Origin of the sequence: Occallatibacter riparius (genome assembly GCF_025264625.1) — a bacterium.
Classification (GTDB): Bacteria; Acidobacteriota; Terriglobia; order Terriglobales; family Acidobacteriaceae; genus Telmatobacter; species Telmatobacter riparius.
In genome coordinates, this window is record NZ_CP093313.1 from 2,531,072 (window position 1) to 2,646,414 (window position 115,343).

General features: G+C 60.9%; 85 protein-coding genes and 5 tRNA genes (1 of these 90 cut by a window edge). 53 read left to right on the plus strand and 37 right to left on the minus strand.

Annotation, left to right across the window (positions count from 1 at the left end):
• The 4 genes from rpsK to rplQ all read left to right on the plus strand — a co-directional run.
• A protein-coding gene (rpsK, locus tag MOP44_RS10205; protein WP_260795933.1) for a 30S ribosomal protein S11 crosses the window boundary here: on the plus strand, positions 1–371 show its 3' portion. The gene continues 49 nt to the left of window position 1, outside the view; only the last 371 of its 420 coding nucleotides appear in the window; its start codon lies off the left edge, out of view; the stop codon is at positions 369–371.
• 172 nt (positions 372–543) lie between these two features.
• Positions 544–1,173, plus strand: coding sequence for a 30S ribosomal protein S4 (gene rpsD, locus MOP44_RS10210; RefSeq protein ID WP_260795934.1), 630 nt, complete (start codon positions 544–546; stop codon positions 1,171–1,173).
• 159 nt (positions 1,174–1,332) lie between these two features.
• The gene (locus MOP44_RS10215) at positions 1,333–2,427 is read left to right on the plus strand and encodes a DNA-directed RNA polymerase subunit alpha (protein ID WP_260795935.1); all 1,095 of its coding nucleotides are present in this window, start codon (positions 1,333–1,335) and stop codon (positions 2,425–2,427) included.
• Between the two features lie 130 nt (positions 2,428–2,557).
• Positions 2,558–3,040, plus strand: coding sequence for a 50S ribosomal protein L17 (gene rplQ / locus MOP44_RS10220; RefSeq protein WP_260795936.1), 483 nt, complete (start codon positions 2,558–2,560; stop codon positions 3,038–3,040).
• Between the two features lie 69 nt (positions 3,041–3,109).
• On the opposite strand, the gene MOP44_RS10225 is transcribed toward rplQ, so the two are convergent.
• The 7 genes from MOP44_RS10225 to MOP44_RS10255 all read right to left on the minus strand — a co-directional run bounded on the left by MOP44_RS10225 (position 3,110) and on the right by MOP44_RS10255 (position 13,493).
• Complete coding sequence (locus MOP44_RS10225; RefSeq protein WP_260795937.1) at positions 3,110–4,900, minus strand: tetratricopeptide repeat protein; 1,791 nt, start codon at positions 4,898–4,900, stop codon at positions 3,110–3,112.
• A 65-nt stretch (positions 4,901–4,965) separates the two neighbouring features.
• Entirely contained in the window at positions 4,966–7,305 is a 2,340-nt protein-coding gene (locus tag MOP44_RS10230) for a glycoside hydrolase family 31 protein (protein ID WP_260795938.1), read from the minus strand.
• Between the two features lie 130 nt (positions 7,306–7,435).
• Positions 7,436–7,909 (minus strand): VanZ family protein, encoded by a 474-nt coding sequence (locus MOP44_RS10235; RefSeq protein WP_260795939.1) that lies wholly within the window; start codon positions 7,907–7,909, stop codon positions 7,436–7,438.
• Positions 7,899–9,419: an IMP dehydrogenase gene (gene guaB, locus MOP44_RS10240; RefSeq protein WP_260795940.1), complete on the minus strand. Its 1,521-nt coding sequence runs from the start codon at positions 9,417–9,419 to the stop codon at positions 7,899–7,901. Before guaB ends, MOP44_RS10235 begins: the two co-directional genes overlap by 11 nt.
• A gap of 142 nt (positions 9,420–9,561) precedes the next feature.
• Complete coding sequence (locus tag MOP44_RS10245) at positions 9,562–11,232, minus strand: cellulose synthase family protein (protein WP_390905490.1); 1,671 nt, start codon at positions 11,230–11,232, stop codon at positions 9,562–9,564.
• An 86-nt stretch (positions 11,233–11,318) separates the two neighbouring features.
• Positions 11,319–12,146, minus strand: coding sequence for an energy transducer TonB (locus MOP44_RS10250; protein ID WP_260795941.1), 828 nt, complete (start codon positions 12,144–12,146; stop codon positions 11,319–11,321).
• Positions 12,147–12,278: 132 nt separating this feature from the next.
• Entirely contained in the window at positions 12,279–13,493 is a 1,215-nt protein-coding gene (locus MOP44_RS10255) for an anaerobic sulfatase maturase (RefSeq protein WP_260795942.1), read from the minus strand.
• A 118-nt stretch (positions 13,494–13,611) separates the two neighbouring features.
• Here MOP44_RS10255 and MOP44_RS10260 point away from each other — a divergent pair, with 118 nt between their 5' ends.
• Together MOP44_RS10260 and MOP44_RS10265 are read left to right on the plus strand one after the other, a co-directional pair.
• Positions 13,612–15,120 carry a sulfatase family protein gene (locus MOP44_RS10260; RefSeq protein WP_260795943.1) on the plus strand — a complete coding sequence of 503 codons (1,509 nt, stop codon included), beginning with the start codon at positions 13,612–13,614 and terminating at the stop codon, positions 15,118–15,120.
• Between the two features lie 143 nt (positions 15,121–15,263).
• The gene (locus MOP44_RS10265) at positions 15,264–17,063 is read left to right on the plus strand and encodes an acyl-CoA dehydrogenase family protein (RefSeq protein WP_260795944.1); all 1,800 of its coding nucleotides are present in this window, start codon (positions 15,264–15,266) and stop codon (positions 17,061–17,063) included.
• A gap of 90 nt (positions 17,064–17,153) precedes the next feature.
• On the opposite strand, the gene MOP44_RS10270 is transcribed toward MOP44_RS10265, so the two are convergent.
• Positions 17,154–17,711: a type 1 glutamine amidotransferase domain-containing protein gene (locus MOP44_RS10270; protein ID WP_260795945.1), complete on the minus strand. Its 558-nt coding sequence runs from the start codon at positions 17,709–17,711 to the stop codon at positions 17,154–17,156.
• Positions 17,712–18,196: 485 nt separating this feature from the next.
• Between MOP44_RS10270 and MOP44_RS10275 the strand changes: the two genes are divergently transcribed.
• Positions 18,197–21,643 (plus strand): TonB-dependent receptor, encoded by a 3,447-nt coding sequence (locus MOP44_RS10275; RefSeq protein WP_260795946.1) that lies wholly within the window; start codon positions 18,197–18,199, stop codon positions 21,641–21,643.
• A 75-nt stretch (positions 21,644–21,718) separates the two neighbouring features.
• Here the strand turns inward: MOP44_RS10275 and MOP44_RS10280 are convergent, their stop codons facing one another.
• The 3 genes from MOP44_RS10280 to MOP44_RS10290 all read right to left on the minus strand — a co-directional run bounded on the left by MOP44_RS10280 (position 21,719) and on the right by MOP44_RS10290 (position 25,898).
• Positions 21,719–22,180, minus strand: coding sequence for a hypothetical protein (locus tag MOP44_RS10280; RefSeq protein ID WP_260795947.1), 462 nt, complete (start codon positions 22,178–22,180; stop codon positions 21,719–21,721).
• A gap of 71 nt (positions 22,181–22,251) precedes the next feature.
• On the minus strand, positions 22,252–23,604 hold the full coding sequence (locus MOP44_RS10285; protein ID WP_260795948.1) for a sigma-54-dependent transcriptional regulator: 1,353 nt from the start codon (positions 23,602–23,604) through the stop codon (positions 22,252–22,254).
• Positions 23,601–25,898 (minus strand): sensor histidine kinase, encoded by a 2,298-nt coding sequence (locus tag MOP44_RS10290; RefSeq protein WP_260795949.1) that lies wholly within the window; start codon positions 25,896–25,898, stop codon positions 23,601–23,603. Before MOP44_RS10290 ends, MOP44_RS10285 begins: the two co-directional genes overlap by 4 nt.
• 139 nt (positions 25,899–26,037) lie before the next feature.
• Between MOP44_RS10290 and MOP44_RS10295 the strand changes: the two genes are divergently transcribed.
• Positions 26,038–26,409, plus strand: coding sequence for a hypothetical protein (locus MOP44_RS10295; protein ID WP_260795950.1), 372 nt, complete (start codon positions 26,038–26,040; stop codon positions 26,407–26,409).
• Between the two features lie 42 nt (positions 26,410–26,451).
• Here the strand turns inward: MOP44_RS10295 and ald are convergent, their stop codons facing one another.
• A complete protein-coding gene (gene ald, locus MOP44_RS10300) occupies positions 26,452–27,567 on the minus strand; it encodes an alanine dehydrogenase (protein WP_260795951.1) in 1,116 nt (371 codons plus the stop codon).
• A 154-nt stretch (positions 27,568–27,721) separates the two neighbouring features.
• On the opposite strand from ald, the gene MOP44_RS10305 reads away from it, so the two are divergent.
• From MOP44_RS10305 to MOP44_RS10315, 3 genes are all read left to right on the plus strand, one after another.
• Positions 27,722–28,237 (plus strand): Lrp/AsnC family transcriptional regulator, encoded by a 516-nt coding sequence (locus MOP44_RS10305; protein WP_260795952.1) that lies wholly within the window; start codon positions 27,722–27,724, stop codon positions 28,235–28,237.
• Positions 28,238–28,336: 99 nt separating this feature from the next.
• Positions 28,337–29,389 carry a cysteine synthase A gene (gene cysK / locus MOP44_RS10310; RefSeq protein WP_260795953.1) on the plus strand — a complete coding sequence of 351 codons (1,053 nt, stop codon included), beginning with the start codon at positions 28,337–28,339 and terminating at the stop codon, positions 29,387–29,389.
• 234 nt (positions 29,390–29,623) lie between these two features.
• Positions 29,624–32,305 carry a M14 family zinc carboxypeptidase gene (locus tag MOP44_RS10315; protein ID WP_260795954.1) on the plus strand — a complete coding sequence of 894 codons (2,682 nt, stop codon included), beginning with the start codon at positions 29,624–29,626 and terminating at the stop codon, positions 32,303–32,305.
• A gap of 69 nt (positions 32,306–32,374) precedes the next feature.
• On the opposite strand, the gene mgrA is transcribed toward MOP44_RS10315, so the two are convergent.
• Positions 32,375–33,415, minus strand: coding sequence for an L-glyceraldehyde 3-phosphate reductase (mgrA, locus tag MOP44_RS10320; protein ID WP_260795955.1), 1,041 nt, complete (start codon positions 33,413–33,415; stop codon positions 32,375–32,377).
• Between the two features lie 17 nt (positions 33,416–33,432).
• Positions 33,433–34,923 (minus strand): aldehyde dehydrogenase family protein, encoded by a 1,491-nt coding sequence (locus tag MOP44_RS10325; RefSeq protein ID WP_260795956.1) that lies wholly within the window; start codon positions 34,921–34,923, stop codon positions 33,433–33,435.
• Between the two features lie 269 nt (positions 34,924–35,192).
• Between MOP44_RS10325 and MOP44_RS10330 the strand changes: the two genes are divergently transcribed.
• From MOP44_RS10330 to MOP44_RS10360, 7 genes are all read left to right on the plus strand, one after another.
• Positions 35,193–36,257: a rod shape-determining protein gene (locus MOP44_RS10330; protein ID WP_313901062.1), complete on the plus strand. Its 1,065-nt coding sequence runs from the start codon at positions 35,193–35,195 to the stop codon at positions 36,255–36,257.
• A 165-nt stretch (positions 36,258–36,422) separates the two neighbouring features.
• The gene (mreC, locus tag MOP44_RS10335; RefSeq protein ID WP_260795958.1) at positions 36,423–37,721 is read left to right on the plus strand and encodes a rod shape-determining protein MreC; all 1,299 of its coding nucleotides are present in this window, start codon (positions 36,423–36,425) and stop codon (positions 37,719–37,721) included.
• 15 nt (positions 37,722–37,736) lie between these two features.
• Positions 37,737–38,249 (plus strand): rod shape-determining protein MreD, encoded by a 513-nt coding sequence (gene mreD, locus MOP44_RS10340; protein WP_260796632.1) that lies wholly within the window; start codon positions 37,737–37,739, stop codon positions 38,247–38,249.
• Positions 38,250–38,387: 138 nt separating this feature from the next.
• A complete protein-coding gene (gene mrdA, locus MOP44_RS10345) occupies positions 38,388–40,421 on the plus strand; it encodes a penicillin-binding protein 2 (protein ID WP_260795959.1) in 2,034 nt (677 codons plus the stop codon).
• Positions 40,421–41,524 carry a rod shape-determining protein RodA gene (gene rodA / locus MOP44_RS10350; RefSeq protein WP_260795960.1) on the plus strand — a complete coding sequence of 368 codons (1,104 nt, stop codon included), beginning with the start codon at positions 40,421–40,423 and terminating at the stop codon, positions 41,522–41,524. The genes mrdA and rodA overlap by 1 nt, the downstream gene beginning before the upstream one ends.
• A gap of 534 nt (positions 41,525–42,058) precedes the next feature.
• Positions 42,059–45,235, plus strand: coding sequence for an Rne/Rng family ribonuclease (locus MOP44_RS10355; protein ID WP_260795961.1), 3,177 nt, complete (start codon positions 42,059–42,061; stop codon positions 45,233–45,235).
• A gap of 1,040 nt (positions 45,236–46,275) precedes the next feature.
• On the plus strand, positions 46,276–47,235 hold the full coding sequence (locus MOP44_RS10360; RefSeq protein WP_260794022.1) for an IS110 family RNA-guided transposase: 960 nt from the start codon (positions 46,276–46,278) through the stop codon (positions 47,233–47,235).
• A 435-nt stretch (positions 47,236–47,670) separates the two neighbouring features.
• On the opposite strand, the gene MOP44_RS10365 is transcribed toward MOP44_RS10360, so the two are convergent.
• Positions 47,671–50,442, minus strand: coding sequence for a TonB-dependent receptor (locus MOP44_RS10365; RefSeq protein ID WP_260795962.1), 2,772 nt, complete (start codon positions 50,440–50,442; stop codon positions 47,671–47,673).
• 642 nt (positions 50,443–51,084) lie between these two features.
• Here MOP44_RS10365 and MOP44_RS10370 point away from each other — a divergent pair.
• Together MOP44_RS10370 and MOP44_RS10375 are read left to right on the plus strand one after the other, a co-directional pair.
• Positions 51,085–52,131 (plus strand): hypothetical protein, encoded by a 1,047-nt coding sequence (locus MOP44_RS10370; protein WP_260795963.1) that lies wholly within the window; start codon positions 51,085–51,087, stop codon positions 52,129–52,131.
• Between the two features lie 57 nt (positions 52,132–52,188).
• A complete protein-coding gene (locus MOP44_RS10375; protein WP_260795964.1) occupies positions 52,189–52,434 on the plus strand; it encodes a hypothetical protein in 246 nt (81 codons plus the stop codon).
• 21 nt (positions 52,435–52,455) lie between these two features.
• Here the strand turns inward: MOP44_RS10375 and MOP44_RS10380 are convergent, their stop codons facing one another.
• A complete protein-coding gene (locus MOP44_RS10380; protein WP_260795965.1) occupies positions 52,456–52,911 on the minus strand; it encodes a recombinase family protein in 456 nt (151 codons plus the stop codon).
• Positions 52,912–53,457: 546 nt separating this feature from the next.
• Positions 53,458–53,847 (minus strand): energy transducer TonB, encoded by a 390-nt coding sequence (locus tag MOP44_RS10385; protein ID WP_260795966.1) that lies wholly within the window; start codon positions 53,845–53,847, stop codon positions 53,458–53,460.
• Between the two features lie 435 nt (positions 53,848–54,282).
• Between MOP44_RS10385 and MOP44_RS10390 the strand changes: the two genes are divergently transcribed.
• Entirely contained in the window at positions 54,283–55,599 is a 1,317-nt protein-coding gene (locus MOP44_RS10390; protein ID WP_260795967.1) for a metallophosphoesterase family protein, read from the plus strand.
• A gap of 76 nt (positions 55,600–55,675) precedes the next feature.
• Here MOP44_RS10390 and infB read toward each other — a convergent pair whose 3' ends face one another.
• The 4 genes from infB to MOP44_RS10410 all read right to left on the minus strand — a co-directional run bounded on the left by infB (position 55,676) and on the right by MOP44_RS10410 (position 62,405).
• The gene (gene infB, locus MOP44_RS10395; RefSeq protein WP_260795968.1) at positions 55,676–58,972 is read right to left on the minus strand and encodes a translation initiation factor IF-2; all 3,297 of its coding nucleotides are present in this window, start codon (positions 58,970–58,972) and stop codon (positions 55,676–55,678) included.
• Positions 58,973–59,119: 147 nt separating this feature from the next.
• Complete coding sequence (gene nusA / locus MOP44_RS10400; protein ID WP_260795969.1) at positions 59,120–60,673, minus strand: transcription termination factor NusA; 1,554 nt, start codon at positions 60,671–60,673, stop codon at positions 59,120–59,122.
• Between the two features lie 109 nt (positions 60,674–60,782).
• The gene (locus tag MOP44_RS10405) at positions 60,783–61,403 is read right to left on the minus strand and encodes a ribosome maturation factor RimP (protein WP_260795970.1); all 621 of its coding nucleotides are present in this window, start codon (positions 61,401–61,403) and stop codon (positions 60,783–60,785) included.
• A 210-nt stretch (positions 61,404–61,613) separates the two neighbouring features.
• Entirely contained in the window at positions 61,614–62,405 is a 792-nt protein-coding gene (locus tag MOP44_RS10410; protein WP_260795971.1) for a hypothetical protein, read from the minus strand.
• 124 nt (positions 62,406–62,529) lie between these two features.
• On the opposite strand from MOP44_RS10410, the gene MOP44_RS10415 reads away from it, so the two are divergent.
• Positions 62,530–63,912 carry a pyridoxal phosphate-dependent decarboxylase family protein gene (locus tag MOP44_RS10415; protein ID WP_260795972.1) on the plus strand — a complete coding sequence of 461 codons (1,383 nt, stop codon included), beginning with the start codon at positions 62,530–62,532 and terminating at the stop codon, positions 63,910–63,912.
• A gap of 25 nt (positions 63,913–63,937) precedes the next feature.
• Here the strand turns inward: MOP44_RS10415 and MOP44_RS10420 are convergent, their stop codons facing one another.
• Entirely contained in the window at positions 63,938–64,765 is an 828-nt protein-coding gene (locus MOP44_RS10420) for a hypothetical protein (protein ID WP_260795973.1), read from the minus strand.
• Positions 64,766–64,855: 90 nt separating this feature from the next.
• On the opposite strand from MOP44_RS10420, the gene MOP44_RS10425 reads away from it, so the two are divergent.
• Both MOP44_RS10425 and MOP44_RS10430 read left to right on the plus strand, forming a co-directional pair.
• Positions 64,856–65,830: an oxygenase MpaB family protein gene (locus MOP44_RS10425; RefSeq protein ID WP_260795974.1), complete on the plus strand. Its 975-nt coding sequence runs from the start codon at positions 64,856–64,858 to the stop codon at positions 65,828–65,830.
• 42 nt (positions 65,831–65,872) lie between these two features.
• Positions 65,873–67,246 (plus strand): M24 family metallopeptidase, encoded by a 1,374-nt coding sequence (locus MOP44_RS10430; protein WP_260795975.1) that lies wholly within the window; start codon positions 65,873–65,875, stop codon positions 67,244–67,246.
• Positions 67,247–67,281: 35 nt separating this feature from the next.
• Here the strand turns inward: MOP44_RS10430 and MOP44_RS10435 are convergent, their stop codons facing one another.
• On the minus strand, positions 67,282–67,629 hold the full coding sequence (locus MOP44_RS10435) for a hypothetical protein (RefSeq protein WP_260795976.1): 348 nt from the start codon (positions 67,627–67,629) through the stop codon (positions 67,282–67,284).
• Between the two features lie 188 nt (positions 67,630–67,817).
• Here MOP44_RS10435 and MOP44_RS10440 point away from each other — a divergent pair, with 188 nt between their 5' ends.
• The gene (locus MOP44_RS10440) at positions 67,818–68,183 is read left to right on the plus strand and encodes a hypothetical protein (protein WP_260795977.1); all 366 of its coding nucleotides are present in this window, start codon (positions 67,818–67,820) and stop codon (positions 68,181–68,183) included.
• A 120-nt stretch (positions 68,184–68,303) separates the two neighbouring features.
• Here the strand turns inward: MOP44_RS10440 and MOP44_RS10445 are convergent, their stop codons facing one another.
• Positions 68,304–69,167, minus strand: a complete 864-nt coding sequence (locus MOP44_RS10445; protein WP_260795978.1) for an outer membrane beta-barrel protein — start codon at positions 69,165–69,167, stop codon at positions 68,304–68,306.
• A gap of 227 nt (positions 69,168–69,394) precedes the next feature.
• Between MOP44_RS10445 and MOP44_RS10450 the strand changes: the two genes are divergently transcribed.
• The gene (locus tag MOP44_RS10450) at positions 69,395–69,841 is read left to right on the plus strand and encodes a response regulator (RefSeq protein ID WP_260795979.1); all 447 of its coding nucleotides are present in this window, start codon (positions 69,395–69,397) and stop codon (positions 69,839–69,841) included.
• Positions 69,842–69,880: 39 nt separating this feature from the next.
• Here the strand turns inward: MOP44_RS10450 and MOP44_RS10455 are convergent, their stop codons facing one another.
• Both MOP44_RS10455 and MOP44_RS10460 read right to left on the minus strand, forming a co-directional pair.
• Positions 69,881–70,720, minus strand: coding sequence for a PEGA domain-containing protein (locus MOP44_RS10455; RefSeq protein WP_260795980.1), 840 nt, complete (start codon positions 70,718–70,720; stop codon positions 69,881–69,883).
• A gap of 176 nt (positions 70,721–70,896) precedes the next feature.
• Positions 70,897–71,883 (minus strand): CsgG/HfaB family protein, encoded by a 987-nt coding sequence (locus MOP44_RS10460; RefSeq protein WP_260795981.1) that lies wholly within the window; start codon positions 71,881–71,883, stop codon positions 70,897–70,899.
• Positions 71,884–72,275: 392 nt separating this feature from the next.
• Between MOP44_RS10460 and MOP44_RS10465 the strand changes: the two genes are divergently transcribed.
• The 13 genes from MOP44_RS10465 (at position 72,276) to MOP44_RS10525 (ending at position 78,646) form a co-directional block, all read left to right on the plus strand.
• Positions 72,276–72,351, plus strand: a tRNA-Thr gene (locus MOP44_RS10465).
• Between the two features lie 173 nt (positions 72,352–72,524).
• Positions 72,525–72,612, plus strand: a tRNA-Tyr gene (locus MOP44_RS10470).
• 34 nt (positions 72,613–72,646) lie between these two features.
• Complete coding sequence (locus tag MOP44_RS10475; RefSeq protein WP_260795982.1) at positions 72,647–72,886, plus strand: hypothetical protein; 240 nt, start codon at positions 72,647–72,649, stop codon at positions 72,884–72,886.
• A gap of 10 nt (positions 72,887–72,896) precedes the next feature.
• Positions 72,897–72,972 (plus strand) — tRNA-Thr (locus MOP44_RS10480).
• A 103-nt stretch (positions 72,973–73,075) separates the two neighbouring features.
• A tRNA-Gly gene (locus MOP44_RS10485) sits at positions 73,076–73,150 on the plus strand.
• A 36-nt stretch (positions 73,151–73,186) separates the two neighbouring features.
• Positions 73,187–73,540: a hypothetical protein gene (locus MOP44_RS10490; protein ID WP_260795983.1), complete on the plus strand. Its 354-nt coding sequence runs from the start codon at positions 73,187–73,189 to the stop codon at positions 73,538–73,540.
• A 134-nt stretch (positions 73,541–73,674) separates the two neighbouring features.
• Positions 73,675–74,862 carry an elongation factor Tu gene (tuf, locus tag MOP44_RS10495; protein ID WP_260795984.1) on the plus strand — a complete coding sequence of 396 codons (1,188 nt, stop codon included), beginning with the start codon at positions 73,675–73,677 and terminating at the stop codon, positions 74,860–74,862.
• A 121-nt stretch (positions 74,863–74,983) separates the two neighbouring features.
• Positions 74,984–75,133: a 50S ribosomal protein L33 gene (rpmG, locus tag MOP44_RS10500; RefSeq protein ID WP_260795985.1), complete on the plus strand. Its 150-nt coding sequence runs from the start codon at positions 74,984–74,986 to the stop codon at positions 75,131–75,133.
• A 97-nt stretch (positions 75,134–75,230) separates the two neighbouring features.
• Positions 75,231–75,306 (plus strand) — tRNA-Trp (locus MOP44_RS10505).
• A gap of 46 nt (positions 75,307–75,352) precedes the next feature.
• Entirely contained in the window at positions 75,353–75,646 is a 294-nt protein-coding gene (gene secE, locus MOP44_RS10510) for a preprotein translocase subunit SecE (RefSeq protein WP_260795986.1), read from the plus strand.
• A 33-nt stretch (positions 75,647–75,679) separates the two neighbouring features.
• The gene (gene nusG / locus MOP44_RS10515) at positions 75,680–76,288 is read left to right on the plus strand and encodes a transcription termination/antitermination protein NusG (RefSeq protein ID WP_260795987.1); all 609 of its coding nucleotides are present in this window, start codon (positions 75,680–75,682) and stop codon (positions 76,286–76,288) included.
• A 164-nt stretch (positions 76,289–76,452) separates the two neighbouring features.
• Positions 76,453–76,890, plus strand: coding sequence for a 50S ribosomal protein L11 (gene rplK / locus MOP44_RS10520; protein ID WP_260795988.1), 438 nt, complete (start codon positions 76,453–76,455; stop codon positions 76,888–76,890).
• A 31-nt stretch (positions 76,891–76,921) separates the two neighbouring features.
• On the plus strand, positions 76,922–78,646 hold the full coding sequence (locus MOP44_RS10525; RefSeq protein WP_260795989.1) for a glycosyltransferase family protein: 1,725 nt from the start codon (positions 76,922–76,924) through the stop codon (positions 78,644–78,646).
• Between the two features lie 6 nt (positions 78,647–78,652).
• Here MOP44_RS10525 and MOP44_RS10530 read toward each other — a convergent pair whose 3' ends face one another.
• Both MOP44_RS10530 and MOP44_RS10535 read right to left on the minus strand, forming a co-directional pair.
• The gene (locus MOP44_RS10530; protein WP_260795990.1) at positions 78,653–79,153 is read right to left on the minus strand and encodes a GNAT family N-acetyltransferase; all 501 of its coding nucleotides are present in this window, start codon (positions 79,151–79,153) and stop codon (positions 78,653–78,655) included.
• Positions 79,154–79,420: 267 nt separating this feature from the next.
• Positions 79,421–82,399: a M14 family zinc carboxypeptidase gene (locus MOP44_RS10535; RefSeq protein WP_260795991.1), complete on the minus strand. Its 2,979-nt coding sequence runs from the start codon at positions 82,397–82,399 to the stop codon at positions 79,421–79,423.
• A gap of 210 nt (positions 82,400–82,609) precedes the next feature.
• Here MOP44_RS10535 and MOP44_RS10540 point away from each other — a divergent pair, with 210 nt between their 5' ends.
• Entirely contained in the window at positions 82,610–84,511 is a 1,902-nt protein-coding gene (locus MOP44_RS10540) for a PP2C family protein-serine/threonine phosphatase (RefSeq protein WP_260795992.1), read from the plus strand.
• A 55-nt stretch (positions 84,512–84,566) separates the two neighbouring features.
• On the opposite strand, the gene MOP44_RS10545 is transcribed toward MOP44_RS10540, so the two are convergent.
• Positions 84,567–85,460 carry a sigma-70 family RNA polymerase sigma factor gene (locus tag MOP44_RS10545; RefSeq protein ID WP_260795993.1) on the minus strand — a complete coding sequence of 298 codons (894 nt, stop codon included), beginning with the start codon at positions 85,458–85,460 and terminating at the stop codon, positions 84,567–84,569.
• Positions 85,461–85,550: 90 nt separating this feature from the next.
• Here MOP44_RS10545 and MOP44_RS10550 point away from each other — a divergent pair, with 90 nt between their 5' ends.
• Positions 85,551–86,048 (plus strand): carboxymuconolactone decarboxylase family protein, encoded by a 498-nt coding sequence (locus tag MOP44_RS10550; protein ID WP_260795994.1) that lies wholly within the window; start codon positions 85,551–85,553, stop codon positions 86,046–86,048.
• A gap of 75 nt (positions 86,049–86,123) precedes the next feature.
• Here the strand turns inward: MOP44_RS10550 and MOP44_RS10555 are convergent, their stop codons facing one another.
• Positions 86,124–87,080, minus strand: coding sequence for a VWA domain-containing protein (locus MOP44_RS10555; protein WP_260795995.1), 957 nt, complete (start codon positions 87,078–87,080; stop codon positions 86,124–86,126).
• A 397-nt stretch (positions 87,081–87,477) separates the two neighbouring features.
• Between MOP44_RS10555 and rplA the strand changes: the two genes are divergently transcribed.
• The 5 genes from rplA to rpoC all read left to right on the plus strand — a co-directional run bounded on the left by rplA (position 87,478) and on the right by rpoC (position 99,135).
• Positions 87,478–88,188, plus strand: a complete 711-nt coding sequence (gene rplA, locus MOP44_RS10560) for a 50S ribosomal protein L1 (RefSeq protein ID WP_260795996.1) — start codon at positions 87,478–87,480, stop codon at positions 88,186–88,188.
• A gap of 206 nt (positions 88,189–88,394) precedes the next feature.
• The gene (rplJ, locus tag MOP44_RS10565; RefSeq protein ID WP_260795997.1) at positions 88,395–88,928 is read left to right on the plus strand and encodes a 50S ribosomal protein L10; all 534 of its coding nucleotides are present in this window, start codon (positions 88,395–88,397) and stop codon (positions 88,926–88,928) included.
• A 203-nt stretch (positions 88,929–89,131) separates the two neighbouring features.
• Positions 89,132–89,509 (plus strand): 50S ribosomal protein L7/L12, encoded by a 378-nt coding sequence (rplL, locus tag MOP44_RS10570; RefSeq protein WP_260795998.1) that lies wholly within the window; start codon positions 89,132–89,134, stop codon positions 89,507–89,509.
• A 755-nt stretch (positions 89,510–90,264) separates the two neighbouring features.
• On the plus strand, positions 90,265–94,752 hold the full coding sequence (gene rpoB / locus MOP44_RS10575; RefSeq protein WP_260795999.1) for a DNA-directed RNA polymerase subunit beta: 4,488 nt from the start codon (positions 90,265–90,267) through the stop codon (positions 94,750–94,752).
• Between the two features lie 192 nt (positions 94,753–94,944).
• Positions 94,945–99,135 (plus strand): DNA-directed RNA polymerase subunit beta', encoded by a 4,191-nt coding sequence (gene rpoC, locus MOP44_RS10580; protein ID WP_260796000.1) that lies wholly within the window; start codon positions 94,945–94,947, stop codon positions 99,133–99,135.
• A 63-nt stretch (positions 99,136–99,198) separates the two neighbouring features.
• On the opposite strand, the gene MOP44_RS10585 is transcribed toward rpoC, so the two are convergent.
• Positions 99,199–99,684, minus strand: coding sequence for a DinB family protein (locus MOP44_RS10585; RefSeq protein ID WP_260796001.1), 486 nt, complete (start codon positions 99,682–99,684; stop codon positions 99,199–99,201).
• Between the two features lie 214 nt (positions 99,685–99,898).
• A complete protein-coding gene (locus MOP44_RS28215; RefSeq protein WP_260796002.1) occupies positions 99,899–100,105 on the minus strand; it encodes a hypothetical protein in 207 nt (68 codons plus the stop codon).
• 120 nt (positions 100,106–100,225) lie between these two features.
• On the opposite strand from MOP44_RS28215, the gene MOP44_RS10595 reads away from it, so the two are divergent.
• Entirely contained in the window at positions 100,226–101,188 is a 963-nt protein-coding gene (locus tag MOP44_RS10595; RefSeq protein ID WP_260796003.1) for an SDH family Clp fold serine proteinase, read from the plus strand.
• A 22-nt stretch (positions 101,189–101,210) separates the two neighbouring features.
• On the opposite strand, the gene MOP44_RS10600 is transcribed toward MOP44_RS10595, so the two are convergent.
• Entirely contained in the window at positions 101,211–103,637 is a 2,427-nt protein-coding gene (locus tag MOP44_RS10600) for a GGDEF domain-containing protein (protein WP_260796004.1), read from the minus strand.
• Positions 103,638–103,787: 150 nt separating this feature from the next.
• Here MOP44_RS10600 and rocF point away from each other — a divergent pair, with 150 nt between their 5' ends.
• The 5 genes from rocF (at position 103,788) to MOP44_RS10625 (ending at position 108,524) form a co-directional block, all read left to right on the plus strand.
• Positions 103,788–104,768, plus strand: coding sequence for an arginase (rocF, locus tag MOP44_RS10605; protein ID WP_260796005.1), 981 nt, complete (start codon positions 103,788–103,790; stop codon positions 104,766–104,768).
• Between the two features lie 126 nt (positions 104,769–104,894).
• Positions 104,895–105,602, plus strand: coding sequence for a hemerythrin domain-containing protein (locus MOP44_RS10610; protein WP_260796006.1), 708 nt, complete (start codon positions 104,895–104,897; stop codon positions 105,600–105,602).
• 101 nt (positions 105,603–105,703) lie between these two features.
• A complete protein-coding gene (locus MOP44_RS10615; protein ID WP_260796007.1) occupies positions 105,704–106,486 on the plus strand; it encodes a hypothetical protein in 783 nt (260 codons plus the stop codon).
• 175 nt (positions 106,487–106,661) lie between these two features.
• Entirely contained in the window at positions 106,662–107,861 is a 1,200-nt protein-coding gene (locus MOP44_RS10620) for a D-alanine--D-alanine ligase family protein (RefSeq protein WP_260796008.1), read from the plus strand.
• A gap of 162 nt (positions 107,862–108,023) precedes the next feature.
• Complete coding sequence (locus MOP44_RS10625) at positions 108,024–108,524, plus strand: hypothetical protein (RefSeq protein ID WP_260796009.1); 501 nt, start codon at positions 108,024–108,026, stop codon at positions 108,522–108,524.
• Positions 108,525–108,855: 331 nt separating this feature from the next.
• On the opposite strand, the gene MOP44_RS10630 is transcribed toward MOP44_RS10625, so the two are convergent.
• Together MOP44_RS10630 and fabD are read right to left on the minus strand one after the other, a co-directional pair.
• Positions 108,856–109,263 carry a YybH family protein gene (locus MOP44_RS10630; RefSeq protein ID WP_260796010.1) on the minus strand — a complete coding sequence of 136 codons (408 nt, stop codon included), beginning with the start codon at positions 109,261–109,263 and terminating at the stop codon, positions 108,856–108,858.
• Positions 109,264–109,305: 42 nt separating this feature from the next.
• Positions 109,306–110,250: an ACP S-malonyltransferase gene (gene fabD / locus MOP44_RS10635; protein WP_260796011.1), complete on the minus strand. Its 945-nt coding sequence runs from the start codon at positions 110,248–110,250 to the stop codon at positions 109,306–109,308.
• A 579-nt stretch (positions 110,251–110,829) separates the two neighbouring features.
• Between fabD and MOP44_RS10640 the strand changes: the two genes are divergently transcribed.
• The gene (locus MOP44_RS10640) at positions 110,830–111,624 is read left to right on the plus strand and encodes a hypothetical protein (protein ID WP_260796012.1); all 795 of its coding nucleotides are present in this window, start codon (positions 110,830–110,832) and stop codon (positions 111,622–111,624) included.
• A gap of 12 nt (positions 111,625–111,636) precedes the next feature.
• Here the strand turns inward: MOP44_RS10640 and MOP44_RS10645 are convergent, their stop codons facing one another.
• Together MOP44_RS10645 and MOP44_RS10650 are read right to left on the minus strand one after the other, a co-directional pair.
• Positions 111,637–113,697 (minus strand): DUF2075 domain-containing protein, encoded by a 2,061-nt coding sequence (locus tag MOP44_RS10645; RefSeq protein WP_260796013.1) that lies wholly within the window; start codon positions 113,695–113,697, stop codon positions 111,637–111,639.
• 81 nt (positions 113,698–113,778) lie between these two features.
• Positions 113,779–115,074 carry a glucoamylase family protein gene (locus tag MOP44_RS10650; RefSeq protein ID WP_260796014.1) on the minus strand — a complete coding sequence of 432 codons (1,296 nt, stop codon included), beginning with the start codon at positions 115,072–115,074 and terminating at the stop codon, positions 113,779–113,781.
• Positions 115,075–115,343: the final 269 nt, after the last annotated feature.

A 115,343-nucleotide genomic window follows, 5' to 3' on the forward strand; every position in this document is an offset into this window, starting at 1 on the left:
AGTTCAAGAAGCGCGAACGAAAGAATGTGCCATACGGCATCTGCCACATTCAGGCCTCGTTCAACAACACAATCGTCACCATCACCGACCAGGTGGGCAACACCATCAGCTGGAAGAGCTCGGGTTCGCTCGGCTTCCGCGGTTCGCGCAAGGGAACTCCCTTCGCGGCGCAGCAGGCTGCTTCGAACGCTGCCGGCATGGCGCGCGATCACGGCCTTCGTGCCGTGGACGTTCGCGTTGCCGGTCCGGGGTCGGGCCGCGAGTCGGCTATCCGCGCGCTCGCAGCCGCGGGCATCGAAGTGAAGTCGATCCGCGACGTCACGCCGGTGCCGCACAACGGTTGCCGTCCTCCGAAGCGTCGGCGCGTGTAAGAACAGGGAATAGGGAACAGGGAGTAGGGAATAGAAAACGGAGTTTCGACTGGCCCGCAGCATTGGCTTTCTGCTCCCTATTCCCTACTGCCTACTCCCTCAAAACAATGGGCCGGGATGGAGTCTCATCCGAGAGATGTAAACCGGCCGTCATCCGAAGTCAGGAGAAGAAATGGCTCGTTATACCGGAGCAGTCTGCCGCCTTTGCCGTCGCGAAGGCACCAAGCTTTTTTTGAAGGGCACCAAGTGCCACTCCGATCGCTGCCCGATCGAGAAGCGCAACTTTCCCCCGGGACAGCACGGCAAGGACCGTAAGGCCAAGATCGTGGGCTACGGCCTGCAGCTGCATGAGAAGCAGAAGGCCAAGCGTATCTACTTCACGCTCGAAGGCCAGTTCCGCGCGTACTACGAGAAGGCCAACCGTGCACAGGGCGTCACTGGCGAACTGCTCATTCAGCAGCTCGAGCGCCGCCTGGACAACGTTGCCTATCGGCTCGGCTTTGCCATTTCGCGCCGCCAGGCTCGCCAGGTTGTGCGCCACGGCCACGTGCTTGTGAACGGCAAGAAGGTCAACATCCCGTCGTACCAGGTGAACGTGGGCGACGAGATCGCGATCCGTGAAGGCGCCAAGAAGCTTGTCGTGGTTGAGCAGGGCGTGCAGTACGCCGCGCAGAACCCCGTTCCGTCGTGGCTAGAACCGAACTTCGAGAACATGTCCGGCCGCGTTCTGCACTTGCCCAAGCGTCAGGATATTAACCTACCGATCAACGAACAGCTGATCGTCGAACTGTACAGCAAGTAAGGCAGCCTGCAGCTTGTAGCCAGTAGCCTGTAGCCAGAGTTCTGAGCTACCGGCTACAGGCCGCGAGCTACCGGCCCAATCCAACCAAGAAGGAGCACTTGCGCGGCCGCCGCAGAATGCTTCGCGACGTACTCGCCGCGCGGGAATTGAGAGATGAATATGCTTTGGAGAGGATTCCAAAAACCCAAGCGTCTGGCAGTTGATGCCGAGACACTGAGCGAAACCTACGGCAAGTTCAGCGCCCAGCCTTTCGAGCGCGGATTTGGCACCACGATCGGCAACGCACTGCGCCGTACGCTGCTGAGCAGCATCGAAGGCGCCGCCGTCACCGCGATCCGCATTGAAGGCGTGCTGCACGAGTTCCAGTCGATCCAGGGAGTGGTGGAAGACGCCACCGACATCATCCTGAACCTCAAGCAGGTTCCTTTCAAGCTCAATGGGGAAGGCCCCAAGGCGCTCTATCTGCGCGCTGACCAGCCCGGCGTCGTGACCTCCGGCATGATTGAAGCCGATGGCGACGTTGAGATCCTGGACAAGAACGTTTATCTCGCCACCGTTTCGGAAGGCGGCAAGCTCGAGATGGAAATGCGCCTGAAGCGCGGCCGCGGGTATGTTTCGGCCGACAAGAACTTCGATGGCGATCTCGGACTAGGCTTCATTCCCGTGGATTCGGTGCACTCGCCCGTGCGCCGCGTCAACTACGCGGTCGATGCTGCCCGTCTGGGACAGATCACCGACTACGACAAGCTCGGACTCGAAGTGTGGACCAACGGAGCTGTACTGCCCGCCGACGCTGTCGGCCTGGCCGCCAAGCTGCTGAAGGACCACATGAACATCTTCATCAACTTTGAAGAGGAGATGGATTCGGAAGCGCGTAGCGAAGCGGGTGGACCGATCATCCGCAACGACAATCTGAATCGCTCCGTGGAAGAGCTTGAACTCAGCGTCCGCAGCTACAACTGCCTGAAGAACGCCAACATTCAGACCATCGGCGAGCTGGTGCAGAAGACCGAAGCCGAGATGCTGAAGACCAAGAACTTCGGCCGCAAGAGCCTGAACGAGATCAAGGAAATTCTCGCGCAGATGGGCCTGAGCCTGGGCATGAAGATCGACGAGCAGGGCAACGCAGTCCCCGGACCGACGAGCATTCCTCCGGCCGCCGCGCTTGCCGCCAGCTACAACCGTTACGACGACGAAGACGAGCCGCTGGATTCGGTGGATCTTCAGTTGCCGACAGAGACCGAGAACTTCTGACAGTGATCAGTGGTCAGTTGTCAGTGATCAGTTCGCCGCGAGCAAGCCGGCGGCTGATCACTGGCAGACCCGGCCCGATTGGATCACTGATCACTGAATACTGATCACTGAGTCGAAAGAGAGTTTCACCATGCGCCATCGCAATGCCGGATTCAAGCTCGGACGCAACACCAGCCATCGTCGCGCGCTACTGCGCAACCTGGTCACGTCCGTTATCGTGGAAGACCGCGTGCACACCACCGTGGCCAAGGCCAAGGCGGTTCGCCCGCACGTGGAGAAGATGATCACCCTGGGCAAGAAGGGCGATCTGCACTCGCGCCGTCAGGCTCTCGCCTTCCTCCAGACCGACGAGGCCGTTACCCGCCTGTTCGAAACCGTGGCTCCGCGCTACGGCGATCGGCAGGGCGGCTATCTGCGTATCGTTCGCACTGGTTTCCAGCGCGGCGACGGCGCGGAGAAGGCATTCATCGAACTGCTCGGAGCCGAGAAGCAGCTCGAAGCCAAGGCTCAGAAGCGCGCCGACGCGAAGGCCAAGAAGCGCGAAGAGCTCGAGAAGCAGCTCGAAGAAGCCAAGAAGGAAGAAGGCGAAGGCGGCAACGAAGAAGCGGCCTAACGCTTCCTCTTGCGTCAGAGTCTCGACGGGGCACATCCTCTATGAGGATGTGCCCCGTTTTTCGCTCTATTACTTCGCGGCCACGCTTTCTCTTCCGACCAGTTCTCTCGCGTGTGCCAGCTCCGCGAGTTCGGCATCGGCATCCGGCCACGCTTTCAGGAACGCCTTGTAGGCTTCGCGTGCACCGGCGGCATCGCCCTGCAACTCCTTAACGTGCGCAAGGCCATACAGCGCGAAGCCTGAGTTCGGCCGCTCGGTCAACGCCGACTCATAAGCAGTCCGGGCTCCTGCATAGTCCTTCGCGCGCAGCAACGTGATGGCCTCTGTCTCGCCCACGGGACGGATATACATCGGCGGCTCGTGATATCCCAGCCGCTTCTCTTCCGCGTGGGCTGCCTCATAGAGCTTCTTCGCTTCGTCCAGCTTTCGTTGCGCTACCAGAATGCCGGCGCGCAACTCCAGCGACTGCACGCTGAGGCTCTTCAGAATTGGATCGGGTAAGGCGTCCGGCATTACCGGCTGAGTAGCGGACTCCTCATCCTTGCTGTCCTTCTTGCTTTCGTCCTTCTTGGCGGCTTTTTCATCGGCGACGCGCTGCTGCATCCTCCACAGTCCGGAGTCCATGGCGTCCGACGCCGTTTGCGCAGTGGTCACGTCTCCTGACTCCAGCGCTTTCATGCCTTTTGCGTAGTCACCCAGTTCTGCAGCCAGCGCGCGTAGATTGGCGGTATTTGCACCATCTGTCTTGGCCTGTGCGGCCATTGCTGCCACCGCTTCCCAGTCACCGAGGCGCAAGGCTACCGGAAGGCGATTGTTCAGGCGCGTCATTTGGTCGCGCGCCGACCAAATATAGAGCGAGGCCGACAGCTTTCCGCGCCCTTCCCGGGCGTGGTCGCTGAGCGCATTCGCCTGGCGCAGCTTTCCTTCTTCCATCAGGTTGGCGATTGCGTACATAAGGTTGTGAATGTAGTTCCAGTCGTCATCGGGGGAGACGTGCTGCTCGCGCATGTAACGCTCGTCCGCTTCCGTTGACTGCGCAAACCAGTGTTCCGCGGTCGCGTAATCGCCCACTCTGAAGTAGATGTGCCCCGGCATGTGCACCATGTGGCCGGACGTGGGCGCCAGGCTGGCGAGCTTCTCCGCCGCAGTCAGAGCCTGCTCGGGATGATTCCCCGGCTCGATTGCGTGGATCCAGTAATGGTTCGCGGCGGAGTCATTCGGAGCATCCTGCAACACGCCTTGCAGGATCATGATGCCCTCTTTCGATCCCGGCTTCGGCTCGTCCGCGTCGTCGTAGCCATCGCCTACAGCGTTCGCCAGAAATATCCGCGCCTCGATGTCATGGGGATTGTCGCTCACCAGCTTGCGGTATTGCGCGATAGCTTCAGGCGGAGTGTCTTCCTTCGCGTTCTGTTCAAGCCTGGCCGCCTCGATGTAGAGCTTGTCGGAGTCGCTGGCCTCGTTCTCCAGCTTCACAGCTTGAGCGAGAGCCCGCTTCGCGTATACCTTCGTCTCCGTTCCTCTGAAGCCTTCCGCCCTGGCCAGTCCCCACCAGCACATTGCGCATTTAGGATCGACGCGAATGCCCTGCTGGAAGGCCTTGGCTGCCTCGTAATCCCAGAAGTCGTGCGTGAGACTCAGCCCCTGGTCGAACCATGCCTGAGCTTCCGGCGTTGCCTTGATCTGGATATGGCTGTTGCCGATGCCTGTCATCTTGACGGGCACAGGCAGCTTCTCAGGCGGGTCGATGGGCTGCATCTCGCCCATGTCGTGAGTCATCTGCGAGAGCGCGACGTTTGTGCTGCTGAAAGCGGCAGTCAAAAGGGCCAGGGGAAGAAGGAAATGGCGCGGGAATCGCATGGCGAGAGTCTAGCCGAACAGCGACTCCCCGGACCATCACAAAAACGCGTGCTGACGGCCGATTGTCAGCGTAGCAGGGCAGTTACAGGCGAGCCGTCGTACTGAATTTCCTTGTCGACGGTCGCTTCCATCTGAGAGCCGGTGGCCTTGCCCGCTCCAACGACGATCACGCGGAAGGTGCGGGTCTTGGGCATGCCGGGATAGCTGCCTTCGCGTGCGCCGATCTTCAGCGTCGAAGATGCCTCGTCCCAGTGCAGCGCAATGGTGGCGTGCGCGCCCTTTTCGTAGTCGTAGGAATCGCCTTCGTCTTCGTACAGAGTGAAGTCTGCATCGGCGCCGCGATAGATGCGCAGCGTGATTGGGGCATCGGGCGATTGGGTCGCATATTCAATCTCCGGCCCGAGTGGCAGGATCGTGCCAGCCTTCACAAACAATGGAATCCGGTCGACCGGCGCGCCGGCGGTGATGGTCTTGTCGCCATCGAGTTTCGCACCGGTCCAGAAGTCATACCAGGCTGCAGCGGGCGGCAGATAGACGCGGCGACTGGTCGCGCCCTCTTCCGTTACCGGGATGACCAGGAACGCAGGTCCGAACATGTACTCATCGCCCATGTCGCGGACTTTCTCGTTGGTACGCCAGTCCATGATCAGCGGGCGCATGATCGTGTAGTCGTCGTTCGTCACCTTCCACGCCAGCGAGTAGATATACGGCAGCATGCGGTAGCGAAGCTTGTCATACGCGATGAGCGTGGGCACCTGCGGGCCATAGGAGAAGATCTCATTCGTGTTGTTCGAGCGGTGCCCGTGGGTGCGCATGATGGGGCAGAATGTGCCGAACTCGAACCAGCGCGCATAGAGCTCCTGGTAACGCGGATCGCGGGTGTCGCGCTCCCACGGCCAGCCGTAGCCGGCGATGTCAGTGGTCCAGTAGGGAATGCCGGAAAGCTCGAAGTTCAAGCCTGCGGGAATCTGTTTGCGAAATGTCGAGAATGTTCCTGTTACGTCCCCAGACCAGATCGTTGTTGCGTTTCGCTGCTGGCCGGCAAAGGCGGAGCGCGTGAGGATGAAGATGCGCCGCTTGTCGGTCTCCTTGCGCCAGTGGTCGTAGACGTTGCCTGAGTGCATCAGCGGGAAGATGTTGGTATAGCGGGCGCCGTTGCCGATGGAGAGCTTGTAGGAGTCGAGTGTTGCGTCGCTGAAGCCGTTGCAGCACTCGGGTTCCGCGCTGTCGAGCCAGAAGCCGTCCCAGCCCATTGCGTACATCTTGCCCATCAGCAGGTTCCAGTAGACCTCGCGCGCCTTGGGATTGGTGGCGTCGTAATCGTCTGTGCCGGAGATCGTGAGTCCTTCGGCCTCCATCTTCTTGTATGTGTCGGATTTCTTGTCGAGCACGGCCCAGACGGAGATGATGGTGTGCACGTGCTCGTCATGCAGCTTTTTGATCGCGCCTTCCACGTCGGGTTCGGGCTTCAGGTAATTCGGATCGAAGGTAGGGTCACCCTCGGTCTTCCACCAGAACCAGTCCTGCACGATGAGATCGAGAGGCGCGTGCTGCTCGCGATATTGTGCGGCGACGTCGAGCAGCTCTTTCGCGGAGCGGTAGCGGTCCTTGGACTGCACAAAGCCGTAGGCCCACTTTCCGAACAAAGGCGCGTGACCCGTCATGTCGCGGTACGTATGGATGATCTGGTCCATCTCCGGGCCGTAGATGAAGTAGTAATCGATGGCGTCGGCCGCTTCGGCGCTGAGCGTCAGCTCGCTGGGAAAGCGGTTGTCGAACCAGGAGTGGGAGGCGGTGTTCCACAAGATGCCATAGCCATTGGTGGAGACCAGCAGAGGCAACGCGACATCGGTGTTGGCCTGCGCAAGTTCCACGACGTTGCCGCGATAGTTGAATGCGCCGCTCTGGTGCTGGCCAAGGCCGTAGAAGCCCTCGGTGGCGCCGACGAAGAAGCGTGTTTTGACGCGCAAAACGTTTTCACCGTTGACCACGGCTGGCGTATAGGCGCGCGGCTTTCGGTCGGGCATTTCGGTGAGGAGTTGGTCGCCGGCTGGGTTGCGGAAGGAGATGGTGCTGTTCTTCAGGTTGACGCGCAACTGCAGAGCGGAGGTGCGCAGCGTGGCTTCTTTGTCGTCCTGCGAGAACTCGAATTGCCCCGGTTCGCACGGTTTCTGCACCCACGGAGTGAAGGGCGATGCGCCCTTCGGGTCGCCTGGGCCAGCCACGATGTGCAATACCGTTGGGCCGCATACGCTCACGTGCAGGGTCTCGTTGCCGTTGTGCATCACCAGACCTGCGGCGTCCTTGGCGACGGTGATGGCTGGTTCCTGTGATGTGGCTGTCAGCGTCGCCGCGCTCATAATTGCGAACAGGGCGGTGAGGTAGTTGCTGCGAATCGATCTCATGGTTCTTCCCTTGTGCACTGCGAAGGCGGTTCGGGCAGCCGCGGTACGCAAAATAACAGTCGGGAGAATTGTAAGGTGTGGCTGCAGAAAATCGATGTAGCGCGACGTGAGGCGCAGATTGCCCGAGCGCCTATGCGGCCTGCGCGATGGGATGGACACGGCGCATTCGGGCTACGGCGCAGGCAAGCAAAATGAAGATGAAGGCGCCGGTGCAGTCGAGCAGCACATCCCAGGGAGACGAGGTGCGGTTGGGCAGGAACGACTGATGAAACTCATCGCAACTCGCGATGACTGCCGTTGCGATCAGGGCGAAGAGGGCATCGATTCGGAAGCGCCATTGAGAACGGGTCATCCGCCAGGCGCGGAACCAGCTCAGGCCGACCAGTCCATAGCCGACGAAGTGGCCGGTCTTCCGCGTGAAGTGATGAACGATCTCCCAGCGGTCATCTGGCACCTGCCCGAAGATCAACTGAAAGATATAGCGCAACGGACCAGTCGTGTTATCTGAGCCGAAGGTCTGGGTCGATTCGGTGAAGATGATTGCGATCATCAGGACGACCGGCCACCAGACCCGGATCCAGCGGCCTACAGCGCTACTCGACATGGTAGTTGGGCGCCTCGCGGGTGATGATCACGTCGTGGACGTGGCTCTCGCGAAGGCCGGCACCGGATATGCGCACGAACTGCGCCTTCTCCTGCAACTCGGTTATGGTGCCGCAGCCCAGGTACCCCATGCCCGACTTGAGACCGCCGACGAGCTGGTAAACCATGGCTTCGAGAGGCCCGCGATAGGGGACACGGCCTTCGATACCCTCGGGTACGAACTTCGCGAGGCGGTTCTGGCCGTTGCGCTCGCGCTGGACCACGCCTTCGCTTGAATCCGCGGTAGCCATGTCCGCAGTGCTCTGGAAGTAGCGCTCGCCCGAACCCTGGCTCATGGCGGAAAGTGAACCCATGCCGCGATAGGTTTTGAAGCTGCGGCCCTGGTAGAGGATCGTTTCGCCCGGGCTCTCGTCCACACCTGCGAACAGCGAGCCGATCATGATGGTGCTGGCGCCGGCGGCGATAGCCTTCGTGATTTCGCCTGAGTACTTGATGCCACCGTCAGCTACGACGGGAATTCCGTGCTCGCTTGCTGCGCGATAGGCTTCAGCGATGGCCGTGATCTGCGGCATGCCCGCGCCAGTGACCATGCGCGTAGTGCAGATGGAGCCGGGACCGATGCCGACCTTCACGGCATCAGCGCCCGCATCGATGAGGGCCTTTGCGCCTTCGTAGGTGGCCACGTTTCCGGCGAGCAGACCGACGCTGGGGAATCGCTTCTTCACGTCGCGCACCGCTTCGAGGACGCGCGACGAATGTCCGTGCGCGGAATCGATGGCAAGCACGTCTACGCGGGCCTTGATCAGTTCGGCAGCGCGCTCGAGATAGTCCCCAGTTGCGCCGATTGCACCGCCGACGCGAAGACGGCCCTTTTCATCCTTGCTCGCGTTGGGATACTTCAGTTTCTTCTGAATGTCCTTGACGGTGATGAGGCCCTTCAACTCGTACTGGTCGTTCACGACGAGGAGCTTCTCCACACGGTGCTGATGCAGGATCAGCTCGGCCTCTTCGAGCGTGGTGCCCACGGGAACCGTGATCAGGTTCTCCTTGGTCATCACATCGCCGATGGGCACATCGGTGCGCGTCTCGAAACGCAGGTCGCGGTTGGTGAGAATGCCGACCAGCTTGCTTCCTTGAGTGACGGGCACGCCGGAGATTTTGTAACGGCGCATGACGTCGAGCGCGTCGGAGATCAGCTGCTCGGGGCCGATCGTGACGGGGTCAACGATCATGCCGCTCTCTGAGCGCTTGACCTTGTCAATCTCACCAGCCTGCTGCTCGATGCTGAGATTGCGATGCACGATGCCGATGCCGCCCTGCTGCGCCATGGCGATGGCCATGCGCGATTCGGTCACCGTGTCCATGGCCGACGAGAGCAGAGGCGTGTTCAGGACAATGTCGCGCGTGAGCTGCGTCTGTGTGCTCACCTGGGTCGGAACGACATCGCTGTAGGCGGGAACAAGGAGGACGTCGTCGAACGTCAGCGCTTCAGGAAGGTTTTTCGTGAGCATAATGCTTGGACGCGCCTGGCAGATGCGGGGATTCGGATCTCCGCTCTGACAGGCGCTTTTGTCTATTGTAACGGACCACCTGCGGTGGGGCAGACTGCTTTGCAGCAAAACAGAAAACTGAACGGACGAATCGTGAATTGCGCTACACGCCGACCGGGAAGGGCTTGGGGCTGGATTCCTCTTCCGTAATGGCACCGCTGCGCCAGCGCTCAAAGCGCCCCTGCAGAAGGCTCATCAGGCCTGTGTACCAGTAGCCGATGACGAACAGGATCAGGAAGGGCGCGGTGAAGTAGTTGTGGTTTGAGAAGCAGTAGATGATGGCGCCGAGGAAGTAGGTGCCGATGAAGAGCTCGATCCAGGGGGCGAGGACGAGGCGCTTGCGATATTTCTTGCCAGCGACGGACTTTTCGCCCTTCTTTGCGACGCGGTACTTGGGGGTGCGGGCGAAGGCGCTCTTGATACCGAACAGGGCCTCCATGACGGCCTTAGTGTTGGTCACGGTGAGGCCGACGCCCAAGGCCATCAGGAAGGGCAAGTAGAGGAAAGTCTTCATCCAGCCTTTCGGGAAGAGGACCCGCTGGCTGGCCACATAAAACACGGCGATGGAAAGAGTTGACGCGGTGAAGAGGGGCACGTCAATAAGCAGCATCTGAAACCAGCCCTGGTAGAAGCGGACGATCATGCTGGGAATGAGCAGGGCGGTCATGATGACCATGAGCGGGTAGCTCATGTTGGCGGTGAGGTGGTAGACCGACTCGACCTTGATCTTCCGCGGCACGTCAGAGCGGAACATCATGGGCAGGACCTTGATGCTGGTCTGGATGAGTCCCTTGGCCCAGCGCGCCTGCTGAGTTTTGAAGGCGGTCATTTCAATGGGCAGCTCGGCGGGGCACTCGATTTCGGGGAGATATTTGAACTTCCAGCCGGCCATCTGCGAGCGATAGCTCAGGTCGGTGTCCTCGGTGAGGGTGTCGTGCTGCCAGCCGCCGGCGTCGTCGATGGCCTGGCGGCGCCACATGCCCGCGGTTCCATTGAAGTTGAAGAACTGGCCAGAGCGTGCGCGGGCGCCGTGCTCGAGGACGAAGTGGCCGTCGAGGAGGATGGCTTCAATCTGCGTGAGGAGGCTGTAGTCGCGGTTGAGGTGGGTCCAGCGAGTCTGCACCATGCCGATGCCGGGCTCGGCGAAGTGGTGGACGATGCGCATGAGCCAGTCGGGCGGGGGGACGAAATCGGCGTCGAAGATGGCGACGAACTCGCCTTTGGCTACTTTGAGGCCCGCATCGAGGGCTCCTGCCTTGTAGCCGTGGCGATTGGTGCGGTGGATGTACTTGATGGGGTGGCCCAGGGCGGCGTAACGATCGACGATGCCGCGGGCGACCTCCTGGGTCTCATCGGTGGAGTCGTCGAGGACCTGGATCTCGAGCTTTTCGCGCGGGTACTCCATGGCGCAGACGGCCTCAATGAGGCGGTCGATGACGAACTGCTCGTTGAAGATAGGGAGCTGGACGGTGACGTTGGGAAGATCAGCGAAGTGGCTGGGAGGATTGGGGTTATAGTTCTTCCGGTATTTGAAGTAGTAGTAGCACATCGTGTAGCGGTGAATGCCGTAGGCCGCCAGCACGATCATGACGATGAAGTAGGGCAGTAGTAGAAGCGTGTCGAACCAGTTGAACGAGTGGTGCACCGTCGCGAATGGGTCAGTGAAGAGGGTCTTCAACTGATGGCGCAGACTGTTCTGGGGTGCAAAGGCCAGAGCCGGCGCGAGCCGCTCGATGGAACTGAAGGCGAGGCGGACGCTGGCTGCTGTGACGATCAACTGGGGGATCCTCCCTGTACGGGCTATCCAAATTGTACGCGAAGCGGAGGTTAGCCCGAGGAGAGGATTGTTCTGAAGCAATCTCAGAAGAGATGGAAGTTCACCGCGACGGTAATGGCGACGGGGACCGGATGGCCGTCCTTCATGGCGGGTTTGAAGCGATAGAGCTGAACAGCCTGGAGGGCCCTTTCGTCGAGACCCATGCCGAGGGGGTGGACGACGCGGACGTTGCGGGGATTCCCGTGGGCGTCGACGATGAGGGAGATCATGCAGACGCCCTGATACTTCTGGCGACGGGCTTCGTCGGAGAACTCGGCTTCCGGCTCGAAGAGGGGGACGGGCGGGGAGACCCCGTTGACGCCGGGAGAGTACACACCTGGGCCGTCGTCGGACCCCCAACCGCGGTTTCCTTTGCCGTTTCCGACGCCGCCATGTTTGCCGGAACCGATTCCGGCGTCAGAGCCGGGTCCGTTGGAGAGGACGACGGTGTTGGAGGAGCGGTAGACGCCGAGGTTGGGCAGGGTTGGGTTGTCGGGGAGTTTCACGTCGGGCGGAACGGCGATGGCGGGATTCAGGGCGAGGATCGGCTTGTCGAGCGCCTGGACTTGGGGAGGAATGATGGGAGTGCGCTGGAACTGGGGCAGACGGCCTTCAATTGCGGGGAGCAGGTCATGGTTGCCGCCGCCGTTTCCGCCGTGGGTGCTGGGTGGCGCGAAGAGAGTGTAGTCGTGCAGGCTCACGTGGCCGAGGCGGCTTACGAGCGGCAGAGGCGTCTTGCGGCCGAGTCCGATGCAGAGCAGCAAGGCAAGAATACTGCCGTTGACGATGACGGAGGTGCCGACGCTCCACGGATTGGTGTGCGTGGCTGCGTGCTGTTGAAAGAGCGAGTCCGATGCTGGCTCCAAGGACATGCATGCCTCCTCAGCGGCGGCGGGCGCCGGCCGGCTTTGGTGAAGTTTCCTGGAATCGCCGCGAACGAGTCTGTGGCATAGACGTGCGGAAGCGCACAGTCGTTATCAGATGAAAGCGTGTAAGGGGGCGGCTCAGCGGCCTAGGAAGCGCATGATGTTCGCTGGTGGGCGGCCGGCGCGAAGCTCGGAGGCCATGAACTGCATGAAGGGGTCGATGTGATGGAAAAAGTGCTTGTAGCCGGCGCAGAGGTAATTGAGTCCTGGTTCACCGTCGGGTGTGGTGAGGAAGCGGTGCTTGGGGCACTCGCCATTGCAGGCGAAGCGGACGTCGCACTGGCGGCACATGCGCGGGAGCATGTCGCGCTTGGCGAGGCCAAAGGCCCTCTGCTGCGCGGAGGAGGTCATCGCGCGCAGGCCGGTGTCGGCGATGTTGCCGAGTTTGTGTTCCGGGTAGACGAAGTGGTCGCAGGAGTAAAGGTCGCCATTGTGTTCGAGCGCGAGCGCTGAGCCGCAGGTGGGGCGGAAGACGCAGAGGCTTTGCTGAAGGCCGAGCCAGCTTTCGAGCGCGACGTCGAATTGCTGGATGAAAACTCGGCCGACATCCTGCTTGACCCACTCATCGAAGATGGCGGCGAGAAACTTGCCGTAGGCAAGCGGCTCGACGGACCAGTCCGTGACTTCGGCGGGCTGCGGTGAAGATGGCTGGATGAGGACGAGGCCGTCGCCGGCGGATTGCGCAGCCTTGCGCTCGACGACGGGTATGAACTGGATGAATCCGCTGCCTGCCTCTTTGAGAAAGCGATAGACGTCGAGGGGGTGCTGCGCATTCTTGCGGTGTACGACGGTGAGGGTATTGAACTCGACGTTGTGGGCTTTGAGGCGGGCGATTCCGCGCAGGACGCGATCGAACGTGGGAGCCTGGCCCTTGTCGACGCGGTAGCAGTCGTGCAGTTCGCGGGGACCGTCGATGGAGACGCCGACGAGGAAGTTGTGTTCGGCGAGGAATGCGGCCCATTCCTCGTCGACGAGCGTGGCGTTGGTCTGGAGTGCGTTGCGAATGACTTTGCCGGGGGTGTGTTTCTGCTGGAGGGTGACGATGTTGCGGAAGAAATCGAGGCCGAGGAGGGTGGGCTCACCGCCCTGCCAGGCGAAGTGGATTTCAGGAGCGTCAGGTGGCTGGGCGGCGATGTACTCGGAGATGTAGCGCTCGAGCACTTCGGGTGGCATGGCCCACTGGGTGGCGCCGGGATAAAGCTTTTCCTTTTCGAGATAGAAGCAGTAACTGCAGTCGAGATTGCAGAGAGGGCCGATGGGCTTGGTCATGATGTGAAAGCCGGGATCGGGCATGGGGTCTCCGCGTGTTCTGATGATACGCGGTGTGTGCGGCGTGATTGACACGGCGGGGGCGGCCCATCTATTCAGGTCGGGTCAGGTTTGTTCCTTGTTGTGAACCGGAAAGGCGGACATGGAATCTCGCAGGGATGTATTGAAGTACCTGGCCGGCGCAGTGGGCGCGACGGCGTGCGGCCTGGATGGGCTGGAGGCGCTTGCTCGCGAGGCGGGAAGCGGCGGCGCCAAGCCGAACATTCTGTGCGTTGTGGGCGAGGGCTTGCGCTGGGATGAGTTGTCGGCCACTGGAAACAAGCTCATCAAAACGCCGAACCTGGACAGGATCAGCCGCGAGGGATGCACTTTCCGCAACGGGTTTGTGGTGAATGCGCTGTGCCTGCCGTCGCGGGCGACGATGCTGACGGGAATGTACTCGCATACGACGGGTGCGGTGTCGAATGTGGAAGGCAAGATTCCAGCGCGCTTTCCGCTGGTTTCAGATCTGCTGCAGCAAGCGGGTTATGAGACTGCGTTTCTGGGCAAGTCGCATATCGTAGGCGCGCTGATGGAGCATCCTTGGGACTACTACTTCGGTTTTGTGGGGCAGGCGGATTACTACTTCCCGCGGATTACTGAAGGGGTGAAGGGCAAGTATGAGAAAGCGAAGCTGTATCCGGGCGAGTATGTGGACACGCTGCTGACGCGCAAGGCGGTGGAGTGGCTGCAACAGAAGCGGGACAAGCCATTCTGCATGTTCCTGTGGTTCTATGCGCCACATGCGCCGTTCTTCCGGCCGAAGGACTTGGTGAATGACTTGAATGGCGTGCCGATTCCCAAGCCGAAGTCGTTCGATGAGAACGTCGAGAACTATAAGGGTAAGCCACGCGCGGTGGCGGATGCAGATAACAAGGTCGGCTACTCCGAGGTGTACAGCGATGATCCTCGGTCGCTGGAAGAGCTGGTTAAGAATCACTACGTGGGTGTGGAGGATAACGATCGCAATGTGGGCGCGGTGTGGCAGGAACTGGAGCGGCAGGGGATTGCGAAAGACACCGCGGTGCTGCTGAGTTCAGACCATGGGTTCTTCCTTGGAGAGCATCATTTTTATGACAAGCGCCTGATGTATGAGCCGTCGATCAGGGTGCCGATGATGGTGCGTTATCCAGGGCGGGTGAAAGCCGGCACGACGCGCGACGAGATGGTGCTGAATCTGGATATGGCTCCTACGCTGTTGGATATTGCGGGCGTGGCTCCTGACACGGAGATGCAGGGCAAGAGCATGATGCCGCTGGCGGAAGGGAAGAAGGTCGGCTGGCGGAAAGACTGGCTGTATGAGTACTACGAGTATCCCGGGTTTGAGAATGTAAGGCCGTGCCGCGGCGTTAGGACGGATCGGTACAAGCTCATTCATTTCTTTGTTGAGCCGCAGGAGTTCGAGCTGTACGATCTGAAGGCCGATCCGGATGAGATGAACAATCTCTATGGGAAGGCGGGCTATGAGGAGATCACAGCGCGCCTCAAGGAGCGGCTGGAGGCGCTGCGGCGGGAGACGAAGGACACGTATGAGTACAAGCCGACGGGGTTACCGCTGCATCCGGGGGTTGGAGGAGGAGCGGAGTCGAATCTGGTGAGGCAGCCGAAGTGAAACGAGCCGGTTGAGCCGAGTACATATACGCAGCTGCGCCTTGCAACAGCAAGCATCCAAGTAGATCAGGACTGGACCTGGCCCCGGGTTGTGCGTTGGTGTTCTGACCGCGTAATGTTTTTGCAACCGGAGAATTCCCCACCATGAGTACTGTGACTGGACTGCCCGTGCTTGCTGCTGCCGGAGGGAGCTTTCTGCTCCAGACGCGCACGCCTGAAGAAGTGTTTACCCCTGAAGATTTGAACGAGGAGCAGAGGCAGATTGCCGCGACGGCGGCGAAGTTTGCTCGTGAGGAGATATTGCCGGCCGCCGAAGCGATTGAGGCGAAGGAACCGGGCGTGCTGCGGGAGATGATCCAGAAGGCGGCGGAACTTGGCTTCACGTCGGTGGATATTCCCGAGGAGTATGAAGGCGTTGGGATGGACAAGGTCACGTCGGCGTTGGTGACGGATCATATCTCGGCGCTGGCGAGTTTTTCGACCGCGTTCGGAGGACAAATCGGGATTGGAACACTGCCGCTGGTGTGGTACGGAACCGAGGAGCAGAAAAAGATCTATCTGCCGAAGCTGGCGAGCGCGGAGTGGGTTGCGGCGTATGCGCTGAGCGAGGCGACGTCGGGATCGGATGCGATGAACATCCGCACGCGTGCGACGTTGAGCCAGGATGGACGCCACTATCTGCTGAACGGCGAGAAGATGTGGATCACGAACGCTGCGATCGCGGATCTGTACACGGTCTTCGCAAAGATTGACGGCGAGAAGTTTTCGGCGTTCCTGGTGGAAAGGACGTTTCCGGGCCTGACGATTGGCGCCGAAGAACACAAGCTGGGAATTCGCGGATCGTCGACATGCCCGCTGGTTTTGCAGGATTGCAAGGTGCCGGTGGAGAACTTGCTGGGCGAGCCGGGCAAGGGGCATCACATCGCGTTCAACGTGCTGAATGTGGGGCGGTTCAAGCTGGGCATTGCGTGCGTGGGCGGGGCCCGCATGGCGATGACGCAGATGATCCAGTACGCGAAGGAGCGCAAGGCATTCCGGAAATCGATTTCGGAGTTCGGGCTGATTCAGCGGAAGATTGCGACTGCGTCGGCGCGCCTGTTTGCTGCGGAGAGCATGGCGTATCGCACCGTCGGCATGATGGACGCGGCGCTGGCCGATGTAGACGCGAATGATCCCAAAGAAGTGCAGAAGCGGATTGAAGAGTATGCGGTTGAGTGCTCGATTCTGAAGGTGTATGGCTCGGAGATGCTGAGTTATGTGGCCGATGAGCTGGTGGCGACGATGGGGGGCTACGGGTATGTAGAGGAGTATCCGGCGGAGCGGTTCTATCGCGATGCGAGGATTAATCGGATTTTCGAAGGTACGAATGAGATCAACCGGATGATCATCACCGGTTGGCTGATGAAGCGCGCGATGGCTGGAAAATTGGGACTGCTGCCGGCGATCAAGCAGGTGATGGACGAGGTGATGCAGCCGCCGTCGTTTGAATCGGGCGACGATACAGGTGAGGCGCTCGCGCACGAGTCGGAAGTGCTGGCGGCGACGCGGAAGGTGGCGCTGTTTGCAGCGGGTGTGGCGAGCCAGCGCTGGATGACGGCGCTGCAGGATCAGCAGGAGATCATGGCGGACCTGGCGGATATCATTGCGCAGGTGTATGCGCTGGAGTCGGCATTGCTGCGGGCGAAGAAGCTGGCGAGCGCGAAGAAGGCGGCGGCCAAAGTGGCTGCGGATATGACGGGCCTGCTTGCGGAGGAGACGCTGGCGCTGGCGGAGCAAGCTGCCAAGCGCGTGATGGCGGCGTGCGGCGAGGGCGACATGTTGCGCACGCAATTGGCGATTCTGCGCAGGCTGGTGAAGCAGACGCCAGCGGATGCGGTGGCGCTGAGCCGGAGTGTGGCACAGGCTTGCGTGAATGCGGATCGCTACCCTGTGTACGGCGCCTGACGGCGCGGGCATCCGGGAATCAGGCATTAGGGATTAGTAATTCCAGAATAGTGAAGGCCTCGTGCACTGAGTGTGTGAGGCCTTCTGCTTTTATGCGGCGCGTTGGCTTGCGTTGTTGCTGAGGTGTTCGATGATGGTGCGGCTGAAGGCGGGGATGTCGTCGGGCTTGCGGCTGAAGATGAACTGGCCGTCGGTGACAACTTCCTGGTCGACCCAGTTGGCGCCGGCGTTCTTCAGGTCGGTTTTGAGCGAAGGCCACGACGTGACGGTTTTGCCGCGGACCACGCCTGCTTCGACGAGGGTCCAAGGACCGTGGCAGATGGCGGCGGTAGTGCGGCCCGTTTCGACGAACTTCTTGACGAAGTTGACGGCCGCGGGATCCATCCGCAGGTGGTCGGGGTTGATGACGCCGCCGGGAAGCACGAGCCCGTCGTAGTCGTTGGGGTTGGCGTCGGCAAGTGCCTTGTCGACCTTGATGGTTTTGCCCCAGTCTTTCATGTCCCAGGCTTTAATCTCGCCTGACTTAGGGGAGATGACGATGGTGGTTGCGCCCGCTTCATCGAGTGCCTTGCGGGGATCCAGCAACTCCGCCTGTTCAAAACCGTCGGTGGCGAGAAAGGCGATCTTCTTTCCGCTTAAGGAAGCCATGAATTTCCTCCGTATCCGAGGGGTTAGGACGCCTTGGCGCAGAGCGAGGTTGCCGCACTAACCGGCTTGAGTAGGTAGTGGTCACGGAGTTAGAGCGCAAGCGAATTGCGACTTAGTCAAAACCAGATGGTTGCCGCCAGACATCCCGCTGCGGCCTTTCTTACATCTCAGTCCCGTTGGGCTACTTCCAGGATGGTGCAGTGTGACTCCGATACGGAGATTTGAGCCTGGACACTGCTTTGCGGCGACGCCGGTTAGGCCGGTGCGGCCGACTTTGTCCGCGCGAGCATTGCGCGGGTTCTCCCCAAATCAAAAACAACAACTATTACAGCCAACAGATTTTCTTAGGAGGCGCCATGCAATTATCTCTACGGACGAGGTTCATCCGTGTGCGAGCGAAGGGAGTTAGCAGCCGGGTAATTCTTTGGACCCTAGCACTGCTTCTGCTCTTATCTCCGCAACTAAGAGCGCAGTTCGGTTCCAGCTTGTCGGGAACGGTTCTGGATCCGAGCGGAGCAGCGATTCCCGGGGCGTCGGTGAGCCTGACGAACGCGGGCACGCAGCAGACCCAGACATCGACGACGAACGACACGGGATTTTTTCACTTTGGCGAACTGTCACCGGGCAACTACACCATCACGGTGACGGCCAACGGTTTCAAGAAGAATGTGATGAAAGACATTGGGATTGTCGCGGAGACACCTCGCAATGTGAATGTGCATTTGGAAACGGGCGGTGCGGTTGAGACGGTGGAGATCAATGCGAATGAAGGTCCCCAACTGCAGACCGCCGATGCGAGCATTGGATCGACGATCAGCACCGAGGAAGTGACGCGGCTGCCCATTGTGGGAGGAGATCCATATGAGCTGATTCGCACGGCGCCGGGGATCACGGGCGATGCGGCGCGGTCGAGCAACGGGAGCGCGGTGTTCTTGCCGAATGGCGCGGGGCCGGGCGGATCGAACAAGAGCGTGTTCCAGACCGAGAACGCGGTGCAGATCTCCGCGGATGGACAGCGGCAGGCGGATAACAATTTCATGATTGATGGCGTGAGCGTGAATTCGCTCACCCACGGCGGTAATGCAGTCGTGACGCCGAACGAAGAGGCCGTGGGACAGATGACGGTGGTATCCACGTCTTACGACGCATCGGACGGGCGCAACACCGGGGCGCAGATCAAGGTCGTGACGAAGAGTGGAACCAACTCTCTGCATGGCGGGGCGTTCTTTCTCTACGACCAACCCGGCCTGAATGCGTACAACAAGTATGCAGGGCCGGCCGGCTTGAATGGTGTGCCGCAACGCGTGGAGAATGCGCAGCGGACATGGGCAGCGTCACTGGGCGGCCCGGCGGTGAAGGACAAGCTGTTCTGGTTTGCATCGTGGTCAGGGTTTACCCTGCACAACAGCTCAATTGACAACGTGTGGGTGGAGACGCCCGAGTTCCGGAGTTTGATTGCGCAGGACAGGCCAGGCGGATTGAGTGCGGAGATTTTGAGTCTGCCTGGGATGGCGCCGCGCGTGGTGAGTGTGCTGAACTCCGACTGCTCAGACTATGCGAACAACCAGGGCCAGTATCCGGGGCAGACGGCGACGGGTGGCCCTTTTTGCCAGCCGACGGGATCGGGGATCGATGTGGGTTCGCCGACGCCGGGTGGGGCGTCGCAACTAGGGCAGTATCCGCGGCTGAGTTATGGGGCCGATCCGACGAACAACGTGGTGACGGGCGGCGGATTGGATGGGATTCCGGACATGCAGTTGGCGGCGATCCGGTCGCCCAACCAAGCGAGGGGCAACCAGTTCAACGCGCGCGGGGATTGGAACATCACTGGCAAGGACCTTCTGGCGGGCACGGTGTATTTCACCAAGCTGGACAGCAATGGGCCGAGCGGGACGAATGGGGCACGGCCCGCCGACGATGTTCCGTTCAAACCGCTGAACTCGGCTGCGACGGCGATCTATATTCACACTTTCTCGCCGACGTGGCTGAATGAGTTTCGTGCCAATATGACACGGTTTGCAGAGAACGGGGTTGTGGACGGCGGTAACCAGGTGGATTGGGGAATTCCCTACATCAACGTTCAGACCATGCCGTTCTCGAACAATCCGCAATATGGCGTGAACTGGTCGCAGACGACGCCGGCGGTATTCGCGGAGAACACGTATGAGGTACGCGACATGGTGACGCATACGTGGGGCGCGCATACGCTGCGGCTGGGCGTGGAGGTACGCGACGAGCAGGACAACGACAACCTGTCGGGTGAGAATCGGCCGATTTACGCGATGCAGGGCATCTGGTCGATGGTGAACGATGCGCCGATCTTCGAGCAGATCACGGCGAATCCCAACAATGGCGGGCTGGCGCTGACGCAGCGGTACTTCCGCAGCAAGAACATTGCGGCGTATGCGCAGCACGACTGGAAGGTGAGTCCAAACCTGACGCTGAACACTGGACTGCGGTGGGAGTATTTCGAGCCGCTGCATAACAAGGGGTTCCTGATCAATTATCCGAATCTGGGGCCAGCCGGTGCGGAACTGGGGGGCATGACACTGACTCCGCACAACCATCTGTGGAACTCGCAGTGGAGCAACTTCGGGCCGAAGTTCGGGATTGCGTATACGCCGCCGAACCTGGAGAACAAGATGGTGATCCGGGCGGGGTTTGCGATGGCGTATAACCACCTGGACATTGCGCTGTTCAATCCGGCGCTGGAGGATGGTCCGAACGTGGCGCTGTATAACCTGTGCTGCGGCACGAACCCGGCGGACTTTGGGACGCCGTTTGCGAACGGGTCGATTTTGTATGCGAGGGGCGCGACGCGGTCGCCGTATAGCTATCCGACGAATCCGGCGCTGGCGACGGGGGTGAATGCGGCGGGGTTCCCCAACCCGTTTGGCGGCGGCACGCAGACGGTGGAGGTGTATGGCGCGCCCATGGATATCAAGAACCCGCTGAGCTATTTGTTCTCGCTGGAGACGCAATACCAGCTTGCGCAAAATCTCACGGCGACGCTGGGGTACGCGGGCAGCGTGGGGCATCACTACGCGCGACTCGTGAACCAGAACTTTCTCTATGACAATGCGAATACGCCGGTGTTTGCTTCGTATTTTGCGCAGACCGACTCAGGGCTGAGCTACAACGCATTGAATGCGCGCCTGGCGCAGACAATGCGGCATGGGCTGGCGGCGAGCGTGAACTACACGTATTCGAAGAGCATGGACAATGTGTCGAACGGTGACCTGGCGAATGCGCTGGCGAACCAGACGAACCCAGCGAACAACGCAACCGAGTGGGGACCGTCAGACTACGACGTGAAGCACCGCATTACGGCGACAGCGATGTGGGAGGTTCCGCACGTCAAGCTGGACAGCAAGATTGCGAGCGCCCTTGTAAACGGATGGCAGGTGAACGGGATCTTCACGTGGCACACGGGATTCCCGTATACGCCGGTGACGTTCAACTTGACGACTTCGGCGTTTGTGCCAGGGTCGGGTGTGGTGAGCCCGACGCGTCCGCTGGCGTATTTCGGCGGAGCGAAGAGCGGCTGCTCCAACGATTTGTTTACGAACGGCAGCGACTTTCCGGACCGCGGAACCGATGGCACGGGCGGCGGGGCGGCGTACTTCAACACAACGCCGCCGACGAACTCGCATGCGTATGTTCCGGGTATTGGACGGAACAGCTTCCGTGGGCCGTGCTATCACAACATCGACCTGGGCGTGGCGAAGCAGTTTGCGTACGACTTTGGCGAGCACCACACGCTGCTGCGGCTGCAGGCGAACTTCTTCAACGCATTCAACCTGCTGCAGCTTACGCCATTCACGAATGGCAATTCGAACAATGCCGCCAATATCAACAACAAGTACTTCGGCATTGCGCAGTCGGCGGATGCGGGACGGGTGATCGAGTTATCGGGACGATTCCAATTCTGAAGGATGCAGGTGCACGAAGGCCCGGGTGGAGATTTCGCCCGGGCCTTTTCTTTCATTGCAGACGTTGGTGGCTGGCTAGCGAGTGGCCGCCACAATGTCGAGGACATCGGCAATGATGCGCGTGGTTGGGTTAAAGGCGACGACGTATCCCTGATAGTAGCCGTAGCGGTATCCGGGAGGCGGAGCTGCGACGACTCCGACCCAATAGCTTTGAGGCACGGGCTGCATGTAGTAGCCCTGCGGCACGTAGTGGCCGGGAACGAATACGGGGCGGTGGTGGCCGCGCCAGTGGTCTGCATCCTCGCGGTAATGGGAGTAAAAATGGTCGCGGTCTTCTTCGCGGAAGCGGAACTTCTTTGCCTGGCCCGGCGGCATGCCCTCGTCATAGCCGTGCTTCTTGGCTTGTCCGGGGGGCATTCCTCCGTGGCCGGGATTATCGTGGTCATGTCCAGGAGGGCCTTGGGCGAAGGCCGCATCCGAGACAGAAAGTACGGCGGCGCAGAGCACGAGTCGGGCGAGAGAGCGAGTGAGGTGCATTGGGACTCCTTGCATTGGGGGAGAATCAAGAGCCGAGGTCGATTATATTGCGGATCGCCGCGGCAGGCGCATTATTCGCGCACGCTGATGCCAAGCGCTTTCATCTTGCGGTAGAGATGGCTGCGCTCGAGGCCGAGGAGTTCGGCGGCGCGGCTGACGTTGTTGCGCGCTTCTTCAATTTTTTTGAGGATGTAGTCGCGTTCGTAGGCGTCGCGCGCCTGCTGCAGCGAGGAGAAGCCATCGCCGGTGCGGACGCTGGCTTTGTGGGTGAGCGGAGGCAGATGCTTGCGCTCGATGCGCAGCGCGCGCGGGTTGAGGATGAGCACGCGCTCGATGACATTCTTGAGTTCGCGGACGTTGCCAGGCCAGTGGTACTGGTGGAGGACTTCGAGGGCCTCGTTGCTGATCTCCATGCGGGGGCGGCCGTACTGGCGGCCGAAGTCGTTGAGGAATTCGCGGACAAGCGGGCCGATATCTTCCTTGCGCTCGCGGAGCGGCGGCACGGAGAACGGAACCACATTGAGGCGGTAGAAGAGGTCTTCGCGGAAGTTTCCTTTGGCGATTTCCTCTTCAAGGTCCTTGTTGGTGGACGCGATGAGGCGCACGTCGACGCGCAGTGGCTGCGTGCCGCCAACGGGCGTGAACATCTGGTCGTCAAGCGCGCTGAGAACCTTGGCCTGCGTCTTGAGACTCATATCGCCGACTTCATCGAGAAAGAGAGTGCCGGAGTCGGCGCGTTCCAATGTGCCGCGCTGTTCAGTTCTTCCGGTGGACGCACCGTGACGGACGCCGAACAACTCTGCCTCGATGTGCGCTTCAGGAATTGCGGCGCAGTTGAGCTCGAGGAAGACACGGTCGCGGCGGAGGCTTTCGGCGTGGATGGAACGCGCGATGAGCTCCTTGCCGGTGCCGGACTCGCCGTAAATGAGCACGCGGCCGTTGGTCGGCGCCATCAGGCGAATCTGCTGGCGCAGCGCCTTGAGAGGCACGCTCTCGCCAGTGAGCACAGAGTTAACGTTGAACTGGCGCTTGAACTCGAGGTTTTCCGAGCGCAGGCGTCGCGCTTCGACAGCGTTCTTTAGAACGATGAGCGTGCGATCGAGCGAGAGCGGTTTTTCGAGGAAGTCGTATGCGCCGAGCTTGGTGGCTTTGACGGCGGTTTCAATCGTGCCGTGGCCGCTGATCATGATCACTTCAGGGCGCGTCTCTGCGGGAAGCTGGTGGATTTCCTGGAGCACGTCGAGGCCGTCGCGATCGGGCAGCCAGATGTCGAGGAGCACGACATCATAAGGCGCGTCTTCAATGAGGATCTTGGCTTCAGCGGCGGTTGGAGCTGATGCGACGCCGTAGCCTTCTTCGCGCAGGATCTCTTCCAGAGATTCCCGGATATTGGCTTCGTCGTCGACGATCAGGACGTGGTTCATGAGTGAATTTCCTTTGTTTGTTCTCGATGCTCGGCGTCGGATGCGGAATCCATCAGCGGTATGCGCAAGAGGAAGCGAGCGCCCTTGGGTGCGTTGCTCTCAGCGCGGATGGAGCCGCCGTGCTCCTGCACTATTTTTGCAGCGATGGAAAGCCCCAGGCCCGTGCCGCGATGCTTTGTGGAGTAGAAGGGCAGAAAGAGGCGCTCGCGAATTTCGTCGTTGATGCCGTGGCCGGTATCGGAGACGGTGATCTCGACGGCGGAGCCGTCTTCGCTCATTGCAGTGGAGACGCAGAGCTCGCGCAGCAGGCTGCCCTGCATGGCCTCGGCGGCGTTGTCGATGAGATTAGCGAGAGCGCGGCGGATGGCGTCATGATCGGCCATTACCAGGGGCAGGTCCGGCGCGAGATCGCGCGTAACCGTGATGGTATCCATGCGCCCGGCGAAGAGTGCGAGGGCTTCTTCAGCAACCCGGTTGAGATCGCAGGGGCGCGGACGCGGCGCGGGAAACTGAGCAAGCGCGGAGAACTGGTCGACGAGGGTACGAAGTGTGCCGACACTGCCAAGGATGATCTCGCTGCATTTCCGAATGATGTTCAACGAGTCAGGCTGCGAGCCGTCCGGATACCGATCGAGGTGCCGCGTGATGCGTTCGGCGGAAAGCGCGATGGGTGTGAGCGGATTCTTGATCTCGTGCGCGACGCGCTGTGCGACTTCTTTCCATGCGAGCTGGCGCTGCACGCGGAGGAGCTCGCTGGTGTCTTCGACGACCAGCACAGTGCCCTGCTTGCCAGAAGCGATGTCGAGGCGTGCGCTGGTGACGGCGAGATGCAGCTTGCGGCCGTTGATACTGGGCTCGAGTTCAGTGGAGGCGGAGCCCATGCGCTGGCTGCGGCGAATGACGGTGGTGATCTCGTCGAGGGACTCCTGCGGAAGGAGTGACTCGATGCGTTCGCCGCGCAGGTCGTGGCCGGCATGATGGCCGATGACCGCGGCGAATGCGCGATTGGCCTGAAGCACAAGGCCGGAACCGTCGAGCGTGACGACGCCGTTGGGAATGGTTTCGAGGATGATTTCGAGCTCCCGGCGGCGCTCTTCGAGTGCCTGGTTGGCGCGGGTGAGCTGGGCGGAAGAAGAGGCCGCACGCTGGCGGCTGGTCTCGAGGTCGGCCGCCATGTGGTTGAACGAGCGGACCAACTCGGCGAGCTCGCCGGTGGTGAGCAGTTCGATGCGTTGTTCATATCTGCCGGCGGCGATGGCATTCATGGCGTCGGCAAGCGCAGCGACGGGACGCGTGATCTGCTTGGAGAGGAAGAGCGCGAGCCAGACTCCGGAGAAAAAGACGAACACCGTGACGACGAGAAGCAGAAGGAAGAAGTTGGAGCGGATCTGCTTGCGCATGCGGAAGAGCTGCCAGTAGGAGGTAGCTCCCGAGCGGATGCGCGCAGTGGTCTGGCTGAGTCCCTGAGGCATAGGCAGCGCAGCGATCACAATGATTCCTGTATTCGTGGATGCTTTGCCCAGTGCGTAGTCCTGTGTGCCGATGTGGAGCATGGCTTCGTTATCGCGCTGGGCGATGTTGAGCAGGTTTGCGTACAGCGCGCCCTGGACTGGGACGGGGGTCGCATCGCGAGCGTCATCGGCTCCGTTCGGCAACCACTGAATGATGCTGGCAGATGCGGTGTCGGGCGGCGCTGCGAAGGTGGTCAGGACAGTCCGGTTGCTCGAATAGATCACGACGAATCCGCCCTGCAGTGTCTGGCGGTGCGAATTGAGAACATCCCTGAGAGATGCTGCATCGCGATCGGCGGCGCCACTGGCGGCAATGGATGTCGCCTCGCTGCGGGCATTGCCGGCGACATACGCGGCGAGTTCGCGGGCGATGCGGATGGAATCGTCGCGGAGTTCGGTGGTGTTGGGCGAGAACCAGCGATCGATGGTCCGGTTCATGAGAAAGAAGCTGAACAGGAACATGAACGTGGCAGGCGTGACGGCGATGAGCGCGGCGCCGAGCACCATGCGTGTGCGCAGGCGAGCACCGAGCGCGCTGGAGCCCTGGTCGGCTGAGAGCTTGAGGAGGTTCCTCAGCAGCAGCATCAGCAGCGCGATGAGCAGGAGAAAGAGAACTACGGTGAGGCCGAAGAAGGCGAGGGTCTCGCCAGAGGTATCAGGAGTAAGGAAGGCGATGTGCGAGGTGTTGAAAGCCTGAAGAGCGCCGAAGAGCGCCGCGACCAGAACCGCTCCCGCGGCGAACAGGAAGACGAGGCGGAGCCGCGGATTCGGCTTCTCAGGCATGGGCCGATTATAGTTGCGGGCGGAGGGCACTGGCGCCGGCTCCCCAGGCAGCGCTTTCGGGGCTCCGCGGATCCTTCCACGGGGCGGCGCCGTCTACCTTCGTAGTACAGCAGGTATGCGAAATACGAGGGGGAGAAAAATGAAGCGAGCGATAGCGTTGGTTTTGTTGCTGAGCTCGGCATGGGCCTGGGGGCAGAAGACCCGTTACGGACAGGCGAATTACGTGCCAATCACCGTTCAGGTTCAATCATCACGCCTGGTGAACCGCTGCGATTCAGAGGGCCGCGTAACGGCATGTGGGTTCGCACAGCAGATCACCGCAGTGATCGATGGCAAGAAGCTGATTCTTGAGGAGAACGGATTTCGTAAAGCCCTTCTTTCGGCGGGCGAGTATCACGCGCGCATGGCCGATGTGCAGACAGCCGGCAAATACGAATCGGAGCGAACGATTGAACTGCAACTTCCCGACGGGAAGACGCGCTGGTACCTGGTGGTAGGTGAGAGCCAATAAAACGCCATCCTCGCGGGGCCGCGAGGATGGCTGGATTTTCAACTATTCGAGGACCGAGGCTGGCGCGGTGAACTCGCGCTGCTGGCTGTCAGCGACGCCTTTGTAGGTGATCTTGCCGGCGAAGGTGTTGAGGCCTTCGGCAAAGCCTGGGTCTTTCCGGAGCGCTTCCTTCGCGCCGAGGGTGGCGATGCGCATCACGTAGGGGAATGTGGCGTTGGTGAGCGCCAGCGTTGACGTGTGCGGCACCGCGCCGGGCATGTTGGTGACGCAGTAGTGAACCACCCCATCGACCGTGTAGCTGGGGTTGGAATGCGATGTGGGGCGCGCAGTTTCAACGCAGCCGCCCTGGTCGATGGCCACGTCGACGATGACCGCGCCCTTCTTCATGCGCGATACCATTTCGCGGGTGACGATTTTAGGGGCGGTTGCGCCGGGGATGAGCACGCCGCCGATGACGAGGTCGGCTTCGCGCGTGGCCTGAGCCACGTTGTAGCTGTTGGAAGCCAGGGTGTAGACGCGGCCATTGAAGATGTCGTCGATTTCACGCAGGCGGTTCAGGTTGAGATCAATGAGGGTGACCTTGGCCCCCATGCCGAGGGCGATTCGCGCCGCGTTGGTGCCGACTACGCCGCCGCCGATGACGGTGACATGCGCGGGAGGAACTCCGGGAACTCCGCCGAGGAGGATGCCGCGGCCACCCTTTTCTTTTTCGAGATAGCTGGCGCCGACCTGTACGCTCATGCGGCCGGCGACTTCGCTCATAGGGGTGAGCAGGGGAAGGGTGTTCTGGCGGTCGCGCACGGTCTCATAGGCGATGCCGGTGACCTTGGCGTCGAGGAGCTTGTTCGTGAGACCGGGAATCGGCGCGAGGTGCAGGTAGGTGAACAGGACGAGGTCGTCGCGAAAGTAGGGGTATTCTTTCTCGATGGGCTCCTTCACCTTAACGACCATGTCGGCCTTGCCCCAGCAGTAGCCCGCGTCACCGACGATCTCCGCGCCCGCGTTCTGGTAGTCCTCGTCGGGGAAGCTGGAGAGAGCGCCCGCGTTGGTTTCAACGAGCACCTTGTGGCCGGCCTCTGAGAGGGTTTTGACGCCCGCGGGAGTGATGCCGACGCGCGCTTCGTTGTCTTTGATCTCCTTGGGAACGCCAATGATCATGTTCTGCTCCTCGACTGCTGGTCTGCGACGGATTGGATGCCTTGCTGCCGGAAGAGTTTCGGGCCCGGTATCCGCAGCACTTTTCGCGTAACGAATTGGATGGTACTGCGCGAATGTAATTTGATGTGTGCAAAGTTCGTAGTAGAACTGCAGTATGGGAACGAAACGTGACGAAACGCAACATCCCGCGCACGAAACGGTCGCGGTGCCCCAAGCGCGGGGTATGGACGACCTCGACACCTCTATTTTGCAGTACCTGGAGCGGCATGGCAGGGCGACGAATTACGAGGTGGGCGAGGCGGTGGGGCTGTCGGCCTCGGCGGCGTCACGAAGGATTCAGGCGCTTGAGGCGATGGGTGCCATCCGCGGGTATCGCGCGTTGATAAACGATCGGCTGTTGGGCAAGCATATGACGGTGTTTGTGCGCGTGACGCTGGAGCGGCAGTCGGCCCCGGTGCTGGCTGCGTTCGAGGGGGCGGTGCGGCATACGCGCGGGATTGTGAGCTGCCACCTGATGGCGGGGCAGTATGACTACATGCTGGTGGCGCGGGTGGCGGATATCGATGATTATGGGCGGCTGCACCAGAATGAGTTGTCGCGGTTGCCTGGGGTGGTGAGGCTGGAGACTAGCTTTGCGCTTAGGGATGTGATGGAGAGTGGAAGGGCGTAAATCGGAAATCTTGGCCGATGACCGGAGCGCGACGAGAGCGTCAACGTCGGCGAGATGACAGAGCTCTGTACAATTGCGTGCAATCGGAGGTTAAAACGAATGGGCAAATTTGCCAACATCACCGAAATGGTTGGAAACACGCCGGTGGTACGAATCAACCGGCTAGCTCCGGAGGGAGTGAACCTGTTTGTCAAGGTGGAGGCTTTCAACCCGCTTGGTTCAGTGAAAGACCGGCTGGCGTTGGGGGTGATTGAAGAGGCCGAGCGGACGGGGAAGCTGAAGCCTGGGCAGACAGTGGTGGAGGCGACGAGCGGGAATACTGGAATTGGATTGGCGATGGTGTGTGCGGCGAAGGGGTATCCGCTGGTGGTGACGATGGCTGAAACATTCAGCATCGAGCGCCGCAAGCTGATGCGCTTTTTGGGTGCGAAGGTAGTGATCACCCCGGCCGCGGCGCGGGCGGTGGGGATGGTAAAGAAGACGGTGGAACTGGCGGAGAAACATGGGTGGTTCTTTACGCGCCAGTTTGAGAATGAGGCCAACCCCGATATCCATTCGGCCACAACGGCGCAAGAGATTCTCCGCGATTTTGAGGGCGAGCCGCTGAACTACTGGGTGACGGGATTCGGCACAGGTGGGACGCTGAAGGGCGTGGCGAGAGTTCTCGCCAAAGAGCGGCCCGAGACCAAAATCGTAGTGTGCGAACCGGAAGATGCTCCCATGCTCTCGAGCGGCATTGAGCAGCAGCGCAACGACGATGGAACGCCTAGCGCCGCGCATCCGAGTTGGAAGCCGCATCCGCTGCAAGGCTGGAGCCCCGATTTTGTGGCCAAGCTGGCGGGTGACGCGATGGCTTCAAAGGCGGTGAGCAAGATTGTGCGGATCAGCAACGCGGATGCGATGCGATGCAGCCGGGAACTCGCGCAGAAAGAAGGGCTGTTTGTGGGGATCACGTCAGGAGCCACGTTCGCGGGGGCGCTGCAGGTGGCGGCGGAGTCAGAGAAGGGGGCGACGATTCTTTGCATGCTGCCGGATACGGGTGAGCGCTACCTGAGCACGCCGCTATTTGCGGATGTGTCGGCCGATATGAATGAGGAGGAGTGGGAGATTGCACGATCAACACCGGGCTGCATTCTGGACCCGGCTAAGTAGGCCATCGGAACGGAGGTGCTCTGCGACGAGCTGATCGGCCCTGCGTGGGCAGAGGAGAAGTACATGCGCGGGAGATCGGCTAGGACTCGAGCCTTGGTTCCTCTCCGAATCTTGCGTGGCGGAGTCGGGCTGCTTGGATCGCTCGCCTTGACCGTGTTTCCTCAGATGATTCTTAGCTGCTTTGCGTTACCCTTGGAATCACCGCGAGTGCCTCACCAGTCACAAGGAGAATCCATGCCGTTGAAGCTTGCCGCTCGGCTTTGCTGTGTTGCTGCTTGTCTTTCGCTGTTCACGCCGGGCCTCGGTTCCGCGCAGGTGCCCACGCCTTCTTCCGTGCTGGGGCATACGCCGGGGGATGATTTCTACCTGGCGGACTACGAGGATACGGTGAAGTACTTTCATGCGCTGGCCGATGCAGCGCCGGACCGCATGAAGATGTTCACGGTGGGCAAGACCACGCAGGGCAGGAATATCGAGATCGGCGTTATCTCGTCTGCGGCGAATATTGCGAAGCTGGATGAGACGAAGCAGGTGGCCGGCCGGCTGGCGCATGCGACGGACCTGAACGACGACACAGCGCGGGAACTCGCGAGGACCAACAAAGTCATTGTGCACATTGACGGCGGGCTGCACGCGAGCGAAGTGGCGGGGCCGCAGCACACGATGATGCTGGCGTACAAGCTGCTTTCGGCGAAGAATGCCCCGCAGATCGATGCGATTTTAGACAACGTGGTGCTTGTTCTGTGGCCTACGCTCAACCCTGACGGGCAGGACATGGTCGTGCACTGGTACCGGCAGAACGTGGGAACGCAGTACGAGGTGAGCCCGCTTCCGATGCTCTACCAGGAGTATGTGGGGCACGATAACAATCGCGACGGCTACATGCTCAACATGAAGGAAGAGCAGGTGGTGACGAAGGCGCAGCTCGAGTACAGCCCCGTGATCTTTTACTGCCAGCACCAGACGGCGCCGTTTCCAGCGCGCATCTGGATTCCGCCGTTTTCCGATCCGATCTCATCGAACATCAGCCCGTATGTGCGGAGTTGGCTGAACGTGGTGGGTACGAACATGGCGGCCTATCTGAATGCGCACAAAATGCCGGGTGCAATCTCTGAGTCGCGCTTCGACAACTGGTATGCGGGGTTCATGGACTGGGCACACGTGTTCCGCGGCGAGATTTCGTTCTTCACGGAGACGGCGCTGTATGAGTACGCTACCCCGCACTTCTACGCGGTGAGCGATTTCCCCAAGCAGTACCAGGACCTGCGCGCGCTGACGATGTATACGACGCCGTGGCAAGGCGGATGGTGGCACTTGCGCGACGCGGTGGACTACATGGTGGGCGGGTCGATGAGTGTGCTGGATCTCGCAGCGAAGAATCGCGAGACGCTGCTCTACAACCGCTACCAGGCGGCGCGCGACACGATTGAGCACTTCAAGAAAGAGCCTCCGTTTGCGTATGTGATCAGCGACAAGCAGACGGACGCGCCGGAGGCAGCGAAGCTGGCGCAGTTGATGATCGACAACGGGCTCGATGTGTATGCGACGAAGGATGGCTTCAAGGCGAACGGCGTGAGTTATCCGGCGGGATCATGGGTGATTCCGATGGACCAGGCCTTCTCCGAGATGGCCAAGGAGCTGTTCGAGAGGCAGAAGTATCCTGACGCGCTGGAGAACGGAACATCGAAATCGATCGATCTGCCGTATGACGTGACGGGATGGACGCTGCCGCTGCAGATGGGCGTGAACGTGGATGCGGTGACGGATCCGCTGGCTGTGGATCAGCGCTCGATGCTGACGAAGGTCAGTAAGGCAGAGGCTCCGGCGGCGACCGTTGATGGCGCCGGCACTGTATTTGCGTTGAGCCATCGGACGAATGCGTCCTTTGAGGTAGTGAATGCTGCGTTGAAAGAAGGGGCAACTGTGACGCTCGCCCAGGATGCGGTGAAGACCGCGAATGGCGCGGAGAAGGGCGCGTTCCTCATCAGCGGTATTACGCGCGACAAACTGGATAGTATCGCAAAGCAAAATGCGGTGGGCGCGATTGCGGTGAGCGCGCCGGCGCATACGCTGGCAATCAAGAAGGCGAAGATCGGTCTCTATCGACCGTGGGCGCCGGCGATTGATGAAGGCTGGACGCGGTGGATTCTGGAGAACTATGGCTTTGAGCCAAAGAGCCTGTATAACGCGGATATCCGCTCAAGCGGCCTGCGCACCCGGTATGACGTGATTGTGCTGCCGGATATGTCGTCGCGGCAGTTGATGGATGGCTTCAACGTGGGCGTGGTGCCGGGGCAGTATGCGGGCGGGCTGGGACAGGATGGCCTGAACAACGTGCGCGAGTTTGTGCGCGAAGGCGGAACGCTGGTGGCACTGAATCGCACGGCGGACGCGTTGATTCCTCTGCTGAGCTTACCGGTGGAGAACGTGATCAAGGGCGCGAAGAGCGACAAGTTCTTCTGCTCGGGCGCGCTTCTGCGCGTGGAAACGGAACATGCGGAACTGCCGACGAATTATGGAGTCACCGATTCACCTGTTGTGATGTTCCAGATGGGGCCGGCTTTCCAACCGCTGCCAGGATTCCATGGCGCGGTGCTGGCGCGGTATTCGAAGCAAACGAATCCGCTGGAGAGCGGGCTGCTGCTGCATCCCGAGGCGATTGAGGGCAAGGCTGCGGCGGTCGAGATGGCGTATGGTCGCGGGCGCATTGTGCTGTACGGGTTCAAGCCGCAATTCCGCGGGCAGTCGCACGCGACATACAAGTATCTGTTCAACGAGCTGTACGCGTATGAGCATCCGGATCTTCCGGCGGATTCGGCAGTACCTGCGAAGGAGAAGGAAGCTGCGCCGGTGATGAAAGCTGCGAAGGCGCAGGAAGAGGATGACGACGATTTCCCGGCCCAGCAGGAGCAGTGATTAGTGTATAGTGGGTGGTGGATCGTGAAAGGCCGCGGCTATGGGCCGCGGCCTTTCCCTTGAGGGGTGCTAAATCATCTTCATGCGGGCGGCGCGCCAGAGGTCGATGCCCACGTCGACTGCGTGAGGCTCGATCTCGGCGAGTTCCTCGGGCGTGAAGGTGACGTTGTTGAGCGCGTCGAGGGAGTTGTCGAGCTGCTCGACGTTGCGCGCACCGATGAGAGCCGAAGTCACGCGCTTGTCACGCAGCACCCATGCGATGGCCATCTGCGCGAGCGATTGGCCCCGCTTCTGTGCGAACTCATTCAGCTTACGGACGTGCGCAATGTTCTTCTCGTTCAGGAATTCATTGAGCAGGGAAGAATTGCCCAGAGCGGCGCGCGAGTCGGCAGGCACGCCATTGAGGTACTTCGTCGTCAGCATGCCTTGGGCCATTGGCGAGAATCCGATGCAGCCCACGCCGAGCTCTTCGAGCGTGTCGAGCAGGCCGTGCTCGATCCAGCGGTTGAGCATGGAGTACGAGGGCTGATGAATGAGCAGCGGGACATTCATACTTTTCAGGATGTCGTGGGCCTGGCGCGTGCGCTCGGGGCTGTAGGAAGAGATGCCGACGTAGAGTGCTTTGCCCTGCTGCACGGCAGTTGCGAGTGCGCCCATGGTCTCTTCGAGCGGCGTATCGGCCCAGGGGCGGTGGGCATAGAAGATGTCGACGTAGTCGACGCCCATGCGGTGGAGGCTGTCATCGAGCGAGGCCAGGAGGTACTTGCGCGAGGCGCCGATGCCGTACGGGCCGGGCCACATGTCCCAGCCGGCCTTGGTGGAGATGATGAGCTCATTGCGGAGGTTGCGGAAGTCCTTGCGCAAGATAGTGCCGAAGTTTTCTTCGGCGGAGCTGTAGGGCGGTCCGTAGTTGTTGGCGAGGTCGAAGTGGGTGACTCCGCGGTCGAAGGCGCGGCGGATCATCGCGCGGCCGGTTTCGAAGACATCGGCGCCGCCGAAGTTTTGCCACAAGCCGAGGGAGATGGGCGGCAGCACGATGCCGGAACGGCCGCAGCGGCGGAAGGTGGCGTCGTCGTAGCGGGATGGATTGGGGACGTAGGGCTTTTCCATGTCTTTTCTCTTTGATCCTACTCAGCGTTGTCGATCTGGGCGCGCTGGAGCTTGTCGCTGTAGTCGACGTAGACGGCCTTCCAGGTTGTGAAGAAGTCCAAGGCTTCGGAGCCTTCGCGGTGGCCGTTGCCGGTGTGCTTCACGCCGCCAAAAGGCAGGTGAACCTCGGCCCCGATGGTGGGCGCGTTGATGTAGGTGATGCCGGCTTCGAGATCGCGGATGGCGGTGAAGGCCTTGTTCAGGTCTTTGGTGTAGAGCGCCGAGGACAGGCCGTAGTCGATGGAATTGGCGATCTCGATGGCTTCCTCGAAGGTGTCGAACTCTAGGATGGAGAGCACGGGGCCGAAGACCTCTTCGCGGGCGATGCGCATCTCGCGCGTTACGCCGGAGAAGATGGTGGGAGCGAAAAAGGTTCCGTTGGCGTAAGGACCGTCGGTGAGCGCGTGGCCGCCGCACTCGAGCTTTGCGCCTTCGGATTTTGCGATCTCGACATAGTTCGTGGAGGTCTCGATCTGGCTGGCGTTGACCTGCGGGCCTACCTGCACGGATTCGTCGATTCCGTTGCCGACCTTGAGAGCCTTGGCGCGCTCGACGAGCTTGGGGATGAACTGTTTTGCGATGCCCATCTGCAGAAGGATGCGGCTGGTGGCGGTGCAGCGCTGGCCCGTGGTTCCAAAGGCGCCCCAGAGCGCGCCGTCAAGGGCGAGGTCGAGGTTGGCGTCGTTGAGGACGATCTGAGCGTTCTTGCCGCCCATTTCGAGCGAGACGGGCTTGAAGGTGGCGGCTGCACGCTGCGCCACGTGGGAGCCGATCTCGCTGGAGCCGGTGAAGCTGATGGCGCGGACGTCTTTGTGCTCGACCAGGGCGTTGCCGACCGCTCCGCCGCCGCCGCAGACGATGTTGAGCACGCCCGCGGGGACGCCGGCTTCGACCAGCGTATTCACCAGGTTGTAGACAGAAAGCGGCGTATCCGTGGCCGGCTTGATGACGCAAGCATTGCCCGCGACCAGGGCCGGGAAGAGCTTCCACGAGGGTATGGCCATGGGGAAGTTCCAGGGCGTGATCATGCCGACGACGCCGAGGGGCATCCGTATGGACATGGCGAACTTGCTCTGGAGCTCGCTGGGGGTCGTTTTGCCGAAGAGGCGGCGGCCTTCGCCGGCTACATAGAATGCTTCGTCGATGGCCTCCTGCACGTCGCCGCGGGTTTCGGCAAGGACTTTGCCCATTTCGCGGGTCATGTCCTGGGCAAACTGCTCCTTACGCTCGCGGAGAAGCTGGCCGGCGCGGAAGAGGATCTCGGCACGCTTGGGGGCGGGAACCAGTCGCCAGGTGGCGAAGGCTTTTTTGGCGGCGGCTACGGCCAGGTCGACGTCTTCGGCGCCGGAGGAGGGGAACTCGCCGACGATGTCGGAGTGGTCGGCTGGGTTTACATTCTTAAACGTTTTGCCGCTGCGGGCCGGCAGCCATTCGCCGCCGATGAGGTTCTGATAGGTCGTGATGGGCATGGAGGTCCTCGAAGAGCAGTTGTTAGTTCACAGTCCTGGTTCACAGTGGGCCGCGGTTTGCACCCGAAGAGGAGGGCCCGCATTAATTCCGACTAAGCGATTCAGTGTGCGTTGCGGCACACGCATTGCACTCAATCTGCTGTATGCTGAAAACACGGCAAACAGAGGAGAGTTTACAGCATTGGCGCGCTCTTTTGCTCGCGTCGGCTGTGGTCTGCCGTGCTGGTCTGCTGCCGTACAATACTCCTTGAGGTTGAACCAATCTTCCAATGTCTTTGAATGGCTATCCTTCGCGCACATCGCGCTCGCACGGCATTCGTTCGCTCTTCAGCATGTTTTCGAGCGACCTTGCGATTGACCTCGGCACCGCCAATACCCTGGTTTACGCGGCTGGAAAGGGCATCGTGGTCAACGAGCCTTCCATCGTGGCCATCAACAAGAACACCGGTGAGGTGGAGGCCGTAGGCAAGGAAGCCAAGGAGATGCTGGGCCGCACTCCCGGCAACATCGTGGCCATCAAGCCGATGAAAGACGGCGTCATCGCTGACTTCAAGGTCACCGAGAAGATGCTGAACTACTTCATCCAGAAGGCGCACAACCGCAAGATGCTGGTGCATCCGCGGATCGTGATCGGCGTACCGTCTGAAATCACGCAGGTGGAAAAGCGCGCGGTCGAGGACTCGGCCTATCGCGCCAAGGCCAGCGAAGTCTATCTCGTTGAGCAGGCGATGGTGGCTGCGATCGGCGCCGGGCTGCCCATCACCGAGCCTTCGGGCAACATGGTCGTCGATATTGGCGGTGGAACCACAGATATCGCGGTCATCTCGCTCTCGGGTATCGTCTACTCGCGCTCGGTGCGCATGGCCGGTAACCAGATGGACGAGGCTATCACCAACTATCTGAAGCGCAAGTACAACCTGCTGATCGGCGAGCGCACGGCTGAGCACATCAAAATGGAGATCGGCTCGGCGTTCCCGTTGGACAAGCCCCTGACGATGGAGATCAAGGGCCGCAACCTGATTGAGGGCGTGCCGAAGACCATCGCCATTGACGACTCGGAAATTCGCGAGGCCCTGGGCGAATGCATTGCCGTGATCATGAACGCGATCCGCGTGGCCTTGGAGCGGACCCCGCCCGAGCTTTCGGCCGATATTTCCGACCGAGGCATCGTGCTCACCGGCGGCGGCGCGCTTATCAAGAACCTCGACAAGCGCATCCGCGAGGAAACGGGACTTCCGGTATCGGTGGCGGACGATCCGCTGGCGTCAGTGGTGCTTGGAACCGGCAAGATGCTGTCGGATTTCAGGCTGCTGCGCAAAATTAAGATCGATTAGAGCCAGTAGGCGCGGGACGCATGAGGATCAGCCTCTTGCCTCCTGCGCCTGTTTACTATCCATCTGCAAGTTAGGCGTTCCAATAAGATCCAATCGCGAAACCCGATACACTGAAGGTGCTCCCGCCGCGCAATTTCTGATGCTTTGAAGCGGGAGTTGAGCCCCATGGAAAGCTTCTTCGTCCGCTACCGGAATCTCCTCGTACTGCTACTGCTGCTGATGGTCCAGATCATCGGGTTGGCCGTGCAGGTGCGCCGGAACGCGGGTGGAAAGAATGTCTACGATCCGGCAGATAGCTCGAGTGTGCGGCTGATCCGGCTATGGGCGAATGCCGCCGTCTCTCCGCCTGAACGGGCCGTGCAGACCTCGAAGACCGGGGTGGGCAGCATCTGGGAGAACTACTTTGCCCTGCGCAACGTCAGGCAGGAGAACAAGGAACTGCAGGAGACGGTGGACCGGTTGCGGGTGGAGCAGGCCGCCTTGCTTGAGGATGCGCGCCAGGGCCAGCGGCTTCAGCAGATGCTGGGCTTCCAGGAGAAGTACTTGTATGCGACGATGCCCGCGCAGGTGATCGGCACCAGCGGCTCCGACCAGTCCTGGGTGTTCACTATCAACAAGGGCGAAAAGGAAGGGCTGAAGCGCGACATGGCCGTCATTTCAGGCGACGGCATCGTAGGCAAGGTGCGCGAGGTATTTCCGCATACGGCGCAGGTGCTGGAGATCAATGACCAGTCGAGCGGGGCGGGCGTGATCCTGGAGCAGACGCGCATTCGCGGCATTCTGCGCGGCAATGCGCAGGGGCAGCCGCAGATTGTCGGCATTCTGGCGGACAACCGCATCAAGCCCGGCGAGAAGGTGCTGACGGGCGGCGGCGACCAGATTTTTCCCCGCGGGCTGCAGGTGGGCGTGGTGGACAAGGTGCTGCCCGACCCTGATCGCGACGGATTCATCCGGGTGATTGTGAAATCCGCGGCGCAGCTTGACAGGCTCGACGAGGTCCTGGTGATTACGAGCACGGAGCCGCGCTTCTCAGACCAGCAGCTGAAAGATATGGCGCAGAGCCAGGACCTGAAGGGCGCAGACGCCGCGGCGCTCGCGGAGCAGCGGAAGGCGTCAGAGATCATGGCGGAGAGGCTGCCGGGCCTGACCGATCCGAATGCTCCGCCGCCAACCGCTCCCAAGACGGCACAGGTGGGGCCCGATGGGCAGCCAGTTCCGGCCACGCCCGCGGTGGTGCCGAAGATCATTCCGCCCGCGCATCCGGACCGATTTACGCCGGGCAATGCGACTACTCCAAATGCGGGCGGGGCAGCGGCGGGGCAGACCGCTCCCAAGGCGAAGAAGCCTGCCGTGCCCAAGCCGGATGCTGAGCAAGGTAATCCGGGGGAGAATCCGCAGGCGACCCGGCCCGTGCCGAAGCCGAGCAATCCACCTGCGAGTCCGCAGCACCGGAGGGAGCGCTAGACGATGCCTGTGCTGATGGCGAACTCCCGCCGCGACCTGGAGATTCACAAGTACCCGGCCCCGCTCTATCTTTTCGTGATCGTGCTGGCGCTGGTGCTGCAGGCCATGCTGCCACGGGCGTTTGGGCAGAACCACATCTGGTTCGACTTCCCGCTGGTAATCACGATCTATTTCGCGCTCGGGCGGCGCAGCCCAATCCAGGGCATGCTGATCGGGGGCTTTGTGGGTATATTCGAGGACGCGCTGACCGGGCGGCCCCTCGGGGTGAACGGCATTGCCAAGACTCTTGCCGGCTACCTGGCAGCGTCCGTGGGTATCCGGATCGACGTGCAGAACTACCTGGTGCGGGTGATGCTGAACTTCGCGCTGACCCTGCTGTGCAATGCGGTTTACCTGTTCATCTATCGCGTGCTGCTGGGGATGGACCTGGAGTGGAACTGGCTGACTCCGCTGTTCCAGTCGATCGGGAATTCGATCATAGCGCTGATTCTGTTCCCCTTCCTGGATCGGTTCCAGATAAGGGATTAGGCGACTCGGACTTTGGCGTGAATCAGAATCGGGAGTGGTACGTCCAATAAGTAATTCCCCTGATCCAGCGCGAACAATCATGCGGCACTTGGGCGCTGAATGTGAGTTCGATTCGCTGTATCTTATATAGAGAAGCACATGTATTCCGACCGTAGTAACCGCGGCGAGAAGCTCTCCAGCTACAAATCGGCGGCAGTGCAATACGGCATCCTTTTGATGATGCTGGCGCTCGCTGCCGGCCTGTGGCGGCTTCAGGTGCTGGGCGCCACCAACTTCCGCGAACTGGCCGAGCAGAATCGCATCCGCAAGGTGCCTATTCTGGCGCCGCGCGGCAAGCTCTTCGATCGCGAAGGGCGGCTGATTGTCGACAACTACCCATCGGTCACGTGCTTCCTAGTTCGCGAGCAGAACAAGAATGTTGACGAAGACCTGCCGATGATCGCGCAGGGCCTGAACCTCGATCTCGACCAATTGAAGGCAACGCTGAAGCACTTCCGCAGCGCCGCGGGATATCAGCCAATTCCCATCAAGCAGGACATCACGGCCGACGAGCAGGCCTTCATCGAGGCGCACCGCAACGAGCTTCCGGAGCTGGAAACCATTGAAGAAGAGCGGCGGCTTTATCCGCGCGATGGCTTTGCGTCGCACCTCATTGGATACGTGGGCGAGGTCAGCGAAGACGACCTGAACAACAATCCACGTTACGCGGCTTATCAGCCGGGCGACGTAGTGGGCAAGGCCGGGATTGAGGAGACATACGACCAGATCCTGCGCGGCGAAGACGGTTCGCAGGACGTGATTGTCGACAGCCACGGGCGTGAGATGGGTGTTCTTGGCACGCAGCACGCCAAGCCCGGGCAGGACTTGAAGCTCACCATCGACCTCGACCTGCAGCGCGCGGCAGAGATCGGACTCGGCGAGAACAACGGTGCCGTCGTCGTCATGGATCCGAGGAACGGGGAGATCCTGGCGTTGGTGTCGCACCCCAGCTACGATCCGAATGCTTTTGCTGTGCGCATCAAGCGCGACGAGTGGAACAAGCTCATCACCGATCCTCGGCACCCGCTGATGAACAAGGCCATCCAGGACCAGCTCGCGCCGGGATCGACATTCAAGATCATCATGTCGGCTGCCGGCTTGCAAGAGGGTGTGGCGCAGGATATGCGCGTCAACTGCGCGGGCGGGGGCACGTTTTACGGGCGCTTCTTCCACTGCGACAAGCATCACGGCGTGCTGGCCATCCAGCAGGCGATTCCGCTCTCGTGCGACACGTTCTTTTATGCGCTGGCGCAGAAGCTGGGCATCGACACGATTGCGAAGTACGCGACCTCGTTCGGACTGAGCCAGAAGACCGGCATAGATCTGCCTAACGAGATGTCGGGCGTGATGCCATCAACGCAATGGGAATGGCGAAACTACCACCAGAAGTACTATGCCGGCAATACGATCTCGGTCGGCATCGGACAGGGCGAGACACAGGTAACGCCGATCCAGTTGCTGCGGGCGCTCTCGGGAATCGCTTCCGATGGGCACTTCGTGCGGCCGCATAGTGTAAATCCGGACCAGCTCCCGGCGGATTTCCGTTCCGCACTGATCGATAGCTTCCCGGGCTCGGGCGAAAAGACGGTGGCCCTCGATCCCGACACGTGGATGACCATTACTGACGGCATGGCAGCAGCGACGACGAGCGGGACCGCGGCGGCCAGCCATATCGAGGGTGTGGATTTTGCCGGCAAGACCGGCACCGCGCAGGTGGTGGGCGGCGGCGACACGCACACCAAGGGCGGCGCGCGCACGCCGAACTCGTGGTTCGTGGGCATGGTGCCAAGACGCAATCCAGAGCTGGCGGTGGTGGTGCTGCAGGAGCACGGCGACTGGGGCTCGAACTCGGCGCACATCGCGCAGGCTATCGTTGTCGACTACGTGAACAAACAGCGCAAGCGCGATAACAATCTGCTGCAGAAGGCGAGCGAGCCGACCAAACCGGTGGAAGTGGGCGCGGTGTGGTCAACGCCTGATAGTGGTGATCCGAAGCACGAGGCGGAGCAGCTTCACACTGGGCATTTCCTCGTGAACCCGAGCGAACCCGCGAAGCAGATCGCGATGAAGCCGCTGAGCCTCGGCGCGCTGTTGAATGCAATGCCGCTGCGCTGGAAAGAGGGTCTCCGATAGTGCGCAAGCTCATCAGCGTACGTGATTTCGATTGGGCTCTCCTGCTGATTGTCCTGCTTCTCTGCGGCATTTCGATCATGGAGATCCATTCGGCGACGCTGCACACAAAGTACATCGGCTTCGACAAAAAGCAGGTGGCCTGGGTGGCAGGCGGCCTGCTCGCGATGTTCATCTTCGCCAAGATCGACTACCACAAGCTCATCGACATCGTTCCATGGTTCTATGGTTTCTTCACTTTCGCATTGGCCGCCGTGTTGGTGCCGGGGATAGGACACAAGGCGCTCGGCGCGCGGCGATGGATCAAGCTCGGACCTATCCTCTTTCAGCCATCTGAGTGGATGAAGCTGGTGATGATCCTGATGGTGGCGCGCTACTTCGCCAACCTGGGCGGCCGGTCATTGAGCTGGAAGGAGATCTTCAAGGCCTTCGCTCTGGTGGGAGTTCCACTCCTGCTGATTCTGAAACAGCCAGATCTGGGCACTACCCTGACCTACGTGCCGGTTCTCATCGTAGGTCTCTTCCTCGGCGGGATCAATGTGAAGCAGGCGGCGATCCTGGTTACGGCGGCCCTGGTACTGGTTGTTGGTGGATGGTCGAGCGGCAAGCTGCTTAAGCCGTATCAAAAGGCGCGTCTGACCAGCTTTATCAATCCTGATAACGACCCACGCGGAGCCGGATACCAGATTCTGCAAGCCAAGATTGCCGTGGGCGCCGGGGGCATCTGGGGTAAAGGCACGGAGAAGGGGACCCAGACGCAGGGAGCGTTCATCCCGATTCCGCACGCGGACTTCATCTTCGCGGCATTTTGCGAAGAGCATGGGTTCGTGGGCGCGATATTTGTGCTGCTGCTATACTTCCTTGTATTGATGCGTTTGATTCAAAACGCTCAAACAGCCGCGGACCTTGCCGGTTCCCTCATTATTATGGGAATCGTGGCTGCGCTGACCTTCCAGATCATGGTCAACGTAGGCATGGTCATAGGCTTTATGCCGGTCACCGGAATCCCTTTACCGTTAATGAGTTACGGCGGATCTTCGGTTCTGTTTACCTTCCTGGCGCTGGGCGTGGCGAACAACGTGCGCATGCGCCGGTTCGTAAACTAGGTTGTATCAAACGGGTTTATTCAAAGGCGGCGCGAGGATGCGCCGCAGGTAAGAGTTTTCAATCACTTGGCCGGCCAGGTTCCAGCGGGAATCGCGGGCCCGGCAGGATTGGGTTCATGAGCACGCAGAAACGGGTAAGCGGTTGGCAGAATGTCCCGGAGCGCGCGGGAGGCAGGGCTATCACGGACCCCTCTCAGGTTGCGCGGTACGTCTGGGCATTGGCCGCCGGTATAACGGCCCCGTTCATGTCGACGGTTCTGTTGGCGTGGAGCTGGGCGGCCACAAAATTTCTGCACAAGGATCAGCCATATAGACATTTTGCTCAGCCGGTATTTGCGGTTGAGCTGCCTGGTTCACCGCCACCCCATCGGGTGCGGTCGCGTCAGCTGCGCCGGCATTTGGCCCGCCAGTTAACCGCCCGCGGTGTGCCAGAGTCTCCAGGTCGTCCTGCCATTCCCCTCTCTTCCGGATTCGCGCCATCTCGTCTGACCTTGCCGTATGTCCCGGCCAATATTTGCCGGGCGGAAAGGCACGATGGCAAAAGAGATTTGTATCTCCTCTACGCCGCATGAGACGCGGCTGGCGATTCTGGAAGACGACCAGCTCGCTGAAATTTATTACGAACGCGAAAACGAGTACACCCTAGCGGGCTCCATTTACAACGGGCGTGTGACCCGCGTGCTCCCCGGCATGCAGTCCGCCTTTGTTGACCTGGGACTGGAGCGGGACGCGTTCCTTTACGTCACGGATTTTCTGGAGCTTGAAGACCAGGAAGAGAGCGACGAAATTGAGAAGGCCGCCGTGTCCGGCGGCAACCAGGCTCCTCGTGAAGTGCGCCACGGCGGCGAACAGCAGCGCGAGGGCGACCGTGGTGAACGGAGCCGGCGTGATCGCGGCGGTCGTGACCGCGACCGTGAACAAGGCCGTGGCCGCGAGCGCGGCGAACAGCAGCGCCAGGTTCCCGAGCCGGGTATTGAGGTTGAGCCGGTCGAGACTGTGATCCAGGCACCCGCCGAGGCAGCGGATGCTGATACCGGCGAAGACATGGACGAAAGCGGCGCGAAGCGCTGGCGTGGACGGCGGCGCCGTCGCGGCGGCCGCGGCGGAGCGCAGCCAGTCCCCGATCCAATTGAGACCGAGGCGTCCGCCGAAACCTATCTTGATCCGAGTGTCCAGCCGGACCTCGACGTTTCCGGCGAGTTTCAGACTCCCCGTCCCGAGCCCTCGCATCGTGAGCAGACCGTGCAGCGCGAGCGGCCTGCGGCTCAGCCCGAGCCAGCCTCCTTTGTTCTGCCCGGCGAATCGCTTTCGAAGTACGGCGGCACACCGGCCGCCAGTGCACCCAAGCCGGAAGCCCCGGCGAGGCCCGTGAGCAGATCGAAGCCTTCGACGATGGTGGAGTCGCCGCTGAGCTGGGATGGTTCGGGGCTGCTTCCAGGGGAATCGCTGGCCCGGCACCGCCAGCCGGCTGCCGAGTCGGCGCAGGTTGAGGTGGATGGCGAGCCCCAGGGCATCTTCTCCGACGCTCCCGCGGCTCACACGCTGGAAATCGAGGAGACCGAAGAGTTCAATCCTGAAACCGACTCCATCGAATCGGTGTATGTCACGCCGGAAGAGCAGCCGCTTCAGGCGCACGAACTCGTTGAAGAGGAGCTGGTTGAAGAGGACCAGCCCCTCGAGAATCTACCCGGCGCTCCGGAGGAAGTAGCCTTCGTTGCAAACGAGACTGATCCTTTTGCCGATCCGTTCTTCACTGCCGATCCGCGCGCGGAGGGCCAGACGGAAGAGCATGCCACCACGGTGAGCGAGGAAGAAGCGCGCACGGCGGCTGTTGAAGAGTCTGCGCACGAGATTCCCGCGGAAGCTGCGTCGGGAACTGAGGAGCAGTCCGAGCACGAAGAGAAGGACCGGTCGGCTTCGCACCATGTTGACCCGCTGCCCCCGAGCGAGTTCCGGTTGTTCGGGTTGGGTGGCAAGAAGAAGAAGGATGATGCGCCTGAGTATCCCTCGGCTGTAGCAGTTCCGGCCGGCGACGAGCCGCAGAAGACCCGTACCGCGAGCGCCTCCTCGTACAGCCCCGGCACGGGCCTGGTGGAGGAGGAGACGATCGAGGAAGAAGAGTTCGACGCTCCCGGCCACGCGCATCACCGCCACGAAGAGGGTGACCTCGAAGACTACGAGGAAGAAGAGAAGCACCACACCTCAACCATCCGCTCGGGTGAACTGGGTGAGATGCTGCAGGAGGCCCACCTCGATCACAAGATTCAGCTCCGCTTCGACGACAAGAACGGCGGCGAAGAGGATGAGGACATCGCGGTTGAAGACGAGGACGAAGTCGACGAGGGAGATGAGCAGCAGGCTGCCGCCGAAGGCGCGCCCGCTCCCAGCCGTGATCGCCGCGACCGCAATGGGCGCGGACGCCGCGGGCAGCGTGGAACCGGCGACCGCGGCGAGCGCGGCAATCGTCGTGGCGGCCCGTCGCGCCGCTCTGCGCAGACCTCCGACCTGCCGATCATTTCGGATCTTCTGAAGCCGGGGCAGGAAATCCTGGTGCAGATCGCCAAGGAGCCCATCGCCAAGAAGGGTGCGCGCATCACGAGTCACATCGCGCTTCCTGGGCGGTTCCTGGTATTCATGCCGACGGTTTCGCACGTTGGCGTGAGCCGCAAGATCGCTTCCGACGAGGAGCGCCAGAGGCTGAAGCGGATCCTGATCAGCGAACGCGGCGAAACTGGCGGCGGATTCATTGTCCGCACGGCCGCCGAAGGAGCGAGCGAAGAAGAGCTTCGTGCTGACCTGCGCTTCCTGATTCACCTGTGGGAAGAGATCAAGGAGCGCAGCGAGAAGTCGAAGTCGCCGGCGCTGATTTACCACGATCTTTCGCTGATCGAGCGCATTCTGCGCGACCAGGTGAGCGAGAACTTCTCTGCGATCTGGGTTGACTCGCAGGATGACTACGAGCGCATCGTGCGCTTTCTCAACCGGTTCGCGCCCAACATGGTGCGCCGCGTCAAGCTTTATACCAAGGAGACGCCGCTCTTCGAGCACTTCGGCATTCAGGACGAAATCTCGAAGGCGCTGCGTTCGAAGGTGTGGCTCAAGTCCGGCGGGTCGATTGTGATCAACCAGACTGAAGCGCTGGTCGCCATCGACATCAACACCGGCAAGTACGTGGGCAAGACGGCGCGGCTGGAAGACACCATCGTGAAGACGAACCTGGACGCGATCCCTGAGATCGTGCGGCAAATCCGTCTACGCGATCTGGGCGGCATCATCGTCATCGACTTCATTGACATGGACGAGCGCAAGAATCGCTTCAAGGTTCTGGCAGCGCTCGAAGAGGCGTTGAAGGCTGATCGCGCTCCGACCAAGGTTCTGCAGTTCAACGACTTTGGTCTTGTGGCGATTACCCGCAAGCGCGTCAAGCAGTCGCTGGAGCGTACGCTGAGCGTGCCCTGTCCTACCTGCCAGGCGACCGGCATGGTGAAGAGCCCGTCCACGGTGGCGAACGAGATATACATCGAGCTCAGGAAGATGCGCCGCCACTTTGAGAACCCCGATGTGCTGGTCCGCGTGCACCCTGAAACCGTGAAGGTGCTCAAGGCCAACAACGCACGCTGGCTGACGGACTTCGAGGACCTGACGGGGAAGAACATTCTGGTGAAGAGCGATGCCACGCTGCATCCGGAGCAGTTCGATATTCAGGGGTGAAGCAGGGAATAGGGAATAGGGAGTAGGGAATAGAAAAGGCCGGAGCGATGCTCCGGCCTTTTTGTTTCAGGCGTTTGAAGGAGGGGCTTACTTCAGGGGTGAAGCGGAGCCGGCCAGCGTGGCGATGATGAGGAATGCGATGACGCACGCTGCGAAGATGAGGCCGGCGCTGGTAGCGCGGGATTCCAGTTTGCTCATGGTTCGTTAGCCCTCCGCCTGGGAACGACCGCGCGCTCAGGATTCGCGCGGTGTTCCAGCTCACTTGAACAAATACAGTTTGGCGGGTCTCAGCGGCTACTGGCAGTGATATCAGTCACACTTGGCACGTCGGGCGCCAGCTCGGTTCCGGAACGCCGCTCGATGTGAGCGCGAGGGGTCTCTTGATTCGAATGGATGCAAGTTCGGGTGTTTACTTATAAGTACAAAGGCCTCTTTCCTGTTTGAACAAGCTGTTTCGCTGGTATGAAATTTTGTAGACGTGTATGTGTTTTATTTTGTGCTAGTTGAATCGATCTTTGGCGAATATATGGAGAAGTAAAAACAGGGGGAGGGGTAGCTAATTTTCTAGTAACCCCAGTTGGTGATTAGTTAATCCCCTCAGCGTATCTCTTTCATCTTTCGGCTGGACGGGGTTTTTCGGTCCGGAGTGTGGGTAGACACAAATCACAACGTTCTCACGATACGAGAGCAGAGTTCTGCGAGTAAGTGATGGCGGTCACGAGTGGAAGCTGAAACGCCGGGGCTGAAGAGTCTGCGTGAGAACTGGCCCAGCGCGCCCCTCCTCAGTTGCGGGCTCGGACGATATGCCGCGATGCGGGCCGCGGTGGCTGATTTCTGTCGTCCCTTGTATCTCTGAATGAGCGGCAGTTTCGGTGAGACTGTTGCAGTGGGGGAGCCGAGGCATCGGCTCCCCCGCGGGCGGGCGGCTCCCGTACGTCCCCAGGTGATCGCTCACCGTCCCGGAGCATAGGGACCGCTGCCCAAGTCACGTACGACCGAACAGTCGCACGATCTCATTCGAACATACAAGGCAGGTTATCGTGACACAGATGGTTTGTGGCGTAGATGTTGCTTCCGAGTCCCTGGAAGTTCGCATTGGCCAGCAGGGTGCGGCAGGGTCTTTCCCCAACACCCCCGAAGGGATTATGGCGCTGGGCGCCTTTTGCCAGGCACATCAGGTTGAAATGGTGGCCATGGAAGCCACCGGCGGGTACGAACAACTGGCGTTTGCGCAGCTATCGGAACAAGGCCTTGCGGTGGCCATCGTGAACCCGCGCGCGGTGCGCCAGTTCGCTCAGAGCATGGGCTCACTGGAGAAGACCGATCGCATCGACGCCGCCATGATCGCCTGGTACGCCGAAGTGAAGAAGCCGCAGCCAGCCTGCCTGACGCCGCCCGGCCAGCAGCAGTTGCGGGCGCTGGTCACGCGTCTTCGCCAGCTGACCGATGTGCGTACGGCGCAACGCAACCAGCAGCGGTTGGTTACCGATCGCGCCGTGCAGGTTTCCTTCGCCAAGTTGCTGGCCTTCGTTGCCCGCCAGATCCGCGATCTGGAGCAGCGCATCGCCAGGCTGATCGAGCAGGACCCGCTGTGGCGGGAACTCAACCAGGCATTTCGCACCATCAAAGGCGTGGCCGACCGCACCGTGGCGCGGTTGATGGCGGAGATGCCGGAGATCGGCCTGCTGTCCAACAAGACCGTCTCCAAACTGGCCGGGCTGGCTCCTTTGGCCAACGACTCGGGAAAGCAGCAGGGCAAACGCGCGGTGCGGGGAGGACGCGCCGCGGTGCGCGACATCCTCTACCTCGTGGCTGGTGTGGCGGGCCGCTTCGAGCCGGACTTCACCGCCTTTCAGCAGCGCCTCCGCGCGGCCGGCAAGCCGCCCAAGGTCGTCCGCATTGCGCTCGCCCACAAGCTGCTGGTGCGGCTCAACGCCAAGGCCCGCGAGGTGCGCTGTCGGCTGGCGCTTCAGACCACTTCCTCCCGGGCTTGCGCCTGAACATGCTAATCTCCCACTCGCCGTAGCCGCTCGGTTGTGGGAAAGCGGGAAACGCGCTCTCTGCGTTTTCCGAGGCGCAGCGCGCCGTCTTTTCCAGCAACCCCTCCATGAACCCTTGACAAATCAGACAGTCGCTCCGGGGCTTAGAGGAGCATAGGGTCAGTTTCCCCGGATTCTCGTCCGCGCGTGGCGCGCGAACTTCATCCGGGGCTATTATCGTGCTGCACCTCCGGGGCGCTGCCGCTTCGCGGTCTGGTTCGATCTGTTCTCGCGCAGACACTAAAGCCCCGGTTCAGTCGAGGAGGAGCGCGTGCGGGCTGCCTGAAGGGAGCGCCTGATACGAAACCCGTCGCTAAGATTTCGAAGGGCGCTCACCAAGACTTCTTCTGCAAGCAGTGAAGTTGTGACCTTTCGCGAGACGGCCCCGATCGCTTTCTAGAAGTTCACCGTTACCTTCGCGGTCAGGGAGCGGGGTGTGACGTAGTGCGTGCCTGAGAACGTTGACAGGAAGTTATAGAGCGCGTAGGTGTTGGTGACGTTCACGGCGGTCAGGTTCATGTCGACCTTGTAGTGGTCGGTGTTGAAGATGTTGTCCTTGCCTACGGTGGTGTCGAAGAGATTGCGCGGAGCTATGCGCGGCGGGGCCTTGTCGTTGTTTCCGGTTCCCGGGGCCGGAATGCTGATCAACGACGAGGAGAACTCCGAGGCGAGGCAGGCGGCGGGGAGTGGGTGCCCCGGCGTAGCGCGCTGCCCGTTGCAGATGAGCCCTGCCTGGAACTGCTGATCGGCGGTGAGTTGGCTCAGGTCCACGGCGGGCTGACCGTTCAGCATTGTTGTGGTGCCATCGCAGGAACTGTTGGGGTCGTGCGAGATCGGGTTCCAGCAGGGCGCGGAACCGGCCACCTGGCCGGAGTCATAGCGCCAGTTGAATCCGCCCCAGAAGCCCTTGATGAAGCGGCCATGCGCGAAGGTGTACTGGAGGTGCGTGGTCTGGTTGAACTTCTCGTCGTGGTCGATGCGGAAGGGAAGCCCAGTCTGGCCCACGGTTGCGCCCGCGCCAGAGACCTGTGGCGGGAAGAACCGCGCTGCCACCGATGACATGACCGAGTACGCGCTGAAGTGGCGGAACTCGGGCACGTCGAGATGAAGTGCGTAGCCGGGGATCTTGGAGTTATGCCAGTCGATGGGGAAGGTAATGGGGGTGCTGCCCAGCACGCTGAAGTCGAAGGCGTTGTGCGTGTACTTCCAGATATATTCGCCGCTGGCGACCAGGTGCCTGCCGATGGCCTGCTGAATGCCGGCATGGAACTCATTGCGGTAGCCGGGCGCGGGGACATTGGAGGCGACACCTGGCGAGCAGCTTAGCAACGGCGAGAGCACGGGATCGGCGCAGCCCTCGCTGGAAAGCACGAGGTTCTCGTTGAAGGGCGTTTCGAGGCTCCGTGCGTAGGACACACTGAGCACAGTGCCGGTGCGCTTGATGTTGTATCCGACGCCGACGCGCGGCTGCGCCTGCTGGGCAGACGAGAGGCCGTTGTAGATGTCGCCACGGATACCGGCGTTGGCGGTCCAGTTGCCGGCCTTGATCTGATCCTGCACGTAAAGGCTCATGATCTTGATGTCGGCGCGACCGGCGTAGTGATAGAAGCCGCCGTTGCGGGTGAGGTCCCAGGGCGACAGCACCGGCAGGTAGTTCGGGTTCGCGCTCACTGCGCCGGCGCACGCTGACTGGCTGGAATAGCCAGCGACGGGGTTCCCGTTCGTGTCGACACAGGGCGCGTTATAGAACGGATCGACGATGCCGAGGCTGTCTCCCTCGCGCAGGAAGGTGGAGTTGTACTCGGCGCCGGCCTTGAAGGTGTGCACGCCGTGGACGTAGGAGATGTTCGCGTTGGCGCCGGTGTTCAGCAGTGAACGGGTCTGCGCGATGGAGGAGGTCTGGAGGTTAGCAGGCCCGCGGTCCGCCAGGGGATTGCCGCTGGGATAGTAGTGGTACTGATCCTTGCGCACGTAGGTGGTGAGGTTGAACACCGAATTGTTGCTGACCACGTGCGTGTAAGTGGGGGCGATGTTGAAGGTGAGGATCTGGGAGCGCTGATCGGCGTTGCCTACATTGTCGAAGACCGGCGTTGCGCTGGAACCGCCGGCAACCACGTTTTGCACGCTCAGATTGTCGTAGGCATTCGGATTCTGGAACCAGGAACGGCTGTAGTTCAGGTTCAGGTGCAGGGAATCAGCCTGGGTGAACGTATAATCGACGCGGTCGAAGAAGTTTTCCTCGTTGCCCTTGTCGTGCATCACGGCGAACTCCTGGGGATCGAGGAAGCGTCCGGTGTTCATGCCGTCGAGCTCGAGGAAGTTGCCCCAGTTCTTGCGGCCGTAGGAGAGGTCGAAGTTGGCGGTCGCGGTGCCGAAGCTTCCGTAGGAGGTGCTGAAGCTGCCGGTGGGCTTGGTGACTCCCTGGCCGGAGCGGGTGGTGGCGACGATGACCAGGCTGGTCTTGCCGCCGTACTCGGCCGGCGGCGCGCCGGAGATGACCTCGAGCGACTGGATGGAGTTGCTGGGGATCTGGTTGGAGAAGACTTTGCTCTGCTGGTCAGTGATGGACTGTCCGTCTACGGAGAAGGAGTTCTGGGCGTGATCGCCGAGGCCATGGAAGAGGCCATTCGAGTCGGCGGAGATGCCGGGGGTGGTCTGCGTCACCAGTGAGCTAAGCGAGGATGACTGGCTCTCGAGCGGAACCTTGATGAACAGGTCGCGGTCGACGTCCGTGTGGAATGTGGGGTCGTTCTCGACGAGGTCGCCCGAGCTGGCTTCGACTGTGACGGTGGAGGTCGCCGCGGAGATCTGCAGTACCGGCGTTACGCTGACGGCCACGCTCGAGCGGACGTCGAGAGACTGCTGGAAGCGCTGGAAGCCAGGTGCGCTGATGATCAGCTTGTAGGTGTTGAAGGGGAGGTTGCCGATATCGAACTGGCCGGTAGCATCGGAGGTGACGGTGCGGTCGAGGCCGCTGATGCTGTTGACCAGGCGCGCCGTGGCTCCAGGGATGACGGCGCCGGTGGGGTCGGTGACGGTTCCGTGGACGGTGCCTGCATTTCCGCTTTGAGCAGCGAAGGCTGCCGTCTCCGCGTTAAGGGCATATTGGCAAGAGAATAGAAAGACTGCAGCAAAACTGGTACGAGCGATGGCGCCAAAAGCTGGCATCTGCGATTTCTCCGAAGGGATGGGCCCTGAAAACCAGGGGGAATCTTTACGGCAAACGGACCCGCGGGTGCGGATCACCGGAGCGCCTTCAAAATTCCATCAGCTTCGAATGAGTGCGTTAGATTGGCATTCCTGGGGGAACGCCCTTATGAATCGACCCTGCAATGAAAGCTGAATAAGAAAATGGGGCGCTGCTTCAGCAGGCCGCCGGAGGGGGTCGTGTAAAGAGGGTCGGGTGCCAAGGCCGGAACGCCATGACGACTTGAACCGCCGGAGCGGTGTTTCCCAATTGAACCAGGATCACCAGCGCCGTTGTCATGGCAGCGGGCGCCGCTGCGTGCAGAACGATGCAGAGTTGGCAATGATCCGCGTCTGTGGCGGTGGAGTGGACGTGAGCCACCTGGACTACAGACAGAAAAAGCAGCAAGATCAGACACAAAGCCGCCGCGGCCACCGTAAATGTGCGCCTGCGCCGGTTCGTGCGGTCTAGCTGGAGTTGGTACAAAAGCCTGTAACCCCTCAAACTTCAAGGATACACAAAATTGGATGCCAAAGGCGCAGGAACGTTTACAGACGTTCCGAGGAAAGCATCCCACTTGTTGGACTTACATTCGTCTAAAATGTGACTGCCGCGGGGGCGTTATGGCCAGATTCGCTTTTCTACAGCCGGTTCTTCGTGTCGTTTTTGCTGTTCTGCTGGTTGCTGTGGCTTTGCCGGCCGTGGGGCAGAAGACGCTCCCGCTGAAGCAGGGTGCGCCGGGGGTGCAGACGAACCACCGGCTGATCCTGAAGGACGGCAGCTATCAGATAGTCCGGAAGTACGAGATTGTGGGCGACCGGTGCCGCTATATCTCCGTTGAGCGCAGCGGGGAATGGGAGGAGATGCCGGCCGATCTGATCGACTGGGACGCCACCAAGAAGTGGGATCGCGACCACGTGGAACCGGCCTATAGCAGCGAGTCTGAAGGGATGAAGGCGGCGGAGGAACTGGACAAGGAAGAGGCTGCCCGGCGCGCTGAACAGGACGCACGTATGCCGCAGGTAGCTCCGGGGCTGGAGCTGCCCGACCAGGACGCTGTGTTTGCGCTCGATACGTTCCAGGGCACGCCGGAGCTGGTGGAGCTACAGCCGGCCGAGCTTGCGGTGGATGCCAAGACGCATCATGGGCTCAGCAGCTTCAATCCGATGGCCGCCGCGAAGGCCAGCATTGAACTCCCCGGGTCGCATGCCAAAGTGCATCTGCACGTTAACGATCCGGCGATTTACCTGTCGCTAGATCTCGCCAGCGATGCGGAGGCGGCCTCGCACTCGATGACCGTGTATACGGGCGGCTCGAAGGAGGCGACGAACCGCAAGCGCGGCGCGCACTCCACGCAATCGGGATTCGCCATTGTGCGCGTGTCAGAGCGAAACAAGGTGCGCATTATTGGCGCGCTGCATATCAGCCGCAGCGGCGATGTTTCACAGGAAGAGAATCTTGTGCCGACAAAGGTGGAAGTGCTTCCGGGCAAACACTGGATCAAGGTGACCCCTGCGCAGCCGCTCGAGATTGGGGACTACGCGCTGGTGGAGATTCTTTCGCCGACGGACATTAACCAGACGGTGTGGGATTTCCGCGTCAATCCCATGCTGGGCGATAACACCGGGTCCCTCACGCCGATACTCAAGCAGAACTCGGATAGGCAATAGCGATCGGACGCGAGAATCAGTGGGCTGGCCTCCCCTAATGCAAGAAAGGGGACATGTATGGCGAATGTGTGGAAGTTGTCCTACGCTGAGTTGGCTCACGTGTGCCAGGTGCTTGGAGATGACTCGTCCGCCCAGGTGAGTCACGAGATTCGGGAGGAAGCACGCATCCTTTACGCCGCATGGAAGGACGCGCTGGCGATCGATCTTCACCAGGAAGGCGCAGCCACGAGGCAGGCCAGCATGATGCTGGGCCTGCGCAAGCGGACGATCGAACTACTTTTCAAGTCGGGCGTAGCGGTCTGATGCGACTGCGGCCGGACTGGCTCAGCCGTTTTCGGGCTCTCTGGCCTTGCTGATCCGCACCCGGCGCTTTTCCCACTCTTCCGAGGAGAAGATGCGGGGGCCGACTTCGATGAGCCTCGGCATCATGTTGAAGACTGCGATGCGGGTCCACGGGCGACCACTGCGCTGGCGAAAACCCTTCTCGTTGAGGTCGCTCACGATTGCGGAGTAAGAGAAGTCCTGGGCAAGCAGATCCATCATCAACAGCAGGGTCTGGTTCTCGCCCGGGTGCACCTCGAGCCGCTTGCAGTCGTCGGAGATGCGCAGCCCATAGGGGATTTCTTCGGCGAATGCGCCTTCGGTCGGCGCTTCAGAATCAGGCAGCTCGCGCCGCCATTCGATGTGTACCAATTGCCAGCCCGCTGCTGTTCTCTGGTCTATGATCTCGGGGCTGAACGGACCCGACAGCACATCCCGCACGCGCTCGAAATACGCCATCACACGCCTCCTTGCACCTACTGGGAATGTGCAGGGGCAATTTCGGAGCCAGATTCCGTGGGCGGAGGAAAAAGGCAAGGTGCTGATTTGGTTCAGATTACGGAATCGACCTGAGCGGGAGGGGCGCGGGTGGATGTCCGATTGCAGGGTGGGCTGTCCGCTTCCGCACACCCTCGGGTTGGATCCTGGCGGGCCGGTTGCGGTCCCTGGTCGCCCCAACACGGTTTCGAGTCGGTGCACGGCGACGGGCGCGTGCGCGCGGGGGATTGCGCAAGCGGACGATTTAGGTGCTTGGCGAGGTGCTGGTGAGGACGAGGGTGCTGGAGCTTGATCGGCTGGATCGAATGGGCAGATTTAATTCGTCCTGGCGGATGAGGATATCCGCCAGGACGAGGGTGGGGGAAGGTAATTTAGCTAGGTATAGGGCACACTTTTTATTTAGGTACACCTATAACTCGGCCGCTGAACTTAACGGGTAACTGGACGCCAGTTCGAGCGGATTAAATCTAAGTAACTTAAGAACCGAGTAAGTGGTACGGCAACAAACTAGCGCTGAACTTCGACCGTGAGGGTCAGTTCTTCGGGGACAGCTTTGTTGTTGAGAATTGCGGGAGTCCAGCGGAATTGCCGGACTGCGCTGACGACGCGTTGATCGATCTCGGTTGTGGCGGCGGGATGAAGGATCTGCACGTTCGTTGGGGTTCCGGTCTCGTCCAGGTTCACTTTCAACACGACCCGGGTGGAGCTGCCGATCGTTGTGGGCATCGCGCCAGCGGGAATGCTGAAATGCGCGGTAGAGACGAGGTGCGGGCTGGTAACTCCGGTGGAGATTGGGCGGGAGGATGCGGCAGAGGCGTCGTTCATTTGCGGGGCCGGGGAAGCCGCTGCGGTAAGAGTAAGGGATGAAAGCAGTACGGGGAGTAGTGCACGGCGCATGTTGTACCTCCTTTGCGTTAGTAGTTACCGACACCAGTATTGCCTGAGCTGAAGATGAGAGTCAATGGCTAAGTTGGTTGAAGCCACTTATCAAGCACTTAGGTGCGATATCGTACTTCATCGCGAGACTTGCATGAAGATCTGATAAAGAAATCTGACGGTAATTCATCGGGTATTTATTTCCGTGCCATTGGCACGATGAAGCTCAAGGAAAATCATCGGTGCGCAAAAACGGTATTGCCCTTCATTGCGCGTTATGGCAATATGGTGCGGCCACCCCCGGCGTCATCGTTTCCCCAGCGGCATTCGTTTGTGTTTCGAGCTTCGAGGGTCCAACTCGAAATCGCTTTCCATTCCAATCGAGCGAAGCAATCGTGTGGCGGTAAAGAAATACGAGCACGCTTCGCGATAGACCAATTGGGTTAGGAGCGCTCTATGCCCAGGACGATCAGCCTCGATCCGGTCCTTTCCAGCCGCATTCAATCCGCGATGGATCAACTAAGCAAGTTGCAGCCGGACCTTGCAGCCCGGATTGCAGCTTCAATGAACGACGCGCAGGCGCAGGCTATGCAGGTTTCGCAAACCAGAACTTTGCCGCCTGGTCCCACAGAAACCCACAGTCTGATGCTAGCCAGAAGCGCGATGACGAATGACGCGGAAGGATTCGTCAGCAACCTCGAAGCCGGAATCGTATTCGGCGTTGGACCGGATGGCTCGATCTGGGGCACCAACAAATGGGAACAGTTGGATCCGGGCTGGATCGAGGCGTTTGCGATCTTTCTCGAAAGCCTTCTGCCCATCATCGGTGGCAAGCATCGATTTGTGGATTCGCCTCCAACCATCCAAATCCCAAATCAAGTGAAGATCGCGATGGCGGGGGACTGGGGAACCGGCGAATGGCGTACCGTGAATAACCCTGCGCCCAGCACCAAGGTGGGTGCGGCCATCGCCAAGCTGACTCCCGATGTCACCATTCACCTGGGGGACGTCTACTATTCGGGCACGGCCGACCAGGAGAAGCATCTGCTCGTATCGCTGTGGCCGCAAGGGTCGCTGGGATCGTTCGCGCTCAACTCCAACCACGAGATGTACTCCGGATCGAAGCCCTATTTCAACGCGCTCAGCCAGGCGCCCTTTGCCCAGCAGAACGGATGCAGCTATTTCGCCCTGGAGAACGATAACTGGATCATTGTCGGAATGGACTCGGCTTACTTCTCTGAGGAAGGGGAACTCTACATGAACGGCGTATTGTTCCCGCAGAACTTCCCAAACAAGCAGCAGGCATTCCTCCAGGACAAAGGGCAAGAGGCGATGATGAAGGGCAAGAAGGTGATTGTTCTGACTCATCACAATGGGCTGGACGATCCTGGCGAGAAAACGAACCTGCTGTTCCAGCACGTAACGAACGCGTTTCCAAACAATGATGGACCCGCGTATTGGTATTGGGGACATCAGCACCTTGGAGTGGTCTATCAGCCTCAGGGCCTCGCGGGCGTTCGCTGCCGCTGCTGTGGACATGGGGCGCTTCCCTGCGGTGTAGCGAAGGTTCTGGAGAACCGTCGCCAGGTGATATGGCACGAGAAAGACCTGGCCGGCGACCCCGACATTCCTGAGCGCGTACTCAACGGGTTTGCGATGTTGACGCTCGACGGTCCGAACATTGAAGAAGCCTTCTATGACGAGAATGGCGCCTTGGCGTGGTCGAGTACCCAGGCTGCGTCTGCACCCGCGCTTACTTCCGCTGACTCGTGAACGGTGGTTCGCGCAAAAGTAGAGGGCCCGCTTCTCGTGGGAGAAGCGGGCCTTTCGTTTTGGTGCTTGAGTTTAGTTAGGCTTTCGCGGAAGTCAGGGCGCCGAGATCGGCAGCCATCTTCTCCGTGGTGAAGGCTTCGAGGATGTCGCCTTCCTTCAGATCGCTGAAGCCGTGGATGCCGATACCGCACTCCATGCCGTTGGTGACTTCGCGGACGTCGTCTTTAACGCGCTTGAGGGAGGCGATCTTGCCCTTGTGGATCTGCTCGCCGTCGCGGACGACCTTGATTTCGGCATCGCGGCGGATGACGCCATCGCGAACCGAACATCCAGCAATAGTTCCGACCTTCGGAATTCTGAAGATCTGGAGCACCTGGGCGCGGCCGATGTAATTCTCCTTGAACGTGGGTTCGAGGAGGCCCATCATGGCCAGTCGCATCTCGTCCTGCAGTTCGTAGATGATCGAGTGCAGTCGGATGTCTACGCCTTCCTGCTGCGCCAGTTCCGCGGCCTTGCGCTCGGGTCGCACGTTGAAGCCGATGATGATGGCGTTCGACGCGGTTGCGAGCAGCACGTCCGACTCGGTGATGGAGCCGACGCCCGAGCGGATGACCTTGACGCGCACCTTCTCGGTGGACATGCGGATGAGCGAGTCGCCCAGCACTTCGACCGAGCCGGTCACGTCGCCCTTGATGATGAGCGGCAGGTCCTTCACGCCGGCGGTGCGAATCTGCTCGGCGAGGCCTTCGAGCGAAACACGCGAGCTCTTGGCAAGTTGCGCTTCGCGCTCCTTCATCTTGCGGTAGGAGGCGATGCCCTTGGCCTTGTCGCGATCGCCGACGACGAGGAACGTGTCGCCGGAATCGGGCATGGCTTCGAGACCGAGTACTTCAACGGGGGTCGAGGGTCCTGCTTCTTCAATCGCCCTGCCGCGGTCATCGAACATGGCGCGGACCTTGCCGAAGGTGTTGCCGACGATGTAGCTCTCGTTCAGCTTCAGGGTACCGTCCTGAACAAGAACGGTGGCTACAGCGCCGCGGCCGCGATCGAGCTTGGCTTCGAGTACCGAGCCCACGGCCTTGCGGCCGGGAGTCGCCTTGGGGCCCTTGACGTCAGAGACGAGGCAGATCATTTCGAGCAGTCCGTCGAGGTTCACGCGCTTCTTTGCTGAGACCTTAACGTAGGGTGTGTCGCCGCCCCAATCGTCGGGAGTGAGACCGCGATCAGCAAGCTGCTTCATCACGCGGTCGGGGTTGGCTTCGGGCTTGTCGATTTTGTTGATGGCCACGATGATCGGCACGTCGGCAGCCTTGGCGTGATCGACGGCTTCGAGCGTCTGCGGCATGACGCCGTCATCCGCTGCAACAACGATCACAACGATATCTGTGACCTTGGCGCCGCGGGCACGCATGCGGGTAAACGCTTCGTGACCCGGGGTGTCGAGGAAGACGATTTCGCGGCCGGAGGCGGGCGAGCCTTCCTTGGTGAACTTCACCTTGTAGGCGCCGATGTGCTGTGTGATGCCGCCGGCTTCGCCGGCTGCAACGTCGGTCTCGCGGATCGCGTCGAGCAGGCTGGTCTTACCGTGGTCGACGTGACCCATGACTGTGACCACAGGCGCACGCGGCACTTCGACCATGTCGGTCTTGTCGGCCTCGAGCACCTCTTCGATGGCCTGATTCTCGAGTTCTTCTTCATAGGTGATGACGTTGGCTGCGGCGCCGAAGCGGGCGGCGACGTCCTTCACCGTGTCGGCGTCGAGGGTCTGGTTGACGGTGACGAAGATGCCGCGCATGAGCAGGATCGCGATGAGGTCCTTGGCGCGAATTTCGAGCTTCTCGGCCAGATCCTTCACGCTGATGCCTTCGGTCACGGTGATTTCACGCGTGATCGGCAGCGGCTCCATGGAGAAGTTGGCTGCCCCGCCAAAACGTGGCGGCGGGACAAAGCCCTTCATCGGGCCTTCCTTGGTCTTGGGGTACTGCTGGCGTCCACGGCCCTTGGGAGCCGAGGGACCACGCGACGGACGCGGAGCCTCGCCTGTAGGCGGCGCGCCGGCGCCCGGAGCACCGAATCCGCCGGGACGCGGGCCACCGAAACCACCGGGGCGGGGTCCGCCAAAGCCAGGACGCTGTCCGAAGCCGGGACGTCCGCCCGGACCACCGGGGCCGCCTGGCGTGAATCCGCCGGGAGCCGAACGCGTGGGATGCTTGGGACGAGGTCCGCCTGCGTATCCGCCCGGCCCACCTTGCGGGCGCTGGCCGAATCCACCCTGCTGCTGTTGGCCTGCGGGAGCGCCGGCGCGACGGTCGAAGATGGGACGGTTGCGCTGCAGATTGCCAGTAGGCGCATTGGCGCCGGGAGCGGCAGGGGGGATAATCGGGGCCTTGTAGACCGGACGCGGGCCGGTCTGCGGCATCACCACGCGGCGAACCGGGGGAGCCGGAGCGGCGGGGGGCGCAACTGGTTCCGCCGGGGCCTGGGGAGCGGGAGCCGGCACTTCGGGCGCTGCTGCAGCTTCGGGCGCGGCCTCCACAACAGGAGCGGGGGCTACTTTGGGCTCCTCGACGGGCGGAGCTTGAACAGGGGCTGGTCCGCTGACAATCTCAGGCGCAACTGGGGCCGGCGCAACCGGAGCGGGCGCGGCAGCCTGCTGAACAGGGGCCGGAGCGGCCGGTGCGGGCGCAGGAGGCGGAGCGACAACGACAGGAGGCTTCGCAGCGACGGGCGCGGCAGCTTCAGGGGCGCGCGGCGAAGCAGGCGGTGCAACGGGCGGCTTGACCACAACCGTGCCGGCGGGCGGCGCCGAAGCGACTGCAGGCCTCACCGCAGGAGCGGCTCCCGCAGGGGGCTTGGCCACAACTGCACCGGCAGGCGGTTTGGAGGCAATGGCCGGAGCCTTGGGAGGCGCAGAAATGATGGGCGGCGCCTGGCGCACGGGGGGCATGATCTTGCGCGGGGCAGGAGGCGCAGCCGGAGTTGCGACTGTCACGGGCGGCTTAGCTGCCACTGGAGCGGCAGGCTTGGCCGGAGGGGCTGCCGGGCGCACAGGCGCATGGCTGCGGCGTGCCGCTTCTTCCTCTTCCTGCTTCTTCGCCAGGATGGCCTTGACCACGTCGCCGGGCTTGTGGACATGCGAGAGATCTATCTTGGGCTGGAGGCCCTGGGGAGCCCGGGAACCTGCGCCGGCCTGACTGGAGCGTGCGGCTCCGCGGCCAAAATGCGAGCGGACCTTGTCCGCCTCGTGGTCCTCAATGGAGCTCGAGTGAGTGAGTTTTCCCTCACCCAGGCCCAATTCCGTCAGTGCGTCAAGAACCTGCCTGCTCTTGACTTCCATCTCGCGTGCGAGATCGTTGATTCGAACCTTGCTCATCCGCCTCTTTTCAGAATCTGCTACCCAAAGCCTTAAGTGCTCATAGCTACCTCATGGCATTGGCTGCTGCTCTTGGAGCTTTCCGTCAGGGAAACTCCATTATCGCCTGATTGGCCGTATTGCACGTTGCGCGATGCGCGCCCCGTGCTACTTGGCCGCTTCATCTTCCTGATCTTCCACTGCCGCTTCTTCGTCTGCGGCTTCATCTTGAATCTCGTGCACCAGGTCGTCTTCGTCCGGCGAGCCCTCAACCTCCGGGGCCAGCGTGTCCTCGACCTCGGCGGTCTCAAGGGGCTCTTCGCCATGCGGCTGTTCGGCTGCCTCGACGACGGCAACGGCGCCTTCCGCGGCGGGCTCGGCCGCCTCCTGCTCGCCGCCTGCTGCTGACGCTGCTTCCGACGCTACTTCTGCTCCGGGCTCGCCTTCTTCAAAGTGCCCGAAATAATGCCTTACAGCTACGCTGATGCGTTCCAGCGTCTTCTCGCCGATGCCCGGGATCTCCTCGAGCTGTTCTGGCGTCATGTCGGCCAGCGATTCGACGGTGGTGATTCCCGCGGCCACAAGTTTTTGGATGATGCCGTCGCCCAGTTCGGTAACCTGTTCGATCGGCGTGGTGGGGCCGCCGGAAAGCGCCTGCATCTGCTGTTCGACTTCCTGGCGCTTCTCTTCTTCGCTCTTGATGTCGATCTTCCAGCCCAGGAGCTTGGCCGCAAGCCGCACGTTCTGGCCCTTCTTGCCGATGGCGAGCGAAAGCTGGGTGTCGTCGACGATGACTTCGAGCTGCTTCTCGCCGAGGTCGGTGATGGAAACGCGGCTTACCTTCGCGGGCTGCAACGCCTTCTCTGCGAAGGTTGTGATCTCCTCAGAGAATTCGATGATGTCAATCTTCTCGCCGCGCAGCTCGCGAATGATCGACTGGACGCGCATGCCCTTCATGCCGACGCAGGCGCCGACGGGGTCGACATCCTTGTCGCGGCTCATGACGGCGATCTTGGTGCGCTCGCCGGCCTCGCGCGCAATGGCGCGGATCACGACGGTGCCATCGTAGATTTCAGGGACTTCCGACTGGAACAGGTTCTGCACCAACTCGGGAGCGGCTCGGCTGACGATGACCTGCGGTCCCTTGGCTGCGCGGTCGACCTTGAGCAGAACCACGCGGACGCGCTCGCCGATGGAGAAGGACTCGAGCCGCGACTGCTCGCGCTTGGGGCAACGGGCTTCGGCTTTGCCGAGGTCGAAGATGGTGTCCTGGCCCTCGACGCGCTTCACCGTGGCGGTGAGCACTTCCTTCTCGCGGTGTGCGTATTCCTGGAAAACCGTGTCGCGTTCGGCTTCGCGGACCTTCTGGAAGATGACCTGCTTGGCGAGCTGCGCGGCGATGCGGCCGAGCGGCGAGGTGTCCTTATACATGCGGATCTCGCTGCCGACCTCGGCGCCGGGAGCCAATTCGTTGGCTTCTTCCAGCGTGATCTGGTTTACCGGATCCTCGACTTCGTCATCGCCGGCGACAACGGTCTTGTAGACGTACGCCGTAATCTCGCCCGTCTCCTTGTTGAGCTCGCCGCGCATGTTTTCCTGCGTTTTGTAGAACTTGCGCGTTGCCAGGGCGATGGCTTCCTCGACCGCGCCAACCACGATCTCGGGCTCGATGCCCTTCTCCCGGCTGAGAAGCTCGATGCTTTGATACAAGGGACTGGCCATTCTTCCTTACTCTCTTTGCGATACGTTGCGGCGCGGTTAAAGCCGCGCCGGTTTGGGTTCCTCGGGAGATCCGGGGGTGTTACCGCGCCGGATCTTGCTTCAATGCCGCTCAAATCTCGGGGATCAGCTGCGCTTTTTCGATGTTGCTGAGCGCGATGTCCACGGTTGCTACGCCGGTCTTCCGGCTCTTGCTGTTCTGCTTGACTGCGGCCAAGTCGACCGTGATGCCGGGTGCGCCCGGGTTGCCGGTTTCGCTCAGGTCGGGGTGAAAGGCTGTCAGCCGGCCCTGCCAGTGGCGGTTATTGCGGATCGGCTCAAAGGTCTGGATTTTGACCAGGCTTCCGATAAACCGCCCAAATTCCTCAGCTTTGGTCAGCTTGCGATCAAGGCCGGGCGAACTTGCTTCAAGCGTGTACTCGCCGCCCGGGACCAGGTCTTCCACGTCCAGCAGCACGCCAAAGTCGCGGCTGAATTCGGTGCAGTCTTCATGTGTGATGCCGGAGAGCTGTTCGGGGCTCAGAGTGCCCTCGCGCAGCGCCTCGGGTAGTTCGTCGCCTCCGGCGGCAATCTCGCTCTTCAGGCGTTCGCGGCCTTCCGCGTTCTTTTCGAGGAAGACGCGCAGGATGCGGTCCTTGGCTGAGCCGGCGAATTCCACGTCGACAACATCCAGCCCGTGCGAAGCGGCTACCCGCTGCGCAGCGCCACGAATTGCATCCAGTGCGACTGCCATCTGCCTCATTTGCCGCAAGTTGCGGCGGCCGTGCCTTGCTCGTCCGGGCCCTCGTCCCGCTGTGTTCGCCGCGGGTTTTCAAGGGGAATTAGCGCCAAATAAAAAGTGGGCTGTTAGCCCACTCATCTCTCCGCCAGCCGGCAGAATCACGGCAAACCTGGCGGACAAACGCGTCTGCTCAAATAGAATACGTCCGATCGCCTCGGAAATTCAAGCACCTGGGCTGGGTTGGCTGTCGCTGCAGGGCTGAAGCGCCCGGCGACCGATTGAGACCTTCTCCACATACCGGATCCAAAGGGCTGCCAAAATCCCCGACGGCACCAGGCCGATCCAGACGATAGTGATCACGGCCAGCTCGAACGGCAGGGCCATGTCGGCTCCGAAGAGCACAGCGAAAACGGGAAAGCTCGCAAGGGCAAGGCCGCCGGCGATGCCGAGGGTCCAGCGCAGGCCAGATGCGTGTTTCCCCCCTGCGGGTAGTGCGATGGCCGCGAGCAGCATGGTCTTGGCAAGCAGCAGGTAGCCGAGATCTTCGAGCACCAGGAACAGACCGTGCGGATTGTACTGGGTGAGGATCGCGATGCCATCGTGCTCGTGGTGCGTCAGGCTGGGCTGCACGACGAGCACCTGCACGAAGTAGTCGAGCGCGATCAGGGTGGTTGCAGCAGTCGCGCAGCAGATTGCAAGCAGGGTCCAAAGCCGCCGCACTAGGGGGATGCAGAAGTGCATGCAGGCGGCGAGCGTCATGAAGAGCGGAGCTAGCGTGATGCCCGGCAGCATCCACCAATAGTCGCGGGGGAAGAACCGGCCCGCGTCGATGTAGGGATAGGCTGTGCAGTTGGCGGTGCACCAGGCACCCGAGCGGGGTGGCGTGATGATGCCGAGCCCGAAACCCGCGGCTGCCATGGCGGCAAGCAGCAGTCCCACGGCGAAGCCCAGGCGACGTGCGATTGCCGCTGCGGGATTTGCCTGGATCGAAGGGTTGGAGACCTGGGTAGCCATGCGCCTCCTTCAGAACGGAGCGGTTGGCGGCCTCAGAGGAAGCGCTGCCAGCATACGTCCAGTTCCGTCGACGGGCAAGAGGAGAGGGGAGTCAGCCGCACCGCAGGTGCCCTATCATCGAGTCATGGCAGACACTTTGACAGGTTTGACCACCTTTACCGATCACGCCCGAATTCTGGAACACGCCAAGAACGCCGCTGTTGAATATCTGAATGGCGTCCATAACCGCTCCATTGCCCCAGCGGCAGCGGCTATCGCCGCGCTCGACCAACTTGGTGGGCCGGTGCCGGAATCGCCGAGCGATCCGGATGCCGTGCTGGCGCTGCTCCATCAATATGGATCGCCGGCCACTATTGCGAATGGTGGTGGGCGCTACTTCGGATTCGTAAACGGCGGATGCGTTCCGGCCGCCATGGCCGCCGGCTGGATGGTGAACGCGTGGGACCAGAACGCCGCCATGCATGTGCAGTCGCCCGCCGCGGTTGGTATTGAAGAGATCGCCATCGAGTGGGTGCGCCAGCTTCTGGGGCTTCCCGACGGGACCGCGGGGGCGGTGGTGACCGGCGCGACCATGGCTAACTTCTGCTCGCTGGCTGCCGCACGGCATGCGCTGCTGGAGCGCGCGGGATGGGACGCTGAGAACGACGGCCTGTACGGTGCGCCAGAGCTGACCGTTGTGGTCGGCGAAGAGGCGCACTCGTCGGTAATCAAGGCACTAGGCATGCTAGGACTGGGCCGCAGGCGGGTGCTGCGCGTACCGGTGGACGGCGAAGGCCGCATGAGGGCCGATGCGCTGCCGCATCTGAACGAGCGGACCATTCTGGTGCTGCAGGCCGGCAACGTGAACACCGGTGCGTTCGATCCTGCCGCAGCGATATGTCCGGAGGCGAGGGCCGCCGGAGCATGGATCCACGTGGATGGAGCTTTTGGCTTGTGGGCAGCGGCGTCGCCCAAATATGCGCACCTGACGCATGGATACGATATGGCCGACTCGTGGGCCACTGACGCGCATAAATGGCCGAACGTGGGCTATGACTGCGGCATCGCGCTGCTGAGGGAGCCTGCGGCACTGCGGGGTGCGATGGAAGTGAAGGCCGCTTATCTGCATCCGGTGGAGGAGGTCCGCGAACCTGTGCACTACAACCCTGAGCTTTCGCGGCGCGCGCGGGGGGTGGAGTTGTGGGCGGGACTTCGATCGCTGGGCCGCGCCGGGATCGCGGAGATCGTGGAACGCACCAGCCGGCACGCCAGCCATTTCGCCGAAGGGCTGCGGGCCGCGGGCTTCCGCGTGTTGAACAAGGTGGCGATCAACCAGGTGCTGGTCGATTTCGGCTCGGCCGAGAAGACGCTGCGGACCGTCGCGGCTCTGCAAGAGGAAGGCACGTGCTGGTGCGGGTCGACTGTGTGGCAGGGGCATACGGCCATGCGGATCAGCGTGTCATCGTGGGCGACTACGGATGAGGATGTGGAGCGGAGTTTGGCGGCGATGATTGCGGCCGGGCGATAAGAATTTCTCCCGTAGCGTCCGCCTCTCAGCAGCCATGCAGCGCACGATGGGCCTTGCACTCTTTCAGCAGAGCTTCGAGATCCGCGGCCAGCCTCCTCTCTTCTTCAAACAATGGGCGGATCTGATCCCATGGCCACTTGTCGAGCCGCGCTCTTACTGTTCTGGAGAGAATCGCGTTCAACTTTGCCAAGCCGATCATGATGGCCCAATGCAGCCGGTCACGCTCCTGGCAGGGGACCGCGGAGGCGGGAGGGGCAGTTTTTGCAAAGTCGCCGATGCCTGAGACATCCTCGAGATCCCATTTTCCCGGCGGAGCGCCGCTGCTTTCATACCTCTGGCGACGCGACCGTTCCTGCTCAAGACGAGACTGTTCCCGGACGGACTGGGAGGATTCTCTCTCGAGCCGCGACCGCTCCCGCACAAGCTTTGATTGTTCGATGACAGCTCGGGCCTGCTCCTCAAGGAGGTTGGAAGCCGCCGTGACCCGGCGGGCCTCGTCGCGGGTCGCGCGGCAGGCGCGGATCAGCAGATCGAGTTCGCCAAGCCATCCAGCCGGCGAACGCTCTGCTGGAACAACAAGGTCGAAGATTGATGGGTCCGGCTGTCGCCCTGAACCGGCGAAGAAGACGAAGGGAATCCTGCGGCGCTCACGGGCGATCAAAACCGGATCGTATAGCAACGGCTCCCACGCTCCGGAGACCGCCACTGCTGCCGCATCTGGATCTTCGACGTGTATGTGCATCTCGCCCGGCGAGCCAAACGCATCCACCGAGTAGCCGGCGCTTTGAAGCATCGGGATGCAGCGACGAGTGTCCTGACCGAAAAAAAGAACCTTGGCTGCCACGTCGATCACCAGTGGGACATCCAGAAGCCATCCGGCCGCTGGGGGAAGACACGAGCATACAGACCTGCGCCCCGCACGCGCTACCATGGCCTTTCAGCCATGGATCCTGCCGGTTCCCAACCCGTCTCCCGGACCGATAGCGAATCGCTGATCGCCGCACTCGAGCACGGCGCGGTCGCCGGTGATCCATTGGGTCGCGCGGGCGTGTTCGGTCCTGACTCGGCCAGTTGGAAAATCAACCGGGAGTCGGCGCTGTTTCTCGGCGCGGGGCGGGCGGCGCTGCTACAGCTTGCGCATCCATGGGTGGCCACGGCGCTCGATCAGCACTCCAACGTGATGGAGCGCCCGGTCGCGCGCTTTCACTCAACGTTCCGCATTGTGTTCACGATGATCTTCGGCTCGGTTGCGCAGGCGACGGCCGCGGCGCGCCATTTGTACGAAGTACACACGTACATTCAGGGCGAGATGGCGGCGGACGTCTCTCGTTGGCGGCGCGGTTCGCACTACCAGGCCAATGAGGTTGCCGCCCTGCGGTGGGTGTTTGCGACGCTGATTGAGAGCGCGGTGCTGGCGTATGAGACGGTTCTGCCGCCGCTCACGCCTGCGGAGCTGGGCGCCTATTATGCCGACAGCGTCAGGCTGGCGGGCCTGTTCGGAATTCCGCCGGGCGCTCTCCCGGGGGATTGGGAGAGCTTTCTGATTTACTGTCGCGGAATGGAAGAGTCCGATGAGCTGGGCGTGACGGACTCGGCGCGCAGGATGGCGCATGACCTGTTGCGCGGGGCGAATGCGTGGATCAAGCCTCCGCGGTGGTATCGCGCGCTAACGACGGGCTGGCTTCCGGGGCGGTTCCGCAGCGAGTTTCAATTGCCATTTGGCGCGGAGGAAGAACGGGCGGTGGCTGCTGCGCGCGCACGTCTGCCCCGTTACTATCGCCGGTTGCCGAGGAGAGTTCGATTCGTTGGGCCATGGCAGGAGGCGCAGGCGCGGATCGGCGATCGCGGCACGGGGTTCGTCGCCCGGCTCAGTAATCGATTCTGGATCGGCGAGCCGGCGATGCCGTTCGCGTCCTGATTCCTTTTGCGCGCGGCCGCCATGAGCGCTGACAATAGCGGAATGCCAATGCTCAGGCCTCGTGTCCTCGCGCTTTTCGCGCTCGTCTGCGTTCTTCCCATACTGCATGCCCTCGAAAAGCAACCGGCGAGCACCTATCATGCGCGACGCGAAGCGTTGGCTGCAAAGCTTCATGGCGGAGTGGCTGTGCTGTTCGCTGCCGATGAGCCGCAGATGGAGTACCAGGATTATCGCCAGGACGAGGACTTCTTCTATTTAACGGGGTGGAACGAGCCCGGCGCGGCGCTGCTGGTGGCGGCGCCGTCTGATCCGCCGTCGGCTATGGCGGGCCCCCTCGATCCGCAGGGGCAGCGCGCGTATACCGAAATCTTGTTTTTGCCCACGCGCAACCTGCGGCTGGAGAAGTACACGGGCGTGAAGCTGGATGCCGCTACGCCCAACGCGGCGCAGACTGCCGGCGTGGATCGCGTGATGCAGATGACGGAACTGCTGAAGGTGCTGAGCGACATGATCGCTGCTGACCGACGCCTGAACTCGCGTGTCTGGGGGCAGGAGGGCAACGGCCAGGCTCAAGCGCTGCTCACGGTTACCGCTGCTACGCTCGGGTCGAGCACCGCGCCGGCGCTGCATGACATCGCCGCGATCACTACGCCGCTGCGCGAAATGAAGGATGCGGGCGAGATCGATCTGCTGCGCAAGGCCAGCGATGCTTCGATTGCTGCGCAGCGGGTGATGATGCGCGCGGTGAAGCCGGGCGTGACGGAGCGCGCCGTGGCGGGGCAGATGGACGCAGCGTGGCTGGAGCACGGCTGCGAGCGGTGGTCGTATCCCCCGATTGTGGGCTCGGGTCCGAACTCCACAACGCTGCACTACGCGGAGAACTCGCGGACGATTCAGGCGGGTGACGTGGTGGTGGTGGATGCGGCGTGCGAGTACTCGATGTATGCGTCGGATATTACGCGGACTGTCCCGGCGAGCGGCCACTTTACCGCGCGGCAGCGCGAGATCTACGACATCGTGCTGGGCGCGCAGAGGTCGGCGGTGGAGGCGTTTCTTGCGGGCAAGTCGAAGATCAATGACCGTGACCGCAGGGATCCTGACTCCCTCGACACGGTGGCGTACAACTACATAAACACGCACGGCAAGAGCCTGGACGGCAAGCCGCTGGGCCTGTATTGGCTGCACGGGCTGGGGCACATGGTGGGCATCGATGTGCACGATCCGGCTGAGTATCCTGCCGTGCTCAAGCCGGGCATGGTGTTCACGATCGAGCCGGGCGTTTACATTCCGGAAGAGAACCTGGGCGTGCGGGTGGAGTGCGTGTTCCTGGTGGGGCAGGACGGAAAGCTGATCGACTTGACCGCGGATTTACCCCACACGGCGGATGAAGTGGAAGCCGCGATGAAAGCGAAGTGAGGCGGTCTGCTGCTGGGATTCGCAGACCGCGCGAGTTATGTCCCGGAAGGCTCCAGGGCCCGCGTGAAGGTGTAGTTACCCGAGGAGTCAGTTAGCTGGAGTTCGGTATCTGACGCCCAGGCGCCGGTAACAGTTCTGGACCAGTCCTGGGTGCCGCCGCTGTGAAGGGGCATGCTCCAACCGAAGGAAAGCGTGACATTGGTCCCGTCGTTCGATCCCTTCGCCCATCCTGTCATCTGGTTGACGGGCGCGTTGTCGAAGGTCATATAGGCCCAGCCGGAGAAGTCGTTGTTTCCGGGTGACTGAGTCACGCTCACGGCGACCGATGTTACCCACTCCTCGGGATTGGAATTGCTCATCCAGTTACCGGAGATATTCAGCATCCTGTCTCCATTTAACTCAAAATGTTATGACTTGATGATGCGCAGGGGTGCGCAGAGGAAACATACCAAGCGTCCGCAGCGCCGTCAATGTCAAACTGGCGGTAGCTGGACCATAAGTACGAGATGAGTGCCTGACTGCGGGTGCGAGCCGAGGCAGGAAAGTGAAACAATGTTTGCGACGGAACAACATGGACTCTGAGCAGATTGAATCTCTAACGACCGCTTTTCGCGACCAGCTTCTGGCGTGCCTAGAAGAATGCGCGCACGGGCGACGCGGTCTCTTTGCCGAATACGAACACCTGGGCGAGGAGCACGCGTGGCCTGAGGCGGGGCGACTGCGGGAACTGGCTGCAGCTCTGCAGTCGATTCTTGCCCAGGACGAGGAGCGGGATGCGCTGATCGATGAGTTTCTCGATCTTTGCACCATGCACGGCGAGTACGATCCGGGCGAGCCACGGCTGGCGCGGGAATTCATGCGGCGTATCGATCGGGGAGAGGTGGGAACGCCTACGCAGAAGGAGCCGCCGTGGAAAGGGACAGGGAGTAGGGAGTAGGGAACAGAAAGGCAGGGGTTAGGTTTTAGGGCTTAGGGCTCGGCTCTACAGGAAGCTCCGCTCCCACCTTTCGCGATGACACTGCGCGAAAGGGTGGGAGCAGGAACACCAGATGCTGCTCTAGAACCGCAGGCCGAAGGAGACGGGCACGAGTTTGGTGCCTTCGCCGATGGTGATGGGGTTCAGTCCGTTTGGGGACTGGTTGAGGATGGCCGGCGAAAGCACATCGAGATAGCGCGCTTCCGCAAAGAGCGCCATCTTGCCGTCGCCATAGGCGCCTGCGAAGCGATGGCTGACGCCGCCTCCTACGCTCCATCCGCCCTGGTTGGACGAGAAGCTGCCCACCGTCTGCGGCACATAGCCGATGCTGCAATAGAAATAAGAACAGAACTGCTCAGGCGAGAGGACCTGGAAGTTTGTGGTCTTGCGATAGAAGCCGCCGCCGCCGGTCACATAGACGCTGGTGTTGTGGTGCGGCATGAGGTTGACAATCGGGTTCAGCGTGAACGACCAGATGTGCACATTGCCGCCGTCAACGCCAGCCTGAGCGGCGATATTACTGGGCATGCCGTCGCCAATGAACTGGTACATGGCCAGGAGGCTCACCATCTTGCTGAGATGGAACCCGCCACCAGCGTTGATCTGGTAGCCGGTGTTGATGTAGGGGCTGGTTTCGCTGGTGGGGATGTTGAATCCGCCTCCGACCTCGAATGCGAGCTTGCCCTTCCATCCGGAGCTGCTGCTGCTGGCCTTGTTGTCGTACTGACCGCCGCCCGCGGCCGGCGCCGGAGACGGGCTCGCGTCAGGATCGCTGGCTGCGTAGTTGAAATCGGTAGAGCTCGACTCGGTTGCCGAGATTGCCGCGTTGTGAGAGGTTTCAGGGAAAGACGAAGATTGAGCACTTACGACGCCAACGGACAACAAAGCTGCTACTCCGGCCAGAACGACTCGGCTTGGCAGAGACAGCCAACCAGCATAGGACATGATCAGGACCTCTGGATGTGAATTAGTGCGCTTGTTTCGGAATGTCACGGTTTCCTCACGGAGCGATCGGACGCAACTCCGCTAAGCGCTTAGACACAGAATTTGGGAATGGGTTGTGCTTGGCGGCCAGAGAGTTGGTACTTAGCGCGGGCTTGAAGAGAGTTTGCAGGGCCAACGATTGGCGAGGCAGCCATCGTCGGGGCCGGATTTCCGCATCACAATACCAAATGGGCAATTTCCTGCCCGGATGGGGGCCTGCTGTGCCGGATCAACCCGAGAGCCTGCGTGTCCTGGTCGTGGATGACGACATTCGAGTAGCCGACAGCATGGCCAAAATTCTCTCGGCCAGCGGACATGAGGCCGTGCCGGCCTACAGCGCGGAAGCCGCGATCAAACTGGCGGCGCGGATTGCGCCGCATGCCGTGATTTCGGACATTGTGATGGGGCCGGTGAGCGGCATCGAGCTGGCCAATCACATGCGCGAGCACTTTCCGGGCTGCAAGGTGCTGCTGATCTCAGGGCACGCTTCGGCTTCGGACTTCGGGCAGAAGCTGCTGCCACGGTCGTCGAGTTTGCAGTTTGCGCCGAAGCCGGTGGCGCCGGACCGGATTCTGGAGTTTGTGGCGTCGTGCCGCGCGCAGGATGCGTCGATGGAGCCGGCGGCGGGGGCGTGAGGCTGGAAGGAAGCGATCGGTCGCATCCTTCCACAATCCTCAATTTGCCTTATCGAGATCTGCGGACAGGTGGATGGTGGGACCACTCACATTCATCTTGCGCGTCCATGACGTGAATCCCCTCTTGAGAACGGTAATCTCGTGTTCACCGATTGCTACGTAGACGGTGGATGGCGTGCTGCCTACGAAGTTGCCGTCGACGTTGATATCCGCTCCGGAAGGTGTCGATTCGATGTAGACGCCAGCTTGACCTGCAGGAGCGGCGGTCGGGGTGGGTGCAGCGGCCACAGCGGGAGCCGCGCCGAATTTCATCATGTCCAGATGCATGTCACCCTGGACGAAGGCGGTGATTTCGGTTCCTTGCGGGATGGTGATGTCTTTGCCATGGATGAAGAGGAACAGAGGCGCGGCGGGAAAGAAGACGATGGATGTGGCGACCATTGCGCCTGTCATGGCCCCAATGTGGCCGCCGCCCTTGTTGTCTTGGACGGCGCGTAGTGCGGCTTTCTCCTGGTCGGCCAGGCGCGCATAGGTGATGCTGATGTTCAGCTTTCCACCGCGGCCCATGCTCTTTTTTGGATTCGCTTCCGTAACCGTGCCGATGGCCGTTGCCCCCTTGGGAAGTACGACGGTGTCGTCAACCTTGAGATCCTCAAGTACCTCAAATGGGATCTCCTGGCCAACTTTCGCATTGGCGGAAGAGATCGTCTGAGTGAGGCGCAGCTTGACGGGAGTTCCGTCGAGCAGCGTGTGGGGAGGGGGCGGCGTGGAGGGCACTGGGGGATTGTTCACTGTTCCCGGCGTAACGGCTGCTTGCTGGGCGAGAACTGAGGCAGAGAGGCTGACAAAGAGGCAAAATCGAACACACGTGCGGATCATTCTGGTCCTTTCCCGAGGGTCTATTGCTTTTTTGGGAGGCGAGGGAATGATCTACCTAGCGTGGCGGTCGATGCAAGTGTCTCTGATACGTCTTCTGTGTGATTTTCACTGACCAACGCAGCACAGCCCGCCGGAGCGATGCGGCGGGCTGTGTGCGAGTGCTTTGATGAAACGGGCTACTGTGCCATGCTGCGGACGCGGTCGCCGGTCTGGAAGCCCGTGCCGCTGACGGGTGAGCAGACGGCCGATGCATCATCGACGTCCGTGGCCCTGATCACGCCGACGGTGGAGGTGAGGCGGCGGATGACAGCGCCGGTCTCGGGGTCCTTGATTTCCTTGGTGACGCGAATGACTTCGAGCTGATCGCCGACGTTGACGCCGCCCTTCTTGCCGACGTTGAGAACGATCTGGCCGCCGTCAACCGCGGCTACGAGGCCGTCCACTGTGACCTTGTGGATAGCGACCTTGGGAGCGTCGGAGACGACCGACGCGGTCAGCGTGTCGACGGCCTGCTTGGTGGCCTCGCCGATGATGGTTTCCTGGAAGTTGGAGGAACCGAAGTCGACGGCGCCGTTGCCCCAACCGCTCCAGTTGCCGCCGCCGCCAAGCAGCGAGGTGGACGAACGTGCGGAAGTGCCCGCACCCTCAGCGATGGCGAGGATTTCGCCGGTTTCAACGTTCACGATACGCGCGGTGAGGCCGACGTTGGCATTGGACTTGGAGTGGCCCACGCCGCCGAGGCCGTAGCCGTGCCAGCCGCCTCCGCCTCCGCCCACGTTGGTCTTTTTGGTCTCGTTGCCGAACTGCGTGACGGAGCCAACGATGATGGCGTCAACGCCCAGCAGTTTGCCGAGTTTAGCGGCGCTGGAGGGATCGGCGCGCTGGGAGTTGTTGAAATTCTGCTCGGCCATGATCTTGTCGAGCGCGGAACGCTCAATGATGGAGTAGGTGCCGTTCTTGACGAGGCCGGCGATCAGGAGATCGGTGACTCCCTTGCCCACGTCGATATTGCTGCCGAACATGGCGGAGGAGTAGCTCTGCACGGTGGCGTAATCGAAGTCCATGACTGCTATGCGCGCCTTGCGCTGAGCCTGAGCGGAAAGGGCCGTGGTCACGGCCAGGAGAAGAGCCAATACGCGGACGGAGAGAAGCGATTTCATCATGAGCCTCGGCTATTTAGAGTTGGAGCCCAATGTCAATAGTGGAATCGAGCATCAGCGTCAATCGGATTGGCGCTGATGTCAAGGAAAAAGAGAGCGAGTCCCAGGGCTGCAGGGCTCAGAAATGCAGACGGAAGGCATTAGCTCGCTTCGATTCCCGTTCCAGTGTGGCGGTGGGGCGCGGATTGTGACGGGGAGGGGCGCTGACGGCGGTTTTCCACGGGCATGCACAGGCTTGAAGTGGTTTGCTCGGTGCGCACCGCTATGCTAACCTTTAGTTCTGTGCCGAAGAACGCGCGGAACGCTGGTGTGTCCGCTAATTTCTGAGGGTTCCGGGCGGTTTTCCGGAGTGGTCAAGAGGGCGATTCTGCTGGAAAAGCAGGGGCGCTCGAAGGGCTGGCGTAGCTCAGCTGGTAGAGCATCTGATTTGTAATCAGAGGGTCGGGGGTTCAAATCCCTTCGCCAGCTCCACTCAAGAGAACGATGGGGCTGAAGGCACTAGAGTTTTCCGATGCTGGAACGGTAAGCATCGGGCCTGTCCCTGCGGTGATCCCACCTCCAGGTGCATGCAGCGCAAAGGCCGGAGAAACGGTCCGGTGGAATGCTGGTGCGCGGAAAGGGTTTCCGAATGGGCGGGACGAGTTGCACAGGTGGCCGAGTGGTTAATGGCAGCAGACTGTAAATCTGCCGCTCCTTGGAGCTACGGAGGTTCGAATCCTCCCCTGTGCACCATGTTTTGGATCGGGGTTGGGCGAGAGGTTGAGCAATGCGCGATGAGCAGCAGGGAACGCGCAACGGTTCGGATCTCGAGCGGCGGTACCCGATAGCGCTGGCGATGTTCGGAGTGCTGGCGGTGCTGGTGTGGTTTACCATCGGTGAGGGCTCGGTTGTGGTGTTGGGCCGGCCAGTGGAAGTGCGATGGGTGGTGGAGTTCATCCTCGCCATGTTTGTCTTCCGCACGGTGATGGCCATGCAGGCCGACCGGATCCGGCGGGGTGGTAAGTAGGTTTAGAAGGGCTGATGTAGCTCAGTTGGTAGAGCACTCCCTTGGTAAGGGAGAGGTCACCGGTTCAATCCCGGTCATCAGCTCCAGAAATGCGAGTGATCAGTGGTCGGTGATCAGTGGTCAGCAAGCCCAGCGGATGTACGGGCCGATTCTGATCACTGAACACTGACCCCTAATCACTGGGTTTTTGCGGGAGTAACTCAGTGGTAGAGTCACAGCCTTCCAAGCTGTTGGTCGCGGGTTCGAGTCCCGTCTCCCGCTCCAAAGTTCAGTAGTTTTCGGCAAGAGCAAGTCCAGGCAGTGCAATTCCAGGCAGATCAGCAGCAGGGGTTGGAAGTGGCAAAGATGTTCGAGCAGGCGACGATCGCCGTCCAGGATCAGAAGGGGTATGCGCAGCTGCACTCGATGCTGGACGCAGCGTTTGCCCAGAGCGATGTGGAAGTGCTTCTGAACCGCGTGGTGAAGGCGAAGCTGCCCATCCGGGATTTCGAGACTGTTATTCAGCGTGGGTATCTAGGCAAGGATGCCCTGGCGGTTTATCAGAGCCTGCCGGTAAGCGACCAGGCACTGACCCGCGAGCGATACCTGAGACTGGTGGAGCAGGTGCCGGATGCGCTGCGGCAGCGGTATTTCAAGGCGTACGCGTACTACTGAGATAAGCAGTGGTCAGGGATCAGTGGTCAGTTGTCAGATTGACGACGAGGCTGGCCGAGTGGGCACTGCAAAGAGTTTGAACTGACGGCTGAGAGCTGAAGGCTGGTTTTGAAGTCCAACGAAAGGGACACGCAATGGCGAAGGAAAAATTTGATCGTTCGAAGCCTCACGTGAACGTGGGCACGATTGGACACATCGATCACGGCAAGACGACGTTGACGGCGGCGATCACGAAGGTATTGTCGAAGCACAACCCGAAGATCGCGTTCCGTTCGTTCGACTCGATCGATAACGCACCGGAAGAGCGGGAGCGCGGTATCACGATTGCGACGGCGCACGTGGAGTACGAGACCAAGAACCGCCACTACGCGCACGTGGACTGCCCCGGCCACGCCGACTACATCAAGAACATGATCACGGGCGCGGCGCAGATGGACGGCGCGATCCTGGTGGTTGCGGCCACTGACGGACCGATGCCGCAGACCAAGGAACACGTGCTTCTTGCCCGCCAGGTGGGCGTGCCGTCGATGGTGGTGTTCCTGAACAAGTGCGACGCGGTGGAAGACACGGAACTGATCGATCTGGTGGAGATGGAAGTTCGTGAGCTTCTGTCGAAGTACCAGTTCCCGGGCGATGATGTTCCGGTGATCCGCGGCTCTGCCCTGGGCGCGCTGAACGGCGAAGCGCAGTGGGAAGCGAAGATTGACGAGCTGATGGAGTCGGTGGACCAGTATGTTCCGCAGCCGAACCGCGCTGTGGATCTGCCGTTCCTAATGCCGATTGAAGACATTTTCTCGATCTCTGGCCGTGGCACCGTGGTGACGGGCCGTATCGAGCGCGGCAAGGTGAAGGTGGGCGAGGAAGTCGAGATCGTTGGCTTCCGCGAGACGCGCAAGACGGTTGTGACGGGCGTGGAAATGTTCAAGAAGCAGCTGGACGAAGGTCTAGCTGGCGACAACGCTGGTCTGTTGCTGCGCGGCATTCCCAAGGAAGACGTGGAGCGCGGCATGGTTCTGGCCAAGACCGGATCGATCACGCCGCACACCAACTTCAAGGGCACGGTGTACGTTCTGTCGAAGGAAGAAGGCGGCCGTCATACTCCGTTCTTCAAGGGCTACCGTCCGCAGTTCTACTTCCGTACGACCGATGTGACGGGAGTTGCGGAGCTGCCGGAAGGCACGGAGATGGTGATGCCGGGCGACAATGTGGAATTGACGATCGAGCTGATTACGCCTGTGGCTCTGGAAAAGGGTCTGCGCTTTGCTATCCGCGAAGGCGGACGCACGGTGGGCGCCGGCACGGTTGCGGAAATCATCAAGTAGGACTGACCGTCCAGGCGACTGCGCCCTCGCGGGCGCGGAAACCTGGGCTGGTCAGGTTAGCTGAATCAAAAGGATTTGCGGCGAACGGGAAGAAAATCGCCGAATCGGTTAGGATTGAGAAATGCGGGAAATTGTGACATTGCAGTGCACTGAGTGCAAGGAGCGGAACTACTCAACGACGAAGAACAAGAAGACGACCACGGGCCGTCTCGAGTTCAAGAAGTTCTGTAACCGCTGCCGCAAGCACCAGGCGCACAAGGAAACGAAGTAAAGCAGGGAACCGGGAGTAGGGAGTAGGGAATAGAAGACACGGCCGGTCTGGCACGATGATACTATTCCCTATTCCCTGATCCCTACTCCCTGCCCTTAGGGGCGTAAGCTCAACGGTTAAACTGTCGGTCTCCAAAACCGAACTTGGGGGTTCGAATCCCTCCGCCCCTGCCAGTTTAGGAATGATCCGGTTCGAAGCCGGACCGAAGGAAACAGCAGTATGTCAACGAAGGCAACAGTCATGAACGATGAACGGCCGCTGAAAAAGCAGGAACCCAACGCGGTCTCGAACTTCACGGGCAACGTGACGGGCACCTGGGGCAAGTTCACCAACTTTCTGAGTGACGTGCGCGCCGAGATGCGCAAAGTGGTGACGCCGAGCCGCAAGGAAGTGGAGTCGACCACGACCGTAGTGATCGTGGCCGTGTTCATCTTCGGATTGTTCTTCTTCGCGGTAGACGCCTTTTTCAGCCGTGTAGTCGAGCAGATTCTGCACAAGCTGGGCGCACAGTAAGGCTCCCCGATGACGCTGGAACAAGAGAGCAAGATGGCAGACGAAGTGGAACAATCCGCCGAGCAACCCACACCGGAGCAGCAGCCGGAAGGCCAGCCTGAAGCCAATCCACGCTTCAAGTGGTATATTCTGCATGCCTATTCAGGATTTGAGCGCAAGGTGCGGGAGTCGATCCAGAGCCGCGTGCAGGCGTTTGGGCTGGGCGACCGTGTCGGCCGCGTGATGATTCCTACCGAACCGGTGACCGAGATTGTCAACGGCAAGAAGCGCACGGTGGAGCGGGTGTTCCTGCCGGGCTACGTGCTGGTTGAGATGGAACTCGACAACAACCTTTGGCATGTTCTCAAAGAGACGCCGAAGGTGACTGGCTTCCTAGGTACGGGTGACAAGCCCGTGGCGTTGAGTGAGGAAGAAGTGAGTTCGATCCTCTTCCGCAGCGAGACCGTCAAAGACAAACCGCGGATGAAGATCAAGTTTGAAAAGAACGAGTCGGTGCGCATCACCGATGGTCCGTTCGCGAACTTCAACGGCGTGGTGGATGAGATCAATGAAGATCGCGAGACGCTGAAGGTCATGGTTACGATCTTCGGCCGCTCGACACCCGTCGAACTGGAGTTCGGCAAGGTCGAAAAGATTGAGTAGTTGCAGCTTCTAGCTATTAGCTTCTAGCTTCTAGCCGGTGCGAGGACCTAGCCGCCTCCGGTTTAGAGCGAACGCTCGAAGGGCAACACCAAAATTTGCAAGGAACAAAGAACAGCTAGAAGCTAGAGGCTAGGAGCTAGTAGCTGGTTCCAAAGGAAGCATCCATGGCACCTCCGAAGAAGGTATCTACTTACGTCAAGCTGCAGATTGAAGCCGGCAAGGCGACCCCGGCGCCGCCGGTCGGTCCCGCGCTCGGTCAGGCGCAGGTCAACATCATGGAGTTCTGCAAGCAGTTCAACGCTCGTACGCAGAACAAGGAGATGGCCGGACTGATCATCCCCGTGGTCATCACGGTGTATGCGGACCGCAGCTTCACCTTTGTGACCAAGACGCCTCCCGCAGCCATCCTGTTGAAGAAGGCGGCCGGCATCACCAAGGGCGCAGGCACCCCCAACAAGGACAAGGTGGGCAAGGTGACTGAGAAGCAGGTGCGCGAGATCGCCACCCAGAAGATGCCCGACCTGAACGCCGCGAGCGTCGAGACGGCCATCAAGAGCATCAAGGGCACTGCCCGCTCGATGGGGATCGAAGTCGTAGCGTAGTTTTTCTACTCCGCCCGCTGCAAGAGAGCACATGGAAAACGGCGCCGAGAGCGGCGGCGGAATGCAGTACAGGCAAGAGACACAGCAATGGCGGCTGCGAGATGCCTTCGCAGCCGCCATTCTGTTTATGGGCTCCGCCGCGTTTGTGGGTTGGCAAAACACGCGCGTCGCGGTGCTGTGGGATCTCGGGTATCTGCTCGATACGAGCTGGCGCATTGCGCTGGGGCAGATGCCGTACCGCGATTTTCCGCTTGTACATGCGCCGGTCACGTTTCTGATCCAGGCGGGGCTGATCAAGTTGTTTGGAAGGCACATGCTTGTGCCAGTGATTTATGCGGCAGTCGCCGGCGGGCTGGGTAGCGTAATCGCATGGCGAATCGTTCTGCAGACTCTGCGGGGCGCATGGTGGATATCGCTGGCGCTCTCCGCGCCACTGATCGTCGTCGGCATCTACGCGATCTATCCGTACCCGATTTATGACTGCGATTGCTCGCTGGCGATTCTCGTCGCGATGTTGCTGCTGATGAGGGTGGACGAGAGCCGTGGATGGGTGACTCCGTTCTGCGTCGGCGCGGCCTGCGTGCTGCCGCTGTTCGTGAAGCAGAACATGGGATTGCCGTTTCTGGCCGCGGTGACAGCCGCCGTGATTGCTCTGCTTGTGACGCACGGTTCGGTGCGCTCCGCAATCCGCTCAAGCTACGCGGTTGTGCTCCTTGGAATCATCGCAGCAATCTTTCTTGCTTTGGGACTTCTCAGCGCTACCGCAGGTCTGCACAACTACATTCATTGGACGGTGGAGTTCGCGGCACAGCGCCGGATGCCGGGGCTCTCTGCAATGCTTTCTGTCTACGAGCAGCCGTCACTTCTGTGGATGGCACCAATGCTTGCGGCGGGACTGGCGCTGTGCTGGTCTCGGTTTGCACATGCGACTTGGGGAAAGATTCTTGCATGTGCGTTGATGGCCGCGCCATTTGTCTACAGCTTGATCTTTCTGCTGATGGAAGATGACGCGGATGAGCGGGCTGATAACCTGCTGGCGCTGTGGCCGGTGTGGATGCTGGCGGCGGGCGCCATCGCGCTCTGGTCTCTGCGCCGCGGCCTGAACGTGCGGGCCGCGATACCGTTCATTGTGCTTGCCGGCATTCACGGAAGCTTCCTTTCTCAGCAGTTGTGGGGATCCACGTACGCGTTGTGGCCATTGCTCATGGTGTTGATCGCAGTCGTGCTGGCCGAGATGCCGCGCGCGGTGCGGCCGGCCGCGATCGGCGTGGCAGTAGTTGCGTGTGTCATCTTCGCTACGTGCGGCGGCTTGTATGCGGCTTCGCTCGAACGGCTGAATTACGTCGACATTCCCGAGGACGCTCCAGTCGAGTTGGCGCAGACTACGGCGTTGCGTGGCGCGGCGGATCGGGGTCCGTACCTCACGAACCTGGATGAATTAATCGCATTCGCTGATCGCGAAATTCCGGCCGGCGATGCTCTTGTGCTTTTGCCCGGTGAAGATCCGTTCTACTTTGCCACGGGCCGCGTGCCGCGGTTTCCGGTCACGCTGTTCGATCCCGCGACCGATCCGTATTCGCCGGCTCAATTGATGGCCGAAGCGCGCAGGCGCGACGTGCGCTGGGTGATCGTGAAGCGTGTGCTGCAGTCGAAGGCGAATGCCATGCCAGGCTTCGATGAGACGCTGCAGTTCGTTCGGCGCGATTTCGCGTTGTTTCAGTCGCTCGCAGGATATGACGTGTACCGGCGCAAGTGATGCCGCTCAAGGCAGCGGCCGCACGTAACGGAAATCCTCGACATCAATGTCCCAGATTCGATCGCTTTTGCAGGCTCCGTCCGGGAGCCAGCCATCGCGGCGATAGAAGCGCTCGCCGCGCACATTCCCTTTGAGCAGCCATAGGACCGCGGAGCCAAATCCCTGTTCGAGCAGATGAGCGCGTGCAGCTTCAATCAGAGCCAACCCAACGCCGCGGCCCCAGAACTCAGGCGCTAGATAGAGCGCACAAAGCTCGCCGCGATCTGGAAGGTCCTGCGACGGCATGGTTGTAGCGAATCCGCAGATTCCCTGTTGGATCTCAGCTACGATTGTGCGAGGTCTCAGAGGGGCAGTGTGGGAGAAGTCGTAGCGTGCGGCGCGGTCTTCGGGCCGCAGGCTGTCAAGGTACTCTGCGGGAAGAAGTCCCCGATAGGCTGCTTGCCAGGAGCGCACGTGAACGCGTGCGACTGCAAGTGCATCTTGAGGGACAGCCGGGCGGATCAGCATTTTGAGATTTTATCGGCCGCTGCCAGACTCACCCATTTGGCAGAAAATTGGAAAGCCCTCCCAGGGCGGGAGGGCTTTGTCATTTGGGCTGTGGCGTGAAAACTTCGCGCCGGCTTGGCTCTGGTTTCGGCTTCGGCTTGGGAGCCTTCTTGGTTTCCTTCTTGCCTTTGTCTTTATTCCCCATGCGTGACAGTTTGACACAAAAGCAGGGAAGAGGGAACAGGCAACAGGGAACAGCAAGCAGAGCGGTGCTGCTCCCTGAGACTGCTATTTCTTCTCCTCCGCTGCGGGTGTCTTCTCCAGATGGTCGTGATTGAGGATGGCATTGAATACCAGGCCGTATGTGCCGATGGTCTCGCCGCGATAGATGGGGTTGTTGGCAAACAGGAGCACGTTTCCCTGGCCCAGATGTGCGTCGACAACGATGGCGCGCTCCGCGATGCTGCCCGATTTGTCGAGAAGACCGGAGAGCAGAAGCGTCTTTGCGTCCGTGAAGCGCAGAATGACATCCGGCCGGTACTGCTCCGGAATCACGCTGGGATTGTTGCGCATCTGATCTTCATTCAGCTTCCGCGCTTCCCACGGCTTCTGTTTCTGGAGTGGCTCGGCTTCAATCGCTTTGCGGGCGATCGGCTCGTCGTTTTCCTCCAGGGTTCCGCGGCCCGTCGGCCGTTCTGAATAGGGATCCATGAGGATGCGTCCGCCCCCACGGCCTACGGTATTGGCGATATTGAAGGCCATCCCGCTCGCACTCATTACTGGAAGATTGGCATCGTAGCCGAAAGCGATCGGGCTTTCCTTGTTGACGAAGGTCGAGTTGAGCACGCTGCCGACCACGCGCGCATCCGCTGTGGACGCGACACTGACGCCGGGAGCGAGGCCGGTGTCGATAGCGAACTGCGCAGTATCTTCACACGTGATTAGCAGTCCGCCGTCCTCGACGAACTTTTTGAGGTGAGCGAGGCCCTCATAGCCGAGTCCCGGACGAACGTCGTCCGTCGAGTCGCCGCCCACTTCAAGATTCGGGGTGAGGTCAGTCTTCTTCCATGGCATGGCGTTGTGCCACATCGGCATGCCGTTGACGATGTCGTTAGCACTGACGCGCGATACCGGAGCGAAGATGATGACGTCGTACTTCGAGCGCAGGTCGTCAGTCTTCGCCGCTGTCTGCGTGCTGATGTAGTCAAAGGGCACGCCGGCTGTGTCGAATGCATAACGCCACCAGCCTTCGGTCTGCGTCGCGAGCCAGGTGTGCATCATGGCAACGCGCGGAGCCTTCACGTCGTGCGTCGTCACTTGCGGAGCCGCGCTCAGCCGCGATCCATCCAGTGCAAGGTCATGCAGAGACTTATTGAGTTGATCGTCCGATGCGCTGGAAACAAGCAGCGAGCCTGCGTTGAAGTGATTGCCGTCGGCATCAAAGGCCTTCTCCGCAACCTTGACGTTCGCATCCTTCAGCTTGAATAGCAGCGAGAGGAGGGTAGTCTGACCGGAGTTGTTGATCGCAAGCACCGAGCCCGAGCCCGTTACTTTGCCGGAGATCGACTCGGGATCGGTGAGCGGCTTCATCTCCGCTTTGAGGATTGCCGGATCGCTGATGCGCGTGACCTTCAGGTTGAACAGCGCGCTGAACGACCATCCAGTGTCGTCGTATGGGTGCTTCTGCGGATCATCAGGCGCCCAGTACTGTTTGTCGAGCAGGGCATCGGCAATGCGGGAGAAAGGCTGATCCATGCGCACAACGATGCTACCGGCCGGGAATGTCTGCGGCTTGGGTTTGTCCTCGCGCTTCTCGCCGGGGACATTGGCGGTTGCAGCGGAGGTGAGCTGCTGCACCTCAACGTGCTGCCGCTGGAGGGCCTTCAATAGTTCGACATCGCGGTTGGTGTGCGCGTCATCATTGGCGATGACGTAGGCAGCGGGGCCTTCGAGCGTGGGCTTCTGAACGGAGCGCTTGCTCTTCTGGTAGTAGTTCTCCAAGAAGTGCCGCGTGTTGTGCGAGAAGTACGAGAGCGTGGTCAGCAGCGCGGTCTGCTCGTAGTTGTTGTTGTCGCGCTGCGACCAGTTCACGATGGGCCACGGCGGATTCTGCCGATACCAGGTGCGCGAGTATTCTTCTGGCGTGAGGATGCGCTTCTCCGTGTCCGCGCCGCCGTTGCCGAAGGTCTCATAAAGCCGCGAGATGCCGTTGTGCATGGCGGCGATGAACATTAGGTAACCCGGGCTCCAGGTGTCGAAGTCACCATGCGTGAACACGCCAGGCATCCCGAACGACTGCATCTGCGCGATGTTGTTCCAGCCGAGTTCGGCCCATTCGTCGGTCAGCGTTGGATCGACCCATGCGTTGTAAGGGCCGTCGCCGACGGTGTTGTCGTAGAGGAACGGCACAGACTCGTGCAGGTCATGCAGGACTTGAGCGTGCCAATCCACAAAGGTGTTGGTGATGTTGCGCGTGAGGTCGAGCGTCATGCCCATGGCATCGCGATTGTTGTCATGCGCGACGTAGTGACCCCAGTAAAGCAGGCGCGGATAGTCCTTGCCCGGATTGGCCTTGTGCCATTTGTAGACGTCGACCATGCGATCGCGTCCGTCCACTTCGACCACCGGGGTGATCAGCACAATCATGTGCGAGCGGATGTACTTGATATAGGGCGAATCATCGACAGCGAGGCGATAGGCCAGTTCCATCAACGCCGTCGGCGCTCCGGTCTCCGGGGAGTGAATGGTGCCGGTGATGTAGTAGACGGGCACCGACTGATCGATGAGCGTGCGTGCCTTTGCATCGTCGAAGTTGATGGTGCGCGGATCGGCAAGCTGCGCGAGACGGGCCTTGTTGGCTTCGGCGTTCTTGAGCACTTCCGCGTCCGCGATCGCAGCGGCGATCTGCTCGCGGCCCTCCTCGGTGTGTCCGATGGCGTAGACCTTCACGCGCGGGCTGGCGGCCTCAAGCATGCGGAAGTATTTGTAGACGTCTTCCGCGTAGGGCAGAAAGTCGGGCGCGCCGGAGACATCGCCGAGCACCTTGGCCGGCGTGGGGACTGTCTTCGAAGCCGGCAAGTAGTCCACCAGAGGCGACACGAACGACGGATCGGTCGTGTACTTCTTGATGTGGTCTGTGTAGGACTGGTCGATGGGCTGTGCGGGATCACGCGCGTAGTTGCTGTCGAGATTGGGAAGCTGGCCCGAAGCCGCAAGTGCTGCGGCGCACAAGAGGGAGGCAGGCAGGAAAACCCGGAAGAGTCTCATAGTCCTCATTCGTCTGGTGTTTGAGCGGACGCGAACAAGCGCCGCAATGCGATGCCTAACAACCTACACGTCGGGGAGGGCGGAATTCAATGAAGACTCGGACGCCTACTCACGAAAGGCCCTGCCTGGCTACGCCGCCCAAGGTGTATAGTGCCGGTATTCACATCTCTTCTGTCAATCAAGGGAAGACGAGGTCGCTTCCTGCCGCTCATGAGAAGGCTGTTTCGGGTCGTCGTTGCTACCGTTCTGTTTTCGCTGGCGCACGTGGCGTGCGCGCAGACGGCGCTATTCGTCGCACCGGAACACTGCGTGTTCCGGGCGGGAGATGACGCCCGCTGGGCTGCGCCTGATCTCGACGAGTCCGGCTGGCGAGCGGCTTCGCAGTGGTCTGAAGACGCGAGTCTGGAATCGCATTTCTGGCTGCGGTGCCAGGTGGATCCCGCGAAGGTAACTCCAGCGGTCAAACCGGTGCTCCAGATCTCCGCCGATGCTTCCTACGAAGTTTTCATCAGCGGACAGCTCGTGGCGAGCTTTGGCAGCGTGAGCACGGGTGCGCACACGGTGGGCGTGGTCAATCAATATCAGTCCTCGGAGATCGCGGGCCCGAAGCCGTTCACGCTGGCCGTGCGGATCACGTACTCGCCCACGCTCTACGGGCAGCAGCCGCTGCCATGGATTCTACTGGGCGACGCGAACCTGCTGCGCGACAAGTATTCTGCGCACGTTCTTGAGGCGGTGCGCTCGCGCTGGATCATATGGCTGTGCAACGGCATCATGGCCGTCGCAGGGCTATTCTTCCTGGTGCTCTATCTCTTCGACCGCAGCCAGCGCGTATTGCTGTGGGCTGCTCTTACATGGCTCCTGCTCGCGCTCATTCGATTCGACGAATTCCTGGTTGCTGCATCGGTACATATCCCTTCGCGTGTGGAGTACCTGCTGTACTCCCTCGGGAATTCCGAGGCGATCTTCTACGTTGCGTTCTTTTTCGCGCTGGCGCGGCGACCCATAAGCAGGTTTTTCAGGGTGTTGATGCTCATCAATGCCGTAGATTGCGCGGCTATCATCGTTAGCGCAATGCTGCCGCTGCGCCTCAGCATTGCCTGGCGCTATTGGCTGGACGCATCGCCGGCGGTCAACTCTTTTCTAATGCCGGTGGACACACTGCTGTCTTTTGCGCCGCTGGCCGCATTCTGGCCCATCAACAAGTTGCCCCGCTCCCAGCTTGCGCTTTATTGCGTCTGCTCCTTCTGGATGGGCACGGATGTGCTCTACCTGGGCGCGCAGATTCCTTGGTTGAACTTGCCGAGCTATTTCTTCTTGTCGTTCCAGACGGTGCGGTCTGTTTCGATTGCGGCCGTTGTAATCGCATTGACGCTGATTCTCATTCAGCGCATTCGTCAGAACAACCGGGAGCGTGCGGCCCTGGCAACGGAGATGCGCGCGGCACAGGAGATTCAGAGGATCCTTGTACCGCGGGAGATGGATACGGCTCCGCAGATCCGCGCCGAGGCGGTCTTTCTGCCGGCGCAGCAGGTGGGCGGGGATTTCTATCGCTGTCGCGTGCTTGCGGACGGATCGCAGTGGCTGCTGCTGGGAGACGTGAGTGGCAAGGGCACGGCAGCCGGCATGACAGGGGCCATGCTGCTGGGCGCGAGCGAGCGCCATGAACATGAAGCTCCGGCGGAGATGCTCAGCCATTTGAATCAGGTGTTGTGTGCCAGCGGCGTAGGCGGCCTGGCCACCTGCCTGTGTGTTCGGATTGCGACCGATGGCACCTTCACGATCGCCAATGCGGGACACCTGCCGCCCTACAGAAATGGCCAGGACATGGAAGTAGAAAGCGGCCTGCCTCTTGGCGTCGCTCCCTCGGCGCAGTACGACGAAACGGAGATTCGGCTCGAGCCCTCAGACGTCCTCATGTTTATGTCCGACGGAGTGGTGGAATCGCAGAACGCAACCGGCGAACTCTTCGGGTTTGAACGCGCGCGTGCCATGGCGACACAGAGCGTGCAACAAATGGCAGAGGCCGCAAAGAGCTTCGGTCAGCAGGATGACATTACGGTGCTCAGCATTGCGTTCGAGCCGGCCGAGGCACTCACCCCGCGCACCTGAAAACGCATCGCCCGGATTGGGGACGGCGGGCGTGTGTTTCGTGCCGTCGAAGCGTTTACATACCGCCCTCGTCGAGGGTTGAGAGTTCAAAGGTGTCGAGGACGGTGCGATTGCCGACGACCTGCACCTCCGAGATCCGTTCGTCGCGAAACGCGAAACGCAGCAGGCGGAAAAGCCGGCCGCGCGGTGCGATGACGAGGCCGACGTCTCCGTTGATGAGGGCGGGGTGGGCATAGCGAGCGCCCTTGGCCTGCTTGACGGCCTCGCCGGCCCAAGTGGATGCGCCGTGCACTTCCACGTACTGGCCGGTGAACGCGGAGGCAGCATCGATGCGTACGACCACGTCCGGATCGAGCACGTCGAGCAATCCCTCGACGTTGCCGGCGCGCAGGGCGGTGAGGAATTTGCCGACGAGTTCGCGCTGCTGGGCGAGTTGAGTGGTGGGTTCGGCAGCACCGCGTACGCGCCGGCGGGCGCGGCTGGCAAGCTGGCGGGCGGCTTCAGGGGTGCGACTGACAATCCGGGCGATTTCCTCGAAGCTAAAATCGAACAGGTCGTGCAGCACAAAGGCGAGGCGTTCAGCGGGATTGAGGCGGTCGAGGACTACCAGCAGAGCGATACCGACAGAGTCGGCGAGCAACGCCTCCTGTTCGGGATTCGGATGGGTCGATGCGTGAGTCGCGGGTCCGGTAGGGGCGTTGGGCTCCAGCGGTTCTTCGCGGTGGGCGGTGCGGGAGCGGAGCATATCAAGGCAGACGCGGGAGACCACGGTGGTGAGCCAAGCGCGCAGGTTGTCAATTCCTTCGGCCCCGGAGCGGCTCAGGCGAAGCCAGGTTTCCTGCACCGCGTCCTCAGCTTCGGCGAGCGATCCGAGCATCCGGTAGGCGACGCCGCGAAGGTGTCCGCGGCTCGCTTCGAACTCGTCCGCCAGCCAAAGATTTTGATCCATCCGTCACATTCTCCCGTTGTGGTTCGTCATGGTGATGACGTACAAAACCAAGTCTATGTGACAAGGAGATCCCCGAATATGCAGGCACGTATGAAAAATCCCGTCATGGTCCTTCCTGAAGCTATGCCCCACCTTCTTGCTTTCAACAACGTGATCGAGAAGAGCGGGCTTTCCAAGAAGACTCGTGAGCTTGTTCATCTGCGTGTGAGCCAGATCAACGGCTGCGCAGTCTGCCTGGACATGCATGCACGCGAACTGGAGCGTGCAGGCGAGACGAATGAACGCCTGTTCGCGGTGTCGGCATGGCGTGAGGCGCCTTACTTCACCGATGCGGAGCGCGCCGCGCTGGCGGTGGCCGAAGCGGCGACGCGGCTGGCGGATCGGCCCGAGTCAGTTTCAGACGAGATCTGGAACGAAGCGGCGCGGCACTACAACGAGCGCGAACTGGCGGCGCTGGTGCTCTCGATCGCCGTGATCAATTTCTGGAACCGGGTGAATGCGACCACCCGGCAGATCGCGGGCGAGTGGGCCAAGTCCGACGAGGCGCGTAAGTGGGTGGAGGAGCGGCAGCACGCGCATGCGGGCTGAGGAAATCAGGAGCAACAAAAAAGCGCCGCTCAGTCAATATGAGCGGCGCTTCTATCTACAGATTAGGCGAGGTGATTACATCGCGCCGCCGGCGGTCATTCCGCGGCCCACGTAGACCTGCTGCGGAGCTGCGACCTTGGCGCCGTTGACCTTCACCTTCATGCTTCCCACTCCAGGCTTCGCGACCGGAGCAGTGAAGGCAACTTCGTACTGGTTATTGAGCCGGTGCTCGATGTCCTTGAAGTAGGGCTGGAACGAAACCGGATTGCCTAAGCCCTGCCAGTAGCTCTCGCCACCTGTGGCCTTGGTAACCTGCAGCAGCAGGTTCTGCCCGATGCTGTTCGCCATCCGGGTACGGTCGTAGCGGCCCTGGTTCTGCCAGTAGATGGAGTAGACAACCAGGCCGGAGCGAACCGAGTCCTTGATGGCAGCCTCCATGTACGGGTCCTGCAGATCGAATCCAGGGTTGTAGTAGTCCACGCCGTCCGTGATCATGACCACGATGCGGCGGGCGCTGCGATCCTGCGAGGGCCAATGCTTCGCCAGGTCAGACAGGCAGATGTACGCGCTGGCGTTCTGCCCGGGGAATCCCGACGGGATGCGCAGGCCCTTCAGCACCGCGTTACGGTCGGTGGTCAAAGGCGAAGCCAGCTTCACCGTTCCGTACTGCATGACGCCGAGCGTGGCCTTAGCATCGGGCGGCAGACTATTGATGAAGTTCTTGACGTCGCCGTATTGGGTTGCGAGGCTGGTGCGCGCGCCGCCGTCAAGCATCAACACGACCTCGAGGCGATCGCTCTCACCGCGCAACGGCTGCCAGTTCGTGATGGTGGCATCCTTGCCGTTCACCTTTACCTGGAGGTTCTGCTGCGAAACATTGGCTGCCGGGGCGTCCTTATCCTGCAGCACGGTAATCACGGCCTGCCCCTTGGTCTGGTTGTCGCCCTGGGCGAAAACCGGCACCGCGAGCAGTGCTGCTGCGGCGACCCCCGCCACCGCTGCTGTTCTGGTTCTAAGTCTAAGTAGATTCATCTCTACGGGTCTCCTTCTCGACCTTGTCGCACTTCTATAGATGAAATTCGGAGAAATATGTTGCGGCGCCAATTGGTTGCCTTGGGGTATGAAACGGGGTAGCTGGAAGTAGTTGTGAGCAAGGATCTTGCATTAGAGTCGACTTGAATTTCGCGGAATTATGAAGTGTTAAGAATTCTTGCGCAACCGCGCCGCTGTCCCCGTCGAAGCCGGGCCTGTTTGCAATCCAGGTTCCAATCCGATATGATCCGTAAATGTGTCCGGTGACGTTTGCCGGACCGTCAACTGCACCACGGCTTTTGGACTTCCGATCGTTTCAGATGAGGCGGGAAGTGGCCCCTGGATCGGGAGTTTCCTGAGTTTCAGGACTGGCAAATGCGGTGGGAGACGAGGGAACATGGCAAAGAAAGCCAGCAAGAATATTGCTAAGGCGCGCGCTGCTGTCACGCAGCCGGCCTATCATCTGCAGGACGCGGTCAGCCTTCTGCAGAAAGTCAAGTACGCCAAATTTGATGAGACCGTCGACCTGACCCTGCGTCTGGGCGTCGATACGCGTCACGCCGACCAGATGGTGCGTGGAACCGTGGTTCTGCCGCACGGACTGGGCAAGACCAAGACCGTGGCCGTGATCGCCACCGGCGATCGCCAGAAGGACGCGCAGGAAGCCGGCGCCGATTTCGTGGGCGGCGAAGAGATGGTCGACAAGATCCAGAAGGAAAACTGGACCGACTTCGATGCCCTGATCGCCACCCCCGACATGATGCGCGTGGTGGGCCGTCTGGGTAAGGTTCTCGGCCCCAAGGGCCTGATGCCGAACCCGAAGACCGGCACCGTGACCATGGATGTGGCCGCGGCCGTCAAGGAGATCAAGGCCGGTAAGGTGGAGTTCCGCGCCGACAAGACCAGCCTGGTGCACGTCCCCGTGGGCAAGCTGAGCTTTGACTCTCAGAAGCTGGTGGACAACGCGACCACGGTGGTGACGGCGATCGTTCGTGCCAAGCCTTCGGCGGCCAAGGGCAAGTACATCAAGAGCATGACGTTGAGCTCGACGATGGGCCCGGGAGTTCCGCTGGATCAGGCTGTAGCCGACGCGGCGGGCAAGCACTAAAAGGCAGGGAACAGGGAACAGGGAATAGGGGAACAGTTGGTTTGGCAGTTCCGTTTACCTTGTGCTCCGGTTCGTGAGTTTGAAGATTTGAATTTGTAGCAAGCGCCTGAGGGCGCTGGAGGGAGTCGGGAAAGAGGAAAGAGCGGATCGGTTTTTACTGTTCCCTGTTCCCTGTCCCCTATTCCCTGTCTGAGCGGAGCGAAGACATGGCGATTTCGAAAGCAAAGAAGCAGGAGAAGGTCCAGCTGCTAGCCAAGGAGCTGGAGACCTCGACGACCGCAATCATCGGCACCTTCAAGGCGCTGACCGTAGCCAAGGATTTCGAGCTGCGCAAGGTGATTCGCGAGGCGGGCGGCAAGTATCGCGTGGTGAAGAACAAGCTGGCCGCGGTTTCCAGCAAGGGCACCAAGGTTGAGGATGCTCTGAAGGGCCTGAAGGGCGTGAACTCGGTTGCGTTCACCTCTGGCGACCCTGTGGCTCTGGCCAAGGTGTTCGCGAAGTGGGCGGGCGAGAACGCGGAGTTTCAGTTCAAGCTGGGCATCGTGGACGGCAAGCTGCTGAACGTGGAAGATGTCAAGGCTCTGGCGACCATGCCGGGCAAGGAAGAGATCTTCTCGAAGCTGCTGTTCCTCATCAATGCTCCGGCGCAGCGGCTGGCCACGGTTCTCAACGCCACCGGCCGCGATCTGGCGGTGGTTCTCGGCCAGGGTGTCGAGAAGGAAAAGTTCACGGCAGCGTAGCTGCCGCAGTTCGTAGTTCATAGTTCGTAGTTCACAGTGGGCGATCGGAGCCGAAAACTGTGAAGTAAGAACTGAGGACTATGAACTCACAAGGTTTGGGCAGTAGAAGCGGGACGAGAGGGCGCAGGTCTGGCGCATCGGAAACTTTCGACCTCGGTTTTCTTCGGCCAGGGCAACACAAATTCTGATTTTGGAGAAGAAAAATGGCGGATCTCGCGCAGTTGGAAGAGCAGATTGTATCTCTGAGCCTGTTGGAAGCGGCGGCTCTGGTGAAGAAGCTGGAAGAGCGTCTTGGCGTTTCGGCGGCAGCGGCAGCCCCTGTGGTTGTGGCTGGCGGCGGCGGCGCGGCGGCGGCTCCGGCGGCTGAAGAAAAGACCGAGTTCCAGGTCATCCTCAAGGATGCCGGTGCGAACAAGATCAACACCATCAAGGCTGTACGCGAAGTCACTTCGCTCGGCCTGAAGGAAGCCAAGGACCTGGTGGACGGCGCCCCCAAGGCGCTCAAGGAGAATGCCACCAAGGATGAGGCTGAGGCGATCAAGAAGAAGTTCGAAGGCGTGGCGACGATCGAAGTCAAGTAGTTACGTCACCCGTCTGGCAACAGACTTGCAGGCCCGGACTGAACGCGCTACCATAATGGTTGCGCGTCTTTCCGTCTCATTCCGTACGTCACATGTGAATGGGGTGGAATCCGGGCTGCGCTTTTTGACATCAAACAGGCAACATTAAACCCGGCTGTCTGGAGCAGGGCCAAGCACTCGAGCGGCGGGTTTTGCGCGGATTTAACTGAAGTACCTCGGCGTCAACAGGTTAGGCGGAATCCTGGTGACGAAATGGCGTTGGGCGGCGGCGAGCGACAGAAGCGAGATTTGGGATCGGCGAGAGAGCAAGGATTGAGAATTCGGATGGGAGCATAGGCATCGAGCTACGCTCGTGAGGCATCGTGTCCTCGCGAGCTTTTCGTGTCTTCCCATCAGGTGGATCAGCGGCCTTCGGCTCTGAGATTCACCCGTAGCGCATAGGAACCCGGTTTTTGCGGCTTTCCTGGCGCGTCCTGCTCTCCGGATGTGCGCAGTCTAGCGCACTCCCCAAGCGGTCGGCAACGCCTTCGAGGTGGAAATCGGCGCGGTGTTTCAGGCAATCGGCTTGGCGCGTGGATTGTTGTGCAGGTAGTCCCTTTAGCGCAACGGTCAATGCTGGCATCGAGGCGAGCCAGCCAGGATAAACGAGTTCTTTCCCGTAATCAGTCGGCGCCACCCGAGACTCTGGCGCCGGCCCGGATCAGGCCCCAGCGGGGCGGCTTGTGTTCGGCACCCGAGAGCCTCAGGAGTGAAGCATGCCCAACGAGAAGCGCGCGATTCGCAGCCGGCTCGATTTTTCCAAGATTCCAACAGCAACGCAGATTCCCAACCTGATCGAAGTGCAGCGCCGTTCTTACGAGCGGTTTCTGCAGATGGACAAGCTGCCCAACGAGCGTGACGACTCCGGCCTCCAGTCGGTGTTTGTCTCCGTGTTCCCGATTACCGACTTCCGGGGCATCTCGCAGTTGGATTTTGTGGACTTCTCGATCGGCAACTGGGAGTGCAAGTGCGGCCACCTCAAGGGGCTCCATCACCTGCGTACGGCTTGTACGAACTGCGGATCGATGGTCATCACTGACCCGTTCCTTCCGGGCGACGTGCTCTGCTCCAAATGCGGACACTACAACAAAAACACCCCCGACTTCTGCAACAAGTGCGGCGACCCTGTCAGCCTGCAGCTGAAGTATGACCAGCAGGAGTGCGAAGAGCGCGGTATGACGTTCTCCGCGCCTTTGAAGGTCACGGTGCGCCTCACTATCTACGACAAGGACGCGGAGACAGGCAACAAGACCATCCGCGACATCAAGGAGCAGGAAGTCTTCTTCGGCGACATTCCGCTCATGACGCCCAACGGCACGTTCATCGTGAACGGCACCGAGCGCGTCATCGTGTCGCAGCTGCATCGTTCGCCCGGCGTCTTCTTCGAGACGGCGAACAACCGTACCTACTTCCTTGGCAAGATCATCCCCTACCGCGGCTCGTGGGTTGAGTTCGAGTACGACCAGAAGAACACCCTCTATGTCCGCATCGATCGCAAGCGCAAGTTCCTCGGCACCATCTTCCTGCGCGCACTCGGCCTGCGTTCGGACGAAGAGATTTTGAAGACCTTCTACACGGTCGACAAGATCCAGATCGCCGACGGAAAGCTGTTCTGGACGATCCCGCAGGATCCCAAGCAGCACACGCACCTGATCGGTTCGAAGCCGGCACATGCCGTGCTGCACGGTGGCGAAGAGATTGCGCACTCCGGCCGCAAGGTCACGCCGCACACCATGAAGGCGTTGCGCAACGCCGCCGTCGAGAAGGTCGAAGTTGAATCGGCCGAGTTGGACGGCGCGCTGACCGCTGCCGATGTGGTCGATATGGCCACCGGTGAAGTCATCGTCGAAGCCAACGTCGAGCTCACTGCCGACCGCCTGCACAAGGTGCTGGCGTCGGGTGCGACCACCTTCGAGGTGTTCTTCCCCGAGCGCGACGACGTGGGCAACATCATCACCAACACGCTGCGCCGCGACTCGATCCGCAAGCCGGAAGAGGCGCTGATCGAGATCTACCGCAAGCTGCGCCCGGGCGATCCGCCGACGCTCGACACCGCAACTGCCCTCTTCGAAGGCATGTTCTTCGATCCGCGCAAGTACGACTTCTCGCGCGTAGGCCGTTTGAAGTTCAACATCAAGCTGTATGAGAACCAGGACGCCACGCCGCTCGATCACCGCACGCTGACGCCCGAGGACTTCTACTCGACCATTCGCTACCTGTTGAAGCTGCGCAAGAACATCGGCATCGTGGATGACATCGACCACCTCGGCAACCGCCGCGTGCGCGCCGTGGGCGAGCTGATGGAAAACCAGTTCCGTATCGGATTGGTCCGTATGGAGCGCGCCATCAAGGAAAAGATGAGCGTCTATCAGGAGCTCTCGACGGCCATGCCGCACGACCTGATCAACGCCAAACCCGTGATGGCGGCCATCCGCGAGTTCTTCGGTTCGTCGCAGCTCTCGCAGTTCATGGACCAGACCAACCCGCTCTCGGAGATTACGCACAAGCGCCGTCTCTCCGCACTTGGACCGGGCGGTCTATCGCGTGAACGCGCGGGCTTCGAAGTCCGCGACGTGCACCCCACGCACTACGGCCGTATCTGCCCGATCGAGACGCCGGAAGGTCCGAACATCGGTCTGATCAGCTCGCTGTCGTGCTTCGCGCGCATCAACGAGTACGGCTTCATCGAGTCGCCCTACCGCAAGGTGAAGGACGCCAAGATTCTCGATTACGTGGAGATCTCAAACGCAGGTGATAGCGGCATGCGCGTGGGCGACCACATCGAGAAGGACGAGGCTGCGCGCCTGAACCAGCAGCTCAAGAAGGCCGGCAAGCGTACCATCGATTCCATTCCGTACAGCTTCTACCTGTCGGCCTGGGAAGAGGACAAGCACACCATCGCGCAGGCCAACATCGAGTTCAACGACGAAGGCCAGATCACTGAAGACCTGGTGAATGCACGCCGCCAGGGCAACTTCGTGCTGGTTAACCGTGCTGAAGTCGACTACATCGACGTGTCGCCGAAGCAGCTTGTGTCTGTCGCCGCTTCGCTTGTGCCCTTCCTTGAGCACGACGACGCGAACCGCGCGCTGATGGGCGCGAACATGCAGCGTCAGTCGGTGCCGCTGCTCGTGGCTGAGGCTCCGCTCGTCGGAACCGGCATGGAAGGCGTCACGGCCCGCGACTCGGGCGCCGTGGTGCTGGCCAAGCGTAACGGCATCGTGGACTCGGTCGACTCCGAGCGCATCATCGTGCGCGTCGAAGGCGAGCATCATCCCACGCAGTTGTCGCGCGAAGTTGGTTCGGACATTTACACGCTCATCAAGTTCAAGCGCTCCAACCAGAACACCTGCATCAACCAGAAGCCGGTTGTGCGGGAAGGCGAGCGCGTCATCAAGGGCCAGGTCATCGCTGACGGTCCTTGCACCGAGCAGGGCGAGTTGGCTCTGGGACGCAACGTCCTCGTGGCCTTCATGCCGTGGCGCGGTTACAACTTCGAAGACGCCATCCTTATCAGCGAAAAGCTGGTGAAGGAGGACTACTACACCTCGGTGCACATCGAGGAGTTCGAAATCGAAGCCCGCGACACCAAGCTGGGTCCCGAGGAAATCACGCGCGATATCCCCAACGTCAGCGAGCATGCGCTGCGCGACCTGGACGAGAGCGGCGTAATCCGTATCGGCGCCCAGATCAAGCACGGCGACATCCTCGTCGGCAAGGTCACTCCCAAGGGCGAGACGCAGCTCACTCCGGAAGAGAAGCTGCTCCGCGCCATCTTCGGCGAAAAGGCAGGCGATGTTCGCGACGCTTCGCTCACCTGCCCCCCGGGCATTGAAGGCACGGTTGTTGACGTGCGCATTTTCAGCCGCAAGGGACAGGAGAAGGACGAGCGCGCCAAGCAGATCGAAGCGGAGTATGTTTCCAAGCTCGAGAAGAACCTCGGCGATGAAATCCGCATTCTGACCGATGAGCGTTTGAAGCGTCTCGAAGGCATCCTGGGCGGCAAGACCGTCCTGGCTGACCTGCACGACGAGCGCACCAACAAGCGCCTGCTGACTAAGGACGCGATTCTCGATCGCGAAACGATCGAGCGTATCTCCACCAAGAACCTCAAGCGTATCCGCTACGCTGACAAGGATCCCCGCGTCAACGAGCAGATCGATGAGATCGAGGAAATGACTTCGCGCCAGATCGAAGTGTTGCGCAAGATCACCAACGAGAAGATCGCCAAGCTCGCGAAGGGGGACGAACTTCCTCCGGGCGTGATTAAGCTGGTCAAGGTTTACGTCGCCATGAAGCGCAAGCTCTCGGTGGGTGACAAGATGGCCGGCCGTCACGGCAACAAGGGTGTGATCGCGCGCATATTGCCCGAAGAGGATATGCCGTATCTCCCCGATGGCACTCCGGTCGAAATCGTTCTGAACCCGCTCGGCGTTCCGTCTCGTATGAACGTCGGTCAGATTCTGGAGACGCACCTCGGCTGGGCTGCTGCCGGACTTGGCAAGAAGATCGCCGCGCTGCTCAAGCAGAACAGCGATGCAAACTTCGTTCGGGAGGAATGCCGCAAGGAGTTCGCTGGAACAGCAGCTCTGCGTCAGCTTGAAGATCTCGACGACGAGACGCTGCTCCGGGTCGCCGCCGGTATGGAACGCGGCATCTGGTTCGGCACCAACGTTTTCGATGGCGCGCAGGAAAGCGAGATCAAGTCGCTCCTGACGGCCGCCGGCCTGCCCACTTCGGGCAAGACGGCGCTGTTCGACGGTATGACGGGCGAGCAGTTCGAGCAGCCAGTAACGGTGGGCTACATCTACATGCTCAAGCTGTCGCACCTAGTCGACGACAAGATCCACGCTCGCTCCATCGGACCGTACTCGCTGATCACCCAGCAGCCGCTGGGCGGCAAGGCGCAGTTTGGCGGACAGCGCTTCGGCGAAATGGAAGTGTGGGCGTTGGAAGCTTACGGCGCTGCGTACATTCTGCAGGAGCTGCTCACCGCGAAATCCGATGACGTTTACGGTCGTACGAAGATCTACGAGGCCATCGTCAAGGGAGAAGCGGCGATCGAGCCTGGTGTGCCGGAGTCGTTCAACGTGCTGATTCGCGAACTGCAGTCGCTGTGCCTCGACGTGGAACTCATCAAGCGCGCCGATCTGATTAAGAAAGCGCCCGCGCCTGAAACTATGGCCGCGGTCGCTGACGATTAGCTCGTAGCCGATAGCCAACAGCCGGTAGCAAGAACGAACAAAGCTACCGGCTACAAGCTCCAGCTACAAGCTCTGAAGTTTTAAGGGTCCTTCTTGAAAGCGATAACCATCGCTACCCGGGAAGGAAGGATCCCAAAGGAATCCCGGGATGAGCCGCGGCAGAGTTGAAAAAGCCTGCCAAGGAGGGTCGCCTTGTTCCGTTCGAACCCGTTCGAGCTTACCAGCCCTATCACCGACTTCGATGCCATCCGCATCATGCTTGCGTCGCCCGAGAAGATCCGGAGCTGGTCGCATGGTGAGGTCACGAAGCCTGAAACCATCAACTACCGCACGTTCAAGCCGGAACGCGACGGCCTGTTCTGCGCGCGCATCTTCGGGCCCGTCACCGATTGGGAGTGCCTCTGCGGCAAGTACAAGCGCATGAAGCACCGCGGCGTCATCTGCGACAAGTGCGGCGTTGAAGTTACGGTCTCGAAGGTGCGCCGCGAACGCATGGGCCACATCGAGCTCGCTTCCCCGTGCTCGCACGTGTGGTTCTTCAAGGGCCTGCCCTCGCGTATCGGTCACCTGCTGGACATCTCGCTCCGCGACCTCGAGTCGATTCTCTACTTCGAGTCCTACGTTGTCGTCGATCCAGGCGACGCGCCGGTGCGCGAGCGCGAAATCATCAAGGATGAAAACAAGTTCCGCGAGCTCGACCAGCAATTCCGCCCCTCCGGCTTCAAGGCCATGATGGGCGCGGAAGCCATCAAGGAACTTCTTAAGCGCGTCAACGTCGACGAGCTCGCCATCGAACTGCGCGAGCGCATGAAGACCGAAGCTTCGGCGCAGAAGAAGATCAAGTACGCCAAGCGCCTTAAGGTCGTCGAGGCGTTCCGCAAGTCGTCGAACAAGCCGCAGTGGATGATTCTCGACGTGCTGCCGGTCATTCCTCCTGAGCTGCGCCCCCTGGTGCCGCTGGATGGCGGCCGCTTCGCCACGTCGGATCTCAACGACCTCTATCGCCGCGTCATCAACCGCAACAACCGGTTGAAGAAGCTGATGGACCTGCACGCGCCTGAAGTCATTGTGCGCAACGAAAAGCGCATGCTCCAGGAAGCGGTTGACGCTCTGTTCGACAACGGCCGTCGCGGCCGTGTGCTGCGCGGCGCCAACAACCGTCCGCTCAAGTCGCTCTCTGACACGCTTAAGGGCAAGCAGGGTCGCTTCCGTCAGAACCTTCTCGGTAAGCGCGTCGACTACTCGGGCCGTTCGGTGATCGTGGTCGGACCCGAGCTCAAATTGCACCAGTGCGGCCTGCCCAAGAAGATGGCGCTCGAGCTCTTCAAGCCGTTCATCTATCACCGCCTTGAGCAGACCGGCCACTGCACCACCATCAAGCAGGCCAAGGAAATGGTGGAGATGCAGGAACCGGTGGTCTGGGACATTCTTGAAGAAGTCATCAAGGACCATCCCGTGCTGCTGAACCGCGCCCCAACCCTTCACCGGCTGGGCATCCAGGCTTTCGAGCCCGTGCTCGTGGAAGGCAAGGCCATCAAAATTCACCCGCTCGTCTGCACCGCATTCAACGCGGACTTCGACGGTGACCAGATGGCTGTGCACATTCCGCTGTCGCCTGAAGCGCAGATTGAAGCGTCGGTGCTCATGCTCGCGTCGCACAACATCCTGTCGCCCGCGTCGGGTCAGCCCATCACCGTGCCCACCCAGGACATGGTGCTCGGACTTTACTACCTGACGAAGGCTCACAAGGGGGCGAAGGGCGAAGGCCGCGTGTTCGCGAATACGGAAGAAGTGCTGATGGCGCTCGAAGCGAAGGAGCTCGAGACGCTCTCGCCGATCCGTCTGCGCTACACCGGCAAGGTCCTCGACATGACCACGGCGTACGACGATCAGGATCTGACGCACACCGAGGCAGTCGACTTTGACGGCGACTACATCAACACCACCGTGGGCCGGGTGATCCTGAACGACGCGCTGCCGGCGGGCATGCCGTTCATCAACGGCCTGCTCAAGAAGAAGGGCATCGGCCAGCTGGTGAACTATTGCAACCAGAACCTCGGACTCGAGGTGACGGTGCGCATGCTCGACCGAATCAAGTCGCTCGGCTTCCAGTTCGCCACGCGCTCGGGTCTGTCGGTTGGTCTGGACGACATGGTCATCCCGGCGTCGAAGTACACCGTCGTTGAAGAAGCCGACCGCAAGGTGATCGAAGTCCAGAAGCAGTACATGGACGGCGCCATTACCAACGGCGAGCGTTCGAACAAGGTCATCCAGATGTGGTCGGCCGTTACCGATAAGGTCGCGGACGAAATGTTCGGCAACATGAAGCGCGCGGACGAAGAAGGCGCCATGAACCCGATCTACATCATGGCCGACTCCGGCGCCCGTGGTTCGAAGCAGCAGATCCGTCAGCTCTCGGGTATGCGCGGACTGATGGCCAAGCCCTCGGGCGAAGTCATCGAAACCCCCATCACCGCGAACTTCCGCGAAGGCCTCACGGTGCTCGAGTACTTCATCTCGACGCACGGTGCTCGTAAGGGTCTGGCCGATACGGCTCTCAAGACGGCCGACTCGGGCTACCTCACCCGCCGTCTCGTCGACGTGGCGCAGGACGTCATCGTCACCGAGTACGACTGCGGAACGAGCGAAGGTATTGACGTCACCGCCATCGTCGAGTCGGGCGAGATTATCGAGCCGCTGCGCGACCGCATCATCGGCCGCGTGTCGCTCGAGAAGATCAAGGACTACGACGGCAACGTTGTCATCGAGATCAACCAGCAGATCGATGAAGACATCGCTTCCGCCATTCAGGGCGCGGGCGTTGAGAAGGTGAAGATTCGCTCCGTGCTCACCTGCGAATCGCGTCGCGGCGTTTGCGCTCTGTGCTACGGCCGTAACCTCGGCTCAGGCCGCATGGTCGAACTCGGCGAAACCTGCGGCGTCATCGCAGCGCAGTCCATCGGAGAGCCCGGCACGCAGCTCACCATGCGTACCTTCCACGTCGGCGGCACGGCCAGCCGTGTTGCTGACCAGTCACGCCTCGATGCCAAGAACAACGGCACCGTGCGCTACTTCAACCTGAACACCGTCGAAAGCAAGGACGGCTCGCAGGTCGCCATGAACCGCTCCGGCTCGATTGCCATCGTCGACGACCGCAATCGCGAGAAGGAGCGCTACGTGGTGGTCTATGGTGCGCGCCTGAAGGTGAAGGATGGAGACAAGGTAAAGCTCGGCGATCTGCTGGCTGAGTGGGATCCTTACACCTACTCCATTCTCACGGAAATCGGCGGCACGGTGCAGTTCAAGGACCTGCAGGAAGGCATCACGCTCAACGAAGAAGTCGACGAAGTCACCGGCCTCTCGCGTTGGGTTGTGGCCGACGCTCCCGATGAGAAGCGTCAGCCCACCTTCGTGGTCAAGGGCTCCAAGGGCAGCAAGCGTTACCTGCTGCCGCGCGGCGCTCACCTCATGATCGAAGATGGTGCGGAAGTCGGCCCTGGCGATGTGCTCGCGAAGATCCCGAAGGAGTCGACGCGTACCAAGGACATCACCGGCGGTCTGCCTCGCGTGGTCGAACTGTTCGAAGCCCGCAAGCCGCGTGAAACCGCGATCATCAGCGAGATCGATGGCGTGGTTCGCTTCGGTGAAGTCACCAAGGGCCAGCGCAAGATCTACGTGACGGCTGACAACGGCGAGGAGAAGGAATACTCCGTGCCGCGCGGTACTCACGTCAACGTGCAGGAAGGCGAGCGTCTGCGTGCCGGCGATCCTCTCATGGATGGGCCGCTGAACCCGCACGACATTCTCGACGTTCTCGGCGAGAAGGAACTGCAGAAGTACCTGGTGAACGAAATCCAGGAAGTCTACCGTCTGCAGGGCGTGGCCATCTCCGACAAGCACATCGAAGTGATTGTCCGGCAGATGCTGCGCTGGGTCCGCATCGACGATATCGGCGACTCCAACTTCCTGCTCGAACAGCAGGTCGATCGCTTCCGCTTCAACGAGGAAAAGAACCGCGTGGAGAAGGAAGGCGGCCGTCCGCCGCAGGGTCGTCCGCTGCTGCTCGGCATCACCAAGGCATCGCTCTCGACCGACAGCTTCATCTCCGCCGCTTCGTTCCAGGAAACGACGCGCGTGCTGACGGAAGCTTCGATCAACGGCGCAATCGACAACCTGCGCGGACTCAAGGAGAACGTGATCGTCGGACGTCTCATCCCGGCGGGCACAGGCCTCGAGTACTACCGCAACGTCCAGCTCTCTCCGGAACTGGAAGAAGCGGCAGCCCGCGTCCAGCAGGAAGTTCACGCCGAGATCGAAGCTGCAGAGCGCGAACTGGAAATGATGCGCCAGGAAGGCGAAGCCGAAGAAATGGCCGCCGAATAAGCGCTTCCACTTACCTCAACCACAAAGGCCCGGCTTGCGCCGGGCCTTTGTGCTATGCCGATCCTATTCGAATTGGTTCATATCGGTGCCGGGTGCCGGATAACCCAGCTCTCGACACATGGCAACGATCTGGCCTTTGTGATGGAAGGCGTGGGTCAGAACATGATGCAGGATGAGCGCAGGGGTACGCACCGCCGAATCGCCATCGGGGAAGCGGAGTTCGGTGTCGGCATTGAGTTGCTGGTCCGTCAGCGTTGAAAGATACGTATGGGTCCAATCCTGGACCTGCTGCTGCAGAGGCTTGGCATCGCAAACGCGCGGACAGTCGGCGGGGTCTCGATCGATGTAGTTTCTGCCCTGGAGCGTGTGTATCCAAAACCCCTCGCAGTTGAAGATATGCACCACTTGTTGCCCAAGCGTAGGGATACCAAAGCTGGGCAACTCCTTGCCGTAGTCGCCGGGAGGGATTGTGGAAAGATGCTCGAGCAAGAGGTTGAGACTGGCATGCGTCCAGCCATGCAGCTTTCTGATTCCATCCAGAGTAAACAAGACCGTCTCCCTCGCAGAGTTGGTGTTAGCGAGCATCAAGGGGCATCGGCAAGGCCGAGCGTGCCGAATTCTCCTATTCCCTCGAGCAATTGGTGTTCCAAAGAGATGGAAACGGAAAATATTGAGCTCAAGCGGTTTGCAGGTGGCTTGGCTTGGATCAATTGTCCGAAATCGGACTCGCAGACCGAAACCGGACGGTGGCAGGTCAGAGGCATCAGTTCGGTCGAAGTGACGGGGTGAGGTCGCCGGAATCTGCTGCGATCCAGATGACGACCGCATCCTCGAATGTGCATTCAAGGCCGGGGCCCAGCTCATCGTCACCGGCGACAAGGACCCGCATACGCTCGGCGAGTTTCGCGGCATCCGGATCATTGCCGCTCGCCAATCTCTCGAGTTGCAGCACGAAGGCTGAGCTGATCACGCTGTCAGCTTTGCTACCATAATTGAGTCCGGGTCATCTGAAGAAAACAGAATGCCGAAAAGAGCACCCTCCCCGAACCAAGTTTCGCGACGCCCCGCACCGACTAAACCGCCAGTCCTGATGGAGCGTACGCAGCCCGTCATCGAGCGCCTTTCTGCCGCTCTCGGCGAACCGGTCTTCACTTACTGGAATTCCACCAAGGGCGCTATCTGCCAAAACGATGTCGCCGGCCTCTATGCCCTGGTCCGCGCGCGCGGCCATGTCGATCGCCTCTCCCTGTTCATCAAGTCTGATGGCGGTTCTGGCCAGGCCGCATTGCGCATGGTCAACCTGCTGCGCCGCTACGTGAAGCACCTCACCGTTCTCGCGCCGCTTGAGTGCCAGTCCGCCGCAACCATGCTGGCCCTCGGGGCAGATCGCATTCTCATGGGACCCCTCGCGCACCTCTCCGCGGTGGACACGTCGCTCACCCACGACCTCTCCCCCATCGACCGCGACAACGACCGTGTTAGCGTCTCGAATGACGAACTTCTACGCGTCATCCGCCTCTGGACCGAGCAGGCCAAGGATTCCACGCAGAATCCCTACCAGGCGTTGTTCCCCTACGTGCACCCGCTCGTCATCGGCGCGGTTGACCGTTCCAGCGCATTATCCACGCGCATCTGCGAAGAGATCCTCTCCTATCACATGACCGATCTCGATCGCGCGCGCGAAATATCCAATATCCTGAATGCCGGCTATCCGTCGCACAACTACCCCATCACGCTGCGCGAGGCCAGGCGCATCGGCCTGAACGTCGAGGCCATGGACGACTCCGTCAACGGCCTTCTCTTCGAATTGAACGAGATCTACTCCGAGATGGGCCAGAGCGCGTCAACCGACTACGACGAGCGCAACTCGCACGACAACAGTATTCTCAATCTGCTTGAATCAAGCGGCTTGCTCATCTACTTCCAGCTCGACAAGGACTGGCACTACCGCAGCGAAGAGCGCCGTTGGGTTCCGCTGAATGATAAGAGCAGCTGGCGCAAGGCGGAGATGGTGAAGGGCAAAGTCGTGATCTCGCAGCTCCACGTGCGCTGATCACGCACTTCAGGCATCGCCGCTAGGCTTCCTTGGTGCGCCCGGTATGTTTAGCCACATACATCGCGGCGTCGGCGGCGATGAGCAGGCTGTCGCGCGTGGTGCCGTCTTCGGGATACATCGCAATTCCGACGCTTACCGATCCATGCAGAACGTACCCGTCCAGGTGGAATGGCTCGTTGAAGCACCGCTCCAGCCGCGACGCAATCTCTTCAACGTCGCTGCGGCCGCGCGCTCCAGGAATCAACGCGGCAAATTCATCGCCCCCCAGACGTGCGAGCACATCGTCTGCTCGTAGCTGATGCTTCATACGAGCGCAGGCCTCTTGCAGATACATGTCACCAACCCGATGCCCATACACGTCGTTCACCTGCTTGAATTCGTCCAGATCAGCGTAGATGAGGCCGAATGCGCTTTCATGTTTTTTTGCGCGAGCGATGACCGCGCCAATCTGCTTGTCGAGCGAGAAGCGGTTGTGTACATCGGTCAGCAGGTCGTATTCCGAGCGGTGCACAAGATCGGTGAAAGCTTTCCTTGTCTCGATCGCCAGCGTCGCCAGCCGGGTTCCCTGGAAGAAAGCCTGTTGCTCTTCTACGCCGTGAGCGGTTCCCGGATCCATGGCAGCACACAGCACTCCGAGAGGTGCACCGGAACGCCCAGGAATTTCCTCGCGCACCATGCGCCGGCCGCCCGGATTCGACTGAAAGGATCCTACTCTCATCCCGTCGCTGAATTCGCACCAGCAGGGCGCGCCCCTAAGGCGGAAAGACGCCAACGCCGTGATCTCTTCCAGTAGATCGTTCAGTGGACGCAAGCCGTTGAGGTCCTCCAGAATGCGGCTGCGGCGGTGCTCAATTTCAGCGTTATGACGCGCCAGCGCAACTTCGGCTTCGCTCTTGGCCGCGAGGATCCTGCCTTGCCTCTCCACTTTCCTCTGCAGCATCCAGCCCCACAGGAAAAACGACACGAGGAGAACGAGCAGCAGTCCCACCATCTTGAGCAGGTTGGCCACTGTCAGCGGAGAAGGGTATGCCAGGAGTTCTACGTCATCGAAGGACCGGATCAGCAGGTCGAAGGGAACGTTAACATTGAAGGGATTTGAGTCTTCGAGGATGCAGATGCCGGTGACGCGGACGCGCGATCCCGTCGGGACATCCTTCATGCGGGGCACGATGGACACTCCGCCGCCCGAAGGCCCGGGGTGCCGGTAGATGGCTGAGAAGAGATGCCCCTCGCTCTGCAGCACGTACTCGTCTTGCGAGCCTTCCCGCACCTTCGCTACAACGTTCGCCTCGGTCGACACGAGGTCGAAGACATGGTGGCTTTGCGTTAATTCCCGCCACGTCACGCGCACAGGCTCGACGGGGGCAGCCTTGTGGCTATCGAGGATCTCTCCGTTCACAATGCGCAGGAAGCCGTCGTGAATGCCGGGTAGCCCCGTAGCTTCCGCGAAATCCCCAATCTGAACTCCGTCAGATGCCTTCGTATTCACCCATAGGCTGTGGGGGCCGTTCTGCAGCACCACCACCGAGCCCGGAATGAAGTACGTAACCGTTCCCTGAACGCGCACCCTCTCCGAAAGGTTCTGCACCCGGTAATTGGCCATGATCTCGCCCATCGGCGTGAGTGGAGCGGACCACGGGCTCACCTTCTGCGGCGTGATGACCTTCACCTGTGCGAGACTCTGCGTATGCAGGACGATCCCTGTCATCTCCATCTTGCCGTCAAACCGGCCGGAGACTGCCCCCGAGACTTCAACCTCCGCGTCCAATAATGCGGAAAGCGCGCCTGGTTCATTGGCTTCAATCTGAACTTCGGCTGTTCCGCCCTCCATCACCACCTGCAGCGTGGAGCTGGGCCGGTTGGAACTCAGGGTGATATCGGCCGAAGCGACGCGGCCTCGCACCCGAACGAAGCGGCAGTCGTAACGGGCATGGATAATTTCTTCGAATCTGGCGAGTAGCGGCTGGGGCAGGCGGGAATGCCCGATTAGGCTGATCTCAGCGTGGGCCACCAAAGGCCTAAAGCTCTCCTGTGTATTGCCGCGGATGTGAATTCGATCACCGGGGGAGAGGTTATAGGCCTTCAGCGGCTGTACAAAGATCGCCGCATCACCATCCTGCACGAACAGAGTGTTCTCGTAGCCCCGATAGAACGTAACCGTGGCGTCGAACTCGACGGGCAGATGAGCGGTAGCCTGTTCGTTTGTGAGCTTGTGGATGGCCTGCAGCGAAGTCAGAGGTGCCGCATGCAAGGCTGGCGCTATAGCCAGTCCCACCAACAATATCGTTCGCGAAATCCACTTCTGCATCTGATTGACCGCATCTCCCCATCCGATAAGATACCCGGCGTACGAACGCTCAAACACAGCAGCCTTATACGAATGCCCCTTCCGGGCATTGATGAAAGTGCAGTACGTGTTCTGAATCTTGCCGACCATCTTAAACATAGGTAATGCCCTTCCGTAATGACACCTTCGGGGTAGTACATCGTGTATCGGCTATTGCGCGAGAAGACAGCCGCCACCCCGGGGCGGGTATGATGGCAGTGCAGCCGAATAGGTACCACACCAAAGCTGCGCAATTCTGCGAGATTCCCTATGTCTGGCACTGGTACGAATGAAACGGTAGTCGCCACCGCCCCTGGTGGCGGCCTGCAATCCGTCCCCACCCGGCAGATTCGAGTCATCGGAGTTCCCCTCGATATGGGCGCCAGCCGGCGAGGCGTCGACATGGGCCCTTCAGCCATGCGCGTCGCCGGACTCGAAGCGCGGCTTGAGGCGCTTGGGCACCGGGTCACCGACGGCGGCAACATCAAAGTCGAAGTCCCCGAAACCCAGGCCCACGGCGCGGAGAACGCCCGCTACCTCAAGCAGATTGCCGAAATCTGCACCCGAACGGCCGACGCCGTCCTCAAGACCCTGGAAGAAGGCATGACACCGCTGGTATTGGGCGGCGATCACTCCATCGCGGCCGGGTCCATCTCCGGTGTCTCCGAGTTCTACCGCCGACGGAACCAGAACATCGGCGTGGTCTGGATCGATGCCCACTCCGACATCAACACGCCTGAGACCTCGCCCTCCGGCAATGTCCATGGCATGCCGCTCGCCGCGCTGCTTGGCCTGGGCCCAGATCTCCTCGGCAACATCTATGGGTACGCGCCCAAAATCCTGCCCGAGAATACCGTCCTCATCGGCGTGCGCGACATCGACGCTGCCGAACGCGCTAACATCAAGCGCGCCGGCGTGGGCGAGGTCTACACCATGCGCGACATCGACGAGCGCGGCATGCGCACCGTCATCGAAGAGGCCCTTCGCGCCGCCGGACGCGGCACCGCCGGCTATCACGTCTCGCTCGATATGGACTGGATCGACCCCGAAGACGCACCCGGCGTCGGTACGCCCGTCCGCGGCGGCGCTACCTATCGCGAGGCCCACTTGGCCATGGAGATCATCGCCGACCACGGTCGCCTGCTCAGCTTCGAGATGGTTGAGGTGAACCCCGTGATCGACGAGCACAACCGGACGGCCGATCTGGCTGTGGAACTGGCCTGCTCGGCGTTCGGGAAGAAGATCCTGTGACCATGTTTCTGTGTGTCCCATCCAAGCTCCGCTTGGGTGGGAAGGACGCATCCAACTTCGCGTAGCGTCGTCCAAACCTCAGTTCGTGTAGTGATGAGTCTCATTCCCCTCTGGAGGCATTCATCCATGAACGAATTCCCCAATCGTTCCCGTCGCTCATTCCTCACCAACGCAGTCCCCGCCGCCGGCCTCATCCTGCTACCCGGCGCAGCTTCACTCGCCGCCGAAGACAAGAAGAAAGGCGGAGGCGATGAAGACGTCTCCACCAACGAAGACCTCATGCGCGAGCACGGCATCCTCAAGCGCGTCCTCCTCGCCTATGACGAGATCATCCGCCGCGTCCGCGCCAGCCAGGACTTCCCGCCCGAGGCCGTCACCGCTGGCGCCACCATCATCCGCAAGTTCGTCGAGGACTACCACGAGAAGCTCGAAGAGGAGCACCTCTTCCCCCGCTTCCGCAAAGCCGGCAAGCTCACCAGCCTGGTCGATACGCTTCTGGCCCAGCACCAGGCCGGCCGCCGCCTCACCGATCGCGTCCTCTCCCGCGCCTCCGGTGGGTTCAAGTCGCAGGACGACCGCAACCAGCTAGCCGCCGACCTCGCCGCCTTCAACCGCATGTACGCCCCCCACGAGGCCCGCGAAGATACCGTGCTCTTTCCCGCGCTGCACAAGATCGTTTCCGAGCACGAGTACGACGCCATGGGCGAGCAGTTCGAGAAGATCGAGCGCACCACTTTCGGAGGCGACGGTTTCGACATCTACCTCGACAAAGTCGAAGCCCTCGAAAAGCAGCTCAACATCTACGACCTCGCCCAGTTCACGCCGAAGGTGTGATCGAGAGAACGGACTCACTAGTGCCGAAAAACCGGCATAGGGAAGAGTGCCGACTACTCGCTCGGAACGGCGAATCGGCGTGAGCCGCTAAACTGCAAACGATGAGATACAGGCTAGTATTCGTGCTGTCTTCACGCCGATCCCAAACGGAGGAAATTGCTCGGCGGCAGATCAGCACTCTGGTCAATTTCGGTGATGGCATCGTGTGTCCAGACAAATGGGGAACATTCGAGCCGCTGAAAACGCCATTCAACGCCGAAGATATAGACATCCCTGTTCAGGGCCTTTCAAAGCCTCAGGGCAACTTCCACTATCGCAAGGGAAAGCCCGTCCAGCTCAGCGGTGAAATCTATAACCGGACGCATCCTTCCACAGCGCGGTTTCCCTCACCCCTGTTCACCAATTATTGGGTTGGTCGCTTTGAAGGCAAGTGGGTTGATCGCGTGGGCATTCGCACGGTTCGGGAGTGTGTCTCCGAGATGTTCATGGTTTCCGGTGCGGACTTTGGTTTCCTCACGACGGAAGCTGACATGGAAGCGAAGAACCAGCGGAAGCCGGTCATGAGCTATCAGGGTCTCACCCTCGATTCGGGGATTCCGGGCATGTATTGGATCAATTTCTTTAGCGAGGGTTTGGCAAAGTGGCTCGGCATAGACAGTTTTCCAAAAAGACTCGCGGCATCGAAACAGCTGGCTGGTAGCGGCGTGTTGCTTGAGTTTTGCGAGTCTCCGGGGGAGTGCCGAGACATAGAGGCGATTCAAAGGCAGCGCACAGCAATCGAGTGGTTGGGGCCAGAGAAGTTTTTCGATATTCGCTTTCCGAACCGCAGTGCGACCTTACCGTGGGAGTCCATCCCGATTCCGGATATCCTATCGTCCGACTGAACGTCGCCGAGACGCTCTCTCCAGCGCGTTCGCTGCGTTCCGGGCGAGTGACCGCCTACTCGTCAGTTACCATTTCGCAACTGACGAGCGGCCTGACGACCGTCCTGGCTCCGCCACGATGGGGTAACCATCCCGTTCACTCCCTCACGCCCTCCGCTGCGCGACAATAAGAACGATGGCTAAGAAACTCCGCGTTGGCATTCTCTTCGGCGGCCGCAGCGGCGAGCACGAAGTCTCGCTCCTCTCCGCCGCCTCCGTCCTCAAGGCAATCGACCGCAAGAAGTTCGACGTGGTGCCCATCGGCATCACCAAGCAGGGCCACTGGCTGGCCCCCGGCGACGCGCACAGCTTACTCGCGGGCGACACGAGCGCGGTTGCACGCCGGCTGCGCGCAGGCGATCCGGAAGCGACGCCCGGCGCCAAGCTGCTGCATGAGGGCATTCCGACGTTGATGGTGCCGGAGCCCGCGAATGGCGAGTCTGCAGCGAAAGCCGCTCTCTCGCCTGCCAGTCCGGCCATGCTCGATGTTGTTTTTCCCGTCCTTCACGGCACCTTCGGCGAAGACGGCACCATTCAGGGCCTCTTCGAGCTCGCCGGCATCCCCTACGTCGGCTCCGGCGTCCTCGGCTCCTCAGCCGGCATGGACAAGGATGTGATGAAGCGCCTGTTCGCCCAGGCCGGACTGCCGATTGTGAAGCACGTCACTATCCTGCGCAGCGAGTGGGAGAAGTCGCCGAAGAAGGCCATTGCGCAGATCGAAAAGGTGCTGAAATATCCGGTGTTCGTGAAGCCCGCGAATCTCGGCTCGTCAGTCGGCATCAGCAAGGCGCACGATCGCAAAACCCTAGGCCCGGCACTGGACGAGGCAGCCAAATACGACCGAAAGCTCGTCATCGAACAGGGCGTCGGCGGAGAACTTCGCAAAGGCAAGCTGGGCCCCAAGGCCCGCGAGCTTGAAGTGGCCGTGCTGGGCAATGACGATCCCAAGGCCAGCGTGGTCGGCGAGATCATTCCCGGCAAGGAGTTCTACGACTACGAAGCCAAGTACCTCTCGGAGGGCTCCGTTCCGATCATTCCCGCCAAGCTGACCAGGGCGGAATCGAAGCAGATTCGCGAGATGGCGGTCGCCGCCTTTCGCGCTTGCGATCTGGCGGGCCTGGCGCGTGTCGACTTCCTCATGGAGCCGTCCGGCAAGCGCCGCATCTACATCAACGAGGTCAACACGCTGCCCGGCTTCACCCAGATCAGCATGTATCCGAAGCTGTGGGAGGCGACTGGCGTGCCCTACACGGAACTGATCACGCGGCTGATCGAGTTCGCCCTGGAGCGCGACTGCGAGAAGAAGCGCAACAGCTATAGCCGAGACGACAAGTGATCGGGTGATCAAGTGGTTAGTTGGTCATGCCGGAGCGGGTAAATAATCGACTACCATGGGCTTAGGGAACTCTCGGCCGGAAAACGGTGTCTAATCCAACAGGAGTCGGCGACCAAATCGGACCACCTGATCACCAGCCTCTATCCCACTGGAGCCCGCATCATGACCCTGCTCGACGCACCCCGATTCGACGAAGCCAAGGATCGCCGCAAGCGCGTTATCGCATATTCATGCGTGGCGGCCTTCACGGCGGCGGTCATCCTGGGCTGGATCGTCTCCGGTTTTCCCATCGACTGGCCCTGGCACTGGTTCGCCCACATGCGCGGCCGCTCCGAGATCAACACCTTCCTCACCGACGTCGAGAAGAACGACATGGCCGCGGCCTACGGCGTTTGGATCCACAACCCCAAATGGCAGCAGCAGAACGCTCCGGACCAGGGCTATACCTTCGCCCGCTTCCAGGAGGACTGGAGCCCGACCAGCCACGACAACGACTACGGCGCCATCAAGCACCACGACATTGCCGCCGCCCGCTTCGCCGGGAACGTGCTGGTGGTCGGCGTCTACATCAACCAGCGCAAGAGCAAGCCGCTCTTCCTGGCCTACGACCCGAAGGCCAAGACACTGAGCTACTCGCCGGTGGAGCTGTATCTGGGTCCGTAGGATGTTAACGGTCTAGTAACATCGCCGAATTTTTCCACATTTTGTGGATATGGTTTTCTGTAGGGAAGGTTTTGCGCATAAGTCGCTTGGTTTGTTAAATTTAGTTCGATTAATATTCGCAAAAAGCGAAGAGATGGAGAAGCAAAAACAGGGGGAGGGGTAGCTAATTGTCTAGTAAACTTCTGCTTATTCCCCCGCGGTTCTCCCTGTGCTTTGAAGTCGGAACACAGCACGGCCTACGTTTATAAGCGTAGCGGATTTAGTGGATTGGGGCTGTGATGGTGGTCACGACCGATTGGGAATGACCAATCTGTGAAGTAGTGCTCTTTCCCTACGCCCTTGGCTGAGCTGACGGAGCTTTTTCGAGGCGTGAGGAGTGGCGCTCCGCGACGAGCCAGCGACCGTCGCGGAGGACCCAAACGTCAGTGATCATGAAATTGCCGGAGATGTCGCGGCCGTTCCACGGGTCGGCGTCCTGCGAGTAGGCCAGAGTGGCGACGGCGACGTCTCCCCAGACTGATACGTTCATGTCGTGGATGACCTGGCGGTGGATGACGTAGTTTGGGAGGGCGGCGAGCCACGCACCTAGCGGGAAACGCGATAGGTCTCGGCCTTCGATGCCGACCAGAAGCTGGTACTCGGGGGCCATGAACTGCTTAGCCGCCGCGACGTCGCGGCGCAGGATGGCTGCGTTCCACTGCTGCTCTGCTTCGCGAACGGCTGCTTCCGCGTGGCTCATGGGGTCTCCGGGGGTAGGGGGTGGGAGGCATGCCGAAGGCGGTTAGGCCTTCAGCTCCGTCAGGGTTTTGTCGAGGCTGGCTGCGTCTTCGACGTTGAGCGCCTTTTGCGTGGAATCGATCTGCTTCATGAGGCCGGTGAGGACTTTGCCGGGTCCGACCTCGATGAAGGTGCCGGCGCCGACAGCGACGAGGGCCTTGACGCAATCCACCCAGCGGACAGCGCCGGTGACCTGGCGGATGAGGGCATCTTTGGCTTCTGCGGCCGTGGTGACGAGGGTGCCGGTGACATTTGCGGCCACGCGCACCTGCGGGTCATTGAGGGTGAGGGCGTCGAGGACGCGGGCGACTTCCTCCTGGGCCGGCTGCATGAGCGCGCAGTGGAACGGCGCGCTGACGGGGAGCATGACAGCGCGCTTGGCGCCCTTCTCCTTGCAGAGGGCGGCGGCTTTTTCAACGGCGGCCGCCGCTCCGGAGATGACGGTCTGCGAGGGCGAATTGAGGTTGGCGGCCTGCACGGTCTGGCCGGTTTCGGCGGCAGCCTGGGCGCAGGCTTCAGCCACCAGCGCGGGATCGAGCATAAGGACCGCGGCCATGGCGCCCTGTCCGGGTGCGACGGCTTGCTGCATCGCCTTGCCGCGGGCCTTCACGGAGCGGACCGCGTCCGCAAAGCTCAGCGTGCCGGCGGCGACGTGCGCGGACCACTCGCCGAGCGAGTGTCCCGCGGCCAGGGTCGGCTTGATGCCCTTCTCGGCGAGAACCCGAAAGGCGGCGACGCTGACGGTGAGGATAGCGGGCTGGGTGTTCTCGGTGAGGCGGAGGTCCGATTCGGGTCCTTCGAAGCACAGCTTCGAGATGGAGAAGCCGAGGGCTTCGTCGGCTTCTGCGAAGGTTTGTTTGGCGACGGGAAACTGCTCGGACAGCTCGCGGCCCATGTCGACGGCCTGCGATCCCTGTCCCGGAAAGAGAAAGGCGATGTTCGTACTCATGTCGTAGAGAATTTTATCGCTCCGGGCACCTGCGGTGCGGCCACTGCGCCTTCGGCGCCATTCGGCACCTGCGGTGCGGCTAACTGCGCCTTCGGCGCCATTCGGCACCTGCGGTGCGGCTAACTGCGCCTTCGGCGCCATTCGGCACCTGCGGTGCGGCTAACTGCGCCTTCGGCGCCATTCGGCACCTGCGGTGCGGCTAACTGCGCCTTCGGCGCCATCCGAGCTGGAATGAGGTTCGCGGTGTTGTGCCGCGACAGAGACGAGTCGCCAGGGATCTGGGCTGGATGGAGATCCTCCCACCCAAGCAGAGCTTGGATGGGGCACCCGCTCTCGTCCGGTGTTCGGTTTCGGCACAACATCGCGCTTTTGCGGACAGTTCCAGCATTGCTTGCGGTGCACTAGCTGCAGTTGGCTGTGGCCATGGGCGGCGGGTTGCACCGTGGATGCGGGACTTGCATTTCTCGGAGGCCGGTTTGAGACGTTCCGCGCTCGGGGCAGGATGGGGGCTTGAGATAGGTCTTGGACGTGCTTGCTCCAGGACGCGGAACAAATTTCCCTCACGCCTGGAGAAACTCAATGGACATGCGATCTTTTGGTCGACTTGGTGCCGTTTGCCTGTTCACCGCCACGATGTGTGCTGCCGCCGCGGGTGCGGCCACCGATCCTATGGCTGGGACCTGGAAGATGAATCCTGCAAAGAGCAAGCTGACGGACGAGATGAAGGTGACGGAAGCCGGTCCAAATACATACATGCTGAACTTTTCCGGCGACAACACGGAGACCATCGTGGCCAACGGCACGGATCAGCCAGGCCTGTTCGGCTCGACATTCGCGATCACTGTGCTGTCTCCGCATCGTTGGAAGATGGTGCGCAAGACGGGCGGCACAGTGACGATCTCGGCGATCTGGGAACTCTCGGATGACGGCAACACGCTCACGGACCACTTCACCGGCTACAGAGCAGACGGATCGACGACGGATCTGCTCTATAAGTACACGCGGATCGATGGCGGCTCAGGCTTTGCGGGAACCTGGGAGAGCACGGAGGAGCAGGTCAACTCTTCGTTCGAGATGCAGATTGAGACGTATGCGGGAGATGGGCTCTCGTTCATCAATCCGGCGCAGAAGATGACGAAGAACATCAAGTTCGACGGCAAGGACTATACGGCCGAGGGGCCTAATCTGCCGGCGGGCTACGCCACTTCAGGAAGGCGGCTGAGCGCCCAATCGGTTGAACTGACGGACAAGATCAACGGCAAGGTTCTGGACATGCAACAGGTGGAGGTTGCGCCGGATGGCAAGAGTCTGACGATCACGACGCAGATTCCCGGGCGCAGGAAGCCGAATATTCAGGTCTTCGAGCGGGAGTGAGGGTGGACGCATTCAAAGAGCGAACAGCAGGTTCTCGCGATGTTGCGTGGAGGATCCGAGCGCGGCCTCATTCAGCCGCATGACTCCGCAGCGCATGAGATAGTCGGCAGTTGCGTCGAACTCCACTGAGCTGACAGTAGGGTCCTCCGAGGAACCTGGCGGGATGAAGAGGACCATGCCTTGTCTTGCCCGGGTCAGGAGAACGCGATAGGCATTGCGGCGGAAGGTCTGCTTGTCGGGATTCTTGATCTGAATCCATCGATTGGTAGAGCCGGGGCGGAAGTTGCGCAATTGCCAGTTGCGATGAGAGTCGCTCCATATGAAGTCACCTCCCCAACAGAGGCCGATCCAGTCGAGTTCGAGACCTTGAATTTCGAACTCCGTCGCGAACACCTCGCATTGGAAACTGGAACGGACGTCCGCCTGATCCGCGAGATACCAGTGCTCCCACGGGTATTCAGCGTGAAAGCTGGAACTGGGTTCAAGACCCTCAGCCCGAAGACGAGCCGCTCCCGAGGATCCGACTAGTCCAAAGCGGTTTCCACCGATCCCCTGACGGCGTAGACAGGTCCGAACCTCTTGCAGGTCGCGCGAGAGAAAGATCGGAAAGCGCTTTGCGATTTCAAGCGCAGATGCATCCTTGGGACGACCGTCAAGGACATGGTTGACCCACTGCGCGAGCTTCTCAGCGCGAAGGCTACGATTGGAGGTTCGAAGATGCAGAGACTCATTCGTGAGAACCCTTGTCTGTGATGAGTCACCTTCAAAGAGACGATGCCCCGCGGTGGATGCGCCACCCTGCAAGACCTCAGGAGATGCATAGACGGTCCAGTCTTTCGGGCGTTCGGCAAGGGCCTTGCCCCACTCTTCAAGACCGGCTTCGCCGTCATTGATTTCTTGTCCGCCACCGACGAGTGCGATGACCGCCGCCCAGTCCCGATGCCGCTCCATGATATTCAGAAGCATCTCGGGTTCGGAGTAATCTCGATTGAACTTCTTTTTGTTCTGCGCGCGGTTCCATGCACGTTGGGCTTCGTCGAAGATGACGGCGTGGTTTGACGGAACGCCGAGGTTGTCTTCTGTGTGGTATCGGGCAAAAACATGCACGTTCTCAATCAGAGTCTTTGCTTTAACGCGGGCGTCAGGTGCACTGTCGCCGGTTTTACGGCTCTCCTGCGTGAACAGGTGCTGAAGCACCTTCACGAGCGGTCCATTGCCGCTCATGAAATGGACGGCATCCGAGGTGTTCGCGCTATCCAGGTGAGCGAGGCTCAAGCCGACCAGCGTTTTGCCCGATCCGGGGACTCCGGTAAGAAAACAGATGATGTGTTTCTTTTGAGACCTCGCCTCGTCCACGTACTTCTGGATCGTATCGCGGACTGTTTCGATCTCATGCTCAGACGCTTCAGAGTGCGCGATCTCGCGGATAGATAAACCCGTCCGCAGCTGTTTTGCAGCTTCGATGATGGTGGGCACGGGATGATAGGGGCTGTCGTCCCATTGTTCCGGGTGAAGCTGCTCGCGTCCGTTGCGGGCGACTGCAAGAAGAACGTTGGCGAGGCTCTCCCACGGAGTCTTCATTACGTTCGCTATCCAGTAGGTGGCGAGTTGGGGGAACATTTCCATCTGCCGGATTGGATCGAGTTCGGGTTCGTTGGCATGGGGCGAAACGATGATTGGAAAGATGCGGTGGTCGGCCGATGCTTTATGGAAATAGTGCAGTAAGAGTGCGTACTCCTCGATTTGGCGGCGTGCCTCGGTGAAAGCGCTTCCGGACTTCGCCTCGAGGACAACGATGTTATTTGCGATCAGCAGAACGATGTCGATGCGAAGTTCTTTCCGAGGGATGGAGTACTCGAAGAGGATGCCCCAGTTGGTGGCGTCGGGGTGCTCTTCAACGCAATGTTGGAGAGCGGAACGAAGCGAGCCGATGTCGCTCTTCCAGGTGAGCGTTTGGTCGGTGTATTGACTGGTGTAGCCGCGACGAGCGTAACCGATGGAAAGACGAGCGAGAATCTGCTCGTCGGATAGCGAGAGGAATTCACCCAAGGTGGACCGGTGGAAGGATGGCACCGATTCATAGTACCTGGTGCGCTGCTGATTGTTGATCCGGGTTCGGAAGGTCCGCCCTACGACTGCGGGCGTGTTTGCCGATCAGGCCAGGTTGTCGGGTTGGAAGCCGGCTAGTTGCATGGCGCGGTCGGCTTCGGGGTTGCGCATGAAGGTCTGCCAGACCATTCCGGTGCGGAGGTTCTCGGCCATGAGGACGCTGATGCCGAGGTCGATGCCGAGGACGTCGGGGTTGTACCAGTTGGCTGATGGGTTGAAGGCGTCGACAAAGCCATAGCGGCCCCACGCTTTGTTGCCGAAGCGCGCGCGGAGATTGCGCTGGACGCGGAGGCACTCGGTGGGTAGGAAGGGGAGCGAGCCAGCAGTGGCGGAGGGGACTACGGTGCCGTCGATCATGCCCCGAGAAGGTGGGCCGCCCCAGACGGTGTAGCCACGCATGGAATCGGATGCGGTGATGCCCCAGAGATCGTCGCGATACCACTTGGGCATGGAGAGGCAGAAGGCGCGGTGTGCGCGGGTCGCGGTGACGGAGTTTTGGAAGTAGTTGGTGTAGCCGTCGCGCTTGTGGCGGAAGTCGAACCAGGCGTGCGAGTACTGGTGGGTGAAGATGGGGTCGTTGCCGCTGATGTAGTTGAAGCCGGCGTACTGGATGCGCGGACGCGAGAAGGCTTTCCAGGTATCGGGCGAGACGGGGTGCGTGGGTGAGCCGATGGCGAGCAGGTAGATCATCATCAGCTCGCAGTAGTGGTTCCAGCGGCCGGAGAGGAAGCCGGACTCGGGTTTCCAGCCCATGGAGAAGGCGGGCCCACCGTTGAACATCCAGGGCCAGTCGACGCGCTCGTAGATCTGCTGGGCTAGGGATTGGATCTTCGCGTCAGAGAAATAGGCGCGGGCGGTGAGGACGCCGCAGAGAAGGATGGCAGTGTCGATGGAGGAGAGTTCGACACGATCCCAGCGCACGCCGGTTTCGACGTCGGTGAAGTGGTAGAAGAAGCCGCGGAGTTGGGGCATGCGGTTCAGGTGCCAGTCGAGGGCGGTGCGGACGCGCTCCATGACTTCTTCGTGGGGAAGGTAGCCATGGCTGTCGGCGATGCAGAGGGCGGTGAGGCCGAATCCAGTAGCGGCGATGGAGGCCAGGCGGCGGGGATCGCGGGCGCCTTTGAGGTTGTTGCGGGCGCGGTCGAGGACCTGGCCGGTGTTGGGGCTGGCTTGCTCGTAGAAGTAGAGACAGCCCTGACGGATCAGGTCGTCAAGGAAGGCGTCGTCGTCGCGATTGAGACGGAGCGCCTGGCCCGCGAAGGCAAGGCTGGCCGGCGCGACTGCGCAGCCAGCGGTCAGCGCCATAAGCCGCAGGACCTGACGCCGATCGAGCATCGGCATGTTGCTTGAATCCCCAGTTCAGTCACCGGCCGGCCCAGACGTGCAACGATCTCAAGCCGAGGGTCCCCATTCCTCCGGTCCAGCGGAAACTCCGCCTCCCGGAACCCCGGCGCACCTATGAGTGCAGACAACGGCAATTGGTGATGTGAACAGGATGACAGGGATGGAGGCGCGCGGCAAGGAAACATTTCTTAAGAATTCCGGATACCGGAAAGCGGCGGGGATGACGGATCTGGTGCGCGGGAAGCGGGTGGGATCCATGTGCGGAT

Bases quoted from the DNA above. Each gene is read 5' to 3' on its own strand.
- MOP44_RS10305 (WP_260795952.1), top strand. From the start codon at position 27,722: ATGGGAACGAAACGTGACGAAACGCAACATCCCGCGCACGAAACGGTC.
- MOP44_RS10615 (WP_260796007.1), top strand. From the start codon at position 105,704: ATGAGATACAGGCTAGTATTCGTGCTGTCTTCACGCCGATCCCAAACG.
- MOP44_RS10315 (WP_260795954.1), top strand. From the start codon at position 29,624: ATGCCGTTGAAGCTTGCCGCTCGGCTTTGCTGTGTTGCTGCTTGTCTT.
- MOP44_RS10330 (WP_313901062.1), top strand. From the start codon at position 35,193: ATGTCTTTGAATGGCTATCCTTCGCGCACATCGCGCTCGCACGGCATT.
- MOP44_RS10385 (WP_260795966.1), bottom strand. From the start codon at position 53,847: ATGCGCCGTGCACTACTCCCCGTACTGCTTTCATCCCTTACTCTTACC.
- MOP44_RS10250 (WP_260795941.1), bottom strand. From the start codon at position 12,146: ATGTCCTTGGAGCCAGCATCGGACTCGCTCTTTCAACAGCACGCAGCC.
- MOP44_RS10285 (WP_260795948.1), bottom strand. From the start codon at position 23,604: ATGAACCACGTCCTGATCGTCGACGACGAAGCCAATATCCGGGAATCT.
- MOP44_RS10325 (WP_260795956.1), bottom strand. From the start codon at position 34,923: ATGCCCATCACGACCTATCAGAACCTCATCGGCGGCGAATGGCTGCCG.
- rplA (WP_260795996.1), top strand. From the start codon at position 87,478: ATGGCAAAGAAAGCCAGCAAGAATATTGCTAAGGCGCGCGCTGCTGTC.
- guaB (WP_260795940.1), bottom strand. From the start codon at position 9,419: ATGCTCACGAAAAACCTTCCTGAAGCGCTGACGTTCGACGACGTCCTC.
- MOP44_RS10445 (WP_260795978.1), bottom strand. From the start codon at position 69,167: ATGTCCTATGCTGGTTGGCTGTCTCTGCCAAGCCGAGTCGTTCTGGCC.
- MOP44_RS10265 (WP_260795944.1), top strand. From the start codon at position 15,264: ATGAGTACTGTGACTGGACTGCCCGTGCTTGCTGCTGCCGGAGGGAGC.
- mrdA (WP_260795959.1), top strand. From the start codon at position 38,388: ATGTATTCCGACCGTAGTAACCGCGGCGAGAAGCTCTCCAGCTACAAA.
- rplL (WP_260795998.1), top strand. From the start codon at position 89,132: ATGGCGGATCTCGCGCAGTTGGAAGAGCAGATTGTATCTCTGAGCCTG.
- MOP44_RS10620 (WP_260796008.1), top strand. From the start codon at position 106,662: ATGGCTAAGAAACTCCGCGTTGGCATTCTCTTCGGCGGCCGCAGCGGC.
- MOP44_RS10455 (WP_260795980.1), bottom strand. From the start codon at position 70,720: ATGATCCGCACGTGTGTTCGATTTTGCCTCTTTGTCAGCCTCTCTGCC.
- cysK (WP_260795953.1), top strand. From the start codon at position 28,337: ATGGGCAAATTTGCCAACATCACCGAAATGGTTGGAAACACGCCGGTG.
- MOP44_RS10650 (WP_260796014.1), bottom strand. From the start codon at position 115,074: ATGCCGATGCTCGATCGGCGTCAGGTCCTGCGGCTTATGGCGCTGACC.
- mreD (WP_260796632.1), top strand. From the start codon at position 37,737: ATGGCGAACTCCCGCCGCGACCTGGAGATTCACAAGTACCCGGCCCCG.
- MOP44_RS10410 (WP_260795971.1), bottom strand. From the start codon at position 62,405: ATGGCTACCCAGGTCTCCAACCCTTCGATCCAGGCAAATCCCGCAGCG.
- MOP44_RS10235 (WP_260795939.1), bottom strand. From the start codon at position 7,909: ATGTCGAGTAGCGCTGTAGGCCGCTGGATCCGGGTCTGGTGGCCGGTC.
- MOP44_RS10270 (WP_260795945.1), bottom strand. From the start codon at position 17,711: ATGGCTTCCTTAAGCGGAAAGAAGATCGCCTTTCTCGCCACCGACGGT.
- MOP44_RS10405 (WP_260795970.1), bottom strand. From the start codon at position 61,403: ATGGCAGTCGCACTGGATGCAATTCGTGGCGCTGCGCAGCGGGTAGCC.
- MOP44_RS10475 (WP_260795982.1), top strand. From the start codon at position 72,647: ATGCGCGATGAGCAGCAGGGAACGCGCAACGGTTCGGATCTCGAGCGG.
- rplQ (WP_260795936.1), top strand. From the start codon at position 2,558: ATGCGCCATCGCAATGCCGGATTCAAGCTCGGACGCAACACCAGCCAT.
- MOP44_RS10225 (WP_260795937.1), bottom strand. From the start codon at position 4,900: ATGCGATTCCCGCGCCATTTCCTTCTTCCCCTGGCCCTTTTGACTGCC.
- MOP44_RS10540 (WP_260795992.1), top strand. From the start codon at position 82,610: ATGAGAAGGCTGTTTCGGGTCGTCGTTGCTACCGTTCTGTTTTCGCTG.
- MOP44_RS10425 (WP_260795974.1), top strand. From the start codon at position 64,856: ATGGATCCTGCCGGTTCCCAACCCGTCTCCCGGACCGATAGCGAATCG.
- MOP44_RS10255 (WP_260795942.1), bottom strand. From the start codon at position 13,493: ATGCCCGATCCCGGCTTTCACATCATGACCAAGCCCATCGGCCCTCTC.
- MOP44_RS10355 (WP_260795961.1), top strand. From the start codon at position 42,059: ATGGCAAAAGAGATTTGTATCTCCTCTACGCCGCATGAGACGCGGCTG.
- MOP44_RS10600 (WP_260796004.1), bottom strand. From the start codon at position 103,637: ATGTTTAAGATGGTCGGCAAGATTCAGAACACGTACTGCACTTTCATC.
- MOP44_RS10440 (WP_260795977.1), top strand. From the start codon at position 67,818: ATGGACTCTGAGCAGATTGAATCTCTAACGACCGCTTTTCGCGACCAG.
- nusG (WP_260795987.1), top strand. From the start codon at position 75,680: ATGGCAGACGAAGTGGAACAATCCGCCGAGCAACCCACACCGGAGCAG.
- MOP44_RS10365 (WP_260795962.1), bottom strand. From the start codon at position 50,442: ATGCCAGCTTTTGGCGCCATCGCTCGTACCAGTTTTGCTGCAGTCTTT.
- MOP44_RS10290 (WP_260795949.1), bottom strand. From the start codon at position 25,898: ATGCCTGAGAAGCCGAATCCGCGGCTCCGCCTCGTCTTCCTGTTCGCC.
- MOP44_RS10545 (WP_260795993.1), bottom strand. From the start codon at position 85,460: ATGGATCAAAATCTTTGGCTGGCGGACGAGTTCGAAGCGAGCCGCGGA.
- mreC (WP_260795958.1), top strand. From the start codon at position 36,423: ATGGAAAGCTTCTTCGTCCGCTACCGGAATCTCCTCGTACTGCTACTG.
- MOP44_RS10450 (WP_260795979.1), top strand. From the start codon at position 69,395: ATGGGCAATTTCCTGCCCGGATGGGGGCCTGCTGTGCCGGATCAACCC.
- ald (WP_260795951.1), bottom strand. From the start codon at position 27,567: ATGATCATTGGCGTTCCCAAGGAGATCAAAGACAACGAAGCGCGCGTC.
- MOP44_RS10430 (WP_260795975.1), top strand. From the start codon at position 65,873: ATGCCAATGCTCAGGCCTCGTGTCCTCGCGCTTTTCGCGCTCGTCTGC.
- MOP44_RS10640 (WP_260796012.1), top strand. From the start codon at position 110,830: ATGGACATGCGATCTTTTGGTCGACTTGGTGCCGTTTGCCTGTTCACC.
- mgrA (WP_260795955.1), bottom strand. From the start codon at position 33,415: ATGGAAAAGCCCTACGTCCCCAATCCATCCCGCTACGACGACGCCACC.
- MOP44_RS10435 (WP_260795976.1), bottom strand. From the start codon at position 67,629: ATGCTGAATATCTCCGGTAACTGGATGAGCAATTCCAATCCCGAGGAG.
- secE (WP_260795986.1), top strand. From the start codon at position 75,353: ATGTCAACGAAGGCAACAGTCATGAACGATGAACGGCCGCTGAAAAAG.
- rpoB (WP_260795999.1), top strand. From the start codon at position 90,265: ATGCCCAACGAGAAGCGCGCGATTCGCAGCCGGCTCGATTTTTCCAAG.
- MOP44_RS10260 (WP_260795943.1), top strand. From the start codon at position 13,612: ATGGAATCTCGCAGGGATGTATTGAAGTACCTGGCCGGCGCAGTGGGC.
- MOP44_RS10525 (WP_260795989.1), top strand. From the start codon at position 76,922: ATGGAAAACGGCGCCGAGAGCGGCGGCGGAATGCAGTACAGGCAAGAG.
- MOP44_RS10380 (WP_260795965.1), bottom strand. From the start codon at position 52,911: ATGGCGTATTTCGAGCGCGTGCGGGATGTGCTGTCGGGTCCGTTCAGC.
- rpmG (WP_260795985.1), top strand. From the start codon at position 74,984: ATGCGGGAAATTGTGACATTGCAGTGCACTGAGTGCAAGGAGCGGAAC.
- MOP44_RS10535 (WP_260795991.1), bottom strand. From the start codon at position 82,399: ATGAGACTCTTCCGGGTTTTCCTGCCTGCCTCCCTCTTGTGCGCCGCA.
- MOP44_RS10630 (WP_260796010.1), bottom strand. From the start codon at position 109,263: ATGAGCCACGCGGAAGCAGCCGTTCGCGAAGCAGAGCAGCAGTGGAAC.
- tuf (WP_260795984.1), top strand. From the start codon at position 73,675: ATGGCGAAGGAAAAATTTGATCGTTCGAAGCCTCACGTGAACGTGGGC.
- infB (WP_260795968.1), bottom strand. From the start codon at position 58,972: ATGAGCAAGGTTCGAATCAACGATCTCGCACGCGAGATGGAAGTCAAG.
- MOP44_RS10460 (WP_260795981.1), bottom strand. From the start codon at position 71,883: ATGATGAAATCGCTTCTCTCCGTCCGCGTATTGGCTCTTCTCCTGGCC.
- MOP44_RS10550 (WP_260795994.1), top strand. From the start codon at position 85,551: ATGAAAAATCCCGTCATGGTCCTTCCTGAAGCTATGCCCCACCTTCTT.
- fabD (WP_260796011.1), bottom strand. From the start codon at position 110,250: ATGAGTACGAACATCGCCTTTCTCTTTCCGGGACAGGGATCGCAGGCC.
- rplJ (WP_260795997.1), top strand. From the start codon at position 88,395: ATGGCGATTTCGAAAGCAAAGAAGCAGGAGAAGGTCCAGCTGCTAGCC.
- rocF (WP_260796005.1), top strand. From the start codon at position 103,788: ATGTCTGGCACTGGTACGAATGAAACGGTAGTCGCCACCGCCCCTGGT.
- MOP44_RS10375 (WP_260795964.1), top strand. From the start codon at position 52,189: ATGGCGAATGTGTGGAAGTTGTCCTACGCTGAGTTGGCTCACGTGTGC.
- nusA (WP_260795969.1), bottom strand. From the start codon at position 60,673: ATGGCCAGTCCCTTGTATCAAAGCATCGAGCTTCTCAGCCGGGAGAAG.
- MOP44_RS10230 (WP_260795938.1), bottom strand. From the start codon at position 7,305: ATGAGATCGATTCGCAGCAACTACCTCACCGCCCTGTTCGCAATTATG.
- MOP44_RS10530 (WP_260795990.1), bottom strand. From the start codon at position 79,153: ATGCTGATCCGCCCGGCTGTCCCTCAAGATGCACTTGCAGTCGCACGC.
- MOP44_RS10555 (WP_260795995.1), bottom strand. From the start codon at position 87,080: ATGAATCTACTTAGACTTAGAACCAGAACAGCAGCGGTGGCGGGGGTC.
- MOP44_RS10390 (WP_260795967.1), top strand. From the start codon at position 54,283: ATGCCCAGGACGATCAGCCTCGATCCGGTCCTTTCCAGCCGCATTCAA.
- MOP44_RS10215 (WP_260795935.1), top strand. From the start codon at position 1,333: ATGCTTTGGAGAGGATTCCAAAAACCCAAGCGTCTGGCAGTTGATGCC.
- MOP44_RS10280 (WP_260795947.1), bottom strand. From the start codon at position 22,180: ATGCACCTCACTCGCTCTCTCGCCCGACTCGTGCTCTGCGCCGCCGTA.
- MOP44_RS10370 (WP_260795963.1), top strand. From the start codon at position 51,085: ATGGCCAGATTCGCTTTTCTACAGCCGGTTCTTCGTGTCGTTTTTGCT.
- rpsD (WP_260795934.1), top strand. From the start codon at position 544: ATGGCTCGTTATACCGGAGCAGTCTGCCGCCTTTGCCGTCGCGAAGGC.
- MOP44_RS10610 (WP_260796006.1), top strand. From the start codon at position 104,895: ATGAACGAATTCCCCAATCGTTCCCGTCGCTCATTCCTCACCAACGCA.
- MOP44_RS10295 (WP_260795950.1), top strand. From the start codon at position 26,038: ATGAAGCGAGCGATAGCGTTGGTTTTGTTGCTGAGCTCGGCATGGGCC.
- MOP44_RS10415 (WP_260795972.1), top strand. From the start codon at position 62,530: ATGGCAGACACTTTGACAGGTTTGACCACCTTTACCGATCACGCCCGA.
- MOP44_RS10625 (WP_260796009.1), top strand. From the start codon at position 108,024: ATGACCCTGCTCGACGCACCCCGATTCGACGAAGCCAAGGATCGCCGC.
- rplK (WP_260795988.1), top strand. From the start codon at position 76,453: ATGGCACCTCCGAAGAAGGTATCTACTTACGTCAAGCTGCAGATTGAA.
- MOP44_RS10595 (WP_260796003.1), top strand. From the start codon at position 100,226: ATGGAGCGTACGCAGCCCGTCATCGAGCGCCTTTCTGCCGCTCTCGGC.